We start from the raw sequence: 113802 nt of genomic DNA on the forward strand, positions 1-113802 counted from the left end.
CCGGACGCCAGGTGTTCATATTCGGCGTCACGCGCAGGCTGGCCAGCTGTTCTACCGGCTGGTGCGTCGGGCCGTCTTCGCCCAGACCGATGGAGTCATGGGTGTAGACGTAGATACTGCGGATTTTCATCAGCGCCGCCAGCTTGTCCACCGCCATAGCATCCTGACAATGTTCCCAGCGGAACTCTGCTTCGCTAAGCGGAGAGGGCGGTGCAGCGCTTCCACTGACGGCGTGAGCTGGCGCGTTACCGGTGCGTGGCTGCTTTTCAACTGCTCCAGCAGTGCCGGTGAGATCGTCAGGCGATCGCAGCCTGCCAGCGCCAGAATTTGTTCCACTTTACGGAAACTGGCACCCATGATCACCGTGTTATAGCGATGGCGCTTGTAATAGTCGTATATTTTTTGCACTGACAGCACGCCGGGATCCTGCTCGGTCTGATAGTGCTCAGCAGGTTGTTTGGCCTGATACTAGTCGTAGATATGGCCAACAAACGGCGAAATAAGAAACACGCCCGCTTCGGCACAGGCGCGCGCTTGCGCAAAGGAAAATAGCGGCGTCAGGTTGCAGTTGATCCCCTCGCGTTCCAGCTCTTCCGCAGCACGGATGCCTTCCCAGGTGGAAGCCAGTTTGGTCAAAATACGCGAGCGCGGGATGTCTTTCTCTTCATACAGACCAATCAGCTTGCGCGCCTTGGCGACACACATGCCGCGATCGAATGACAGGCGAGCATCCACCTCAGTAGAGATGCGTCCTGGCACCGATTTGAGGATCTCTGCGCCGATATTTACCGCCAGACGATCGCCCGCGTTGATCAACTGGGTGGCGCTGTTCCCCCGCCTTCAAATTCAGAAGCCAGCCAGGCTGCGACGATCTCTTTTGCCAGTTCTGGCCCGATAACCCGAGCGCCAAGCGAGATAATTTGCGCGTTATTACTTTTTCTGGCGCGCTGTGCGGAATAGGTGTCATGGCATTGGGCTGCCCGAATCCCCGTGACTTTATTCGCGACGATGCTCATGCCGATACCGGTGCCACAGATCAAGATCCCGCGCTCGTGTTTTCCTTCTTTGATAGAGACCGCAACGGTGTGTGCAACATCTGGGTAGATCGGATTTTTTCCACTGGGATCGTAGCTGTAGTCGGTAACCTGCAACTCCTGCTGTTGTAAGAATTCACTAATGATGTTTTTCAAATCGATCGCGGTGCTGTCTGCGCCAATCGCAATTGCGTGCATACCCATCTCCTGCCTGACTAAAGGTCAACATAGCGCCTGATCCGGCGTTTCACGGCTAACATATACTGACCGTTTCAAATGTTCAGCTATTGATTATTTGTTTTATGTTTGTGAGTGTGCATGATCTTCTTAAAAAGGTGATTTAGATCGCTAATCGCGCTTTTTGAGCGTAATTTTACCTTTTGTACACATATTTGGATCATGCTCACAATTTTAAACAGAGTGGTAGGCAAAGAATCGGCGCGATCATATCGTTCATATGTTCACTGTGTGTATTATTGATTTGACTCTTTAGAGGGCATAACAATGTCTCAGACCGATACGCAAACGATAACAACGACGATAGAACATAAAGGTCACACCAGGCACTCCATCGCGAACGGCAGGGGGCAGTATGAGCAAGATATCGGCTACACAAGCGGCGCAACAGGAAACCGCAACGCCATCCTCCGCAGAGCAGTCCGCCATCCGCAAGATCTCCTTGCGTCTAGTGCCGTTCGTCGGACTGATGTTCTTTATTAACTTCCTCGATCGCACTGCAATTTCTTTTGCTGGCCCGAACGGTATGAATACCGATCTGGCGCTGGCGTTCTTCCTGACCACCATTATCAGCGGATTCCAACAGCAGTTTGGCACCACCTTTAATGTGCTGGAAAAAGGGCTGATTACGGCAGTGCCCTATCTGCCTGCGGCAATCGTCATGCACTTCTGGTCACGTGACGCGACCCGTCGCGGCTGCCGTACCTGGCACATTGCCATTCCGGCATTGACCGGTGCCATCAGTATTCCGCTGGCGCTGTACATGGAGTCACCGGCAGCCACCATTGCCGTGATTACCGTGACCGCCTGTTCCATTTTCTCGGCGTTACCTAACTTCTGGACATTGCCCACGCAGTTCTTGACGGGGGCCCCTGCTGCTGCCGCGATTGCCCTGATCAATACCATCGGTAACGTTGCCGGGTTCTCTGCGGGCTATATCACCGGGGTGTTACAGGCACCTACGTTCTCCCTATGTTGATTGTCGGCGGCCTGATGCTGCTCTCCGCAATCTTGATGGTGCTATTGAGTCGTTCCGGGCAGGAATCCCAAGCCGCATTAGCCACACAGGAGCACTGATATGACCTATTTGTTTAACCAGCCGTCTGATTTTGCACGTGAATTAATGGAAGGTTTTGTTGCGGCGCACAGCGATAAGGTGCGTCAGGTGCCGGGGGGGCAGAAGCACCCGCAGCCTTGAAGGCAGTGTCGCCATTGTGGTGGGGGGCGGTTCTGGACACTACCCGGCGTTTGCCGGGTTGGTCGGGCAAGGTCTGGCACACGGTGCCGCGATGGGCAACCTGTTTGCTTCGCCTTCCGCGCAGCAAATCTGCTCCGTGGCGCGTGCGGCGCACAACGGAGGCGGTGTTCTGCTGACATTCGGCAACTACGCGGGGGATGTGCTCCGTTTTGGTCAGGCGAAAGCGCGCCTGAATGCCGAAGGGATCCCGTGTGAATTGCTGGCAATGATCCTCAATGCTGTAGCGGCAATATTGAATCAGGTTCAGACAGAGAAACCGGCTGTACAGGAGGCACAAGAACAATGAGCCGACAAGGGAGTCGCGAACGCTTAATTACGCTGGGTGTCAGCCTGAAAATGTATTTCGGCTACCAGCAAACCGTGGACTGGTGCCAGCGTATCCACGCCATTGTGCAGCGCCATCCTCTTGGCGTCGGTGGCACAGGTCAGGTTGTTTGTGTTGCCAACGTTTCCTGCGTTGGCCCCTGCCGTCTCTCTTTTTGCTGATTCTGCCGTCGATGTCGGGGCGCAAGACCTGCACTGGGCGGATAACGGCGCCTTCACCGGGGAAGTCAGCGGCACGCTGTTGCATGAAATGGGGTGCCGCTATGTAGAAGTCGGGCATGCGGAACGGCGTCGCTATTTTGGTGAAACCGATGAGCATATTGCCCTAAAAACCGCGGCTGCCTGGCGCAACGGGCTCACTCCCGTGCTCTGCGTCGGGGAAGAGCAGCGCGGTAGCGTGCGGCAGGAGATAGAAATCTGTCAGGCCCAGTTAACCAGCGCGCTCAACCGCGCGCAGCAACAGCAGTTAACCGGCAATGTTGTTGTGGCTTATGAGCCTCAATGGGCGATTGGCAGTGCAGAACCCGCGCCAACAGAAGATATCAGCCACGTCTGTCAGGCGTTGAAACAGCAGTTATTTATCGCAACGGGCGTGCGCGAAGGTGTTTCAGATTTGTGATTACGCACCGGTGGAGGAGTTGTCATCCGCTGAGCTGGAAAAGCTGCGTCAGCGCGCCGACGATTTATCAATTCAACTGGAACTCGGAACGCGTGGGCTGGAGACAGCACATTTAACGCGGTACCTGGCGCTGGCTCGGGCACTGGATGTCCGCTTTATTCGCACCATGTTTAACAGCGTCATGCACCAACCCGTTCTCGGATGCTTGCATGATCGCCATCGAATACGGCAAAGAAAACATCATCAAACCGGACTGGAAAAAGATCTTCGATCAAAAAGAGCTCGATCTGGTGATTGCCAGAATGTTGAAGATCGATGCCATCCAGCGCTAATGCCCGTAGCGCATGAATGATGCTGAACCGCCGCAAGTCCTTTTACGCTGGCTTGCGGCATCACTTTTTTAGGGAACTACGCTACGATCAGGAGATGCGTTGCCGGAGTTGAGCCCTGACTTCCGGCGTGCAACAATTGTTAATGATGATCGGCCTTTGCCGACAGGGCCGCGTCTGCCCAGGCACGCCTACCCTTTGCGTAAGGAAAATATTACCGAATGGAAAAACAATCAGGATCTCAGGATAACGAACTACTGACGGAAATCGCCGTGGCTTATTATCAGGACGAGATTACCCAGGAGGAGATCGCGAAGAAATTCGGCATTTCGTGCATCAAAGTAGGGCGTTTGCTGAAGCGTGCTAAAGAAGAGGGCATTGTTGAGATCAACGTCCGCTATCATCCGGTGTTCAGCACGCGACTGGAGCAGCAATTGCTGGAGCGTTTTCCCATCAAACGCGCCCTGATCGCCCTCGATCATCCTGAAGAAGAACAGCGGCGTCAGGTTGCGGCATTAGTCTCCAACCATCTGGCTGTCACCTTGAAAGATGGCATGGTGGTCGCGGTGGGACAGGGGCGCAATGTTTCCGGCGTAGCGGACCACGTGGGAAACGTGACTGAGCGCCACTGCAAGTTCATCTGCGGGATCGGCGGTACACATCGTCCCGGCGATGCGATCAACGCCGATCATATCAGTCGTCGTCTGGCAAAGAAATTTGGCGGTAGCAGTGAAACGCTTTACGCCCCGGCCTACGTTGAAAACCGTGCTCTCAAGCAGGCATTTATGCAAAATGGCACCATCAAGAAGACGCTGGATCGCGCCCGCAAGGCGGATATTGCGCTGGTGGGCATTGGCGACATGAATGAAAACAGCTACATGGTAAAACTGGGCTGGTTCACGCCGCAAGAGATTGTTGATGCCAGCCTTAACCAAGGCGTGATTGGCGATATCGCCGGCTACGATTTTTTTAACGCGCAGGGGCAGCACATCGATACCGTGATGCACGATAGGGTGATTGGTGTCAGCATTGAAGAGCTGCGCAACATTCCCTGCGCCATTGCTATTGCTTCAGAAAACACCAAAGCGTTGGCGATATTGGGTGCGTTGCGTACTGGCGCTATCGATATTATCGCCACCAGCGCTTCGAACATCCGCACCATCCTCAATATGACCCAATAGGGTACCTTCTTCTGCCGGACAGCATCGCTTCGCTGTCTGGTATCTGAATGATTTATAGCAATTTTTTTTGCGTCTGTTTTTTGCCCGCAGGTTAGCAATACGTTATCCAGTTCGCGATAACGTGACATTATGCGCAAAAAACAAGCAGATAAATTGACTATATTAACCTGCATTCACTATCGGTTTTTGCCATGCTTCAAGGTTATACAAGCAGTAATGATTGAACTTCTGTCGGCGTTAACCTCTCCTTGTCTGCCTGGGATAGACTCGCCGCCCTACGTCACGACAACAAAAGCCTATAAGGGATACAACAATGGATGAACAACTCAAACAGAGCGCATTGGATTTCCACCAGTATCCGGTGCCGGGGAAGATTCAGGTGTCCCCCACCGCTAGCGACCCAACGCGATTTGGCGTCGGCCTATTCTGATCGGCCGTCCTGGCGTTATCGAGAAGCGTCTGCAAAAACTCGGTCTGCAAATCACCATCGGTAAAGATTTCGAAGTGGTGAACAATGAATCCGATCCGCGCTTCAAGGAATACTGGTCGGAATATTACGCGTTGATGAAACGCCGTGGGGTCTCGCAGGAAACCGCACAGCGCGAAGTGATCTGCAACCCTACGGTGATTGCCGCCATCATGGTGCAACGCGGTGAAGCGGATGCGATGATCTGTGGCACCATCGGCACCTATGAAGGGCATTTCGAGGTGGTAGAGAAAGTGCTGGGTTATCGCGACGGCGTACACGTGGCGGGAGCCATGAACGCCCTGCTGTTGCCGAGCGGCAATACCTTTAGCTGACACCTATGTCAACCCCGATCCTACGCCGGAGCAACTGGCCGAAATCACCTTGATGGCCGCGCACACCGTGCGTCGTTTCGGTATCGAGCCGAAAGTCGCGCTGCTGTCGCACTCCAACTTTGGCACCTCCAATTCTCCGACCGCGCGTAAAATGCGTGAAGCGCTGACGTTGATCAATAAGCTGGCACCGGAGCTGGAAGTGGATGGCGAGATGCACGGCGATGCCGCGCTGGTGGAAGCGATTCGCCGCGAGCAGATGCCGGACAGCCCGTTAAAAGGTTCTGCCAATATTCTCATCATGCCGAACATGGAAGCTGCGCGTATCAGCTACAACCTGCTGCGCGTTTCCTCTTCTGAAGGGGTGACGGTGGGGCCGGTGCTGATGGGCGTTGCCAAACCGGTGCACATCCTGACGCCGATCGCCTCAGTACGGCGTATCGTCAATATGGTGGCGCTGGCGGTGGTGGAAGCACAGACACAGCCGCTGTAAGTAGATTTATCTGGCACCACTACAAACAGCCCGGCATGCCGGGCTGTTTTTTATCGAGGGGGTTAACGCCGTTGGCGCAGCCACTTATCCAACTCGTTGGCAAAACGCTGGCGATCTTTCTGATTCAGTGCATCCGGTCCACCGGTTTGCACACCGCTGGCACGCAGCGTATCCATAAAATCGCGCATGGTCAGCCGTTCGCGAATGGTGGCGTGTGTATAAGTTTCACCGCGTGGGTTGAGCGCCACTGCGTTTTTTTCCAACACTTCTGCTGCCAGCGGAATATCGGCGGTAATCACCAAATCCCCGGCGTTGACGCGTTTCACGATTTCGTTATCCGCCACGTCAAACCCGGCTGCAACGCGTACTGAAGATATGTAACGTGACTGCGGCGTGCGCAGTGACTGGTTGGCGACCAGAATGACACGGGTTTGTGTACGATCGGCCGCGCGATACAGCACCTCTTTAATCACGTTGGGGCAGGCGTCAGCATCAACCCAAATCTGGGGTTCTGCGTGGGTATTTTCACTCATTCAAGCTCCTTCGCTAACCAATCTTTTACCGGCAAAAAATCACGGTAAAGTGCGGCTTCCGGGCTGTCCGGCTCAGGTTGGTATTCCCAACGCGCCAGCGGCGGCATCGACATCAGGATGGATTCAGTGCGCCCGCCGCTTTGCAGGCCAAACAGCGTGCCGCGATCCCATACCAGATTAAACTCAACGTAGCGCCCGCGGCGGTAGAGTTGAAACTGGCGTTCGCGCTCCCCCCCCCCCCCAGGGCAATGCAGTGCGCCGCGCGACGATTGGCAGGTAAGCGTCGAGAAAACCGTTCCCTACTGCACGCATAAAAGCAAAGCTGGTGGTGAAATCCGGCGTATTCAAGTCATCGAAAAACAGTCCGCCGACGCCATGCGCCTCGTTACGGTGCTTAAGAAAGAAGTAATCATCACACCATTTTTTGTAACGCGGGTAAACGTCGTCACCAAAGGGCTGGCAAAGATGGTGCGCGGTACGGTGCCAGTGTACGATGTCTTCGGTAAAGCCGTAGAATGGGGTGAGATCGAACCCACCGCCAAACCACCATACCGGTGCTTCTTCCTCTTTTTCCGCAACAAAGAAGCGCACGTTGGCGTGGTTGGTTAGCACATACGGGTTTAATGGATGGATAACCAACGAAACGCCCATTGCCTGAAAGCGGCGTCCGGCAAGCTCGGGCCGGTGCGCGCTCGCAGAGGGAGGCAGCGTCGCGCCCATCACGTGAGAGAAGTTGACGCCCGCCTGTTCGAACACCGCGCCTTGGGTCAGCACCCGGCCGCGCCCGCCGCCGCCAGCAGGGTGTTGCCAGCGCTCCTCATTAAAGTCATTCTTGCCATCTGCGGCGGCAAGGTGCTGACACAGGGTGTCTTGCAGCGTCAGTAAAAGGACTTTACGGCGGAAATATCAGGCTGACTCATGACGGCGTTAGTAAATCCATTATAAAAAAATGGCTACCAGTATAGCCTGTCACAACGGCAAGGTGTTGGCTTTCCTGCTGCCGAATGGCCGCGATTGGCGTGATGGTAGCAAATTGATATTGCGTCTGCGTGAGATCACGCGATAATCAGATTTTCCTTAGCGATCAACGGGGGGATCCCATGGAAATCCGCGTATTCAGACAAGATGACTTTGAAGAAGTGATTACCCTTTGGGAACGTTGCGATCTGCTGCGCCCCTGGAACGATCCGGAAATGGATATTGAACGCAAACTGAATCACGATGCCTCCCTGTTTTTGGTGGCGGAAGTGGGCGGTGAAATCGTTGGCTCGGTGATGGGCGGGTATGACGGCCATCGCGGCTCTGCCTACTATCTGGGTGTGCATCCGGATTTTCGCGGGCGTGGCATCGCTAACGCGTTGATTAGCCGCCTGGAGAAAAAACTGATCGCACGCGGCTGCCCAAAAATCCACCTGATGGTGCGGCAGGGCAATGATGCGGTGATCGGCATGTATGAGAAGCTGAACTACGATATCGTGGATTCCGTTACGCTGGGAAAACGCCTGATCGAAGACCAGGAATATTGATCGCTATTGTTGGTTTTTTGGCTTGTTGTTTAAAAACTGTTGCGTCGGTTGATTCGCTTAGATGATAATGAGTATCAATTAATCTTTGCGATGTTTTTTATTGCTACTGACTATGACGCAGCTAACGATATTCTGGAGCGTATTTTACCACTCCCATCAGGGATGGCTGCGCGGATGGCTTAGTAAAAAAACCGGTTGCCGCCATCTGGCGGACAATCTCACCCACGACACTTTCCTCAAACTGTTGACTATGGCGGAGCCGGAAGCGATCCGTAATCCCCGTGCTTACCTGATGGTCACTGCCAACCATGTGATGATCGACCAGTTCCGCAAACGTAAACTGAAAGAGGACGCATTGACGGCGCTGGCGCAATTAGCGGATGGTGCAGAGGAGCAGTCTGCCGAACAGCGCGTGGCTATCAGTCAGTTGGTGGCAACGGCGCTGCATATTCTCAATGAAGAGTTGGATGAAAAGGTGCAACGCGCGTTCATCATGGAGCGTGTTGAAGGCTATTCCTATCGCGATATCGCCATCACGCTGGGCGTGAGCGAAAGCAGCGTCAAACAATATCTGGCAAAAGCCATGATCCACTTCCATACCCGCATCTTCAGTCTGGAAAGCGATGAACCAGAAAGCTGAGTTGGCACGCATTCAGCAGCAGGCCGCCGAGTGGCAGAGCTGGTGTGAGCAGGATGCGCGCCATGAGCGGGTTTATCGCCAGATGCAGCAACTCTGGAGCAGCGCGTCGCTGACACGCAGCGTAAGGCGCGCCCGCAACGTTTCCTCTCTTTGGCCTTTGTGGTGGGTGGGGCTGGTGGGCATGCTTGCCAGCCAACTGCCTTATCGCTATTGGTTGGCGGATCAGCGCACGGCAATCGGCGAGATCCGTCGCTTGACGCTGGATGACGGCAGCGTACTGACGCTGAATACCGATTCTGCGGTTAATCTGCATTTTGATACGCGGCAGCGCACAGTGGAACTGGTGCAAGGGGAAGCCTACGCGCGGGTGGCGAAAGATCCTGCCGGGCGTCCGTTTGTGATTCGTAGTGCACAGGCTTCTGCCCAGGAGCTTGGTACCCGCTACAGCGTGCGTGAAGTGGGAGAGGAAACCCGGGTGCATGTGGAAGAGTCTCGTGTTCGCGTCACCGCGCAGGGCGATCCTGCGGTCAGCGTTGATTTGAAAGCTGGTCAGCAGGTCAGCCTCACGCAGTGTGCGTTGTTGGATGATGTGCAGGACGGCGTAGCGGAAGCGGGCTGGTTGCACAATCAACTGGTGTTTGAAAATGCGCCCTTGAGCGAGGTGATCGGTGAGTTAGATAGATATCACCGTGGCGTTATCTATCTGGACCCGCGTGATCGACGTATGCTGGATAAACTGCGTTTTACCGGCGTCCTGCCGCTGGATGATACCGGGCGCGCCCTCTCGTTACTCAGTCATTCTCTCCCGCTTTCCTATCGGCAGCCTGTCGATGCCGTGGTGTTGAACGGCAGTAAAAATAACTCATAAAAAATCAATGCGTTATTAAATTTTGAGAATGATTATCAAAATTATTTTCGTTTTACTCTGCCCGATTTCTGCTGCCTGACGTCATCGTCAGTAGAAATCAAAAATAGCAGCAGGCAGGGAACTCTTAGTTATGTCCATTTTTATCACGCAGCAGGGGAAATTCTGGCCGCAGACCGTGTTGACGGTGGCGTTAAGCACCGGAGTGGCGCAGGCGGCCGCGGTCAGCACTGTTCAGTTGCCCGCACAGCCCTTAGAAAAGTCGCTGATGCAGTTGGCACGGCAAACTGGCGTTAACTTCGGTGTAGACAGCCAACTGGTGGCGGGCAAGCAGGCGCAGGCGCTGGAAGCGCTGCTGCGCGGCAATAACCTGTATGCGGAACCGACTGATGACGGCAAAGGGTTTATTATTCGCCCGTTGGCGCAGGTTGACACAACGCCTGTGGCAGGATGACGCCGTGCCGTCTGCCGCTACGGAGCGTAACCGGGGTGATGTCATTACGATGCAGGCGCAGGTGACGCCGGGCCCGATGGATTTTGGTAGCCAACAGCTGACAGCGGAAGAGATCGCAAAAAAGCCGGTAGCTAGCGGTAATATTACTGAACTGCTACGCACTAACCCCAATGTGCAATTCTCTGAATCGTCGCGCAACAGCCAGACACCGGGTGAACTGGCTCCGGACGTGGTCTCCTTCCACGGCGAGAAATTCTATAACAACAATTTTATGATCGATGGCTTATCCAACAGCGATCGTCTTAACCCCGGTGTCAACGTTGGTAAGGTTGATGGTACAGCCAATGGTAACACCCCTACGGATTTCCCCTCGGGACATCCGGAAGCCTTTTGGGTGGATACCAGTCTGATTGAATCGCTGTCTGTCTATGAAAGCAATATCTCCGCGAAATATGGTCAGTTCACCGGCGGTGTGGTTGATGCGAAGCTAAAGCGCCCTTCATTTACCGAGGCTTCAGGTTCCATGGGCTACCGCACTACACGCTCCGCATGGACCAAATACCATGTGCCGGAGGACGAGGCTAAGGCGTTTAATTCCCCGACGGCATTGAACAAACAGCCCAAATTCACCAAAGATTTTTATAACCTGATGGTCAGTCAGCCGTTGGCTGACAATGCAGCATTAATGTTTGCCTACGTGCGTAAAGAGTCGGACATTCCCTTTTATCACAGATATATGGGCAAATGGGAAGATCAGCAACGTTCGTCAGAAAACTACCTGCTGCGCGGCGCGTGGGATGTGAATGAGCGCAACCAGCTCACCATGACCGTGCAGTATTCGCCCCATACTTCAAGCTTTGTTCGTTCCGATATCAAAAACGGGAACTTTACCAATGAGGGCGGTGGCTCCGCGACCAACCTGGTATGGGATAACCACAATGCCTCCGGTAAGGTGTCCACCAAGTTAGCCTGGAAGCAGAACGAAAACACCATTACCAACAAAGAGCAGCACTTCTATTACTGGTACAAAACGCCGAGTATCGATTGGGTATCCGGTTATGCCGGTACAGCGGCGCAGGAAGGCGGCTATGGCACTATCAAAACCGCGCAAGAAAGGCTGGACCTTGAAGCAGGATTGGGAACTGAAAGCGTTCTCGACGCTGGGGATACAGCATCGGGTTGATGTGGGGTACGGTGCTGAGATCGCATCGGCGAAATACCAGCGTGATAGCGTCAGTTATGGTTTTCTCAATTCGAAGCGATCGACTTCGGTGAACTGTGCGGGGGAGACACCTCCTGCATCAGTGGTGAACAGTATCACTACAAACGCAATGTGTACGATGTCTCCGACGTTGATGTCTCCACCAATACCTATGAAGCCTATTTGCAAGATACCTTGATGTTTCACCGCCTCACCGCCTCCCCGCCTCACCGCTGTGCCGGGTGTTCGGGTCGACTATGACGACTACATGAAAAACACCAATATTTCCCCGCGTTTCAGCGCTAGCTATGACCTGTGGGGTGACCGTTCCACAGAGCTGTTCGGTGGTGCCAACCGCTACTACGCCGGCAATGTGTTGGCCTATAAGCTGCGTTCTGCCCGTAAGCTCGGTTACACCGAATGCCGTGCCGAACACGTCAATGCCAAGGGCTCCTGTAGTTCTACGGGGGCCGCTACCGCAGGTAATGTTCCTGGCGAGTGGGTGTACGAAAAAGCGTTAAATGAAGTGAACTACAACTACACCTCGTTAAGAACGCCATACAGTGACGAACTGACTTTCGGTGTCCAACAGAGCATCTATGACACGGTATGGACGCTGAAGTGGGTTGGTCGCGAAGGTAAAGATCAGTTTGCCTCAGAAAAAGCGCCGGGCACCAAAAGCTACTCTCTGACCAACAACGGCAAAATGGATTCCGATACCTATAGCCTGGTGGTTAGACCTATCGCCCCGATTGAGTGGCATTCCATGTTGTTCAGTTGGAGTGCTGGCGGGAGTATCCAGAAAACTAACTCGTCCAATACCGCCTATGATGATGAAGTGGATGTTGATAAGCGAATAATTTACAAGGGTAAATTCATGCGTTATATCGATCGCCCTGCCGATGACTTCAACCGCCATTGGGTCACCTTTGTTGAACTGAATACCGAGATTCCCGCATGGCGTTTGGACTGGACACAGCGTCTTAACTATGTGGGGGGCTATAAAGAGGTCACCACCAGTGGCAGCCTGATCTGTACAGGTCAACCTGCTTGCGAAGGGTATGAAGGCCCTGTCGATATCTATACAGAAAAGAAGGCGGGTTCCAACGTGAACATCGACTGGCGCGTAACCTACACCCAGCCGGTCGGCAAACAGAATGTCAAAATCGGTGTAGATGTGCTGAACGTGCTTAACCGCGCTAACAGAACCGGCTCCAACTACGGTCTGGGCCGTCAGTTCTGGGTTGATGTGACCTATTCCTGGTAAGAAGAAAAACAATGAAAAACACAGTGAGCTATTGGCTAGCGGGCGCAGTTTTTTTAGCGTCGCCCTTCATGCGGCGGAGATAAAAAGTCCGTTGCCGCACATCACCACCGGCACCTTGCCTAACGGGCGGCACCACACGCTGGTGCCGCTGGAAGGCCAGAAACAGAGCGTCGATATCCGACTGGCGGTGGAAGCCGGATCGGTGGATGAAACCGATGCGCAATCCGGTGTGGCACATATGGTTGAGCACATGGTGTTCCGCGCCAGCGAAGCGTATCCGAGCGGCGTGGCGAATATGCTGCACCAGAAGGGGTGGATCCGCGCCCAGCATTACAATGCCATGACCAACTATGAGCGCACTCAGTACATGATGAGCCCGCCCGCAGGCAAGAGCGATCTGCCGCTGGCGGCGCTCAGCCAGATGGTGGGGCATGCCAGCCTGCGGCAAAGCGATCTGGACGATGAGCGCAAAATTATTCTGGAAGAGTGGCGCGGTAAGCTGGGCGTCGCTGAGCGCATGAATCAGCAGCGCGTGCAGGCGATACAGCAGGGGTCGCGCTATCCCGATCGCCCGGTGATTGGCACGGAAGTTAGCATCAACACTATGCCCGCCACCCAGTTGCAGGACTTCTATCAGCGCTGGTATCACCCCTCCAACATGCGCCTGATGGTGATTGGCGATATCGTTCCGCAGGAAGTTGTACCGGAGATCGCCCGCCAGTTTGGTGTGCTGCCTGCCGCTGCGTTACCCGTACGCAACTACTACGAACCTCGCCTGCAAAAACAGCTGAACCTGGTGCGCTTGCAGGACAGCGAAAGCGGTGCCAGCCAGATTGCCTTTGTCTTTCGTCTCAACGATCCACAGAGTAAAACGATCGGTCTGGAAGGCGTGCGTCACCGCTTGCTGGATCAGATAGCAACCAACGCGTTGCAGCGTCAACTGCGCCGCCAAAGCGAGCACCTGCCGGACAGCGTCACCAGCCTGGTGGTGCGTAAGTCGGACATTGGCAAAACCACCGTTTCGATCGGTTTTTTTGCTAACGTGATCCCAGGCGAACATCAGGCCGCGTTGCCGGTGCTGCTGGAAGAGATCGAACGCGTGAAACGTTATCCGCTGAGCGAGCGAGGTATTGTCGAGCTTAAAAACGATATCCGGCAAGCTGCCAATCGCATAGCGATCACCCCGTGAATCACGGGAATTTGCCGATTGGGTTCAGCAACTATCCTCTCAGCTGGTTGCAGAGTAAACCCTATGTTGGCGCGCAACAGATTGGGCGTGATGCGCTGACGCTGCTGCCTACTATCACACCGCAAGACGTGAATCGTCATTTGCAGCGTTGGTTAGCAGCACCGGATACGCTGGTGCAATTCAGCGTGCCTGGCGATGTGCTGTTTACCCTACCCACTGTGACTGCGGTAACCACAGAGCAGCAAAAGGCCCGAGCGGCTAACCTTGTGCCTGCGCCATTGCCGTCAGCGAAAGTGGTGCCGGAACTGCCTGTCGTCACCACAGCGGGTAAACGCACTGCGGTGCAGCACTTCCCGCAGCAGCAGGTGGAGCATTGGCAGCTCGGCAATAGCGATCGCGTGGTTTACCTGCGCACACCGCTGGCGCGCGACAAGTTTTACCTGTCGGCCTACAGCAATGCCGGGTTTATGGCGAAAACACTCAATCCGTGGCAGGCGCAAATTGCCAGCCAAATTGTGGCGCAGAGCGGCCCACAAGGCTGGCATGCGGAGAATTTGCGTGACTGGAAACAAGCGCAAGCGGTGTCGCTCAACGTTAGCCAAAACGCAGATGAGTTGCAGATTATCGGGATCTCTTCCTTCAAGCAGGCGCAGTCCCTGCTCCAGCTTTATCATGCGATGAACACGCAGGCGGGCATTGACGCCAGAGTAATGAAAGACAGTCTGGCGGCGCTGATGCGCCAACGTGCCAACCGTACCCAGTCCGCGGGCGATCTGCGTCAGCGGGAAGTGACGCGTTTGCGCTTTGGGCAACCCGCGTATCAGGAGCCGACTCAGGCGCAGTTGCGTGCGATAACTGCGCCAATGTTGCTGAGTCAGTGGCAGCAGGCAGTGAGCGCTCCGGTAACGTACTACCTGATGGAGAACGAACCGGCGGAGACGTTCTTGCCGCTGGTGGAACGTTATCTGGCGTCATTGCCGCAAGCTACTCAGCCAGCCATCACTACGCATCCGGCACTGGCAGGCACGCGCGAATCGACCGTGGCGCTTAATATCGAACCGCGCTCAGAAGTGCGAGCCTGGAGTTACAGTGAACAACCCTGGACGCCACAGGCGGCGGTATAAGTCAGTATCGCGCGTAATCTGGCAAATAAATATCTGAAGAACAGCCTGCGTGATGAGGCGCTGGGTATTTATCGTATGCGCCTCGACAGCGAGCTGGCAGATAAAGCGCAGCGCATCGAGACCGAGATAAGTTTTACTGCTTCGCCAGAACGGGGCCGTGAGCTGTGGCAACGCGCCGAGCAGGTGCTGGCGAACTTGCCGCAGTTGATTACCGCGGAAGATGTTGAACAGCAGCGTCAGCAATTTATCCGCGCCGAGCAAGAGCGTCACAACGATTTCACCACGCAGCAGCGGCGTTTGATCCTGAGCGATCGCCACTATGGCGATCCGCGTTATCTGAGTGAAGTGGCAAACCTTGCGCAGGCGGTGACGTTAGACGGGGTACGCGCGATGGCGGGCAAGCTGCTCAATCCGGCTAACCGTGTGCTGTTGCTGTCATTGCCGCGTGGAGACGCAGCAACACAGGAAAGCGCCGCTGATACCACATTGCAAGGAGACGCCAACCTGTGACTGCGTTATGGGAATTGTGCCGCCCCTTCTGGGGGGGATGGCGTAGCTGGCGTGCCTGGTCGTTGCTGGCAGTCGCCGTATCCATGGGCTTCGGCATTGTCTATCTCAACGTGCAGATCAACGAATGGAGCCGTGTGTTTTACGACACGCTGGGCACCTACGACAGCAGCAAGCTGTTCGGCTTGATGAAAGAGTACTCGATCTACATCCTGCTCTATATCGGTATTTTTGTGTATCAGGACTGGTTTACCAGCCTGCTGGTGATCCGTTGGCGCAGTGCGTTGACCGCGCAATTTGTCGATAGCTGGTTGGCGAAGCGCACCTTTTATCGCATGTCGTTGACAGGGAAAATCGATAACCCGGATCAGCGTATCGCTGAAGATATCAACCTGTTCACCGATAAGCTGGTCAGCATGGTGGTTGCCTTTATCATCAATGCAGGTCGGTTATCGTCGTTTATGGTTATTCTCTGACAGCTCTCAGGCGTGCAGCGTTTTACCCTGTTTGGGCGTGAGTGGGTGATATCCGGCTATCTGGTGTGGGTGGTGATTATCTACACCGTTCTGGGCACCTTGATTACGCACTTGGTGGGGAAAAAGCTGCACGGAATAAACTATGCTCGCCAGCGCTCCGAAGCGAATTTCCGTGCCGCGCTGTTGCGCAAACACGACAATGCGGAACAGATCGCACTCTATGGCGGAGAAGCGCAGGAAAAAACCTATCTGGCGCGCCATGTTAGCGATGTTGCCCATAGCTGGCGTCAACTGATGGATGCGAAGCGTAATATGGGCTTCTTCGCCTCTGGCTATATGCGCGTCAGCCTGATTGTGCCCATTTTTGCTGCGCTGCTTGCCTTTTTATCGAAAACGGTGACGCTCGGCGGTTTGATGCAGATTCGCAGCGCGTTTGCTCAGGTGCATGGTGCGCTTAGCTGGTTTATTCACATGTATGGGGATATTACCATCCTCTCTGCCAGCATCCAGCGTTTAATCCAGTTCAAACAGGAGATTGAGCGCCATCAGCCGCAGCAGGCGGCACCGGAAGTGGGCGAGTGCCTGAGTATCGAGAATCTATCGTTTGCCACGCCGCAGGGCACCCCGCTATTAAACGGTGTGGCACTGCACTGTGAGCCGGGAAGCTGGAGCAAACTTTTCGGGCCGAGTGGATTGGGTAAATCGACGCTGCTGCGCACCTTGAACGGGCTGTGGCCCTACTATGAAGGGCAGTGGCAAGCTCAGGCGGGCCGCACGCTATTGTTGCCACAGAAGAGCTATCTGGGGCAGGGTACGCTGGCGGAGGTGCTGTGTTACCCGCCCCCTCCGCTCAAGGATATCAGTACAATGCAACACACATTGGAACAGGTCGGCCTCGGTGAGTGGCGCGATCGTCTGGCAGAGCGGCATAACTGGGAGCGCATCTTTTCCGGTGGTGAACAGCAACGGCTGGCTTTCGCACGCGCGTTAATTGCTAAACCCGATACGCTCTATCTGGATGAAGCCACCAGCAGCCTCGATCACGGCGCGGCTCGTGCGTTGCTGGGTGAGCTAAAGCAGGCGTTGCCGGGCTGTACGGTGATCGCCATTACCCACCAGCGTGAATTGGACGATTTGTTCCCGCATCACTATGACCTCACTGCGTTTCGCACGGTGACGGCGGGATAACGATGTCAACCAGAGAGAAGGCCACGGTGGTCTTCTCTCGCCCATCGTATTGCCAACGCCTGAGGCTACTCACTTCCCCTCACCGTGAGAATCAACGATAATCTTGCCCACTTGACCGTTTTTTACGGCACTTTTCTCAGACCTGATACTCAAATCCTCACGCATACGATCGTGGGGGGTGGCGCGAGTGCCGCTCACTGTTAAAGGAATTTATGTTATGAGGTTTCGCTCCGTTCAGTTGGTTTTTCCCTGTGTGCTGGCGGCCTCTTTATTGACGGGATGTAGCGCGCTCTCCAATTTTTCCTGGTCCAGTTTGCCGCCGTTCAACTGGTTTGGCAGCAAAATTGAGGTTTCGGATGCCGGCGTCGGCGGACTTAACGGCGGCACGCCGTTGGCACAAGAACCGATAAACAAGGCGTTGAACGGTAACTACCGTTTGCGCAGCGGCATGGGCACCAATAATGGCCAAATCACGGCGTTCTATCAGGCGCTGGATGGCGACCAGATCAAGCTGTTGATAAGCGGTAAGCCCAAAGCGCAGGTCAATCGTGTTGAGGTGATGGATGCGAAGATTGCCAGCGTATGGGGCGTGAAAATCGGGGATGCGTTCAGCGCTCATTACAGCAAAGTCTTTGAGGTCTGCCAGCTTGCTAAAGGGGATGATGCCCGCAGCGTAGAGTGCATTGAATCGCAGAGCAAGCACGTGAGTTATCTTTACTCCGGCGACTGGAACGGCCCAGAGGGGTTAATGCCCTCTGATGATATTCTGCAATCCTGGCACGTCAGCAAAATCATCTGGTACGCACAAGCGCGTGACTGATTTCATCGTCTCAGTTTTTCTCAAACGACTCTCATCAGGCTTGGCGCGGTAACGCGCCAACATTTTATCGTTTCCAACATATCATCGTTTATTTTTATCCTTTGTTTTTGAACAAAGCACATTGCCGTGAATGCGGTATGATGGGCGTCTTAGGCCACGTAGTGCCAAAAAACGATAAAAGCAGATATATTAAAACATGAGGAAGCCTGAAATGACGCAGATACAGAGCGGAATTTTGCTTGAGCACCGTCGTTTTGCCATTTTTATTGAAGCCATGATTCAGGGCGAATTCGATGCTATCCGCCAAGGATGCAAGAAGTTTTGCCAGTCGTTGCAGGAGTTGCAGGCGCGCTTTCCCGATGCAGGGCTGGGCGCGACACTGGCGTTTGGTCATGATGTCTGGCGCGATCTTGACTGCACGCCCGGTGCTGCTGAACTGAAACCCTTTGCACCGCTGGGTAAAGGGTTGGCACCGGCGACTCAACGCGACCTGCTGTTGCATATTCAATCTTTGCGCCACGATGTCAACTTTAGCCTGGCTCAGGCCGCACTGGCTGCGTTTGGTTCCGCGATTCGCGTTGAAGAAGAAACGCACGGCTTCCGTTGGGTGGAAGATCGCGATCTGAGCGGGTTTGTCGATGGCACAGAAAACCCGCAGGGCGATGCGCGCCGCGAAGTGGCGATTATCGCCGACGATCAACCGGATGCGGGCGGTAGCTATGTATTTGTGCAACGCTGGGAGCATAATCTCAAACAGTTGCAGCGTTTTAGCGTAGAGCAACAAGAGCAGATGATTGGCCGCACCAAGCAGGATAACGAAGAGATCCCGGCAGAACAGCGCCCAACGACCTCGCACCTGAGCCGCGTTGATCTTAAGGAAGAGGGCAAAGGGCTGAAAATTTTGCGCTAGAGCATGCCTTATGGCACGGCCAGCGGCAAACATGGTCTTTACTTTATTGCCTATTGCGCGCGGTTGCATAATATTGAACAGCAATTACTGAGCATGTTTGGTGACCGTGACGGCAAACGTGATGATATGCTGCGCTTCACGCGCGCCGTCAGCGGCAGCTACTTCTTTGCCCCTTCGCTGGAAAAACTGCTTGCGTTGTAACGTTTTCATGTTGAGTGGGTAGGAGAGGCGCGTTGAGTACGCTGGATAACACAATAGGCAATACGCCGCTCGTCAAGTTGCAAAGGCTGACGCAGGCCACAGGCAGTGAGGTCTGGCTTAAGCTGGAAGGGAATAATCCGGCGGGCTCGGTGAAAGATCGCCCGGTACGTTTTATGGTGGAGCAGGCTGAACGGCGCGGAGAAATAACCCCCGGCGATCGGCTGATTGAAGCCACCAGCGGCAATACCGGTATTGCGCTGGCGATGATTGCTGCGGTAAAAGGGCATCGCCTGCGGCTGTTGATGCCGGAGAACATGAGCCGTGAACGGCAACTGGCGATGCGCGCCTATGGCGCTGAGCTGGTGCTGGTCAGCCCTGAGAGTGGCATGGAAGGCGCGCGCTATCTGGCGCGCCAGATGGCAGAATCAGGGGAGGGTAAAGTGCTCGACCAGTTCAACAACCCGGATAACGCGCTGGCGCATTTTATGACCACGGGGCCGGAAATCTGGAAGCAAACGCAAGGCGCGCTGACCCATGGCACCACTGGCACGCTTTCTGGCGTCAGCCGCTTCCTGAAACAGCAACGCTCATCCATCTGTACCATCGGTTTGCAACCTGCGTCGGGGAGCCATATTCCCGGTATTCGCCGCTGGGCACCGGGGTACGAGCCGGGGATTTTCCAGCCACAGTACGTTGATCATGTGATGGATATTACCCAGCAAGAGGCGGAAACCACGCTGTGACGCTTGGCTCAGGAAGAGGGCATTTTCTGCGGCGTTAGTTCTGGCGGTGCTGTGGCGGGGGCACTGCGTGTGGCGCAGGAAAAATCTGGCAGCGCGATCGTCGCGATTGTCTGCGATCGCGGCGATCGTTACCTGTCCACCGGCGTATTTGGCTAAAACTATTCCCGTTCCAGCTCGTGTATCGGCTCCATGTAGGCGGCGCGCCGGGCGGGGAAGAAGCCAAAAATCACCCCAATCAGGCTGGCGCACAGGAACGCGGCAACAATAGAAGCTGGCGAGTAGATCAACGAGAAGCTGCTGAAGAAGTGGCTGAATGCCGCACCCGCCAGCAGCGACAGCGAGACACCCAACACGCCGCCAAGCAAGCACACCAGCACCGCTTCAATCAAAAATTGTTGCGTGATATCGCTGGCGCGCGCGCCGACCGCCATGCGCACACCAATTTCTCGTGTACGCTCGGTAACTGAAACCAGCATGATGTTCATCACGCCGATGCCGCCGACCAGCAGCGAAATAAACGCAATTGCGGAGACCAGCAGCGCCAGCGTAGTGGTGGCTTTCTCAATGGTTTGACGAATGCTATCGGTGTTGAAAACAAAGAAATCTTTGCTGCCGTGGCGCTGGGTCAAAATCTGCGTAATACCCTGTTCTGCCACGCTCAAATCCACGTTGTCTTTGACCCTGACGGTGATGCTTCTCAGGTAGGACTGCCCGATCATGCGTTTCATTGCCGTGGTGTAGGGTACCCAGACATTAAGGTTTTCATCGCTGCCAAAGCCGCTGCTGTTTTTTCCACCACACCTATAATACGCACTGGCAGCGAGCCCAACAGGATCACCTCACCGATAGGGTTCTCCCCGTTGGGAAACAGTTTTTGCAATGTGTTTTGGTCGATAACCTCTTCCTGAGCCAGATTATCCACGCTGGTGCGCGGGAAAATCATCCCTTGCGCTACGCTGTAGCCGCGCACGGTGAAAAACTGTTCTCCTACACCGTTAGCATTGGCCGTGACCGCGATATTGCCATAGCGTAGCGTGACGCTGGTGGCGACGGAAGGCGTCACGCTGTGAACGTAGGGCTGCTGCGCCAGCGGCTCGATATCCGTTGCACGCAGCGTTTGAATGGCGCTCGAGCGTCGGTCACCGAAATCCTCGCCGGGATAGATCTCCAGCGTACTGGTGCCCATCGCGCTGATGTCTGCCAGCACTTGTTGCTGCGAGCCTTTGCCGAGCGCAACCACCGATACCACCGAGGCGATACCGATGATAATGCCGAGCATGGTAAGAAAGGTGCGCGTACGCTGAGCATTCATAGACAGTAAAGCCATTTTGAAGGCATCGATAAAACGATCGCGCGCTTGCCGCAGCCGTGAGGCGGGATTGGCGTTGGCTTTATCTTGCGGTGCGGCCATGCTTGGGCGCGGCGCGCTGGCCGAATCCGCGATCACTTCGCCATCTCGTAATTCAATGATTCGTCCGGCATGGCGCGCGATCTGCATGTCGTGGGTCACGATAATGATGGTGTGCCCCTGTGCGTTCAGATCTTTTAAAATGGCCAGCACTTCGTTACCGCTGTGCGTGTCCAACGCCCCCGTGGGTTCATCCGCCAGAATGACCTGGCCGCCGTTCATCAGCGCGCGGGCGATACTGACGCGCTGTTGTTGCCCGCCGGAAAGTTGGCTGGGGCGATAGTTCAGGCGCTCACCCAGTCCGAGACGGTGCAGCAGTGCCGCAGCTTGCTGCTGGCGGGAAGTGCGGTCGCGCCCGGCGTAGATCGCGGGGACTTCGACATTGCCCTGCGCGGAAAGATCGCCCAACAGATGATAGCGTTGAAAGATAAACCTGAAATATTCCCGGCGCAGCGCTGCCAGACTGTCGCTGTCGAGCGTCGCTACGGCCTGCCCGTTAACCCGGTATTCACCTTCGGAGGCTTTATCCAGACAGCCGAGAATATTCATAAATGTCGACTTACCGGAGCCGGAAGCCCTAACGATAGCGACCATTTCGCCAACATGAATATTCAGGTTTATCGCTTTTAGCACGTTGACCGTTTGGTCACCGTTGGTAAAACGGCACGAAATTCCCGTTAACGTCAGTAAGGTTGAGTCATACGCTAGCTCCTATTACATCGGCGGCGGGCCGGGGTGGCGCGACGATGACGATGCAGAACCCGGTTGCTGGCTGATGATCACCTGTTCGCCCGCGCTGACGCCGGTGAGTAATTGGGTATGCACGTTGTCGTTAATGCCAACAGTCACTTCGCGGGATTCGCGTTGCCCTTGCGCATTAACCACTTGCACCACGGTTTTGCCGTTAAGCTGCTGTACGGCGGTGGCGGGCACCACCAGCGCGTTTTTCACTGCGGTGTGCAGAATATAGACCTGCGCTGTCATCGAGATACGCAGCGTGCCTTCCGGGTTATCGACATCAAACAAGCCGTTGTAATAGATGGCCTTGGTGGTTGAAGAAGCTGCTACTGCTGCTGGACGAACTGGTGGTTTCGTCGTTGATGGAGTCCGGTGCCGGTTTGATGGCGCGCGGCGTTGCCTGATAGCGCTTGTTAGGCTGACCAAGAATGGTGAACCACACCGGCATGCCGACTTATTGGTGATAACAGTGAGTTTCCTCCTGCGGTACAACACGTCTTGCGTGAGGCGTTTTATCAACGCTGGAAATCGCTTTCCGTCGGAGAGCGTGCCTGGCTGGCAGAGGCAATTGCAATAGAGCGTGTATTGGCGGGGCAATCGTGCAAAACAGTGGCTCAGGCGCATGGCATTCCTGAGAATAGCGCACTAATGCATCGACTGAATATGCTGGCGGTTGATGGCGCGGCGGGCACGCGGGTAGGTGCGGGCGAATGCTGCTACACCGTCGCGGAGATCTACGGCATAGAATTTGATAGCTTTGCCTTCAACGCGTTGCAAAAGCGCGCGGTGAAGGGGCGGGCAGGAGAACGGGTACGTAACGGTGAGCCATGCATGCAGGTGGCAGAGGATCATGGTATTTGCATGCAGTATGAGGCGATGGATATGTTAGAGATGATCGCCGTAGATTCTTGTGCCGGAGAACGGGTACGTAATGGTGAATCCTGCCGATTGGTTGCCAGAGAACATGGTATCAGTCCTCTGTTTGCCGCTATGTGTGAGCTGGAGAGCATTGCGGTGAGGACGGTTGCCGGGGATCGGGTTCGGCAGGGGGAATCATGTCGCGTAGTGGCTTGGGAGCAGGGTATTCATCATTGCCACAGAGCGATGCATTACCTGGAGATGATCGCTGTTGATACCTTTGGCGCTGAACGGGTACGAAATGGGGAATGCTGCGCATTAGTGGCCCAGTCACTGGGGATTTCATTGGTCGGAGATGCGGCAAAAGTGCTGGCAGCCCTTGAAATGGCCTCTGTCGGTGCGGCAAAGCGCCCGCGTTTAATGTGAGTAGGGCGGGCCGCAAATAGAAACCCCACAGTCAGCGCACTGGCCGTGGGGTAGGTATCATGTACAGCGTTCAGAGAAGCATTACTTCTTGGTACGGATAACCGGTGTTTCGCCTACAACAACGGTACCGCTCAACTTGGTCAGCTCTTTGATCTCATCCATATTGGAGATAACTACCGGCGTCAACGTAGACTTGGCCTTTTCTTCCAGCAACGCCAGATCGAATTCAATGACCAGATCGCCTTTCTTCACGTGTTGGCCTTCTTCCGCAATGTGTTTAAAGCCTTCACCTTTCAGCTCAACGGTATCGATGCCGAAGTGAACAAACAGTTCAATCCCGCTGTCGGATTCGATAGAGAAAGCATGGTTAGTTTCAAAAATCTTGCCGATGGTGCCGTCAACCGGTGCCACCATCTTGTTGCCGGTCGGTTTAATGGCAATACCGTCCCCAACAATCTTTTCTGCAAAAACAACGTCAGGAACGTCTTCGATATTGACGATTTCACCGGACAACGGCGCAATGATTTCAATGCTGCCAGTATCTTTTTTGTCATCAGATACCAGAGATTTCAGTTTATCGAACAAACCCATGATCTTCTCCTAATTATTAATATTGGGTCAGCATAGCAGAATCAGCAGAGCGTTTTTTCTTTGATGAATCGGCTCACTACATCGCTCAGTTCTTGCGCTGTGGGCTGGGAGAGCGCTTGTTCTGCCAACGCTTTGGCATCGTCGTAATTTGCATTACGAATAATCTTCTTGATGCCAGGAATTGAGATTGCACTCATGCTGAATTCATCCAGACCCATACCCAATAATAGCAGTGTAGCACGTTCGTCACCAGCAAGCTCGCCGCACATCCCTGTCCATTTGCCTTCGGCATGCGATGCGTCAATGACCTGCTTGATCAAACGCAATACCGCTGGCGACATCGGGTTATAGAGATGAGAGATAAGCTCATTACCGCGATCAACTGCCAGAGTATACTGGGTTAGGTCATTTGTCCCAATACTAAAAAAGTCCACTTCTTTCGCCAGATGGTTCGCAATGGCGGCGGCGGCAGGTGTTTCTACCATCACGCCCACTTCGATGCTCTCATCGAAGGCTTTCCCTTCTGCTCTCAACTGCGATTTCAGCAGTTCCAGCTCGGCTTTCAGTGCACGAACTTCTTCCACAGAAATGATCATCGGGAACATGATACGCAGCTTGCCAAATACGGACGCGCGCAGAATGGCGCGCAGCTGTGCGTGCAGAATTTCTTTGCGATCGAGACAGATGCGGATCGCGCGCCAGCCGAGGAACGGGTTTTCTTCCTTCGGCAGGTTCATGTAAGGCAGATCTTTGTCGCCGCCGATATCCATGGTGCGCACGATAACGGCCTGTGCACCCACGGCTTTGTAGGCCTGGAACTGCTCTTCTTCTGTTGGGAAGGCATCTCGGTCCATAAACAGGAATTCGGTGCGGTAGAGACCAACACCTTCTGCGCCGTTACGCTCTGCACCGGCGACATCGCGCACGGTACCGATGTTGGCGCACACTTCCACCTGATGCCCGTCAAGCGTGATAGCGGGCAAATCTTTCAGTTTTGCCAACGCATCTTTTTCAGCGAGGTATTGCGCCTGCAACGCTTTCAGCTGTTCGATAACGTCTGGCGTCGGATTCTGATAAATCTTGTTGTTAACGCCATCCAGAATCAGATAATCGCCGTTTTTCACCTGTTGGGTGGCATCAGACGTGCCCACAATCGCGGGTAATTCCAAAGAACGCGCCATGATGGAGGTGTGGGAGGTCCGGCCGCCGAGATCGGTAATAAACCCCAGCATCTTGTCCAGATTCAACTGTGCGGTTTCTGATGGCGTTAGATTGGTAGCGACCAGGATAGATTCTTCCTGAATATCGCCGAGATCGATAATCGGCATGCCAAGAATATTTCTCAGCAGGCGTTTACCGATATCACGCATATCCGCTGCGCGCTCTTTCAGGTACTCATCGTCCAGCTCTTCCAACGCTTTCGCCTGATTCTCGATCACCGAGTGGGCTGCTGCATCGGCGGTGTGATGGTCCTTTTTGATGAGGGCTATGATTTCCTGCTCGAACTCTTCATCTTCGAGCAGCATGATATGCCCTTCGAAGATGGCTTCTTTCTCAGCGCCCAGGGTTGCACCTGCTTTGGCCTTGATGGTTTCCAACTGTGCGGATGCCTTGGCACGGCCACTCAGAAAACGCTCGATCTCTCGTTCAACGTCTTCAGCAGTAATTTTCTTCCGGCTGATGACGATTTCGTCTTCCTTCAATAACAGCGCGTTACCGAAAGCAAAACCTGGTGATACTAATACGCCTGAAATCATAACCCTACCTTCACTCGAAACTGATGTTCACACGAAAAGCCTGCCGATTACTCAAGTTCGGCCATCAGCTTAACCAGATGTTCAACGGCTTTTTGCTCGTCTTCACCTTCTGCGGAGAGCGTAACGACAGTGCCTTGCGTCAGGCCAAGGGTCTGAAGCTTGAACAGGCTTTTCGCGCTGGCGCTTTTTCCGTTGGAAGTGACGGTAATTTCGCTGGTAAATCCTTTGGCTTCTTTAACAAACTGAGCGGCAGGACGGGTGTGCAGGCCATTAGGAGCGGTAATTGTGACTTCTTGCTGGAACATTCTGTTTTCCCCAACTATGGTTTGGATTCGTGTTGTGGAACTAAAGTTTAGTGTATTTACCAAACTTTAGTCTGTTAGGTCAGCCCCATTTATGTTACGGGGTCGCCCTTGATGCGGCAAGGAAATGACGAAACGCCTTCCTTGAATATATACGCCAGACAGTGCTGCATTCCAGCCCAGTGTGTTATGACGTTACTGCCTCAGCGGTAAAAAGCGGGTCAATGTCATCAGCGGGAGCAGGGTGCTGTGTTATGGCTATTAATTTCGCGCATCAAAATAATTGTTCGGTTAAATACTAAACCTGGACTAAAAAAGCAATCATTGATGGGTATAAAGTTTGAACCCGACCACAAAAAAAGCACCTGTGAAGGTGCTTTTTTGCAGTCAATCCAGCGCGCGCGATTACTGTTGCAGTTCTTGTTCTGTGAACAGATCGGCAAACAACGCGGTGCTGAGATAACGCTCACCGGAAGACGGCAGAATCACGACGATGGTTTTGCCTTCGAACGCCGGATCTTTCAGCAAATTCAGCGCGGCAGCAACGGCAGCGCCGGAAGAGATTCCGGCAAGGATACCTTCTTCTTCCATCAGACGACGTGCGGTTGAAATAGCGTCTTCGTTAGAAATTCGCTCAACGCGATCCACCAGAGACAGATCGAGGTTACCTGGAATAAAACCTGCGCCGATCCCTTGGATCTTGTGCGGGCCAGGCTTGATCTCTTCTCCTGCCAACGCTTGCGTGATCACCGGAGAATCAACGGGTTCAACCGCTACAGTGGTGATGGCTTTGCCTTTGGTTTTCTTGATAAAACGGCTGACGCCGGTCAACGTACCGCCGGTGCCAACACCGGAGATAAACACGTCCACTTCACCATCGGTGTCTTCCCAGATTTCCGGGCCGGTGGTTTTTTCGTGAATTTCCGGGTTAGCCGGGTTGCTGAACTGTTGCAGCAGCAGGAAGCGGTTCGGATCGCTGGCGACAATTTCTTCTGCCTTGGCGATGGCACCTTTCATGCCTTTCGCACCTTCGGTCAGTACCAGTTTGGCACCCAGCGCTTTCAACAGGTTGCGCCGCTCGATGCTCATGGTTTCTGGCATGGTCAGGGTTAATTTGTACCCGCGGGCAGCAGCGACATAGGCCAGAGCAATCCCGGTGTTACCGCTTGTCGGTTCTACCAGTTCAACGCCGGGTTTTAATACGCCGCGTTTTTCCGCATCCCAAATCAGGTTCGCACCGATACGGCATTTGACGCTGAAGCTGGGATTGCGTGATTCCACTTTTGCCAGAATACGTCCATTACCGACACGGTTCAGGCGAACCAGCGGCGAGTGGCCGATGGTGTAGGAGTTGTCTTCATAGATTTTGCTCATGGCCAGTCCTTATAACTGTATGAAATTTTTACCAACAAGATAGAGCATACTCACTCCGCTCTTTCAGGGAAGGAAAGAATTGCTATATCGTTATGTTCTTAAGAAATATCTTTTCATTACAGTCGAAAAAGACTACCGCGCTCCCCCTCCCCCTGATACCGCGAGATGACGATAACGATCTACCCACAATGCGGTCGCGCCGCAGACGGCCACAGGCATCACCACCAAATTCAGGAACGGCACCAGCGTGAACAGACTGACCAGTGCGCCGAACTGTAAGTTATTGAGTTTATGACGCCGTAGCGCTTCGCGCATGGTGGGAAAGCTGATTTTGTGATTGTCGAAGGGATAATCGCAATATTGAATGGCCAGCATCCAGGCGCTAAACCCGAACCACAGTAGCGGTGCCACGGTCTGCCCGATGCCGGGAATAAGATACAACAATAGCAGTACGACTGCGCGCGGTAGGTAATAGGCGAGCTTCTGCACTTCACGCTTCACGATACGCGGGATATCTTTAACCATGCCCAGCATGCCGCTGTCTGGCAAGGTCTTCCCGGTCAGGCGCGCTTCAAGCTGTTCCGCAAGAAGGCCATTAAACGGCGCAGCGATGAAATTGGCGATGGTGCTGAAAAAGTAACCAAACACCAACAGGATAGAGACCACCGCGAGCGGCCACAGCAGATAGCTTAGCCATTGCAGCCAATCTGGCACATGGCTCATCAGTCGGGCAATCCATTCCCCCATGCGGGAAAACAGCCACCAAAAGGCACCGCCCATCAGCAGTATATTGACCAGCAGAGGTATGATGACAAAACGCCGTATGCCCGGCAGCGACATCAGTTGCCAGCCTTGTGCAAAATAGTAAATGCCTGAACACGTTGACGTAGCGGGGGACGGGGTTACCATGGCATCCTGTTCCTCATTGTTTGTGTGATCTGCATCATATCGGGATGATTTTCTGCTGACCAGTGACCCTTTGGACGAAAAAAAAGCAAAAAAGTGCGCCCGGTATATCTTTATTCCTATAAAATATTGTGCAGGCTTGATTCCTATAAAATATTGTGCAGGCTTGCACTTGTGTACGCGGGCAAATAGAGTTAAGGGTATGAAAAAATTGCCGCGGTGGCAATAAATTGAATTAACTGGGATAGCAATGATGCAGGACTTGCGTCTGATATTAATCGTTGTGGGCGCGATCGCTATAATTGCGCTACTGCTTCACGGCTTGTGGACGAGCCGTAAAGAGCGCTCGTCCCTTTTTCGCGATCGTCCGGTGAAGCGCCTTAAGCAAAAGCAGAAACGGGAAGAGGCTGCCCCGCTCGAGGAACTTGATGAAGGGGTCGGCGAAGTCAGGGTTACGCGTACTCGTGCGCCGGAAGAACCCGCGCTTGGCACATTTGATGAACCGGCACCGCCATCTTCTTCGTCATCGCCTTTTGCTTCTGCCGCCGAACATGTTCGTACCGATTATGATCCGCTGTTAGGCGCGGCGACACCGCAGCGTCCTGTACCGCAAGTGCAAGTCGATGAAGATAACGATGCGCTTTTGCGTCCAGTCCATGTACCGCATACACCGCACATCGAGGCTGAGCCCGTAGCGCCAGCCGCTGCGCATGAACCCGATGGCGTTGAAGCCCAACCGGAAGCGAAAAGTGCAAGCAATACGCAGCAGGAGGCCGTACTGGTGCTGCACGTCGCGGCCCATCAGGGCAGTATTATTGGCGGAGAAGTGCTGCTGCAAAGCGTGTTGCAGGCAGGATTCCAGTTCGGTGAAATGAATATTTTCCATCGCCATGTTAATCCCGCAGGGGCGGGGCCGGTGCTGTTTAGCCTGGCCAATATGGTGAAACCCGGTTCTTTCAGTATTGACGATATGGCCGAGTTCTCTACGCCGGGGGTCTCCATTTTCATGATGGTGCCATCCTACGGCGACGCGAGCCAGAACTTTAAATTGATGCTGCAATCGGCACAGCGCATTGCTGATGACGTAGGCGGCGTGGTGTTGGATGATGAGCGCCGTTTGATGACGCCGCAGAAAGTCGAAGCCTACAAGAACCGCATTCGCGATGTGCTGCGGGCTAATGGGTAAGTGTTAATGGGGAACCGTTAATAGGTAACCGCAAAGCCTCCACGAAGGAGGCTTTGTTTTTTCATGGTATAGGATGGGCTGAAGTGGCAAGTAGCAATGGATTAAAGCAGGATCTGGGCGTGATTCAGGGAGTGGGGCTGCTTTCCACCTCGCTATTGGGCACCGGTGTGTTTGCGGTGCCAGCGATTGTGGCGCAACTGTCGGGTAACGATAACCTATGGGCCTGGCCGCTGCTGATTGTGTTGGTGTTTCCCATTGCTATCGGCTTTGCCGCGCTGGGGCAGCATTTTCCGAATGCCGGTGGGGCGGCTCACTTTGTCAACCTGGCGTTTGGTCCACGCCTGGCTCGCGTGACCCGCTGGCTGTTTCTCTCCGTGATCCCTCTGGGGTTACCTGCGGCGTTGCAAATTGCCGCTGAATTCTGGTCCACGTTTATTGGTCAAAGCATGAGGGGCACATTGGTGGTGCAAATGTTGACGCTGGTAGCCATGTGGCTGCTCGGATCGCGCAGTGCGGGCTCCAGTGCTTCCATTCAAACGATCATTGCCGTGTTGGTGGTGTTGCTGGTAGCTGCCATTTGGTGGGCGGGTGACATCACCCCCACGCATATTACCTGGCTCGCACTGAGTGCTATCTCCTGGCCTAACACCTTTGATTCACTTGCCGTGATGTTCTGGTGTTTTGTTGGGTTGGAGGCGTTTGCCCACCTTTCTACCGAGTTTCGCAATCCGGAACGTGATTTCCCACGCGCATTGATGATCGGCATGCTGATTGCTGGCATCGTGTATTGGGGCTGTACCGTGGCTATTTTGCAGTTGAACGTCTATGACAGTGATATCGCCCCGACGTCGCTGCTGTTAAGTATCGTCGCAGACTTGTTTGGCAGCCAATGGATCTATTGGGGAGCCTGCCTGATTGGCTATCTGGCCTGTTTTGCCAGCGTGAATATTTACACTCAGGGCTTTGCGCGGCTGGTGTGGTCTCAGGCGACGCCGGGCAGTCGTTTAGGGACGCTTTCGCGTACTCAGGTGCCACTCAATGCGCTGTCGGCGGTGGTATTGTGTAGCCTGATATGCTGCCTGCTGATTCACTGGCTGTCCCTGCCATTATCGACGCTGATTGTTTACGCCAATGGCATTTTTGTTCTGGTTTATCTGCTGTGCATGCTGGCAGGGTGCCGATTGTTGAAAGGACGGGCCCGTCTAATGGCTGTCATCGGCAGTGTATTGTGCTGCGCACTGTTGGTGATGGTGGGGCCAAATCGCTCTATGCGTTGATTATGTTAGCGGTGTTGTGGTGGGGATTACCGCGTAAATCTCCGCAACTGGCAGCAGAATAGCAGGCGCTGTACCGGCCATGGTATGGCCGGTGCTGGCGGTGAGATAGCGGCAGGCTATTACGGCTGCTGTTCCGGCGTTGTGGATTTTTCCACGTCCAGTTTTGCTTCCAGCTCGCTCAAACGCTGTTCCAGTCGTGCCAGTTTTTCACGGGTGCGCAGCAGAACCTGCGTTTGCACATCGAACTCTTCACGGTTCATCAGATCCAGCTTGGTGAACTGTGCTTGCAGCACCTGGCGAATTTTTTTCTCGGCGTCTTCGCCCAGCTCACGTATGCCTTTGGGCATAGATTCGTGCACCTGACGTGCAATTTGCTCAATCTTTTTCGGGTCAATCATGCCGTTTTCCTGATAGGTTCCTGTCATCTGTAGTGTCAGTGTAATGCGTGAATGAAACGGGATAAACCAAAACTCGTCCTGCATCGCTTTGTGTCAGATTCTTAAAGAAAAATTTTATCAATAGGTGAGCAGATGTCACATTTTGCCTATTGCGCCAATTGCCCCGCTCCGGCATTAGCGTTATAGTTACCTCGCTTACTTCTCAGGGCGGGGTGTAATTCCCCACCGGCGGTAAACCAGACAACGCAGGGTGCTAAAACATCATGCTTTCGTGTGGAAGCCCGCGAGCGCTCGCTATAACGCTGTCGATGATGAATTATCGATATGTGTGGCGAGGTCAGCAGATCCGGTGAAATTCCGGGGCCGACGGTTATAGTCCGGATGGGAGAGAGTAACGGTATCCTGTTGGGCATAGGCCCACTCGCGTTATTTTGTTAGTCATTGCCCGGTGCGTATTGACGCGCATTCGATGCAATGGTTACTCCTCAAGCTCGCCCTGGTTCTGGTAATCCATAATAAATATGAGGTTTTTTTACCATGAATCAGACATTACTTTCTGAATTTGGCACGCCATCTGAACGCGTTGAACGTGCGCTTGAAGCGCTGCGTCAAGGAGTTGGTGTTATGGTGTTGGACGACGAAGACCGCGAAAACGAAGGCGACATGGTATTTGCCGCCGAGAACATGACCGTTGAGCAAATGGCGATGACCATTCGCTACGGTAGCGGTATCGTCTGCCTGTGCCTGACTGAAGAGCGCCGCCGTCAATTGGAACTGCCCATGATGGTGGAGCACAACACCAGCCACTATCAAACCGGCTTTACCGTCACCATCGAAGCGGCGGAAGGCGTAACGACCGGTGTCTCTGCCGCTGACCGTATGACAACCGTTCGTGCCGCCATTGCCGATGATGCGCGTCCAAGCGATCTGAACCGCCCGGGGCATGTCTTCCCGCTGCGCGGACAGCCGGGTGGTGTTCTAACGCGCTGTGGTCATACCGAAGCGTCTATCGATCTGGCAACGCTGGCTGGTTTCAAACCGGCCGCCGTGCTGTGCGAACTGACCAATGACGATGGCTCCATGGCGCGCGCGCTAGAAGTGATCGCCTTTGCCAAACAGCACGGCATGCCAGTACTGACCATCGAAGATTTGGTCGCCTATCGTCAGGCGGCAGAACGCAAAGCGAGCTGATTACTCCCTTCTCGGGCCGGTGACACCGGCCCATAAAAACGCAGCCTGTGCGCTTTACGCGCTGTGCTGCGTTTTTCTTGCCATTAACGTTGCGAAGCGCAGTTTGATGCGATTGCCGTTCTCGTCCGTTTTATGCAACTCACCCACGTTTTCGTTGTATTTCAGAATGTCCCATCCGGTGTAATAGTCGCATAGTTCGTTGTGCTGGAAGGTAAACGAGAATGGCAACGGGCAGGGGAAATCCTCGGTGGAGATGATAAGGTCATACTGTTCGTCTAGCGCTGCTTTGTTGATGTCGTACAGGCTGGCACGAATGCCGGAGAGGTTTTCGCTGCTGATGATATCTTTCAGTGACGAGATGCTATTGAGGTTTTTGTCATACGCAGTAACGTCAAACCCGCGCAGGTTCATGTAAAGGGCGTTTCTTCCGCCACCACAGCCAAGATCGAGCGCTTTGCCGAGGGCTACCTGCTCCAGTGCGGCCACCACTTCGGAGTGGGTTGCCGTCAGACCGTGTTTTTTGGTGTAATAATCTTCTGCGGTGCAGTAAAACGCTAACTGACACTCCAGGTCCGCTGAGGCGCTCACGATACGATGCCAGGCTTGCGGTTCAACAAACGGCGGCTGGTTCTGTTCGGTAAACTGGTAGGTCTCAATCACTGAACCATCTTCATGCAGCATGGCGAATGTCAGCTCCCCTTTCAGGACGGTCAGCTTTGCCCAGGTTCCTACTTGCGTGTTGTGTTTTTCTTGAAATGTGGCGGGCAGCGTCTGCGCATTCCACTGCGGCATGGTTTTATAACAGATCAGGTTTTGCATCATTCACCTCGGGGAGCCTATACATTCTTATCGCGTTTTACCGCGTTGCGGGTAGTTTAAAGCTCCGCAAAGAATAGCTATAAAAATTTATTTAAAATACATCTTTTGTGGTGAGAGCATGTTCTCAGGGTGAAGTATGTTGAGATTGGCGTAGGGTTTCGTGCGCGAAGAGCTGATAGCTTTTCTTTGCTACTTGCGTAGCACGCGCCCGACTAGGGGTGTGCAGTCGCCCACACCCCTCGACCCCGCGCTTTTTGCGGAATGACGTCGCTACGCGATGCCTTCGGAAACAGGTACCGCCGGACGGACCGCCCGCGACGTGCTCCCGGCACGGAGCGGACTTTCGCGGCATCCCTGCCGCTCATCCTGGCGTTACCCGTTTCCTCAGCGTCATTCAACGCGGGTTAAAACTAAAAGACATTATGCGCAGCGAGTGCACTTGTTGGACTGGATCACCTGAAAGAAATCATTCCCCTTGTCATCCACCAAAATGAATGCCGGGAAGTCTTCCACCTCGATTTTCCAAATCGCTTCCATGCCCAGTTCGGGATACTCAACGCAGGTCAGGTTCTTGATGCTGTTCTGTGCCAGAATCGCAGCCGGACCGCCAATACTGCCGAGATAGAAACCGCCGTGTTTATGGCAGGCGTCAGTCACCTGTTGGCTGCGGTTACCCTTCGCCAGCATGATTTTGCTGCCGCCGTTGGCTTGCAACAGATCAACGTAGGAGTCCATGCGCCCTGCGGTGGTTGGCCCCAAGGAACCAGAGGCATAGCTTTCCGGCGTTTTGGCCGGGCCCGCGTAGTAAATCGGATGATCTTTAACGTATTGCGGCAATCCTTCACCGTTGTCGATGCGCTCTTTGAGTTTGGCGTGAGCAATATCGCGCGCCACAATAATGGTGCCTGACAGGGAGAGACGCGTGGAAACCGGATACTGAGACAGCGTTTTCAGGATCTGTTCCATTGGTTGGTTAAGATCGATCTTGACCGCTTCACCTTCTCCGGCCTGGCGCAGATGTTCAGGAATGTATTTGCCAGGATTCTGCTCTAACTGCTCCAGCCAGATGCCGTCGCGGTTGATTTTGGCCTTAATGTTGCGGTCAGCGGAACAGGAAACACCCATGCCGACTGGGCAGGAGGCACCGTGACGCGGCAGACGAATAACGCGGATATCGTGAGCGAAATATTTACCGCCGAACTGCGCACCTAACCCCAGATCCTGTGCGGCTTTCAGCAATTCATTTTCCAGCGCAAGGTCGCGGAATGCTTGCCCATGTTCATTGCCGCTGGTGGGCAGCACATCGTAGTATTTGGTGGAGGCGAGCTTCACGGTTTTCAGCGTGCTCTCTGCTGAGGTGCCGCCGATTACAAAGGCAACGTGATACGGCGGGCAGGCCGCAGTGCCCAGTGAGCGCATTTTTTCCACCAGGAAGTTTTTCAGTTTTTCCGGCGTCAGCAGCGCTTTGGTTTCCTGATAAAGGTAGGTCTTGTTGGCAGAGCCACCCCCTTTGGTGACAAACAGGAATTTGTATTCCGCCCCTTCCGTACTGTAGAGGTCGATTTGGGCCGGCAGGTTGGTGCCGGTGTTGACTTCCTTATACATATCCAGCGCGGCGTTCTGCGAATAGCGCAGGTTGTCTTCAATAAACGTGTTATACACGCCGCGTGACAGCGCTTCGGCGTCATTGCCGCCCGTCCAGACCCGTTGGCCTTTTTTACCGACGATAATCGCAGTACCGGTATCCTGGCAGGTCGGCAGAATGCCCTTTGCAGCAATTTCCGAGTTGCGCAGGAATTGCAGCGCCACGTATTTGTCGTTTTCACTCGCCTCCGGGTCGTGCAGGATATCAGCCACTTGCTGTTGGTGGGCTGGACGCAGCATAAACGATGCATAGTGGAAGGCCTGTTGCGCCAGCAGGGTCAATGCCCGCGGGTCGATCTTCAGGATCTCTTTGCCTTCAAACTGGGCGGTGGAAACATAATCGCTGCTGATGAGGCGATATTGGGTGTTGTCTTTGCTTAGCGGAAAAGGTTCTTGATAATAAAATGGTTTATTCGACATGTTTTTCTCACTTGCAACAAATTAAAAGAAAGGTTCAGTATCCTTTGGGAAGACTTTCTGTCTTGCATATGGTTATCATTTTTATGTGCAATTATTCAGTCATGCGTTAGCACAATTATCCCAACCATGGTAGGGGTTTATAGCGCTACGTACCAATTTAGTATATCACAGTTTTTGCATCGAATCGGTGGGTTTTTACATTCTGAACGATAAAAAAAGCGCAGTGAAAATGGTGAAAAAGCAATAATGCGTCAAGTTGATGTTGATGCTTATTATATTGCGTAACTTGTTTAATAAAAATAAGTAAATTTATCGACTTGTTTTCCCTGAAAATAATGTGGTTTTTTGCCGCATCGATAAGAAAATAGTGGGTCTGCATTGCGTTATCAAGACCACCTCTATTTCAATTCAGGGCCGGATCTTTTTGCATCAGTAAATTATCAATCATCCAAAAACCTGCCGGGCCTGGCGGGTACTGTTTTGACCACACCACATCCATTTCAATCAGTTGCGGCCAACCTGCCACGGGTAACTCCACCAATACCTGATGACCAAACTGTGCGACCAGCCAGCGTGGCAGTATACTCCAGCCAAACCCCTGTTCTGCCATTTCCAGCAGCATAAGAGAAGGTGCAGACCAGATTATTCCCTCCTCCGACTGACGTTCATTGCGCGTATAGGTATTCAGACAAAGCTGGCGCACCGTCGCCAACTGCTGCTGCGTGACAGACGGCTGCTGTGCCAACGCATGCTGCGCTGCAACAAAGATGGCCATTTCGGTTTTCACGTGTAATCGTGAGGCACTGATCTCTGCTGGATAGTGTGGTTGGGTGCGAATAACGCCCATATGCGCGCGCTGTGCCTGAAGCAGGTCGATGACATCCTCATCCTCGGCGATCAGACACTCGAACTCGATATCAGGAAAACGGGCAGAAAAAGCGTGCAGCAAGGGATCATAATGAGCTGCTTTCCACATATCCGACAGCACAAAGCTCAGGCGTGGCTCGATACGATTGGCCAGACGCATCGCCAACGCATCCAGCGTGTCGCTGGCAGCGAGAATGGCCTGAACGTGCATGCGCACTTTATGACCGTCATCCGTCAGATGTGGCTGATGCCCTGATCGATCAAACAGCACCAGACCGAGATCGGCTTCCAGGTTGGCAATGGCCGCGCTCACGGTGGATTGGCTTTTGCGCAACTGGCGCGCAGCGGAAGAGAAGGAGCCGGTTTGTGCTGCGGTTACAAAGGCAATCAGGGATTCGGGGGAATATCGCATCACCGCTCTCTTCTCAAGTCCATCGTTTTTATCGATGGATATTAATTTCATTCTTCCACTAATAGCGATATAAGCTGCCGTCGTCAAGCGGTGAGAGGCGTTCTCCACCGCGTGTTTTTGTTGATGAAAAAAGTGTGGTGATGTATGCAATCTAACGCAGCAAAGAGACAAACAACCGCGGTACAACGCCGAAGCGTGGGTAAGCGTGTGTTTCATGCTGTCGGTTATGAAGTTGTTGCTCTGTTGATTACGGCACCCATTGGTGCCTGGCTATTTAACAAGCCGCTGTTTTCCATGGGCGCATTGGAGATCATGCTCTCCAGCATCGCCATGGTGTGGAATATCATCTACAACGCTCTCTTCGATCGCCTGTGGCCGGTATCACGCGTGGCGCGCGGTGCCAAAGTGCGTATCTTGCACGGATTAGGCTTTGAGGGCGGTTTTATCCTGTTCGGGTTGCCTGTCGCGGCCTGGATGTTGGAGATTACGCTGTGGCAGGCGTTGATGGTGGAGATCGGCTTTTTCCTGTTTTTCCTGCCATATACCGTGGTTTATAACTGGGTATACGACAATTTGCACGCACGTCTTATGGCGCGTAGAGCAGGTCAGCAGGGTAAGTCGCCCATCGCATCGCGTACTCGTTAACACGGTTAGCTGTTGCGGTTGCTGGTTTTCAATCGGCTTTTGAAATCGGCGTAGTCTGGCGTTATCGGGCTGCGCCATAAATACCAGGCCGCGACCGTGAGAAAGGGCTGGCACGGCAGGCTGAGTTCCTCCAACTCGCGGCGCGAGGGTATCGCATCGCGCTGATGCAAATAGCATAACCCTAAACGGATACCGAGATCGTCCAACGGCATAATATCCATTCGTTCCAACCCATAGATCAAATACATTTCGACCGTCCAGCGACCAATGCCTTTCAACGTACATAACCGTTCGATTAACGTATTATCGTCCATTGTTAGCGCCTGTTCTCGCGCAGGAACCAAACCTTGCAGTGCCCCGTGGGCAATCGCGTGCAGGGTCTCTGCCTTGCGCGTTGAGAAGCCGCATTGGCGCAGCGCGTCTTTCTCACTGGCGGCAATCTGCTGTGCGGAAGGAAGTGTCTGCCCGTCAGGGCTAAAGGCTTCCAACAGGCGGCGGATCATTGCATCGCCCGCACGAGTCGTGAGCTGTTGGTAAGCTACGGCGCGTATCAGCGCTTCATAGGGTTCACGATGCGGGTGCGTTTGGTGCTGACATTCGCCGATGTTGTCCAGCAACGCTTGCCAGCGCGGTCCGAGCGTGCGCAAATGTTCGCATGCCAGATGCACGCTCTGCGCCCTGTTCCATAATACCGGCTGCGGGTGTGACATACTTGATCCTGAACGTGAGAGAAAGGGTGCGGGCTTTCAGCATAAAAGAGTGAATAAGGGTTGTCACTTTGGGATGCGTTTCTGGAATGAGAAAGCAAGAATCAGGCATGTATTCGCCAGAAGTAAAAGGTAGGGTGGGATATCTTTTTTGGCCAGAGACTGCGAGGTGAATGATGTCGACAAACGTGCGCCGAACGCCGATTTCTTTTCCTGAGCAAGAACCCCCTGCCTAAGACGATGCATGGTGGGATGCCTTGTGCCGACGTGATAAACACGCCGATGGCCGTTTTTTCTATGGCGTTAAAACTACGGGGATCTTCTGTATGCCCTCCTGTGCGTCTCGGTTACCACTGAGGGAAAATGTGCGGTTCTTTGCGGATGCTGAGGCGGCGCAACGTACCGGTTTCCGGCCCTGTAAACGCTGCCGACCAGGAAATCCGTCTCGCGAGGAAAGGCAATGTGCAGCTATTGAGCACGCCTGCCAACTGATGGCGCAGGCAGAGATATCGCTGACGCTGGCGCCAAACGCTGTGGGTATTAGCCCCTACCATTTTCACCGGCTGTTTAAAACCCACGTTGGCGTGACACCAAAACGCTGCGCTGCCGCGTTGCGTGGTCAGCGTGTGCGCCAGTCTTTGAGCGGTGATGCGCCCGTGACACAAGCGGCATTAGAGGCAGGATTTCGCTCCAGCGGGCAATTTTATCACGAGTCCGACCTGCTTCTCGGCATGCCGAGAAGCAGTTTTAAAAACAAGGGGCAGGGTATGACGATCCATTTTGCTATCGGACAGTGTTCACTGGGTGAGATTCTGGTTGCAGAAAGCGAGTGCGGTGTCTGTGCAGTTTTACTGGGGGATGACGCCACTGCACTGATAAACGAGCTGCAATCTCTGTTTGCCAATGCACCTTGGTCGGAGGTGATACGGCGTTTGAGCAGCGCATGGCGCTGGTGGTCAGTGTCATTGATTCACCTGGCGTGCCGATGACGTTACCGCTCGATATTCGCGGCACCGCGTTTCAACTGCGTGTCTGGCAGGCTCTGCGTGACATACCTCTGGGAACCACGCTCAGCTACCGCGACATTGCTGAAAAAATTGGCCAGCCGGACGCGGTGCGTGCGGTGGCCGGAGCTTGCGCCGCCAACCGTCTGGCGGTTCTCATTCCTTGCCATCGGGTCATTCGCACCGATGGTGCGTTGTCGGGCTATCGGTGGGGCATCGCGCGTAAACACCAACTGCTTGAGATCGAGGCTAAGGAATCCCATGACGGATGATCTGTTCGCGGAAGAGGGCACACCGCGCTGGACGCAAACGCTGGCACCTGGCGCGGTTGTGCTGCGCGGGTTCGCCGTCGAATGTGCACCCGCGTTAATGCAGATGATTGACCAACTGACGAGCCTGTCGCCGTTTCGACATATGACCACGCCGGGCGGCTTTGCCATGTCGGCCGCCATGAGCAATTGTGGCACGCTGGGCTGGGTGACGGATGCGCAGGGTTATCGCTATTCGCGCCACGATCCACTTACGGGGGAGCCTTGGCCCGCGATGCCGACGCTGTTTGCTCAACTGGCGCAACAGGCAGCACACGAGGCCGGATTTCCTGATTTCGTTGCCGATGCTTGCCTGATGAACCGCTATGCGGTGGGCAGCCGGATGTCATTGCATCAGGATAAGAATGAGCGAGATTTCTCGCAGCCGATTGTTTCTGTGTCTCTTGGGTTACCGGCCATCTTTCAGTTTGGCGGTATGCAGCGCAGTGATGCCGTGCAGCGTATCGCGCTGACGCAGGGCGATGTGTTGGTGTGGGGCGGGCCGTCACGCCTGCGTTTTCACGGCGTGCAAACCATCAAAGCAGGCACTGGCGCTTATCGGTTTAATCTGACGTTTCGTAAGGCAGGATAAAATAAGGCGGTAACAACCTGCCCATCAGGGCGCAGGTTGTTACCGAACAGGCTTATTGTTTCTTGAAGTGCATATAATCCAATGCGCTTTCTGCGGCAATACGGCCTGAGTTCAGGGCGAAACCGAAGGTGTCGCCGCCTAACAGCAGGTCGTAAGTGTCGCCGTACATGCCGCCCGCGTCATTACCGGTGACATACAGGCCCGGGATGGCATTGCCGTCCTTGTTGACTGCCTGCATCTTCTCGTTAATTTTCACGCCACCCAGCGTGCCGAGTGCGGCAGGCTGCATCTTAACGGCATAGAACGGCCCTGTTTTCACCGGACGCAGGTAATCCATGTTCTTGTTGAACACTTCATCACGTTTTTGCGCGGCAAATACGTTGTTCTGATCGATGGTTTCTTTCAGCACGCTGGCATCCACGCCCATCGCTTTTGCCAGTGCGTCCAGCGTTTGTGCTTTGTAGACGAAACCGCGGTTTTTCTGACTCTCTTTTTCAAACTCATCGTCAAACTTGGTGAGTTTGGTATTGGCGATAACCCATTCATCAATTGGCACATCGATCCCGTCGTTCACGTAATGTTTACGTGACGTTTCATCAAAGATGGAGTACATGATGCCGCCCGCTTTGGAGAGCGCGTTACCGGAGTGAGGCCAAATGATAACGTTGGACTCATCGGTAAAGCGACGGCCATGCGTGTCGACCCACAGATAGGGTTGGCGGGCCGTGGCCAGCAGGTGGGAGTTAGGCGCATAGTCCGGCAAGCCAGGACGATAGGCTTGCAGTACGCCCATGCCTTCTTCTTTGGCACCAGTTGGCACCAGCTTTCCAGGCCATTTTTATCCCTTCACCATCTTTACCGATGTTGCCCACCATGATGGTATCCGGGAAGGCGACGTACTTTTGCCGCTTCACCACCCACTTCTGGCGTTTCAGAAGGCGCATCGACGGTGGCTTTATTGATTTTCCCTTGGGCATCAATATCTAATGTGACAGTAACGTCGCCACCAATACCTGTGCTGGCGGAAGAATAAGTGCCTGCTTTAAAATCGCCATCTGCAAAGGCGAAGCTTGATGCAATCAGCAGACAAAAGGCTGCCGTACCCTGTGATGTTTTCATATCAACGGTTCCAATAAAAGTTTATAAATATTCAATGTTATATTGAACGGAAAATTATTGCTCGTGCTCTCCTTTATCTCCCATGAATAAAATGATGGCCGTCATCTTCATTCAGATGCATGAATATAAAACAGCAAATGGGTAATCCGATACCGAGTAAAATAAATAGCAGGCTAAAACTGTTTAAATTAATCGTGCTCTCCATGCGGGTAAGAAAACGCAGCATAGGAAAGGTCAATGCCATGCTGATCATAATGGAGAGCAACTGAGTCACTGTCATAATGTTATTGCCGTTGTTATAGGTGTGATGACTCAGGTTGCTGAACGCCAGCGTGCTCTCTGCGGAATGCAGCGTCGAAATCAGAATGCTGAGCAGCACCGCAATAATGCCGATGAATATCGTTGCGTTTTCCTGCACCGCCGCGCCCATGGAGAAAATGCACAGCGAAGTAATGACCGTGGTGTGCAGCAGCAGCTTGCGGTAGCCAATCGGTTTTATCAGTGGCTCGAAACCCATTTTAGAGAGCGGGGTACCGCTGGAGAATAACAACAAAATCAGGCTGACGGTGGTGGGGTCGCACGCCAGTTTGGTTTGCAGCATCAGCGACAGCACCACCGGGATCGAGGAGAGCAAAATGCGCGTGACGATACCGCTGGTCACGCCAATGGAAAACGTTTTAATGGTAAACAGGTTTTCGCGCGGTTGAGGCCGAGTAGCGAACATATCCTGTTTGAAATAGAGGAATGCGAGGCTAAATCCTGCGATGGCCAGCGCGGCACTCAACGGGAGGCTGATGATGTTTTTCGGTATCGCGGTGAGCAGGAATGCGCCGAGAAACAAGATGCCGACCAGCAGCATCAATTTATAGGTGTCTCCCCGAAAGTGTGGAACCTGCATATTGGCGGGAATATGTTTTCTCGTCAGCATCAGGCAGACCAGGCACAGGGGAATGTTGAGAACAAAAATCAGCACTGGGCCAATCATGGTGCCCAGTAACCCCAGCAGGGTAATGCGGTTGAGGAATAAGAGTTTCATGGTATCGGGCGTGGTTCTCAAAATAATGGTTCTGATTATCGGCAGCATCAATGCGCCGCCGATCCCTTGTATAAAACGAAATGCGCTCAGGCTCACGATGGAGGTCGCGGTAGTACACAGCAGCGAGCCCGCCATAAAAATAGCGATCGCGACAAGGTAGGTCTTGCGTTCACCCAGCCACGCTGCCATCCAGCCATTGACGGGGGTGAAGGCCACCACGGTAACAACATAGGAGATAACAATCAGCTCCATATGCAGCACCGGTTGGTGAAGCGCCTCCGCAATGGTTGGCAGTGCGATATACAACATCGTCGTGTCGACGGATTGCATAAAAAAGGTGATGGATGCAATCCAGAACAGTGTCCACGACGTCTTCATGATTTACGCTACTGTCATCTGGCCGGCGTACAGCACAAACATACGCAGCAGGAACACACCGAGCAGGCTGAGACCCGCCATGAACGCCATCTGCTTGCGGCTTGGCGCACTGTCGTGGCTGCGCAGGAATCCGGCAATAAGCGGAACCGCGATACCCACGCCAATAACGCCAATCCAGAACACGCCGCCCCAGAAACCGGTAAGTGCGTTGTGTGCCGACAGGTTTTTTTGACCGCCACCCAATAACAACCCGACAAAGAAGGCGAACAGCAAGAAGATCTCTGCGAACACCACGGGATTTTCAATTTTATGGATATGGATGAAGTGCAACGTACCTTTGTGTTCGCCAATAAACTGGCGATTCATGGCTCCGGCCAGCAGCGCAACCGCAATGCCGGACGTGGTGCCCGAGGCGAGAAACAGCACTGGCAGCACCGGGTTGTTCAGCATCGGGAAGGATTTAAGCGCCGACAGCAGAAAACCGGTATAGCACCCCAACAGGATTGCCAGCACCAACAGCGTGTTTTTAAACCAACTGATACGTTTCTGGATAATGGCACTCAGGTTACGCACCAGAGAGAGCAGGCCGCCGTTGTTGAATTTGCTCACCAGCGTCAGCAACTCATCACGATACAGGCTGACCAGCCACAGGATGATAAACACGAAGTAGACCTGAAACAGCATCACTCCGAGCGACATGATGGAGCCAGGGTTGTAGAAGACCATCAGATACCAGAAGGTCATCGGGCGTGTCAGGTGGAAGAGCAGAATAATCAGACCGACCATCACCGACAACGGTGCCACGATCGCCGTTGCTATGGCGATGGGATTTTTGCTGCTGTACTCCGCGGGCACGTAATACTTCAGCAGCATCGTGAGGGTGATCATGCCAGCGGAAATGCCCACCAGCAGCAGGTAGATGGCGATGGGCCAGTCCCATACCAGCGTGTCGAAGTGGAAAGCATTAAGCATTGTCGATTACCCCGCGTTTGCCAGGAATGCGATAGAGCTTCGGTTCGGTGCCCAGATAGACTTTGGAGCGATAGGTCGGGTTCGCGAGAATCATTTGAGAAATATCGCTGGCCGGATCGTTCAAATCGCCAAATACCAGAGCGTGGGTCGGACAGATCTCGACGCAGGCCGGTTTTTTACCTGCTGCCAGATTGGTCTCGCGGCAGAAGTTGCACTTATCTGCGGTATTGGTTACCGGGTTGATAAAGCGTACGTGGTAAGGGCAGGCAGCGATACAGTAGCGGCAACCTACGCAGCGTTTATCATTAACGTCAACGATGCCGGTGAGTGCGTCCTTAAAGGAGGCACCCGTCGGACACACGGAAACGCACGGCGGGTTTTCGCAATTCTGACAGGATTTACGAAAATATTGACGCACAGCGCGACTGGTCGAGGTACGCGGAATATTAACGAAGGTCAGGATCTCGAGGCGGGTAACGCCATCGGGAACATTGTTGGTCTCTTTGCGGGCACCGATACAGGCTTTACAGCCAATACACAGTGATTCATTGTGCAGTAAGCCATCGCACCCCTTTTGAGGAGCCAGCGGCGGGTGTAGCGCTTTGCGGCGCAGCCTCGTTTGCTAACGCCAGTGAGGAACTGCCCGTCACAAAAATGGCACTCCCCATATAGGCGAGAAATCGACGGCGGGAATGATCTTCCATAACATCACCTTCAGTATTGAATGCTAGTTGATGTAGTCATGCTGATGTCGGTACCGAAAAATCGTTGGGTGATTGGCTTTTGCAGTGTCTGATTCGTTGTGACGCAGTGTGGAAGGGCTTCCCTGAGACATTGAACAAAAACTTTTTTATATCGGTACCCAGCAGGCATCAGAAATTTTTTATCGATATAATAATATAAGATGCACGTAAACCATGAGCTTCCTATGGGTTTTATTTGACCATACCTAATAGGGGGTAGAGTGTGCAGTAAATCACATTTGCGGGTTTGAAGATTAATATAAAAATTATCTGGATTTATTATAAATTTCAGGAGGATAAATGTAGTTTGTAATTAAATATCATGAGCGACTGTGAATGAAAAGTAAATAATGTAATAGAGTCAATTGAGAATCATTTTTGTTTGCGCTAATTATAGTGTGATCGGTTTACAAATAATTATGCAAATCATGATGCGGGAGTATCAGAATCCACAGGGAGATAATGTGCCTGAATATTCAGGCGCGGAAAGGAATGGGTAAGGTTACTGTATTGTGAAAATTAGCCCTTTAAATGTTTATCCAGGAACTGGATCACAATTTTCATAATCTCTGGCTGCATCCAGTAATCACCGCCGTGCTGTGCATCTTTAACCGAGTAATAGGTGGAATCAATGCTTTGTTGCAATAATGCCTGATGCAATATTTCCGTTTGGCGTGGCGAGACAATGGTATCTTTGGTGCCGTGCATAATCAGGAACGTCGGGGTGTTGCTGTTAATGTAATTGATGGGATTGGCTGCTGCTGTGCGTTCAGGATAGCGTGTAATCGGGCCACCATCGTTGAATACGGAGGTGCCGTTAACCCAAATAGCTTCGGTTGCTGAAGCGGAGGTGTGTTTTTGCACCACCTCATCGGGGAAGCCTTCGCCGACACGCAGCAAATCGGAGAGCCCGTAGAAGTCGATCACCGCCTGAACCTGGCTGTTTTTATCCAGGTTTTCCCCCTTATCAAACTGCTTGTCGCCGTTCGACGTACCGGTAAATGCGGCCAGATACCCACCGGCTGACGCGCCAAATACCGCAATATGTGCGCCATCAATACCAAATTTCCCGGACCGCGCGCGCAGATAACGTACCGCTGATTTCACATCTTCAAGCGGCGCAGGAAACAGCACTGTCGGCGCTACACGATATTCCATGCTGGTAACCACATAGCCTGCTTCGGCCATGGCCAGGCGTTGCTGAACGTAGTTATCTTTGTTGGCGTTAATAAAACCGCCGCCGGTGACAAACAGCACGGCGGGCAAGGCTTTGGGTGACTCAGGTTGCAAAATATCCATTTTCAGCGCTACGTTGGAATAGCCGCGCATTGGCACCTGAGAGAAAACCACGTTTGAGATCAATTTTACCGATGGAACACTCTTCTTAACGGACAAAGTATGTAACGGCGCATCTGCAATAGCGGCAGTGCCAGACAGACAACCCAGTGTAAAGAACAGGCACAGGGCCATCGGTTTGTAGTTGGTGGACATTATCATTCCTTAGCGATTAACGAGCGTTATTTCCCAACCTCTGTCACCCTGGAAATAGGGCGCACGAATAGCGCATCAAAAAAAGATGTTGGGTGCTATTCGCAAATTGAAGAGGCGAATACGTTTTTTGCAGATGAATGCAGCGACGTGGCAATGTATGTGGATGCGCCGCGCCAGCGTACATAACGTGAATAATGATAAATATCTTTATACTGCTAACATGCTTTTATTATGATGCACGTAGTCTATGCCATTTATGCAACCTGGCATTCACATATAAATAATATGTATTGTGTTATTGCGCGAAATTCATTTAAGCACGATCGGCAACATGTTATTTGTGTCGCTTGTCACATTTGTTTTTTTGTGTGTTAATATAATAGTTATATCTATTAATTATAAATTAAGGCATCAATGATAAATATTAAGCACCTTGTCTACTATCATGAGCTGATTCGCATTGGCAGTTTTACCAAGGCGGCGAAAACGCTGAATATTTCCCAGGCGTTTCTTTCTCAGGAGATAGCGCGCCTGGAGCAGGAAACCGAAAGAAAACTGATAAATCGCACCACGCACCAATTCTCTCTGACCCCCTTTGGTAAGGCATTTGCCAAAAAAATACGTGGTATAATTAGAGAATATTACGATATTGAGCAATTTATTCGTGGCTATGAAGACAGTCATGATGGCGCATTGTTAGTGGGTGTTCTTCCGATATTCAATCGTCTGCGGCATTACGAAATTTTTAGCCAGTTTCAGCGGCGCTATCCCAACATTGAGATGTCATTTATCGATGGTGTCAGCACGGATTTGTTAGAAAAGGTGCGTAACGGCGATCTCCATTTCTCCTATTCCACGCCGTTTGCCGATTATCAGGACGATCCGCTGTTTGCGCATCAGGTGCTGTATGAAGATCAACTGGTGGCCGTGATGGCAAGCAGCCATCCGCTGGCGCAGCAAAAAACGTTGAGTCTTGAAACCCTGGCGCAGGCACGGCTGATTGTGCCGCAGAAAGGAACGGGCGAGCATGCCATCGTTTCCGATGCCTATGCAAAATAGGGGTTGAAGCCAAGCTATTTCCGCGAATGCAACAATATCGATATCATCATGGATCTGGTGATGAACCAGAATGGCGTGGTGTTCTTGTGCACCCAGGTCGCCGGGAGCCTTGAAGGGTACGATATCACCATCACACCGCTGGAAACTCCGTTGCCAAGAATTTTCGCTGTCAGCTATCTCAAACGCAGTGCTCAAATCCCTATGGTTAAACTATTCATTGATTTTATTGAATAAAACTGCATCGCTCTTCGTCCTGCCTGCTAATAACGCCCGGTATCGGCCGGGCAGCGCTTACTGATTTTCCTTCGAACAATTTCCCACCATCGTGTGTAAATGTGAATTTGGTCATGTTTTCATACTAGATCTACTTATATGGTGGTTAGCATAGAAAACATGATGTAAAAGGATATCGACATGAAAATTGTCAGTGCTGAAGTATTTGTTACTTGTCCGAGGCGTAATTTTGTCACCCTGAAAATCACAACAGAAGGGGGGCTGGGGGCTGACCGGCATCGGCGATGCCACGCTGAACGGGCGTGAGCTGCCGGTAGCTTCCTACCTGAAAGACCATATTTGCCCGCAGCTTATCGGGCGAGACGCACAGCAGATTGAGGATATCTGGCAGTATTTCTACAAGGGAGCCTACTGGCGTCGTGGCCCGGTTACCATGTCAGCCATTTCGGCGGTGGACATGGCACTGTGGGACATTAAAGGCAAGGCGGCCAACATGCCTCTGTATCAGCTGCTGGGCGGTGCATCGCGCACCGGTGTGATGGTTTACTGCCACACCACTGGGCACAGCATTGATGAAGCGCTGGATGATTACGCCAAACACCGCGAAATGGGCTTCAAGGCGATTCGCGTGCAGTGCGGCGTTCCGGGAATGAAAACCACCTACGGTATGGCGAAAGGTAAAGGCCTGGCGTATGAACCCGCCACCAAAGGTAACTGGCCGGAAGAACAACTTTGGTCGACGGAAAAGTACCTGGATTTTGCTCCGAAACTGTTTGAAGCGGTACGTGATAAATACGGTTTCAACGAACACCTACTGCATGACATGCACCACCGCCTGACGCCGATTGAAGCAGCCCGCTTCGGCAAAAGTGTAGAACCTTATCGCCTGTTCTGGATGGAAGATCCTACGCCGGCAGAAAATCAGGAATGTTTCCGCCTGATTCGTCAGCACACGGTAACGCCGATTGCCGTTGGGGAAGTGTTCAACAGCATCTGGGATTGTAAACAGCTTATCGAAGAACAGCTTATCGACTACATCCGCACCACCATCACTCATGCTGGCGGTATCTCTGGTATGCGCCGCATTGCTGATTTTGCTTCGTTGTATCAGGTTCGCACCGGCTCACACGGCCCATCCGATTTGTCACCGATCTGCATGGCAGCCGCGCTGCACTTCGATCTTTGGGTGCCGAATTTTGGCGTACAGGAATACATGGGCTACTCCGAGCAGATGCTGGAAGTATTCCCGCACAGTTGGACATTTGAAGATGGCTACATGCATCCGGGAGAAAAACCGGGTTTGGGCATCGAGTTTGACGAAAAACTGGCGGCGAAATATCCCTACGAACCGGCCTACCTGCCGGTAGCTCGTTTGGAAGACGGCACGCTGTGGAACTGGTAAGTCGTCATCTACTGTGATGATGCGGGAGAAAAGTAATGAGCTTGATTAACGACAATTTCATGATAGGCAGCCCGACTGGGGTCAAACTCTATCAGCAGGTGGCGCGGGATCTACCGATTATTGATTACCATTGCCATCTGGAAGCAAAAGACATTTATAAAACCGCCGTTTCAGCAGTATCACAGAGCTGTGGCTGGCGGGGGATCACTATAAATGGCGCGCCATGCGCGCCAACGGTATCCCAGAAGCAAAGATCACAGGCAACGCCTCCCCTGAAGAGAAGTTTCAGGAGTGGGCCGAAACCGTTGAAGCGGCGTTTGGTAACCCGCTCCGCCACTGGACGCATCTGGAATTGAAACAATACTTCGGTATTGACGAGCTGCTGAGCAGCCGTAACTGGCGTGACATCATGGATGCCTGTAACCGCCAGTCGCAGGATGATGCCTTCACACCGCGTGCGTTAATGACGCGCTCTCGGGTTGAGGTTATCTGCACCACGGATTCGCCGCTGGACTCTCTTCACTATCACCAGTTGTTAAAACAGGACGCCAGTTTTACCCCCAGGGTGCTGCCGACCTTCCGCCCGGATGAGTTTTTCTCACACGATCGTCATCAGTTCTCTTCCGCGCTGGTGCGTTTGACTGAATTGACCGGTGAGACCATTACCCGGTTCACTGATTTTGAGCGCGCGCTGGAAGCACGAGTGCGTTTTTTCCATGAGGTCGGCTGCCGCATTTCCGATCACGGACTGGGGGATTTAACCTTTACGCCGTTCACGACGTTACAGAGTGATACGGTATTCCAGAAAAAAATGCAGGGTGAAATAATCACATCTGCGGAAGAGAGTATTTGGCAAAGCGTATTATTTATTACGCTGGCCCGGTTATATAAAAAATATGATTGGGCAATGCAAATTCATTTCGGCGCGATCCGTAATAATAACCAACGTATGTTGGAAAAAAGTTGGGATAAATAGCGGGTTTGATGCTATTGCCGATCAACCCCGATTGGCTGCCAATCTTAATGCATTTCTTAATGCAATGGCCGAGGAGAATCATTTATAACCTTTACGCGGCCTACAATGACATTGTGGCCTCGACGATTGCCAACTTCCAGTCTGGTGAGGAGGGTGTTAAATCGCCGCTTCAGTTCGGTTCTGGCTGGTGGTTCAACGATACGCGCCGTGGCATGTTGAGCTAGCTTAACGCGCTGGCGGATCAAAGGCTGCTGATGAACTTTGTTGGTATGCTGACCGATTCGCGCAGTTTTGTTTCTTACCCGCGTTACGATTATTTCCGCCGTATTTTGTGCGGTTTAATCGGACAATGGATTGATGCCGGGGAATTTCCTGCGGATGACATTATCCTGCAACGTATGGTAAGAAATATTTTTCACGATAACGCCCTACACTATTTTAAATTCTGATTATTACTCTCATTTTAATGAGGATAGAATATGTCTGGTTCTAAGAAAGTGACTATACCGGTCAGTATCGGTTATGGTCTGACGGATATTATGGGTGGCGGTGCCTTTACCGTTATCGGGGCCTGGTTACTCTTTTTTATACCACCTTTGTGGATTTGACACCGGTAGAAGCCGCATCAATTGTTGCCATCGCCCGTATTGTCGACGCGATTGTCAGCCTGTTTATGGGCAGTTTTACCGACCATTTTTATAAAAACTATTTCGGTAAGAAATTTGGCCGCCGCAGATTCTTGCTGTTAGTCGGTTCGCCGCTGATGCTGGTTTATTCTCTGCTGTGGGTCAACGGCATGAATTACTGGTTCTATCTGGCGGTGTACCTGGCGTTTGAAATCATTGCCGCGATGGTGCTTATCCCGTGGGAGACGCTGCCGTCCGAAATGACCAAAGGGTTTAACTCGCGCACCAAGCTCTCCACCTGCCGCATGTTCCTCTCGGCGTTGGGGACGTTTCTTGCGACCTTTATTCCTGGCCTGCTGATCAAGCATTACGGTGAACACGATGCCAACGCCTACCTGATTAACGGTGTGATGTTTGCCGTTATCTTCATGGTGTGCGTATTCATCTCCTGGAAAGTGGCCTGGGAGCGCGAGCTGACGCCGGAGATGCTGGCCGAGTTGGAAGCGGAAGCGCCGCCGCGCACGCTGGGTGAAAAACTGCGGATGCTGGGCGGCTTGTTCAAGGATTGCTTATCAACGCTGCGTGTGCGTGCTTTCAGAAAACACCTGGCGATTTATCTGTTCTCCTTCACGGCGAAAGATGTCTACAACACGGTGTTTGTGTTCTTCTGTGTCTACTGTCTGAACGTTTCCTCTGCGTTTGCTGGAAGTCTGCTCTCCGTGAGTATTGTGGGGCTGCCGGTGACGCTGTTGGCAGGGCTGGCGATCATCAAATACGGCCCATCGCGTCTGTATATCTTTGCCTACACGCTGATGATGTTGTGTCTGGCCGGCTTCTTCTATGTCTACCGCTTCCCGGTAGAAAACAAGATGGTGATGCTGGTGGCGCTGGTGGGTTTCTATCAGGTGGGTCGCTGCGTGCTGGAGTTCACCCCGTGGAACGTGTTCCCGTTCATTCCTGATATTGACGAGATGATCACCCGCCAGCGCCGTGAAGGACTATTTGCTGCGGTGATGACCTTCTCACGCAAAACCACGGTTGCCATTGCCACCTTTATTGTTGGCCTGCTGTTGCAGTGGGGAGGGTTTGTCAAAGGTAGCCAGGCACAACCGCAGGAAGCGATTCAAACCATTGCTGGCCTGATGTTTATTGGTACCGCCAGCCTGTTGCTGATAGCGCTGTGGCAGGCATTGACCTTACATCTGAATAAAACCACGCACAAGGTGTTTGTGGACGAAGTGGAACGCCTGAAAGCCAATGGCAGAAAACAAGATGTAGCACCAGAAGCACGTCGTATTGTTGAGGATTTAACCGGGCACTCTTATGACACCCTGTGGAATCAGAACGACGCGTCACCGGTGAAAGGGCCGCGCACGGCCTCAACGGTGGGTGAGTAAATGTAATCGGATGCGCAAGCATCCACGTTGGGAAAAACAGTCGTGACAACGTCTCTCTTACAGGCAAAAGCTGCGGTGCCTGAATACGACCGCAACAAACTGGTAGCACGCATTGCCCACATTGGTTTCGGCGCGTTTCATCGCGCCCATCAGGCGGTGTGTGCCGACAAACTGGCCGCACAGTTCGGCAGCGATTGGGGCTATTGTGAAATCAACCTGATTGGCGGTGAGCAGCAAATTAAGGATATTTGCCAGCAGGATCTGCTCTGGTCAGTGTCGGAAATGGCTGATGATGGCTGGACCAGCCGCATTTTCAGTGGGTGATTGAAGACAACTTCGTCAACGGGTGTCCTGCATGGGAAAAGGCGGGGGCGGAGCTGGTACAAGACGTGCTGCCGTATGAAGAGATGAAACTGCGCATGTTGAATGGCAGCCACTCTTTCCTGGCCTATCTCGGCTATCTGGCGGGCTATGAGTATATCAGTGATTGCATGCAGGATGAGGCGTTAGTCAAAGCGGCACATCACCTGATGCTGCAAGAACAGGCTCCCACGCTGCGTACGCAGCGTGTCGATCTGGCTGCTTACGCCGACGCACGGTTGCAGCGCTACCGCAACCGTGCGCTGAAGCACCGTACCTGGCAGATAGCCATGGACGGCTCGCAGAAGCTGCCACAGCGTATGCTGGATTCCATTCGCTGGCATCTGGCGCACGGTAGCCGTTTTGACATGCTGGCGCTCGGTGTGGCCGGGTGGATGCGTTATGTCGGCGGCGTGGATGAGCAGGGGAATGCCATTGATATCAGCGATCCGCTGCGTGATGTATTGGCCGAGGTGGTGCGTAACAGTGCTCAGGGGGAAGCCCGCGTTCAGGCGTTGCTGGGCTTGGAGGCTGTCTTTGGACAAGACTTGCCACAGCAACGCGAGTTTGTTGCGACAGTGACTCGCTACTACCTGCCACTGCTTCAGCATGGGGTGAAACAAACGCTGCGCACGCTGGTCTGGTAATACCTATTCTTAGTAAGCAACGTTATCCGCAGTGCGGATAACGTTTTTTACGTTTGAAGCAGAGAAAAATATGACGGAAAAAGGCGGTAGGCAAAGCATTAGCATGTATCATGACGGGTAATCTTTCGAATAGTTAAAAGCGATGTATGGAAACTTCCTTTCAGATCAACAGCAATGAGCCGGTAAATCAGCAAATCTATCGCATCCTGCGCAAGGATATCGTGGAGTGCGCCATTCCGCCGGGTAATTTGCTGTCAGAAAAAGAGATATTGACCCGTTTTTCCGTTTCGCGCCAGCCGGTGCGCGAGGCGTTTATCAAACTGGCGGAAGCGGGGCTGGTTCAGGTATTGCCGCAGCGCGGCACTTTCGCCATGAAAATTTCGGAACAACGGGTGGCTGACGCGCGTTTTATTCGCCAGGCACTGGAGTGCGCTATTGTCCGTCGTGCCGCAGAGTTCGTGACCGATGAGCAATTACTGGTACTGGAGCACAATCTGCATCGGCAGGAACTGGCGGCACAGAATGAGCAGATACGCGAGTTTCTCAGCCTAGATGACGATTTTCACCAACTGTTGACGCAGGTTGCGCGGTGTCCGCTGGCGTGGGAGACCATTGAGTCAATCAAAGCAACCATGGACCGGGTACGTTTTCTCAGCTTAAGCCAGGTCTCACCACCGCTGAGCCTGATCAAGCAGCACTACCTGATTTTTAACAGCCTGAAAGCGCACGATCCTAATGCGGCGGAAGCGGCAATCCGTGAGCATCTGCAAGAGATGATCTACTCGATAACGCCGATAGCAGAGCAAAATCGCGATTGGTTTGATCACCCATAACGGGGTTGGCGGCGGGAGAAAACCAGCATCGGGCGCGATAACACGCCCGAAGGGAAACGAAAGCCGTGTTATGCGCGGCCCAAACGCATCTGTTCATCAGGGGAGAAGTAGTCGCTGACCCCTTTCAGTTCCACGCATTTGGCTTTACGCACCTCTTCTCGTTTTAGCTTATCCGCATGAATGGCGGCGATGGTGCCGACCAGACGAGAACCGTTTTGCATTACACGACAGCCCGTTTCGAGCGGGTTTCTGTATCTGTCATACGCTGTGTACATAATAACCTCCTTCGTTGACCACAAAAAACCGCTATCGATCCTACTGCCGAACGGTGGCTGTCGCCAAGGTAAAGGGGCATTTATGAATAATCTGTATATAAATCCTGGCGTTATTTACGCCATGAGATAACGGTGGGCGGTCAGGGCTTGGCGGGGATTTGTCGGAAGCGCCAGGCGATATGCAGCGTATTAACCAACACCAGCAGTGCGGTGATGATGAACACCCAGCGAAATCCCATCATGGCGGAAACGCTGGAGCCGAGCAGCGGGCCAGCCACATTGCCCAGGTACATAAAGGATTGGTTGTAGCCAAAAATCCGCCCGGTCACCTGCTGGCTACTGTATTTCAGCAGCAGTGCCTGCGTGGCTGGCATTAGCGCGCCATCGGCAAAACCCAACAGAAAACGCAGTATTCCTAGCTGTAACGAATCACTGATCGTGGACATCAGACAAAAGAGCAGCACGCAGGCTCCCAGCGCGGCGATCAGCACGCGGTGCGCGCCGATCTTGTCGCCCAGACGGCCCAACCTAGGCGCTGAGAGCAGTGCGGAGACGCCGGGGACGGCAGCGATCACGCCGCTGAGAAAGGCCAGATTGTTGGTGTCTGGCGTTAGTTCGCGAATAAATAGAGTCAATATTGGGCTGATGGAGCCGTTAGCGAGCTGAATCATCATGGTAGTGATGAACAGGCTGACGATCAACGCCGGGTAGGGCAGGGAAGAGAACACGGCTTTGCCGCTGAGGCGATTCGCTTTAGTCACCTTGATCACCCCTTCTTTGATGGTGAACAGGGTGATCAAAAAGCACAGAAACAGCAAGGTTGCGGTGATAAAGAACACCACGCGTAACCCGACGTGGTCGGCGAGAAAGCCGCCGAGCAGTGGGCCGATAATCACGCCAGCTACCTGACCCGTAGAGAGTGTGCCGAGCGCCCAGCCGCTTTTTTCGCGTGGCACTTGCGAGGCGATCAACGCCATGGCATTAGGAATATAGCCGGAGGTCAGCCCCATCAGCGTGCGCAGGATAAACAGGTGCCAGACGTTGCTGGCCATGCCCTGTAGCGCCATGACGATAGCCATACCCAGCGCGGCGCGCAGCAGCATCAGCTTGCGCCCTTTGCGATCCGCCAGACTGCCCCACAGCGGCGCGACGATAGCTGAGACCAGAAACGAAGAGCTGAAAATCAGCCCAGACCACAAACTCAGTGAAGCGTGGCCGGTGACGCCGAGTTGCTCAATGTAGAGCGGCAGGAACGGCAGAATCTGGCTCATGGCAAGGCCAGTAAAAAAGCATCCCACCCAGGCGGCGTATAAGTTGAGTTTCCAGGTTTCCATGGCGTCCTGCATGCCGTTGCAGCGCGGCAGCGTTACGGGTAAAACAGCGATATCGGCGCGATGTTGGCTGCTTAACGAACTTGCCTTCACGGCGACAGCCGGGAAACTATCACTCTAAGTGATTAAAAGTTCTTCATATTTTAATAAGATAACATAACGAACGCCGAGATGAGCTACCCGCACGTGTGAATATCGCGAGTTTCTGAACGCTACAGCACACATACAAATTTTTTGTGATACGCATCACAAAAAATTGCATCGTAAAAATGACAAGCGTACACTCTGTTAACAGAAGACAACATCACCTGCAACTTCATTATCGGTAACGTTAAAAAGGCCAAAAATCGTGCGTAACTTACTGAAAAGAATCCTGGCTGCCTATGTTCTTGCCCACAAAGATGTTCCGCCGGGCGCTATGTACTGATAGCCATCGCAAAATAAAAAAAGCCGTGAAAACGGCTTTTTTTATGTCTATCGCTCTGGCCTCAAAGTGCATCAGCAATAGTGCGGCCTAAGGTTTCTGTATTGCCGCTGCCGCCCAAATCTCGGGTCAGAGGGGCCAGCGCCGGGCCTTGCGCCAGCACGGTTTCGATGGTCCGTAAAATGGCCGCGCCCGCCTGTTCGTGACCCAGATGTTCCAACATCATGGCACCGCACCAGATTTGACCAATCGGATTGGCAAGGCCTTTACCGGCGATGTCGGGGGCAGAACCGTGCACCGGCTCAAACAGGCTGGGGAAATTGCGCTCGGGGTTGATGTTGGCGGAAGGCGCGATGCCGATGGTGCCCGTGCAGGCGGGGCCAAGGTCGGACAGGATATCGCCAAACAGGTTACTGGCGACGACCACGTCAAACCAGTCAGGATGCAGCACAAAATTGGCGGTGAGAATATCGATATGGAACTTATCGACTTTCACATCCGGGTAATGCTGCCCCATCGCGGCAACGCGGGTATCCCAATATGGCATGGTGATCGAATGCCGTTGGATTTTGTGGCAGAAGTCAGGTGCTTTCTTGGCCGTTTCTGCGCCAGTTCATAGGCAAATTTCAGGATGCGATCGACGCAGACACGCATCATCACGGTTTCTTGCATCACGATCTCACGCTCAGTGCCTTCAAACATCAGGCCGCCGACGCTGGAGTATTCCCCCCCAGTATTTTCCCGCACCACGTAGAAATCAATGTCGCCGGGGTTGCGGTTGGCAAGCGGGGCTTTGGCGCCGGTCATCAAGCGGCACGGGCTCAAGTTGACGTACTGATCGAAATCGCGGCGGAATTTGAGCAGCGATCCCCAGAGCGACACATGGTCGGGCACCACCTCTGGCCAGCCAACGGCACCAAAATAGAGGGCGTCAAAGCCTTTCAACAGCTCAAACCAATTGTCCGGCAGCATTTTGCCATGCTTGAGATAGTAGTCGGCGCTGACAAAATCAAACCATTCCCACTGCAATTCAATGCCAAACTGCGCGGCAGCGCGCGTAACAACGCGTACGCCTTCTGGAATTACCTCTTTTCCGATGCCATCCCCTGGGATGACGGCAATCTTGTAGCGCGGTACAGACATAAGGGCATTCCTGTTTTTCTATTAGCAGACCCAAAGAGTGTATTTCCTGTCGAAATGATGAACAATAAGCCTACAAGGGAAAGCTATTGTTGAATTAAAGGTAATAATCTATGCGCGCGGTAAACGACCTGCTGTTTTTCAGTCGCATTGTCTCTCTGGGCAGCCTGACGGCAGTCGCCAGAGAGATGGGATTGTCTCTTCCCGCTGTCAGTAAACGACTTAGCGCGCTGGAGCATCGATTAGGAGTGCAGTTGATTCAACGCACCACCCGGCGTTTAGAGCTGACGCTGGAAGGGCAACTCTACAGTGAAGGCGCGCTTCCCATCCTGAAGGAGATCGCCGAGCTGGAGAATGCGGTTAGCCGCAGCCAAATGACGTTACGCGGCAAGCTGACAGTGAATGCGTCGTTTGACTTTGGTCGACGTCATATTGCGCCGCTGGTTTCCGCTTTCTCCTTGTTGCATTCGGAACTGGAGATACAACCGCAACTGTCGAGCCAGCCAATCAATATGCTTGATGCCGGTATCGATATTGATATCCGAGTGGGGACGCCTCCTGATTCACGCCTGATTGCTCACAAGCTGCGCACCAATCGCCGTATTCTGTGTGCTTCACCAGCCTATCTGGCCCGGGCCGGCGTGCCGCAGACGGTGGCGGAACTGGCCGGGCATAACTGTCTGGTGCTGCGCCAGTATGAAAGTGATTATGCGATTTGGCGTTTTTATCGCGACGGCCAGGAGTTTAGCCATAAAGCCGAAGGCAATCTGTCGAGTAACGACGGCGAAGTGGTGATGCGTTATGCGCTGGATGGGAGAGGCCTGCTGTTGCGTTCCGCCTGGGATGTTGAACCTTATCTGGAACAGGGGGGCGTTGGTGGCTTTGCTGCCAGACTTCACGACACAGGATGCAGGCATTCACGCCGTCTATCAGCAGCGGCGTCACGTTCCCGCCAGAATCACCACCTTTGTCCGCTATCTTCAGGCAGAAATAGCTGTTTAGATTGAAACCGTGTCGCGTTTTATTAAAGACGCTCAAATCTGCGATCGTTATCGTATCAATTTTAATCCCTTACGCTCGCCGGATGTCGCCGTGAATACGGCGATGACCTGTCTTGTGCCATTTGGGACATTTATCGATGCCTGTGAACAGGTACAATATTGTTAAAAAAGACAACGGTAAAAACCACACAGTCTTGTGCACAGGATCTGGCAGTACGGCAGCACGATGGAGGCGTGTTGTAAGTGCGACCAGGAGGGTGAAACAGCACGGTTCTGATTCAATGCCTAATAGGGGTGGTATTACGATGGTTGAAGCAATGGTTGAAGCAGAAGAAGCGGCAATGGAAATCATTGTCAATGCGGATGAGTCACGCAGCTTGTGTCTGGAAGCATTGCAGGCGGCGCGCTATGGACAAGTTGAACAAGCCAATGCGTTAATGACCCGCGCAGATCGGTTTGCAAGATTGGCGCATCAGGTTCAAACGCAGTTGGTTGCACGAGAAACGGTGATGCCCATGACATCCATCATGGCGCATGCGCAGGATTACTTGATAACGTCATTGCTAGTGCGGGAGTTGGCGAACGAGATGCTGTATTTATATCAACGTTAGTCAGACGATACGGATAGCCTGATGACAAGAATATGCCTGCGCCGTCTTTATTCAGGACGGTACAGGCAAGCGTTATCAGCCTATTAGCGCGTGGCCTTGATTGTTGCGACCAGCGTGTTCATCTGTTCGCCGATCAGCACAGCGATTTTTTCGTCATGCAATTGCCCTGATCGTCAAAACCACCTGCGAAAGCGTTGGCGAACACTTCTGGTTTGTTGAGCGGTTGCAGATTCAGGAACACGGCGTTCTGACGCAGGTGATACTGCGCGCGTGAGGTGCCCATGCCGCCGCCTGCGCCCATCAGCGCCACCGGTTTGCCGCTCAGCGGCTGGCTGTCTGGCAGCCGTGAAAGCCAGTCGAGGATGTTTTTTAACGCCGGTGCTACGGAGTAGTTGTACTCGGTACAGGCAAAGACAAATCCGTCAGCCTCTTGCGCCTGACGTGCGATGCGCTGCACGGCAGCGGGGATCTCGGTCAGATCAGCATTGTAGAACGGCACATCCAGCAGATCGGCGATCTCAAGGGTGGTATTGGCAGGCAGCGCTGCCTGCGCCGCGCGCAACAGCCCTTTATTCGCAGAGGTGCGGCGTAGGCTGCCTGCAATGCCCAATAGTCGTAGGGTGCTCATGGCGTTTCCTTAAAATTCAGCATCAATATCAACAATAGAAATCAGTTTGTGGTTCACAAACTCTTTAATGCCCAGGCCGGTCAGTTCGCGTCCATAACCGGAACGGCGGATACCACCAAACGGCAGATCGGCTTTTACGCGGGTTGGGTGGTTAACATACACCATCCCGGTTGACAGGCGAGCGGCAACCTCAGCCCCGTGTTGACCGACCGTTACGCGTGAACACAGAACCCCCAAGGCCAAACGGTGAATCGTTGGCAATGCGTACCGCATCATCTTCATCTTTAGCGCGGAACAGCATAGAGACCGGGCCGAAAAATTCCATATGGTATGCGGGATTATCCGGTGTAACGTCGGTGAGGATCGTCGGTTGTACAAATGCGCCTTGGGTCGGCACTTTGGGGCCCACTTCCAGCGCCGTTGCGCCGTGCGACACGGCCAGTTGGATCTTCTGTCTCACTTCATCAGCGGCTTGTTGGGAAGAGAGCGGGGCCAACGTGGTGTTTTCATCCAACGGATCGCCTGTGCGTAATGCGGCAACGCCCTGGGTGTAGCGATCGAGAAATGCGTCATACACCGCATCTTCAATGATCATACGTTTGGAAGATACGCACACTTGCCCGCCGTTCCAGTGGCGGCCAAACACGGCCCACTTGACGGTTTTTTCTAAATCGGCATCTTTTAACACCACAAAGGCATCAGCACCGCCCAATTCCAGCGTGGATTTCTTCAGTGCTTGTGCTGCCTGTTGGGCCACTGTCGCGCCGGCGCCTTCCGAACCGGTCAAAGCCACGCCCTGCACGCGCGGATCGTTGAGGATCATTTCGATATGCTTGCGGGTGGCATACAAGTTGGTAAATGCCCCTTTGGGCAATCCGGCATCGTGCATCAGTTTTTCAAACCGGGCTGCACGTTGGAAGCATGTTTCAACAGAATGGTGTTACCGGCAGAAAGCTGCGGTGCGATGATGCGCGCAATCTGGTAATAAGGGAAGTTCCACGGCTCGATAGCAAGCAGCACGCCCAGCGGTTCGTGCACGATCCGCGCGGTGGCCTCTTTCGGGTTGGCAACCGGCAGCGTTTCGGGTGCCAACAGCCCTTCCGCATGTTTGACGTAATACTCGAAAATTTGAGCGGATAGCTCCACTTCTAGCCCGCGCTTCTGCGACCAGCTTGCCCATTTCCAGCGTCAGCAGTCGTGCCATTTCTTCTTTATGTTGACGAAGCAGCGTGGCTGCCTTTTGTAGAATGGCACCTCGGGTGGAAAACGGGGTTTCTTTCCATGCCAGGAAAGCGTTGTGTGCTTGACTGATGGCGTCAGTGGCGTCGGGGAACGTTTTAATGACTTCACCCGTATACGGGTTGATAGTGGCATATCCCACGGTAAACCTCCTGAAAACGAACTGTTCAAGATACCTGCGATCTTTTACGTTGCCTAATAGGGTATCAACTGATAATTCACACCGTTTCAGGTTGCTCCGCAGAGAACATACATACGCTTAGCTAAAAAAATACAATATTAACCGCATTACGATACAGTTTTGAGGCGAGCGATGAAAAAAACGGCGGGGATACAGGTTATCTCCAGAGCAATTAAAATATTACGGCTACTGCACGAACGGGGAACCAGCCTGGTTGAACTGGCGCGTTTGACAGATCTCCCTTGCTCAACGGTGCAACGTATTGTTGATACGTTGGCGGCAGAGCATCTGGTGGAGTGCGGCGAAGGCGGTGTACGGCTGGGCTGGGGCATCAATGAGCTGGCCAGAAATGCCTACTCTGACGTAGCAGAGCAGTTGCGCCATCCGCTCGAGTCGCTGTTTGAAAAGACGCGCGAAACGGTAGATATTTCTACCTTTCATGGTCAGGAAGTGATCTTCCTCGACAGGATTATCAGCGATCAGGCCGTGCGCGTGGTGCCGATACACGATCGTCCCAAACCGGTGTATGCCATGGCGAACGGCAAGGCGATGCTGTCGTTATTAACGGATGCGCAGATTACAGCACTGCTGCACGACCAGATGCCTGCATTAACGCCACAGACGATTGTCTCGTTGCCTGCACTGCTGCAACAGATGGCGGAAGTGCGTGCCAGCGGTTTTTCTTACGACCGGGAAGAGCATGCGGAGGGGGTATGTGCCGTTGGGATTGCACTGCCTGTACCGGGAAGGCCGGCGCACGCATTGTCGGTGGTGCTTCCTTCCTACCGCTTTGTTGCACGCCTTCCGGCTATCCAGCAGGCGCTGGAGGAAGTGCGACAAATGTGCCCGTGCATCCTTTCCCCACGCAGCAAGTAGCGGATACATAGATTACGGGTGTTAATGGCATATAATGCATGTATAATCAATATATGTGGAATTATATGCTTTTCTTATGGCTAATGTGGGTCGATCATGAGCTCAGCGGCAGTGCCAAAAAAATCCAACCCGCTGGCAACGGCACATACGTTAAAGGATGATATTTACGGACTGGCGCTGGGCGTGATGTTTATCGCCGTTGGCCTGAACATGCTTAAATTTTCCGGTATGGTGACAGGCGGTATTGCCGGAATCGCACTGCTTATCTCCTACTATGTACCGCTCTCCATCGGGTTGCTGTTCACCTTGGTCAATATCCCGTTTCTGGTGTTCTGCTACTTCAGCATGGGGCGCGCTTTCACGGTAAAAACGCTGATTGTCAGCGTCACGCTGGGGCTGGCAACGCAGGCGGTACCGATGTTAATCACCATCAGCTACCTGCATCCGTTGTTGCGGCGTTGGTGGGTGGCACATTTATCGGCATGGGGATCCTTTCCCTTGCACGTCATAATGCGTCTGTTGGCGGCACGGGTGTGGTGACGTTGTGGCTGTATCGTCGCTTTGGTATCAACGCAGGCAAAAGCCAGATGGCGCTTGATGCGCTGGTGTTTCTCCTCTCACTGATCAAAATGCCGTTGATGCTGTTACTCTGGTCGGCGCTTAGCGCGCTGGCAATGAATGCCATGCTGATGAACTGGCCAAACCGGGGCGCTATCAGGGCGGTGACGCTTGATGCCCGACGAGTACGCTATCCCACAGCATTTCTGCCCCCTGCGCGAGCCGTGTTGCCGGGCGATAGAGCCGGATATCAAGGGGGATCGTCCATTTCTCTTCGTGGCTGGCTGCCCGACAAATTGCCCCACTTTTCTCACTTTCAGCGGCCAGCGCGTGCGGCAGCCAGGCGACGCCCTCACCGGCTTTCACCAGTGCCAGCAGCGTGGCGGCCAAATCGGAAGTGAACACCGTCTCCATTTTGCGCGTCAGGCGATGTAGCGGCGCGGTATTGCTGATAATACACCCCAATCCAGAATCCGCGCTGTAAGCGAGAAACGGAAATCCCCCCGGTGCATCAGCAGACAACCTGGCATTACGGGTGCCCGAGATGGCAATGCTATAGGGAATCAGCCGATCCTGACCGAGCGAAATGCTCATAAATTTTTGCGTTGGCAGGTGCAACTGCATATGCGGGTGGTGGTAACACAGCAGAAATTGTGCTCCCCCCTGTGTCAGCATGCGTTCACAGGCGTGCAGGGTCGCGGAAACCAACTGAAATGCGCCATCACGCGAGATATCGCTGTTCTTTCTCAGCCAATCGGGAATAAAGGTAAACGAGAGAGCATGGGTGGCGCACATAATGACCTCTGGTGCGCGCTGTTCTACGCTGTCACGCGTTTCGCTGCGCAGGGCATAGAGTGTCCGAATCAGGTCCGGCACCTGATGAAAAAAGACCTCTCCCGCCTGAGTCAGCCGCGCGCCGCGCCGGTTGCGTTCAAACAGCGCCACGCCGACCCAGGCTTCCAGTGCCTGAATACGTCGACTGAATGCGGGCTGTGTCACATAACGCGCAGCTGCTGCTTTTGAAAAGTTGAGCGACTCGGCCAGTGCTATCCCGTCTTCCAGCCAGGCAAGTTCTAAATGATGCCGATTTTGCGTTACAGCGGCATTAGTCATCAGCCGAAAATTGCCTCTACTATAGACGGTATGGCGTGCTTTATGGGCATTGCTCTCGCAGGATATGACATTTTTCATGTTAAGAAAACGGCATAACAGAGTGCGTAACAACGGTACGTTCTTGCCGCTGGCTTAGCGACCATCAGGAGATTCGGCTATGCGTATTATCGATGTGTGTGAAGTCACCAAACCCATCGCCTCCCCCATCAGAAATGCCTACATTGATTTTTCTCACATGACGACCAGCCTGGTCGCCGTCGTGACCGATGTGGTGCGTGATGGTCGACGGGTCGTCGGGTACGGTTTTAACTCCAATGGGCGCTATGGGCAGGGCGGTTTGATCCGTGAGCGCTTTCGTCCGCGGATTCTGGAAGCCAACCCTGAAACGCTACTTAATGCGCGCGGCGATAATCTCGATCCCGATCGGGTGTGGCATACCATGATGAAAAACGAAAAACCGGGCGGGCACGGTGAGCGCTCGGTAGCGGTAGGAACGCTGGACATGGCGATCTGGGATGCGACCGCCAAAATTGCCGGTATGCCGCTGTTTCATCTGCTGGCTGATATAAAAGGCGTGCGCGCTAATCCGCGCGTGTTCGTTTATGCAGCGGGCGGTTACTACTATCCGGGCAAAGCGTTGGATGCGTTGAAGCAGGAGATGCGCGGTTATCTGCGTCGTGGTTACACCGTGGTAAAAATGAAGATTGGCGGTGCGTCGATAGAGGAAGATCGTCGGCGTATTGAGGCAGTGCTGGAAGAGATTGGCAACGAGGCCCAGCTTGCCGTCGATGCCAATGGGCGTTTCGATCTGGAAACCGGTATCGCCTACGCCAAGATGCTGCGTGATTACCCGCTGTTCTGGTATGAAGAGGTGGGCGATCCACTCGATTATGCTCTTCAGGCGGCGTTGAGTGAATTCTATCCGGGGCCGATGGCCACGGGAGAAAATCTGTTCTCACATCAGGATACGCGTAATCTGCTGCGCTATGGCGGTATGCGTCCGGACAGGGATTACCTGCAATTTGATTGCGCGCTGTCTTACGGCTTGTGTGAATACTTGCGCACGCTGGAGGTGCTGGATCAGTTTGGCTGGTCGCCTTCACGCTGCATTCCACACGGTGGGCATCAAATGTCGCTGAATATCGCCGCCGGGTTGGGGTTGGGCGGCAATGAAAGTTATCCGGATCTGTTCCAGCCATACGGCGGATTTCCTGATTCCGTTCGGGTGGAACAAGGGAACATTGTGATGCCAGAACTGCTGGGCATCGGCTTTGAAGGCAAAAGCGATCTTATCGCTGAAATGCGCGCGCTGGCGGAATAAAAGGTGTGTTCAGGCTGGCGTGTTGCGCCGGCCTGAAACGGTCAGAAACAGGCCAGATAGCTTTCCAGCATCTTTTTCAACTGAACCTGCAAGGCTGCGGCTTTCTCTGCGTGCCGGGCAAAAGGCACTTGCTCTTCCATGTAGTTACACTGCGCCAGTTCCAACTGCACCGCATGTTGCTGCTGCGCTGGCTGCCCATAGGCGCGGGTGATGTAGCCGCCCTTGAAACGCCCGTTAATGACCCAACTGTATTGCTCCTGCTCTTCACAGCGCGCGCGTATCGCGGCTTCCACCTCGGTGGAACAGCTTTCGCCACCGTTGGTGCCGATATTCAAATCAGGCAGTTTGCCGTCAAACAGGCGCGGAATGTGCGAGGCGATGGAGTGGGCATCGAACAACAGCGCATAGCCGTAACGCTGCTCTGGCGTCGGCGCTTTGCCTGCGACAAAGGTAGGCGTACCGTCGAACAAGGTACTGGGAAACAGCCCGGTGGTGGCGCTGGCGTAAAGTGGCGTATCATCGGCGGGACGATTAAGATCGACCACCATACGTGAATAGTGGCCCACCAACACGCTGGCCCCCATGCCGTGCACAAAATCATACAGATGTTATGCCAATCGGTATCCGGCTGAGGACGCGCGGCATCACTCAGTCCGTCTTCGACTTCGGGCGTGAGCCGGGTTCCCGCGTGGGGAATACTGACCAGCAACGGCAGCGTGCCGCTTTGAAAATCAAACGGTTCCATGACGAACACTCCCCTCGATAAACGGTGGTAGAAGGTAACTGCCCACCCAGCCAATAGGTTAATTCTGCCGGACGCGCTACGGGCCCAGTGTACAAAATCGGCCACTTTGCCGGCCTCCAGCGATCCGTGGCTCGCTTGCATCCCCAGCGCTTTGGCAGCGTGACAGGTGACACCCGCCAGAGCCTCTTCCGGCGTGAGCCGAAACAAGGTGCACGCCATATTGAGCATCAGGAGCAGAGAAAGGGCTGGTGAGGTGCCGGGATTGACATCGCTGGCGATAGCGATCGGCACGCCGTAATGGCGCAGCAGCTCCACTGGCGGCCATGGCCTGTACGTCTTCTTCCGTCAGGTATTCCAGATGATCTGCAGAGAACGCGTGGTAGCGCGCCGCCAACGTGCTGCCGCCTAATGCGGAAAGCTGCTCTGCGTGCAGTTTTACCGGCAGCCCTAACTGAGTGGCGGTTTTAAACAGCGTTTCTACCTGAGCGGGTGAAAACGCCAGATGCTCGCAGAACGCGTCTACGGCATCGGCCAACTGCTCTTGAGTGACCTGCGGCAGCAACTGATCGCAGAGTGTGGTAATCCACGCGTCTGGGCGCCCTACGTATTCCGGTGGGATGGCATGGGCTGCCAGACAGGTAGCAACTACCTGCGCGGGCACCTGTGCGGCCAGTCGGCGTATGGCGTGCGGGTGGTGAAATCCTGTTGCAGATAGTCCGGCGCTTCCACCGGATTGACGTAGCGATATTCCAGTTGGACCGGAAGATCGTTTTCGTAATGGAAGATCTGCGAATGGAACAGCGTTTGCCCCGGCGATATATCAAACTGTTCTGCCAGCTCTCCTTCCGCTTTCAGGCTTTGCAGCGCCAACACGCGGCTGCTGTGGCGATGCCCGCGTTCGGCAATCTCTTCAGCGATATTGCGCACTTCCAACATGGCCGCGTAGGCCTTGATCTCCGTGACGAACGTACCGACCCCTTGCATGAGCAGCAAAAAGCCCCCACTGGTCAGCTCGCGCAGCGCGCGGTTAATGGTCATACGGCTAACGCCCAGTTCGTTGACCAGCTCGCTCTCTGACGGGATGCGCTGGTGCGGCTGCCAGGCTCCGGTGCGAATCTGGCTGATAATCGCCTGCTTGACCCGCTGATAGATGGGGGCGGGTATATCGCTCATGGCGCCTGCAAGTTGCGATGCGCGCTGCTGTGTCACCACGGTGTTCTCCTTGACCCTACGCTTTTGTGCAGTGTAGAGAATTTTATGCGCGTATGTATATGTATAGACAATAGTGTAAGGATGGTGCCGCCGTAGTGACAGCCGTCTGAGCATGGTGGCAAGCGTCTTTTTGCGCGCTGCCTCGTTGATTACGAATCATCATGGTGCGCCAAAGGGGAGCAATGCACTATTCTGGAACCTGCTTTCCTGCACCACACTCCCATGTAATTCCCGCGAACAAAGGGTTAAACACCGATTATGTGGCACAGGCAACACTGCTTGATGTGGCGCATGTGGCACGCATGTCACGCAGCAGCGGGCCTGGCTCAGAGAGCAACTGCACGCCATGGGATGGTTTGTGGCACCGTCGCAGGCCAATTTCCTGTTTGTGAATGTCGCGCAGGATAGTGCTGCATTGGCTGAACGTTTACTGCATTTCGGTGTGATTGTGAAGCCCTGGCTGGAAGTCGGATACACCCAATGAATCCGGATATCGGTGGGATCTGAGACTGCCAACCAGCAGTGAATTGCGGCATTGCGCCAGTGCGCACAGTGAGCCCGGTTCGGCCAATCGACTGAATATTTATGGAGAATACATGCAACAGGTCTATTTTCCCGCGCGCGTGGTGCTGGCGCGATTAACCAGTTGGGCACCATAGCCGCTGCGCTGGGTAAACGTGCTCTGGTTTTGGGGGGGAAGAACGCACTGGCGGCGGCATCTGCCCTGATTGATGCGCAACTGGCTGATGCCGGGGTGCTCAAATGCGCTGATATCTGGTACGACGGTGAGTGCAGCGAAGCACAGATTTTGCGTCTGGCGCAAAGAAGTGAGAACTCATGCTGCCGATATGATTATCGCCGTGGGCGGCGGGAAGGCATTGGATACTGGCAAGGCCGTAGGACTGGAAACATCCTGTCCTGTTATCACCCTACCGACGATCGCAGCGACCTGTGCCGCGGTGACGCCGCTCAGTATTCGTTATCATGACGATGGCCACTTTCGCGATCTGTACCATCTGCCAGTGGCACCCGCAGCGGTGATTATTGATTCCGATATTCTGGCTAAAGCACCGCTGCGCTGGCTGGCGGCGGGGCTGGGCGATACGCTAGCAAAGTGGTATGAACTGCGCGCCATCACGTATGATGAAGATGTCAGTGGTTTGGGCGCTTCCTCCATGGCGAACAGCCGCCTCTGTTATCAACAGATTGCACGGTTTGGTGCTGCCGCCTGTGATGCGGTGCGGCAACGGCAAGCATCACCTGCGTTGGATCAAGTACTGGATGCCATATTCTTGTTTGCCGGGTTGACCTCGTTGATGAGCAATGGCGCACATGCGGCGGCGGCCCATGCGCTATACGAGGGATTTACCGTGTGTGATAAAACGCGCTCCTACGGACATGGTTTGCTGGTGGGTTTTGGCAATCTTTGTTTGCTGGCTCTGGAAGGGCGAAGCGATGCGGTGCTGCATGAGGCTATTACCCTGGCTAGGGATAGCGCCTGTTAACAGGCGCTATAAAGTGGGGCCTGGTATAAAAAACTCAATCTGTCAGTCCTAAGCGTCTTGAGCAGTTGAGCAACTCTGTCACTTTATGCACATTGAGCTTTTCCATAATGTTCAGTCGATGGGTTTCTACGGTTTTAACGCTGATGCACAACTGTTCGCCGATAAGACGATTGGTGTAGCTGTTGGCGATAAGCCTCAGGATTTGCCGTTCACGCGGTGTCAGCAACTCCGGGCTGTCTCTTTCAGTGTTCAGTGCGGAGTTGATGGCATCTCGGTTGAGTGCCGGGTCGATATACCGTTTTCTGGCTGCCATCGTCTGGATTGCGGCCAATAATGTTTTTTGACTGCTGTTTTTCAATACGTATCCCATGGCCCCTGCGGACAGGGTGCGTATTGCCATAAACTCCTCATTGTGCGCGGTATAGGCCAGGATCGCCATTTTGGGCCAGCGTGAACAGAGTTGCGGGATAAGATCCAACCCATTGATGCTCGGCAACCCCAGATCGAGGACCACGATATCGGGCTCGTGGAGACGACAGGCGTTGTATACCTCAAGGCCATCTTCAGTATGCGCAATGATGCGAAAACGCGGATACGGCACCAGCAAATTGATAATGCCGTTTATGATCAACTCATGATCGTCCACCAGCAAAATTTTATGATCGTTCATTTTCCATTCCTCTCAACAAAACGTTGCCCTTTACGGTGAGCATTTCAAACGTAAAGTGACATCCAGCGTATGGCGCAGTTCTGCAATTTCCTCTTTGGATAATGGCAGACCACGTTTAACGCTGTTCTCCATATCGATCACATCGCACAGCAATGGACCGATACCAGCCTGCCTGATACATCCTTTTAGGGTATGCAACAGCGTGATAGTTTTTTTGATTGCTTAAATTTTGTTCAATTTCTGACAGCAGAATACGAAGTGAACGACGGATTTTTCGTCGCATGGTGGGGTGGGTGATATAGATGATGGCCTTGCCCATCAGGTTGTCTTGTTCTTGCAGTTGAATGTCTCGTTGGAGTTGGTATTCAGCGGCGATGCTGATGCCATCGGCCAAATGCGCCAGCGTGACGGGTTTGGTCAGGTAGTGGTGCATGCCGGCTTGCTTACAACGCACAATTTCTTCCGGCGCGGTGTTGGCTGACAGTGCTATGATAGGGCATTCAGGATCCTGATTCTTATCGTCTTGACGCCACAGTCGGGTGCAGGCCAGGCCATCCATCTCTGGCATGCATACATCCATCAGCACCAGATCAAAACGTTGCTGCCGCCCAAACACCAGCGCCTCCCGACCCGTACCGGCAATGGTGACGTTTTGCCCAAGCAGTGTCAGCATGGCGCCTATAATGTCGCGGTTAATCGTGGCGTCATCGACAAGCAGGATATGTAACCGCCAGGGTTGAACGGGGATAACCTCCGTATCGGTGGCGGGGATGCCGGACGTTATCTGGGCGGCAAGTGTATAAAGCTTGCCTGGCAAAAAACCAAGCTCGTCAGCACACAGGGCATTCCCCCGAGGTGCGACGCGGCATGTCAGCCCCCACTCGCTCAACTGCCGGTGCAGCGTCGACGGTGCGGCGATTTCTCCGGTTAACGATGTGGGGGCGCTGTGCTTGCCGAGGGGCAACATAAAAGAGACACAGGTGCCCAGTCCCAGCGAGCTATTGAGATCCAGACAGCCTCCCATCATCTGTGCTAGGTTAGAGGCAATCGTGAGCCCAAGCCCGGTACCTTGAATGTTTCCCTGACTCTGGAAAAAGGGGGTGAAAACCGCATCGCGATCGGCAGGCGCAACGCCTTTGCCACTGTCGCAGACGGCAAATATCAGTGTGTTGCCATTGCGCGTGACGCTGAGCGTAATCCCTCCGTCTTCGGTAAATTTGACCGCATTGCCCAGCAGATTCACCAGAATTTGCCGTACGCGCGTACCGTCCATATCGATAAGCAAGGGCACGTCACCGCTGACCGTGGTGCGCAAGGTCAATCCTTTGCTTTTTCCCGGTCCCTGAATGGTGTACATCGCGCGATCGATCAACGGCAGCAGCGCGGTTGGCTCAACGTGCAGCGAGATTTGCCCCGATTCTATACGCGAGAAATCCAGCAGATTGTTGATGATATCCAGCAAGGATAGGGTGCACAGCCGTGCGGTTTCCGCCAGATGGCTTTGTTTGGCACACAGCGGAGTGAGCTGAAGAAGCTCCAGGGCACCCAGTGAGCCGCTGAGCGGTGTGAGTAGTTCATGGCTGATGGTTGTGAGATGGCTACTTTTGCGTTTGTTGGCCTGTTCCGCCTGCTGTTTAGCGATAATCAACTCACGCGTGCGTTCAACCACGGTATTTTCCAGGTTGTCATGCTGTACGCGCAGATCGTTCAACAAGCGATTATAAGCCTGAGCTATGCTGCCGAGTTCATCCTGACGGTTTTCCGGCAAACTCAACGACAAGGGAGACCGCTCTGTCTTATTGATGATATCAACAAAATCTTGTAACGGACGGGCCAGATGGCGGTAGAGTAATCCGAACAACATCAATGCGATGAGTACTAACGTTGCCAGCGCAAAGGGCAATTGGCTGATGACGATAGGCATTGCGCGGTTGATGATATCCCGTTTGGGATACAGGATGACCTGCTGCCAGCCTGGACCTTTCAACTGGGTACGCAGCACCAGATAGCCGGGAATTTCCTGCCAGCCATCATGCAGCGTTGCGTTGCTGAACAGGGCCTGTAATTCCTGATTTTTCTTCTTCTCGAGTGGGAAAAAGGGCAGGATGCGATTCTGCTCATCCAGCCAGAGGCTGATATCGCTGCCTGAGAACGGCTGCCCATAGGAAAGCACATCGCTTAATTTTACCGAAAGCCCTGCGAGCGTACCGAGTGAGCTGGTTGCCGCAACGGAGACGCTCCACCCCACTCCCTCTGTGTAATTGGGTTCTCCCCAGTACATATTGCGGTTGACGTGACTGCCAAGTAACTCCGTTAACTCGGTGTGCCGACGAGAAAAATAGTCAGCCGCGTGCTCTTGAGGAGGCAGTAGCGAGATGCCATAACGGCGATCCAGCACGAAGCTGTCGAGATAATAGGTTTGTCCGGCAGTGCCGTATACCTGGATAAAGCTGCGATCCTGCTCTTGTACCGTTTTAGGGATGCACTCGCTGGTATCGATGGGCAAGTAACAGCTTTCACTGTTGTCGACAATGGCCGCGTCTGCCGTGCGGCTGTGGTACAGATAGTAACGATGTGCCAGCATTTGCGCATCCCGTTCTGCACCTTCAAAGCGGTGATTGGTTAACGTTGCCCGAAGGGTTGAAAAATGCGTTAGATTTTTAATTAAATAATGTTTTTCCTGGTTCAACGATGCATAGGTTGCAGCATAAACAGAAACCAGCCAGATAATAAATAAACACAGTGATATGAATAATGTCGGTTTACTCACCAATGAGCGTTTTCTTTTCATTGTCATACCCGAGAATGGTGTCTAAATGAAATTGCCCCCATGGGCGAATGAATTCACGTCTGTCGGTTTTCCCTAAACTATAATTTTCACTAAAACTATAATAGGGTTTTGCGCCGTAATTGTTTTAATTTGTAAATATATATAACGTCTCCATAAGTAAAAATCAGGTATAAGGTTGATGTCTAAGTTTCTCATCTGAATCGAGAATGGAATTATCCCCTGGAGGTCGTCCTACATGCTTGATTTACTAAAAGGTATCCCTTTGGTTCAAGACATATCCAAACCCAATGGCAAAGGAGAAATCGCGATGAAAATAGCGGATCTTCCTGCGAAAGGATATTCATGTAATCTCTCTTGGGTTCTGGCTATTCAGCTCGTTGAATCTTGTGGCTTATCATTGGAAACATTGAGTTATGTTTCTTCCTTGTTAGGTGCTCATCATGATGTTCACGATTTTTCATTGCACTTCTGCGATGAAAAAGGCTGGTTGTGTTGTGTTTATGAAAAGAAAATTTCTGCCGAAAAAATGGCAAGGGAAATTGAAATACAACTGGCGCTAACACGTTATTTTCGATACCTCATTATGGTTAGGAAACATTCTTGCCAGGTAAAAAAGTATGAAGCTATATAAAATCGCCCATTTGATTTTCTTTTTTTCTGTTCAGTTTCTTCTGCTCAAAAATTACCCTGGAAGGGCGATGATTTTTCAGTGCGAGCACAAAACATGGCACTCTCTTCTCTGCTGAAAGATCTGGCGAAAAACTATTATACATCAACGAATATTGATCCGGAGATTGTGCAAAATTTTAGCGGCGTTATCTTGCCAGGACCGCCGGTGAATATCCTGTGTAAGCTGATGGGGCAATATAATCACGATGGCAATACGCTGTTTATCTATCCGGCGCAGCGTCTGTCACGCCATCTTGTAACGCTTAATGCACTTTCCGACGCGAATTTTGCAGCAAATTTACGCAGGCTTAATGTTCCTGAAGATCGAAGTTGTGAACTCCATCCCATTTTGAATGAGCATGCGCTGGAAGTCAGTGGGGTGCCTGCTTGTCTTGCGCGTGTAACACAGTTGGCAACGACCCTGGATGCGGATATTAGCAAACGTCAGGATGACGCGGTGAGTGTCGTGGTGTACCCCTTGAAATACGCAACGGCGATGGATGACAGCTATCAATACCGCGACCAGACTGTTGTAGTTCCCGGTATTGTCAGCGTTCTGCGTGATATGAATCGCGGCGGTGCGCCAACATCAACCACGAATACGCCTGCCACTCAGGGATTGCCGATGTTTTCTGCGGATCCGCGCCAGAATGCGGTTATCGTGCGCGACCGCAGCGCGGACATGGCGGGTTATCGCCAGTTGATTGCCCAGTTGGATCAACGATCTCAGATGATCGAAATTTCTATGACCATCATTGATGTGGATGCCGGGGATATCAGTCAATTGGGCATTGACTGGAGTGCGGCGACATCGCTCGGTGGTGGCACGATCCAGCTTCAACAACGATGGCGGCAGCCTGGACAGCGGTTTTCCAGCGTGATTAAAGATACCCCGCACTTTATGGTGCGGCTTAACGCGCTGGAAAAGAACTCACGTGCCTATGTGCTATCGCAGCCTTCGGTGGTGACACTCAATAATATTCAGGCGGTGTTGGATAAGAACGTCACTTTCTACACCAAACTGGAAGGCGACAAGGTGGCGAAACTGGAGTCCGTGACGACAGGATCGCTGCTACGCGTCACTCCTCGCTTGCTGGAGCAGAATGGGAAGCAAAATATCATTCTGAACCTGAATATTCAGGATGGTCAGCAAAGCGCACCCATTAGCCAGGATGAACTTCTGCCTGGCGTGCAAAATGCTGAAATTGCTTCGCAAGCCATTGTTACAGGCGGGACAAAGTCTGTTGTTGGGAGGATTCAAACAAGATAAGCAAATACAGTCGGAAAAGAGAATTCCCCTGCTGGGCAGTATCCCCGTGTTAGGTAACCTGTTCAGCACCAAAACCCATCAAATGCATAGCGTTATTCGCTTGTTCCTGATCAAGGCATCTGTTGCCAATAAACAACAGTGAAAAGCGTATGGAAAACACCTGGAAGATTCGCCTGTTAGGTGGCGTATTGCATGGCCGGGAAGTGTGGCTATCGGAAGGTCGTCTCTCTATTGGAGAACGGGAATGCGATCTGTGTATCCCGTTACAGGTCGCAAGCTGCATTGAGCTGGCGATCGCTGACGGGCAGCTCTATGTCAACGCAGAAAAAGTGCAGGTTAGGGTTAATGGTCGTCGCCATGGGCAGCATCATCCGTTGCCGTCTCAAGGGGTACTTGAAGCTGCAGGGCTGGCGATGGCATTTGGGCCACAGCACGCAGAACTTGCCGGCTACCGCTTGCCTATGGGGCGATTTTCACCTGGTTGGGTGCTGTTTGCAGGTACTCTTATCCTGCTTTCTGCTCTGGCGTTTTTATCCGATGAATGGGCGCCGCTATCATCGACGGCAACGTCCGTACAAGTGGATGCGCTGTTGCAGCAGACGGGCTTGACACAGCTCTCGGCACAATGACAGCAGGATGGTGTCTTGCAACTGTCTGGGTATTGTGAATCAAGTGATGCCATGACGCCTTTGTGGCTTGTGCTGCAATCCCACGACATTCGCTACCGCGATAATGTCATTACGCCGCCATTTCGCAAGCGACCAACTTAGTCAGCAAATGGGGCGAAATTCTCCAAATGATAACCCAAAAGACCTATTCATGACGAGGGACGATAGTCTGGCCATGCTGCAATTTTTGCGTCGCGGAGGCGCTGTGCGCATGTTGCTGAAAAAAGAGGTAAGCGTCGAATTAGAGACGCTTTTTCGCTATGCCAGACAGTTATCTAACGCGGGAGATTATCCTGCCGCGGCCAGAATATTACGGGTACTGACCGTTTACGATGATTGGTCTTTTGATTACTGGTATCAACTTGGCGCTACGTGCCATGCGGCGCACGCCTGGTCAGATGCCCTCTATGCCTATGGCCGGGCGGCACAAATTAACGTATCGGCAGCGCAGGTCCCTTGTGCCGCAGGGGAGTGTTTTCTGGCCTGCGGTGAGAAATCATTGGCGCGTAAAGCCTTTAAGGCAGCCTTGCTGATTTGTGGTAAAAACCGGGCATTACAGGCGATACGCCGTCAAGCCGAACAAGGATTATCTCGAACAGGAGAGCCTGATGGATAGTGTACAAGCCAGGGCGGGGATGCATTACCCGCTGCCTTATGATGATGTTGAGGAGACGAATGCCTCTTCTTCCGTGAAACAAACCACACCTCCAATAAATTCTGTTACTGGCTTGCGTCATACACAAGCCAATGCAGGAAAGAAAGCTGAAGCTGAAAGCCGGCATGGCGCTGTGACGCAGTCGGTGAGCGAGCATCAGGCGGAAGCTGCCTGGCAACGGTTGCTGGCGGCCGGGTATAGCGGTTCTGCATCGGCGTCATTGCAAGATGTCATGAGAATGGATCCACTGCTGTTATCCATGCTGGTGACACAGCAGGTGATGACTGTTTCCAGCAGTAATGCGAAGGCGCTCTGTGAACAATTATCGCGGGCGACCGATCTGCAAACTTTCCTTCGGAATAAGCAGGTTGAAAAATATCAGGAGCAGATCAACAAGTCGATTGAACAGGCGGATCAGGTGCGTAAATCCGCGCTGTGTAGCGCCGTATTCGATTGGATAACCAGTGCCATTGAGATTGGGATAGGCGTATTTAAACTGGTAGAAGCGTGCGCGACGGCAGATCCACTCGCCTTTGCTGCCGCCGGCATTGCCTATTGCTCGGCGGGAGCGGCTGGAATCGTAAAAGGCGGTGCTGAGCTTGCCTTGGGGCTGGGGGCAAATAAAGCTGATTGTGAAGCCATTATTCACGCAGCAGGCACGGTACAAAGCACGTGTGAGTATGTCGCGATGGGGTTGGATATTTTGCAAATCTGCCATGGTATCTATGCGGCTCGAGGCTTGATCTCTGCGGCAGAAAAGGAAATAGGTAGCGGTGCGGGCAAAACGTTGGTTGAGGCGGCGGGCCAAAATAGCAGTGAGGTGGGTCAGCAGGTTAAACAACTTGCTGAAAACACGGCTAAACAATTTGTGGTTGAACTCGAAGCAACGCTTAAAGGCGATGTCAGTCAGTATTTGGCACGCACTATGGGCCGCAGTTCCACCTCTCAGTCGATCGAGTAGCTTGTAGAAAAAACCTTGGAAAGTGCACTCAAAAATACGGCGAAAGATGTTTTGGAAAAAGGTGCAGCAGCGGCAGAGAAAGAATTGCACAAGCGCTTTATTCGCTCGCTAGGTAAAGGGGTTGCCGCCCGCATAATTAAGGATGTCACTTTCCCCTGGTTAACAACGGCTCGCGCCGCGCTAAGTGGTGGGCAAAAAATAACATCGGGCGTTGCTCAGTGGAAAGCGGCAGATTTGCGCAAGGAGATTGAAGAACTAATCGTTATGCAACGCATTAATGACATCAAAGATAATTGGACGCAGGAACGTAAAAAGAATCAGGAAAAACAGCTTGGCGATTATTTACAACAGAACAGTACTGCTGTGAACAGCGCAACATCAATAATGGAAGATTACGGTGCCGTATTGGCAAAAATTGCCTGTAACCGCGCCTGAGGATATTTTATGAGCCAAAATAGTCTGTCGGTAGATGTATTTCCCGTTAGCGCTTCCCCAAGCCAACTCTCTTCTGTCTTATCACAAAAGACGGTTTCTGTAGCAGGGAAAAAGGAAAATACCTGTAGTGATGCAGAACTGAATGATTTTTTCGCGATGTTCGATCAATTATGGGGAACATTATTGAATCTTGCCCGGCGTTTGCGTGACGTTATGCGTATGTATAACGAAAAGAAACAGATATTAGGGTGGGGACTTGAAGTTAATGCACTTTCTACCAGTTTAAATGCTATTGAACATAGTTTTAATGCGGCAAAGGATAACGCGTTAGGAACGTGCTTAAGCGGATTTATGCAGTGTACGGGCGCACTTACCGGCGGAATGAATGATGGAAGGCATCGGCGGCGCTGGAGTCAGAGAACTCACTACTATGGGATTCAATGGTTTAGGATCAATGCTTAACGGCCTATTGTCCTTTGAGGCGGCGACGGAAAATCGCCAAGCGGAAATAGAAAGAGCGCTGGCTGATTTTCAAAGTAAAAACGCGCAATCCTACACCCGAAATCTCGATGATATTGTGCAAAAAGCGATTGATGTCATGCAGCAGATGATGGAAATGGGCCGCAAGATGGTCGAGGTGTTCAGCCAGACGCTTCATTCCCTTGCGAAGTAATGATGGAACGGTTGGAAGCACTTGTTAGCAGACAGCTGCAAGCTGTCGGATTAGCGCCACAGCCCGCGTTTTTATCGGGTTGTGGATTGCTTCTCGGGCAGCAAATTACGCTGTCCCCCTATCGCCTCGTCTTTCGTGTTCAGACCCACGTGCTGCTTATATGCTGTTTAACCCGGTTGCCTGATTACGCCTCACAGCCTTCGTCGTTACTGCGGTTATGGCGGTTGTTGCAAGTTGCCTTATCTCTGACTCCTGAGCTGACGTGTATCCGTATGCTAGTGATAACTGATGTACCGCCTTGGGAACTGGCACACTAGCGCCAAAAGCTAGTGCGGCTCCTGTGCAAAAAAGGCGCGGTAATGCGATCAATAGAAGGTGAGCGCTGGTTAGAGATCAGTATATGTCAGATTTTTCGTTGACTCGCCTGTAGTTGGGTTAAACACCGGATAGGCGGTGTGACAGGTTATAACGATAGTAGATATCAGCTAACAGATTATCAGGCAATCTGATATCCCAGGTAATCCGCTCGCATTATCCGGAGGTCGACGATGGATGTTCAACAACTCATTGATACGCTGTCCCGTCTGGCAAATCAGGCCGGACAATCAGTAAAAGATAAAATGAATGGCGAAGATTTAACCAATCCTGATGCCATGCTCAAGGCACAGTTTGCCGTTCAGCAGTATTCCACTTTTATCAACTACGAAAGCGCGATGATCAATACCATCAAAAATCTGCTTAGCGGGATTATCTCCAAGATATGACCGTACTTACGGCTAGTGAAAGACGGTTACTGCTTGAAGCCGCATTCGCTGGGGCTAATCACGGCTTGTTGCGCCAAGTGAGCGCGATATTGCCGGTGGTGCCGAATCTGGTCACCAATGCAGATGATTGTGCGGTTTGCACGGCTGTCTTGCTGCTGGGGATGAATACGCCTGAAGAGGCGAAACGCGTATTGGAACAGGTAAATACGCCGGAAGCTAAAGTGGTCATGAACTGCTTTTCATTATGAGTTTTTGCAATGATAACGGGGTACACCATGGACATGACACTCATGAATATTTCTCAGAAGGCATCGTCAGAGGGCAGTTGCGACAGCATCGATGCCGTGTCCGCGATTGATACACCTGAAAGCCCGATGGCGCAGACCTTTAAGAACATGCTGTATGCCGGAACGGTATCCGGTGCTGTAGAAACCCTATCGCCGGATCAGATGTTACAGCAGCAGGCAAAGATCTTGACGTTGAGCGTCGGTGTCGATCTTGGCGCAAAAGTCGCCGGTTCTGCGGCGCAAACGGTCAATAAACTGGCCAATATGACATGAACGCGTTCCGTTGTCTGGGCATGGCAATACTGGTTCTCATGCTGGAGGGATGCCGCGTTGAGCTCTATAACGGCTTGTCTCAGAGTGATGCCAATCAGATGTTGGCAATTCTAATGAACAATAACATCGATGCGGATAAGCAACCTTCGCCTGATGGCGGTGTGACGCTGCGAGTGGAACAATCCCAGTTTATTGATGCCGTTGAACTGCTGCGCATGGATGGTTTTCCACGCCAGCGTTACACCACGGTAGAAACGATGTTCCCGCCTAATCAGTTGGTAGTTTCACCGCGGGAAGAGCAGCAGAAGATTCTGTATCTCACTGAACAGCATATTGAAGAGATGCTCAGTCAAATGGACGGCGTGATACATGCCTCTGTTGCGATTGCCACCCATCACCCCAGTGACGATGTTGAAACCCGTTCTGGCGATACCACGTCGGTGGCGGTGTTTATCAAATATTATCCACGGGTGAATCTTGAAGAATTTATATTACAAATCAATAGCATGATTGAAAAAGCGATGCCCGGTGTCCAGTACGATCAAATCAGCATCTTGATGCAGCCTGCCGGCTATCGTGCTCGCGTGGCTCCGCCACCCAAATCTGTTGAAGAGAGAGCGATTCTGAAATGGCTATCCCGTTATCGGCAATATGTGACGCTAACGTTGATCCTGCTGGCATCGGCCCTGTTAATACTGGCTGTGTGGAAAGGCTGGCAGCAGATAAGGCCAGCAGGCCGGATGCGTTGATCTTGCGGGTACATCGCCATGTTTGGCAACCTGCCCGTTATGCACATCCAGATTGGTTTACGGCGCTGGGGTTTCATCGGCATGAGCGGTGGCGTTATGGCGAGTCTCCTGTTTTAGATAGTTCTCTTGACCGTGCATTACGGGCGCGACAGGGTATCGTCGCGCTGCCAGGGCGACTTGATGAACGACAGCGTCGGTTGGTCTCTCTGGCTCCGTCTATGCCGAGGTATGCGCTGGCGCTTGGGCTACTGGCCCTTGCGTGCAGAGACTATTTCCTGCTGCCTGACTATCGCAACGTGCTTCATCCTTGGCTGGATAACGATCTGCTCTGGCGTTTGTTTGGCATGTGCGACAACAAACGCTGCGCCCTTTTTTCACCGGAAAACGTTATTGACGCTGCGAATCGTATCGGCATCGCCATGCTTTACCGCGCCGCAAGGTGCGAACCCGTGCTTCAGGCGCTTTTGATACAACTGCCACCGCCGAGGCAGGCGCTGTATCCCCTGGCCCCTCTGGCAACGATGAATTTACTGGAGCGTATGCTATGCCGCTGTGTCGACTCCCATTGATTGAGCTTGATGGGCAACTTCCCGGTCTACCTGTGATCTCCGCCGCAATGCTGAACGATCGGCTGGCTTATGCCCACACTTTGCGTGATGCGCATAAAGAGGCCGCGGCCATCGTGAAAGCGGCGGGACACAAGGCAGAGCAATTGATACGCCAAGCGCGCAAAGCGCAGCGTCAGATTCAGGACGAGGCTTATGCCGAGTTCACTCGTTGTCAACAGGAGATCCTGGATCGCTGTGAGAACCAATGGCTGGCGCGGCACGTTGTGGCGTTGTGTGATGCTGTCATCGTGGAACAGCGTGTGGTGCAGGCAGTCGCCTCACGCATTCGCGTTGCTATGGGACACGTATTGAGCATCTGGTTTTCCCAACAGTCTGTTGATGACCTGCTGTGTGCGCGTTTGTCACAGCAGGTGGAACAACTGGCCATGGTTGAGTGCGCAACCTTGTAGATTCATCCTGACAGGGAGGCAAGCGTGCGTGATGCCTTCGGTGAACGGTTGGCGATAACCTGCAATCCGCAGTTAGCTGAGGATGAAGCGGTGCTGACATCTTCACAGCTTAGCGTTTCTTTCTCTCTCAGCCGCTACTTTCATCAGGTGCTGGAGTGGATAAGAACTGAGAACGACATGGCTGGCAGTGAGTGGCAGACAAGGATTGATGATGAAAATGCCTGAGTACTAAAATCTGGCAAGCCAGATTTTATCACCGCACCACGAACCGCACCAGGCATTGTCACCGCGTAATGCTGAATTCAGTCTGCCGCCGATGGACATGGCGTTGCTGGAACTGGAGGAAGCGGCAGGTGAGTCGCTTGATTCGACGCTGGAAGAAATGGGCATGGTGCTGTCTGGGCGCATGCGCGATGAAAAGCGGCTTGCATCGTCAGAAAGGCAGTTACGTAGACAGCAAGAGTTAATTGCATTGATACAACGTTTGCGTGAGCAAGAGGGCGATCTTCCGGCTTTTCTTGCTTCATCGTCAGAGGATAACAGCGTGGAGTTGGAGGGACTGCGGCGTATTTTTACCATGACTCAGCACCTCGCATCGGCCGCGTTGGATGAAAAGCGAAGAAAGGCGCTGAATGCGCAGTTGGCTCAGCTTATGGAAGAAAATGAGTGGGAAACTGCGCTGTTTGGCATGCTGGAACTGGGTACTGTCAGCAAGACGGTGCTGGCACCCATTGGCCGCTTATTCCAGCGCACGATGGATGAACAGGACATATCGTTATCGGAATGGTTTAAACGCATATTGGACTGGGCCGATCGCCAACGGCGAATCCGCGTGCTATTGCGCATGGCGGCATTTGAGCTCTCGCTCTCTGTCGGTGGCGCTCAGCAAGCCCGGTTGGCTACTGTACTGGTTCGCTTGCGCCGCTTATTGCTGTTTCTTGGCCTTGAACAGGAATGCGAAGAACAGGAAAAGCGCTATTCGTTACCTTCCCATTCACTGTTGGCCTTGTTGATTGATATCACACAGGAAAGCTGGCTGTTTGAGGAGTGGTTGCTCGCACGAATGTCTTCTCTGACATCCTGCCCAACGGTATTCAGCCGCATCGTGCGTTATCTGGATGTGCAATTCAGGCTGATACCGGATGCGTGTTTCAGCGATGAGGATCAGCGTGAAAGTATCCTTACTGTGCTGAGAAAACTTAAGGGTAATCAGGTGTTGTCTTGATTTCTCGTTGCTTCCTTCTCTGGGATTCTGTTACCGGACACGAGGGCAAAGACATCATGACATTAGATCTGTTCATCGAAAGAAATATCCAATGATTTATGCAATTGGCCGAGTTGGAAGAGCAGCCACCCTCTGCCGAAATGCAATGGCACGATCGGGGATTCCAAACTTTTCTCACCTTTCGCCAGGGGCGCATGCACATCAGCCAATGTCTGCTGGATCGTTGGCATGATAATGCGTTACTGCTCGTGGCACTACAGCGTGCCCACCCCGCCTGGTTTGCGGGTATTCCTCAGCGTATTTTCACGCTACGTCAAGGTATGGTGATCAGCTGTGCGCCAATGGCGGACAGCGTGGCGGAACAGTGGCTATGGCTTCACCGTCGCCAGCAGACCTTTTTGGAAAAATTATGCAAACCGACGTGATGAAAAAAGATAAGCTCCAGCGCTGGTTGCAGGTTTGCGCGGGCAGGCAAGACATTATTCTCGCCCTGGTGATGCTTATGGCGATTGTCATGATCACCCTGCCGTTGCCTAACTTTGTGGTGGATATCCTGATTGCCATCAATCTGGCTTTTTCTATCATCCTTCTGCTGTTCGCCATTTACATAAACGATCCGCTGGATCTGTCGGTTTTCCCTTAGCTGTTGTTGATTACCACACTTTATCGGCTCTCACTGACCATCAGTACATCGCGTCTGGTGCTGTTGCAGCACAATGCAGGCGACATCATCGATGCGTTTGGCCGCTTTATGGTGGGTGGGAACTTAACGGTGGGGCTAGTGATTTTCGCCATCATCACTATCGTGCAGTTTATCGTGATCACCAAGGGCACGGAACGCGTGGCCGAGGTGAGCGCCCATTTTTCACTGGATGGCATGCCGGGTAAGCAGATGAGTATTGATGGCGATTTGCGCGCTGGCGTGATCGATGCCGATCAGGCTCGTCAATTGCGTCTGCACGTGCAGCATGAAAGCCGTTTTCTTGGTGCGATGGATGGTGCCATGAAGTTTGTTAAAGGGGATGCCATCGCCGGTATTATTGTCGTGCTGGTGAATATTCTGGGCAGCATCACCATTGCCGTGGTGCAATATGGCATGTCGCTCGGGGAGGCGGTGCAAATCTACAGCGTACTCTCCATCGGCGATGGGCTGTGCGGCCAGATACCCTCACTGCTGATTTCGCTCAGCGCCGGTATTATCGTCACCCGCGTGCCGGGTGAGAAACGGCAAAATTTGGGGCGCGAGCGGGGAAACAGCCCCAGGCGTTGATTCTGGCGACAGTCGTGATGCTGCTGTTTGCCGTCATTCCCGGCTTCCCGTTTATCTATTTTTTCATCATGGCGGTGCTAACCGCTTTGCCTTGTGCGCTGCTATGGTATCGAGCCCGGCATCCGCAGTCAGCATCCGTGCCGCAAGGCAGTACTGACGATGATCTTATGGTGCCGAGAGCGAACCCTCTGACACTGTGCCTTGCGCCGAGTCTGCATTCGGACTCTCTGGCTCAAGAGATTGATACCCTCCGCAAAACTCTGTTTGACACCTTCGGTGTGCCCTTGCTAGATGTCTCCATCACTGTTGATCCTTGCGTGGCGGAGAACAGCATGACCGTGCTTGTCTATCAGGAACCCGTGTTCTCACTGGTGCTCCCTTCATCAGCACCTTGCATGATTTTCACTGCGCCGGGTGAGCCGGCTTCCACGTCAGAAACGCAGGTGTTGCCACGCGGGATGGGGAGAATCGCATGGTTGTCCACGGCTGCAGGACAAAGAGCACACGAAGCCGGGCAACGTGTGTTTACCGGTGACCAATGTCTTATTGCTTTGTTGCACAAGGTATTGGTGAATCACATGGCAGAATTTATCGGGGTACAAGAAGCGCGCTACCTGATGGATGCCATGGAGAAACGCTATGCCGAGTTAGTGAAAGAGCTTCAGCGGCAGATGCCCATCAACAAAATTGCCGAGGTGCTCCAACGTTTGGTCTCAGAGCATGTGTCAATCCGTGATTTGCGTCTGGTCTTTGGAACGCTGATTGAGTGGGCACCGCGCGAAAAAGATGTCCAGATGCTGACGGAATATGTTCGCATCGCGTTGCGACGCCATATTTTGCATCGCTTGATGCCTGATGGGGCAGCGTTGCGCGTGCTGCGTATTGGGGAAGAGATGGAGAATATGATTCGTGAGTCAATCCGACAGACCTCAATGGGCACCTACACCGCCTTAAGCCACGCGCAAAGTGCACTGATATTGCAGCTGATTACTGAAGCACAAACAAACTACGGCGAGTTTGCCATTGTCGCCTCTGTGGATGTTCGTCGTTTCCTGCGCAAGGTGATTGAGCAGCAACAATCCGACATCCCCGTACTGTCGTGGCAGGAAGTGGGTGAGCACTGTCTTATTCAGGTTGTGTACAGTATTGATCTTGATCCCGATACCCTTTGCGATGATGAAAGCTGAGTTTTCTTCTCTGGCTGATGCGGTAAGTCAACGACTGCACTGGTCCGGTCCACCGCCTGACGGCATCGACATGACGGGACAGGTGCTGCATATCAGCACGACGTTGTTGAAAGTGCGGTTGCCCGGCGTATTCATGGGGGAGCTTTGTCGGATTTTACCCAGTGGCTCCTTGGCCGAGGTGGTCGGGCTGGACGGCGAAGATGCGCTGTTATCTCCCTTCGCCAGTACCGTGGGTCTGTTTTGCGGGCAAAAGGTACAGCCGTTAAGACGACGCCAACAGGTTCCGGTCGGCGAGGCGTTGCTGGGTCGCGTGGTTGATGGCCTTGGGCAGATGTTGGATGGCAATGAGACGTGGCAAGGACCGTGGCGCGATTTTGATGCACCACCTCCGGAGGCACTGGTACGTGGGATTATCGATCGTCCTGTGCTAACCGGCGTGCGGGCGATAGACAGTTTGCTCACCTGTGGTGAGGGGCAACGTATAGGGATTTTCGCGGCGGCAGGAGTGGGGAAAAGCACCTTGCTTTCCATGCTGTGCCACGGCGCGGACTGCGATGTTATCGTTCTGGCTCTCATCGGGGAGCGTGGCCGCGAGGTGCGGGAGTTTTTAGAACATTCGCTTAACGAGGAGATACGACGTCGCTGTGTCGTCGTTGTCGCGACGTCAGACAGGCCGCCGTTGGAGCGCATGCGGGCGCTGTTTGTCGCGACCACCATTGCGGAGTCGTTTCGCGATCGGGGCAAGCGCGTATTGTTGTTGGCGGATTCACTGACGCGCTATGCCCGTGCCGCGCGGGAAATCGCCGTTGAAGCGGGCGAACGCGTGGCGGCGGGCAGCTATCCCCCGGGGGTATTTGCGGCGCTACCGCGCTTGCTGGAGCGAACCGGCAAGGGACGCTGCGGGAGCATTACCGCGTTCTACACCGTGCTGGTGGAAGGGGATGACATGAATGAACCGTTGGCCGATGAGGTGCGTTCACTGCTGGATGGGCACATCGTTCTGTCACGGCAGTTGGCCGAGGCCGCGCATTTTCCGGCGATTGATGTCCTTGCCAGTGTGAGCCGTACTATGCCTAGCGTCACAAGTCAGAAGCATCTGGCGCTTGCCAATGATGTGCGCCGTTTGCTCAGCGTTTATCGCGAGGTCGAGCTACTGGTGCGGGTGGGGGAGTATCAGCAGGGTGAGGATCCACTCGCCGATCTGGCGGTAAAAAAGCACGCCGCTATCAATGCGTTTTTACAACAGCAGGAGAGTGAATCATGTCATCACGACGAACTGTTGCAACAACTCAGTACGCTGATAATGCATTGATGCTGCAAGATTTATTAGCCATCAAACAGCGTCGGAAAACCGCTTTGCGCCGACAGATGGCGCAACAACAGTCCCTGTTTCATCAATTGGAACAGGATATGCGTACCTGTTTGGCGAGCCGTGCGTTGCTAGCAGAAAAACGAAACGCGTGGTTGGCTTGGTCCGGCATGCGTATGAGTGATGAACTGTTGGCACAGAAGCAGACACTGATGGAACTGCACGATAAGGATCAGCAGTGGGTGGCACACCAACGTGCTTTGTCTGACCAGCAACATGCCGTATTGGCACGACAAGACGCGGTAAGGCAAGCTTTGCGTACTGTCATGAAAAAAAAGGAAAAACTGTGCAGCGTGCTCAACAAAAGCGGCAACGTACGATGAGTACCTATCCATGAGCACGACACGCATTGAAGGGTGTCTGTGGCACTCGCTGCCGGAACGGGATGAGCGTGATACTGATTCGGCGATGGACGGCCAGAAGTTTTTGCAACTGATTACGCAGAGGGCAACGCACTCCACACATTCCTCCCTTTTGCCTCATGTTTATCGCCGACAGCGTTATCGCATGGTAAGCAAAAGCGGGGAAGGGATTGTGTGTGAGGTCAGCGAGCGAGACGGTGAATTTCACCTTTGTATTCAGGTGCCTGAGCGCGAGTTGTTCGACACCCTGAGCCTTGTTTCATCCTGGCTTTGCGCCCGTTTGCGCGAGGCAGGGCATGCCGTTTTTCTGGAGGTGGAATATGTTAAGGATCACCCGAGAAGCGTGGAACCTGGCGCAGAATCTTCCTTCTGAGGGCGTTACCGTTGGTGAGTTGCATATCGGGTTACAAACCTGGATGCATGCTCAAACAGGGAAAGTTATAGAGATCTCCTTTGCCGAGGGTGCGCCCGTGAGCCATGTTTGGTTAGATGACGCAGGGTGGCTGGCATGGTGCGAACAGCAACTTGGTACTGCTGATGTGGAAACGGTAGATAGCCTATTGATCGAGGATATCGCTGAATGGGCGTTATCTCCGTTACTGGCTCAAAGCAACGCCCGTGTTGTGCGGCAGAATGCCTCACCGCGACCTTGCACCTATCTGCCCGAACAATGGGGGATCGTGTTTACCTGGCAGGTGGAACAGGTTGCCTTTCAGGCTGTGCTGTTCGGCAATACCGACATCGGGTTTAAGCACCTGTGTGCGTTGCTTCCGCCGGATGTCGAACCTACAGGCGCATTGCCGCCGTTGCAGTGCACTCTTTACGCCGGGGAGTGCGAACTGCCCCTTTCTGCCTTACGGCGACTGGCGCTCGGGGATGGCATTGCCATGCATCCTTTCGGCGATGTGCGTGCGGGACATTTTGTGCTGTCGCCATTGCTGGAAAGTTCGGCCCATGTCCAGATAAACGGAGATAACGCCATGAAATTTACTGCGTTAGGCACCGAGCTTGAAAACAGCGCCGTTGAAATACCGGATGAGCCTACTGGTGCAGGATCCATGCCTATCGCTCTTGATGCGCTGCCGCAAAAGCTTTTGGTTGAAGTTGGGCAGGTGACGCTGACTCTCGGCGCGCTGCGAACGCTACAAGTGGGTGATACGGTAGCAGTAAACGCAGAGTTCACGCCTGACGTGACGCTGAAGTTAAATGGTCGTGCGGTAGGCAAAGGGGCGCTGGTTGGCTGTGGCGATCGTTTTTTAGTGCAAATCCGGCAACGGTATCTCACTGCACAAGATTAAAATTTGGGGGGAGAAGATGGGGTGAATGCCCGGTAGGTGCGTCTGGTTTAGCCGAGGTATAAGGGGCGTCAACGCTACACCGTGGATATAACATGTCGCTACCAGACTCCCCCTGGCAGTTGATTGCGCTGCTGTTTGTGCTCTCGCTGCTGCCGCTGATTATCGTTATGGGAACCTCGTTTCTCAAATTGGCGGTGGTCTTTTCCATTTTGCGTAATGCGTTGGGGATCCAGCAGGTGCCGCCGAATATGGCGCTGTATGGGCTTGCGCTGGTGTTGTCGCTGTTTATTATGGCGCCGACGCTGCTGGCAGTTAAAGCGCAGTGGCATCCGGTAGCCGTTGAGGGCGAACCTGCCTGGATGAGCAGTTGGGACAGCCAGGCGCTCACGCCCTATCGCAACTTCCTGTTAAAAAACACCGAAGACAAGCAGGTGCATTACTTTCAGAGCCTGATCGCGAAAACCTGGCCCGAAGAGGCGCGCTGTGCGGTGAAAGATGACTCATTACTGATTTTGCTGCCCGCATTCACGGTCAGCCAATTGACCCAGGCATTTCGTATCGGGCTGTTGATCTATCTGCCGTTTCTCGCCATTGACCTATTGGTGTCCAATATCCTGTTGGCGATGGGTATGATGATGGTCTCCCCCATGACCATTGCATTGCCGTTCAAGCTGTTGATTTTCCTCTTGGCCGGTGGCTGGGACCTGATTCTTTCCCAGTTAGTGCGGAGTTTCGTATGAATGAAGCCACCCTGACTCACCTGATGACTCACCTGATGACGCAACTGTTGTGGATTGTCTTGCTCACGTCATTGCCGGTCATTGTCGTTGCGTCTGTTGTCGGGATCCTGGTCAGCTTGTTACAGGCACTGACGCAGATACAGGATCAGACCCTACAGTTCATGATTAAACTGCTGGCCGTGGCGTTGATGCTGATGGCCACTTACCACTGGCTTGGCGGCATCCTGCTGGGATATACGCGCCAGGTGTTATTGCAAATAAGTGTGCACGCATGAATCCGGTTATTAACCAAGAGATCGCTCATCTGGCTTTTCTCATGATGCGCCCGCTGGGAATGACCTTGCTGTTCCCGCTGTTGCAGGCTGGAAATCTGGGGTCGCCGTTAGTAAGAAATGCGGTGTTAATGGCGATTGCGTTGCCAATGATGCCCGTGGTGCCTGTTCCAGACGATTTAGGGGCGGGATGGACATGGTTGAGCTATATTCCCGGTGAGTTGCTCATCGGGCTGGTATTGGGCTTCTGTGGCGCAATTCCCTTTTGGGCCGTGGACATGGCGGGATTTATTATCGACTCGCTGCGCGGCGCGACCATGAGCGCGGTATTCAATCCGGCGATGTCCGTTCAGTCTTCACTTTTGGGTTTGTTATTCAGTCAGTTTCTTTGCGCGCTGTTTTTTATTAGTGGCGGCATAAATTTGCACCTTAGCGTGCTGTATGACTCTTACCGTTACTTACCGCCAGGCAACACGCTGACGTTTAATCAGCCGCTGCTGGACTTTATCAAGGTGGAATGGCAGACGCTCTACCGCCTGTGCCTGAGCTTCTCCTTGCCGGCTGTGTTGGTGATGGTATTGGCAGATTTGGCGCTGGGGCTGTTGAACCGCTCGGCGCAGCAATTGAACGTATTCTTTCTGGCTATGCCTATCAAAAGCATGCTGGTATTGCTGCTGTTGTTACTGTCACTGCCCTATGCGTTGCACCACTATCTGGTGGAAAGTGAAAAAATCTACCGGCATGTTGGCGAGTGGTTAGCCCAGCATGAGTGAGAAAACGGAACAGCCCACCAAGAAAAGACGACAGGATGGTGAAAAAGAGGGCCAGGTGATTAAAAGCGTTGAGCTGACATCCGGTGTTCAACTGCTGGCTTTGTTTCTCTTTTTTCATTTCTTTTTCGATGTGTTGGTACAGGACATCAAGTTGCTGATACAAGAATCCATTCGTGTGGTTAATGCCCCTTTCTCCTATGCGTTGGGCACGATTGTGCGTGCGCTATTCATGGAGTGTGGGCAGATGTTGCTCTATCTGGGTGCAATGATAAGTTTTGCCACAGTTGCCAGTGTGTTGATTCAAATAGGTTTTGTCATCGCCAGTAAGGCGGTGGGTTTCCGTGGTACCAAACTTAATCCGGTGAACAATCTCAAACAGATCGTGTCATGGCGCAGTGTGATTGAACTCATCAAATCCTGTTTGAAAGTGGTGCCGTTGTGCGTGATTTTTCTCTTACTGTTTTATGCCTATGCGTCGACTTTTCGCTCGTTACCTTACTGTGAACCTCACTGCGCGTTACCGACCTTTTCCGCCATCATGCGTTTTATGTGGCTTGGCATGCTTGGCTTTTATCTGGTGCTTGCCATCGTCGATTATAGCTATCAGCGTTTTCATACCTTGAAGCGGCAGCGAATGAGCAAAGAAGACATAGAACAGGAAAACAAGAACAGAGAGGGCGACCCCCATATTAAACAGCGGCGTCGTGCGCTACAGCGCGAAGTGCAGAGCGGCAGTCTGGCACAAAACGTCAGACAGTCAGCGGTGATTGTGCACAACCCGACCCATCTGGTGGTTTGCCTTGGATACGATCCCGTTACGATGCCCGTACCGCGCGTTTTGGAGAAGGGAAGGGATGCCATGGCAGAACACATTGTGGAGCTGGCACAGCGTGAGGCTATTCCGATGGTGGAAAACATCCCGTTGGCACGGACGCTGTTTTATGATGTAAAATGTGGCGAGCGCATCCCGGATACACTTTTTGAACCCGTCGCCGCACTGTTGCGTATCGTCTTGCAGATCGACTACGCGTCTCGTGAAGGGGAAAACGGGAAAACAGGTGGCTGAAAGGCAAAAAAAAGACCGGGCCAAGGTTCGGTGCCGGTCAAAGCGCAAAGAGAACCATAATGGAGATGTGCTCTTTGCAAAATCAATAAATAACGCGCGCTTATTGAGGCTCTGCGTGCGTGATAAATCCCTAGTGCAGGCCGCAGTTGTTCAAGAGATTTTCATACAGCCTTATCCCAGGTATACTTGTTGTATAACGCGTCATGGTGCGTCTTGATGTAGGTAGAAAATGTCTCCTCAGCCAGCAATCTGTTTATTTTTAAACAGCTGCTTTTCAGTTGATTACAGTTGTTTATATATACATCCAAAGAGTGATATTTTTTTTGCATCATCTGTTGGAGCAATGCTGGAACCTGCTCAAGCTCTGATAAGAACGTATCGTAATCGGTCAGTATTTTCTGACGCTCTCCATGACTATCCATATCTTGTTTTCGTATATTTATTGTTGTAGCGGGTTTTACCATAGCGTCCTGAGGGCACAATCAGGACGCTATGCGCTGTGAATCAAAAGCTTGTCCAATCTGATGTATTTGTCGCTGCTGCCCGAGATTGAGAGGGCAACATGGCAACGGGGGTGCGCGCTACCGTCAGCGTTGACGGCGCTGTTTCATAACCCGCGACTTTGAAGACGGAAACTTCTCTGACAAGCTGATCGGCCTGCTCTTTGAGGCTTTGTGCCGCTGCCGCAGATTCCTCCACCAGTGCAGCATTCTGCTGCGTGGTCTGATCCATTTGGCTTACGGCGATCCCCACCTGCTCGACCCCGGTAGATTGTTCTGCACTGGCAGAGCTGATTTCTGCGACAGTGTCAGTTAACTGGCGAATGGATGTGACAACCTGCTGCATTGTTTCCCCTGCTTTATTTACCAGCGAAGACCCTTGCCCGACACGCTCAACGCTTGCCGTGATCAGGGTTTTGATCTCCTTCGCTGCGTCTGCACTTCTCTGTGCAAGATTGCGAACTTCTCCTGCCACCACGGCAAATCCGCGCCCTTGTTCACCCGCACGGGCGGCTTCGACCGCGGCATTTAGCGCCAGAATGTTTGTCTGGAAAGCAATGCTATCGATAACATTGATGATGTCGGCAATGCTACGAGAGCTTTCATTGATGGACTTCATGGTCTCCACCACATCATCCACGACATTGCCGACTTGCTGTGCAACCGAGCTCGCATTTTGTGCCAACACATTTGCCTGACTAGCGTTATCTGCATTATTTTTCACTGTCATCCCCAGCTGCGTCATGGTTGATGACGTCTCTTCTAGTGCGCTCGCTTGCTCTTCTGTGCGTGATGACAGATCGGCATTGCCCTGGGCTATCTGCATGCTGGCTGTGGCTACGCTTTCGGCATTGTTTCGTACGCTGATAACCATTCGTGTCAGTGATGATTGCATCTCCTTCATCGCTTCCAGAAGCTGGCCGATCTCATCGTGGCTTTCTGCCGCGATCGAACCACTCAGATCGCCTGCGCTAATGCGTTTTGCAGAAGAGAGGGCCGTGGCTAACGGGGTTGTAACACTGCGTGTTAACCGCCAGGCGATAAGACACCCTAACAGCGTTGAAATAACCGACAGCAGCAACATCCAGTACAAGGATTTGGTAATATAATCGCTGGTGATTTGCTTCGCGCTATCCACATAGGATTCTTGTAACTCCGTAAACTCAGTGAGTTTACTAAAATAAACGCCTTGAATTTTAGCGATTTCGCCAAATACCAGCGCTGTCGCCAATTCATCTTGATCCTCCATTACATAATTCACTGCTTTATTAATATGGAGGCTATATTCTTTTCTGATGTCGATGAGTTGATTGAAAAGATCCCGGCCTTTTACCGTGTTGATCCCACTGTCCAGTTTTTTATAGATATCACTTGCTGCGCTAGTCGTGCTTACAATAATATTTTTGAGATTTTGTTTTTCCTGAGTTTTGTCCGCAGGCAGTAAGATGATATCGCGCAGTGTGCGAATGTTGGTGTTCAATATGTCTTGGATATCACGTAACATATCGACTTTAACCATTCTATCATCAGTGATTTCATCGATCTCAGTCTCAATATTCTTTATAAAATAATAACTCAGAGAGGATAATGTAAGAGTGAGTATTATTAATACGCCAAAACCCAAGAACAGCCGATTTCCAATTCTCATGTTTTTGAAAAAATTCATGCCAGTTCCAAATATTCTGTTTTTAACAATATTTTCACCTATGGCAATTTTCTCTCAGGCTACCTACGTGCTCATTCAATGAAGCAGGTAACATTCAATTTAATGACTATAGGCTCTCTGGAAAGTCGTAAATTCCCTATTATCAACGTATGCACACCAAGACACTGGCATAAAATATTTTTTGACCAAATGAAAAATAATTTTTCCATTAATGATGAATAGGGGAGTGAATCACTTCCACTGTACTGAATCAGACTAAATATTAATTTAATGTATTAAAACACATATGTGTTGAGGTTAACTCAACATTAAAACGAAGCACAATGTTTTTATAGCTTCACGCTATTATAAACACAAGATCGATCTAAAATAACGATCGTTAAACCGTTTAATTTTCCTTATTCGATCGGTTTTTTCTATCAACGAAATAAAAATGAAACGATTCATCTTGTGTGATTATCAAACTAAATTAATAGCTTAGAGTGCTAATTATTTCATTGTGTTGTTTTTGTGTGAGAGTTACCGATGAGTTCTTGGCGGTGATCATACAATGAAGAGAGGGATGGAATAACACACTTTTTTATTTTTTGTACTTTCAGGATAGTACGTCCCTCTCTCTCCGAGAAAAATATCAAGCGAAGAGAAAGGGTATCAATCCATTAGCTTAAATCAACATTATTGCTGGCGAAGAACCAGGTTAAAATAAATCCTGCGATGTAAGAGACAAAAAGGCCGGCAATATAAACTGCCATTCTGGCAAAAATACCCTGCGCCGATGTCATCAATGGGATGGAGACCAAATCAGGGAAAATGGCCCCTTTGATTTGGGTGCGTAACAGCGCGCCTTTCGGGGAGAGAACAAAAAGGGCCAGTGCTGCCTCGACTTGCCCGGCACTCGCCATGGCGAGAATGGGAAACAGGGAATTAAAGCCTTGTGCATCCATCAACGCGAAATAGACCGGCACAAAACTCTGGTGGATGCCGAAAACCACCGCAATCAGGAATAGACCTGCCAGAATGGCGCTGCCAAATGGATTGCCGTTCAAGTGCAGGAACAGCCATGACATGCCTTTAAACAGTTCGCCGCCGATGGGCATGATGACGACAAAGGTAACCGCGCCGGTAATCAGCAACGTAAGGGTTGCGGTGAGGATCATATCAAGGTTATCAGGCATTATCCGACGTACCTGCCCCTCGATCCAGGCACCCAGCATACAAGCCAGTAATACGCCGATAATATTACCGCGCGGGTCTATGGCGAGCCCAAAAAAATGCGTCATTCCTGCGTAATAGCCGACAGTCCCTTCTGGTACGTAGCGCAAGATAAACAGTGACGCAATGATTGCGCCATTGACGCCTGTTCCGCCAAAAGCCTTCTGCGTGTTAAAACCGATCAGGATGCTAAGAAAAGTAAACAAACCAATGCTAAACACTTTCATATACGCAATCAGGCTTTTTAGCCAGGCTGCTTGTGTGGCGCCTTCAACCACCAGCGTTTGCTGTAATAAGGTGGCGATCCCCAGTAATAAACCCGCTGCGATGAATCCCGGGATCAGCGGTGTGAAAATCGTGGCAAACTTTGTCAGAAAGTTGTGCACTGCACTTTTCTGCTTGGCTTTCATTTGCTGCTTGTTTTGACTCGCCAACTGACGTAAATCGGCCGGTTCTTCACCTGTGGGTGCCGACTGCGAAGGGGTAGCCAGTAGCGCATTCATCATCTCACTGGCGGTTTGCGCTTTGCCGGGGCCGAGAATAACCTGCAACTGGTCGTCACCATTCACCACACCCAAAACATCGGGTATTTTTTTCAGCGCTTCCAATTGTATTAATTGACGATCCTTCAACGTGACACGCAATCTTGTCATGCAGTTGCCACAGAGAATGATATTCTCTCTTCCACCGATGAGACGTAAAATCTCTTCGATCATCGAAACGGTTATTTTCGCCATGATTATCGTTATATCTCCTGCAATGTTTTACGGGTAAAAGCATTGTTTTTACAGAGAGCCGCGTCGGCGTCTTAGCCACTACGCCCCCCATCACAACCGCCGTTTTGCCATGTCGATTATTTTTGACGGTATGTTTTCTATTCTCAATGCTGGGATGTGTTCGCTCTCTTTATTGGTTTCTCGCCTGTTAGGCTAGCCTCACAGTCGCCGCTTCCAGTTTGGGTTCTGGCATATCGAACCGCTGGTACTGGCATTTAATGGCTCTCTGTTAGTTTTTCTGTGTTTATACGCTTTTGTTAACGCAATTAAAGGGATCATTGAGGGGGGCGAGAATTAGAGTTGGGCTGGGCGATTGCCTATGCCATTACCATCAGCATTTTTTGTTTTATGCTCGACTTCACACAGCGCCGGCTTAACAAAAAAATCAAATCAGAGCTGATTGCTCTGGATACTAAAAGCTGGCTAATGTCTGCCTGTATCAGCAGTGCCTTGTTATTTGCTTTTATACTTTCCTGGTTGATGGAAGGCACGCGCTATGAATACCTTAATGTTTATACCGATCCTTTTGCGCTGGCCGTGCTGACATTACTATTAATCCCCGTCCCGGTGAAAACCATTCTGTCAGCCGTGCGAGAGATTCTACAAATGACGCCTGATAGCCTTGACAATAAAATTGAATCTATTATGGCGCAACTGACGTTGGAACATGGCTTTCTGGATTATTCTAATTATGCGACCCGCATTGGGCGCGGCTTGTTTGTCGAGATCCAGATTGTTATTCCGGAGACTATGGCAAATAACGGTGTGCACGAATTTGATAAAATTCGCGACAAAATTGCCCATGCCATCGGGGAAGAGGGTCTCCATCGCTGGTTGACCATTACCTTCACACAAGATCCCAAGTGGCTGTAGTGTGAATGGCCTCAAATAATTGACGATTACTGTCGTCAATAAAAATTTTGCGTGGTGGTGACATTCGTCATGCTCTGCTGGACAGCACCTTGCCCTGGAATAAAGCGCAGACCTGATTCCATTTTCGGCTGTTTATCTACTTTAAGGGTGTGCTCGGCGCGTATTACAGCGCGCGAAGGGGCTTTTATGGCTGTGGCAGGAAATGACATCACGGTTGTTACGTTGACTCGGCTTGCACTGGGGTTCTCTATGGCATTAACGGGAAGGGAAAGCGTAGCTAAAATACCCGCGATGAGTGACATGGACGACACGTTTTTCATGACAGCACCTCATAGTGAACACCGTTTGTAATGTTATCGGTACCGTTAAGGAAAACTGTACCGACTCAGAGTTCGGCGCTGTGAATAGTGCAAGTATAGTGTCTGTTGCGTTGCGTTGCGTTGCGCTGAAGCCTGAGTCGTTGAGCATGCGCCGCCATGCAAAATTGTATTGATAAACACATATAAATCCTATAAAATCCGTGCGCATGGCGTGCGCCCTATTTAAGGTGAGTTTGGAAGAACGTCGTCAGTTTATCGAATGGGATGATGTTCACTCGGTCATACAGATCGGTATAATTGGCACCTGGAATGATCATCAGCTCTTTGGGTTCCGCCGCCGCCGCATAAGCCGTTTCGCTGAAGTAACGTGAGTGTGCCTTTTCACCATGAATGAACAATATCGGACGTGGCGAAATTTCTGCAATATACGTCAGGATCGGCATGTTCATGAATGACAGCGGTGTGGTCACCGTCCAGGCATTTCCCGAGTTCACAGCGCGTGGATGGTACCCGCGAGGTGTCATGTAATAATCGTGGTAGTTGACCAGAAACTGCGCCTCGCCGCCCTTTAATGTGTTGTAGGGCGGCTGATAGGCCGGGGTGCCTTTCTCTGCATCCACCCAACGCCGTTGGCTGAGTTGCTCCAGTGTTTGTGTGCGCTGTTCAAGCGTCACGCTGTCGTTGTAACCCTTCGACACAACGCGCGTTATGTCGTACATGGTGCTGGCAACCACTGCTTTGACGCGCTTATCTACCGCGACGGCATTCAGCGCCATTCCGCCCCAGCCGCAAATACCGATGATGCTGATACGCTCGCGGTCAACGTTGGGTTGCAGGCCGAGAAAATCTACCGCCGCGCTGAAGTCCTCGGTTCTGATATCCGGTGAAGCGACATTGCGCGGCTCCCCTCCGCTTTCTCCAGTGTAGGAAGGATCGAAGGCCAGTGTGATGAATCCTCGTTCTGCCATGGTTTGTGCATAAAGGCCGGAAGATTGCTCTTTCACTGCGCCAAACGGGCCGCCCACAGCAATGGCTGGCAGCTTACCGCGGGCATTTTTCGGCTGATGCAGGTCAGCAGCCAGAGTGATGTCATAGCGGTTTTTAAAACTGACCTTCTTGTGATCAACCTTGTCGCTTTTGGCAAATGTTTTGTCCCAGTCATCGCTGAGTTGTATTGGCGATTGCGCGAAGGCCTGGCCAGTGGCTACCACGCTAACGCCAAAAGCGGCGATGCTGGCACTGGTTATTTTCAGCAAGTTACGGCGTGCCACATCAGGTTCATCCTGACGCGGAAGGGGGCCGCCGGTTTCATTGTTTTTGTTCATGGTGATTTCTCCAGGTGGGTCTGATTCGGGCTGAATTGCATTTTCACGCCGTATACGGCTTTTCAATAGCAAGATCCTACGTGTTTCTTGCCTAATCCTCCGGCGCAGCAAAACGGCACATGACTTTGAGGAAATCTGCGACGTACTATTGATCTATCGAGAATTTTGGGGATAGCCATGGCGATTCAAGACGTGAATAAGCGAGATGCAGGCAGGACGCTCAGCGCAATACATGCAGGTCTGGCCGAAATGATTGGGCAATGGACACAAGGAAAGGAGGATTGTGTAACCCCGATTGCAAATCTCTTTTTTTTCCGCCGTGAGGTTCCTACGGAGCCTTGCGCTTGTACGGTTGAACCGAGCGTTTTGTTTGTTGTGCAGGGGGCAAAACAGTTGTTGGTTGGTGAACAACCGTTTGCTTACGATACCGAGCGCTTCCTGCTCAATTCATTGGATATCCCCGCCAGCTCGCAGGTGTTCAATGCCAGCCCGGAACAACCTTGCTTGGGGTTTATGCTTCGGCTGGATCTGCGAATGATGGCGGATATCATCGCGCAAAGTGGCATGCCGCCGCCGCGCGATCGCGCCAACGATGGATACACGGCACTCGGTACAGTCACCCATGCCTTGTTGGGGCCGTTTGAGCGCCTGTTGGCCCTGCTGCACGAGCCGGAGGCTATTACGATTGTTGCTCCACTGATTGAGCGAGAGATCCACTTCCGGCTGTTGACGAGCGATCTGGCTGGCCGTCTTTGGCAAATTGCATCGGTGGGGAGCCAGAGCCATCGGATAGTGAGGGCCATTGATTGGCTCAGAATTCACTATTCTCAGCCGTTTCGTATCGAGGAACTTGCGGGGCATGTGCAAATGAGCCCATCGACGCTCCATCATCACTTTCGGTTGCTGACAACCATGAGCCCCTTGCAGTACCAGAAATGGCTGCGATTAAACGAAGCAAGGCGCTTGATGCTAAACGAAAACCTCGATGCGGCAAACGCCGCTTTTAATGTTGGCTATGAAAGCCCCTCACAGTTTAGCCGTGAGTATGGCCGCCTCTTTGGCGTGTCGCCTAAACGTGACATCGACGCGTTGCGGAGCGGCGGAATGAAATAACCCGTATCGGAATGCATTTGATATCCTTTTCAGGATGGGTATCTTAGCGCGTTGATAACCAGCGACAGCGCCGGTGCCACCTGACGGCGACTGGCGTAATAGAGGTGATAGCCCGGAAACAGCGGCCACCAGGCTTCCAGCACTGGAATCAGCCGCCCGCTATCAATGTGTGGCTGCGCCAGATCCAGTGGAATGTAGGCGAAGCCCAAACCATCCAGCGCACCCTGTAGCATCAGGTACGTGTTGTTAAATACCGTCTGTCCTGCGACGCGTACCGTTAACGATTTGCCCTCCTGCTCGAAATCCCAGGCGTAAAGCTCCCCGAGTGTCGGAAGCCGCAGATTGATGCAGGTATGGGTTATCAGATCGCCGGGCATGTTGGGGCGCGTTTTTCCCTGAAGATATTCTGGCGCTCCAACCACCGCCATTTTAAAATCAGGCCCGATTCGCACGGCGATCATGTCTTTATCCACGACACTGCCTACCCGTACTCCCGCATCAAACTGCTGCGTGACGATGTCCGTCAGTCCATAGTCAACGTTGAGTTCAGCCTGTATATCCGGAAACTGCTTCAGCAACGCCTGCAAACGCGGCCAGATGGCAGAGGCGATCGCGTGGTCGTGCGCAGTTATGCGCACCGTTCCAGCTGGCTTATCACTGAGCGATCGCAGGGCGTCGAGTTCACTGTCCAGCTCGCTTAGCATGGGAGCAAGCGTGTTATAGAGGAGCAGACCGGCTTCTGTCAGTGCCACACTACGCGTGGTGCGCATCAATAGCCGGATGCCCAGCCGTTCTTCTAAAGCGGTGATAGCGTGGCTAAGCCCCGAGCGCGACATCCCCAGTTGCGCAGCGGCACGTGTGAAGTTTTTCTCCTGTGCTACCCGCTGAAAGGCGCGCAAGTCATTCAGATTCTCAATTGCCATTGTTGCATGCTTGCTAACCAGTGAGGCATGATTATTACGCCAGTAACGATCAAATTCTTCTCGTGTTAAGCGAGGATGTCTTTTTACACACATCATGAGTTTTAACATGTTACGGCTCCTTTTATTCTGGAGCTTCAAATCTTACACTCTGACAGTAATGTCAGAGTCAAGGGGGGAGTGATGCAAATTGGGAAACTGGCTGAACTGACTGGCGTGAGTATCCGCATGCTGCACTACTATGAAAATGTGGGGCTGCTTCACCCAACGCGCACTGAAACGGGCTACCGTTACTTCGCTCCTCAAGATGCTGACGTGGTGAGACGTATCGTGATGCTGAACTGGGCGGGTTTCACGCTGCCGGTCATTGCCAGCGTGCTGAACTGCGCGCGCGGAAGTCACCCCCTGTGACACGTTGAAAATGAAAATACGGGAACAGTTAGCGTTGATCGACCGTCAGGTTGAAGCACTGGGGGGAGAGCCGAGAATTGCTGAATGAATTGCTTGCTGACTAATACTGAGAAAATTTTCCTCAGAGTATGTAATTAAAGGATTAATATGAATAAGAATGATATTTATCTTGAAATGTTGCGATTGTCACTTCCCCACATTAGAAATGTCTCGACCTGGGGGATTTTGTCAAAGCTAAAGGATAAATCGGTGTCTTATGAGGCACAGCTTGTACACAATATCTATACTGTATTGTCGTCGCCGGAATTTACTACGGCGGACATTTGGTTTTTAAACCATTTGGCGCGAAGCTATTGTACGCAATGTGATGCCAATAAAAGTATGCTTTATAATGAGCAGGTTGAGAATATATCACGTTTGTTTGAGATAGTTCCTGATGAACTCACTCATTTGCTCGAATGGAAAGGGCCTAGTGAAGAAATACGGTCTTCCCAATAATAGCGATGCAACGTACAAAACATTTTTTCTGAGCTCGCGTGCCAGATAAACGGTAAGTCTCTCGCAAGTATCGTTCCGGCGTGCTTAACACGGTGGAACGCTTGCTGTCCCCTACCAATAGCGGTATCTTTTACCCGCCCCTGCAAGATCAGGTGCCGGGATTGGTCTCCCAGATATAACTCGTTGGCGACATATGACGCGTTTTGCGTCTTTTTTATGTCGCACGTTCGGCTATACCTCAATGGTGGGCCGGGCGGGGGCATCGCAAGATGCGCCGGTTGCCAACGAGGCCGGTAAGACCAACTCCGTCCGGTTCCACCACTATAAGATTGGTCTCTTGGGTGGTGGAGTATGCATTCTCGTTGGAGGCTTATTTTATGGCTACTATCCCTACCCAAACCCACCCGTTACTCAGCGTTCCTTTTAGCACCGCCATGGATTTCACCGAACTGGCCGCTCACTGTGGGCGTTTTGCTGAAACCCTTATTGAAAGCGAAGAACCGGCGTTAAAGTTGGCGCTTTGTGAAAGGCTGGTCGCTTGCCTTTCGTTGTTGCGCACCACGCTGAATGAACCCGTTCCGCCGCATCTGGTTGAAAGCCTCACCGTCGATACACTTCCTGCCACGGAGTCTTATTTTGAGCCCGGTTCCGACCTGCTCTGCGATTACTGTCTGGCTTTGGGGCAACTGCTGACGGAGCGTCCGTTATCACTTGAAACAGAGCGGGTGCTAACCGGGTTGCTGACTGAGTTGGTCTGGTGCTTTTCCGCAGGGATCAAAGCACCGCGCTGGGTGCGTACCGAGAATGGTGTTAAGCGTATTGATGTAAATTAATTGCCGATGCAGAAAAGCAAAAACCCAGCCATAGGCTGGGTTTTCTGAATGAGTGGTGCCCGGACTCGGAATCGAACCAAGGACACGGGGATTTTCAATCCCCTGCTCTACCGACTGAGCTATCCGGGCAACGGGGCGCATTAAACCGTATTGGTTCAGTGTCGTCAATGAGTTTCTGTCACATTCCCGTATGAATGCTGTGAATTCGAGCAGTGACGTGCGTTTTTACAGCAAAAGTGATTTTTCTGGTCTCTGGTGATCTGCCAGGCAAACGTTTTCTTATTAGGCGCAATCGGTGTGGGCGTATTGTGTTTGCTGAAAAACCGTGCCACTATGTCACCGTTTTTTACTTCCCATTCACGAGCGGTTAAAGAGGGCGTCACTATGTCGGATTCATTGCGCAAGGTGCAGGCTGTACGCGCCGGGCTGTCGATGATGCCTGCCTGTGTGCTCGGTTTACGCTTGTCTGCATTCTCTCGATTATCTTCCTTCACCATGCGGTGAGGCGTTCAGACGCTCACTGTTAGGCATGAGTAAGAACAGCGCATCGCTCTGATTTTACTGATGTCTATCGGACAGGGCTGGATCCAGTTTCTCCTTACGTGTTAAGCCGTATAGGCAAAAAGCGGTATTTGTCAGTCGCACAGTCTGGTCTTGCCATAAGATTAATGTATATCTGTTTTAGTATGCGAATATAGCCATCTAGGCCTGACAGTGATGACGCTTTACACGGTGCCTTTGCGCCACTACTCATCCTTAAGCGTTTGGGTTTGGTTACATGAAACAGTTAAAAATTGCAGCGAATGCGACGGTTGCAGGCCGTCTTCACACCCAGCGAGAAATTGTCTCCCTGAGTCAAACTGACTTTACTGATGTGGCAGCAGTTGTCGTTTCTCTTGAAGAGGCGCGATGTGGGGTGCTGTCGCTGTTGCAACATACCGGTTTTGGCATTCCGGCGTTTGTGGTGAATGAGCCTTGGTATGCACCAGAGGAAGCGTTGCCACCGGGCAGCAACTGGCTGCGCGTTGATGGCGCGGGCGAGCATGCACCGCTGTTGGAGAAGGCTGCTGCGGATTATCAGGAGGGGCTATTGCCGCCGTTTTTCGATACGCTATCCAAGTATGTCGGTATGCGTAATTCCACATTCGCGTGTCCGGGGCATCAGGGTGGTCAGTTTTTTCGCAAACACCCCACCGGGCGCCAATTCTTTGAGTTCTATGGTGAAACGCTATTTCGTTCAGATATCTGCAATGCGGATGTGAAACTGGGGGATCTGCTGATTCACGAAGGGGCGGCGAAAAAGGCGCAGAAGTTTGCTGCCAAAGTGTTTAATGCCGACAAAACCTATTTTGTACTCAACGGCACCTCGTCAGCCAATAAGGTGGTGACCAACGCGTTGCTGACGCCGGGTGATCTGGTGCTGTTTGATCGCAACAACCATAAATCCAACCACCACGGCGCGCTGATTCAGGCGGGCGCAACGCCAATTTACCTCGAGACGGCACGAAATCCGTTCGGCTTTATTGGCGGGGTGGATGCGCACTGTTTTGATGAATCTTACCTGCGCGGCTTGATTCGGGAAGAGGCCCCGCACCGAGCAGATGCACCGCGTCCGTTCCGTCTGGCGGTGATCCAGCTAGGCACTTACGATGGCACCATTTACAACGCGCGTCAGGTAGTGGATAGCATCGGCCATTTGTGCGATTATATCCTGTTTGACTCTGCCTGGGTGGGCTATGAGCAGTTTATCCCGATGATGGAGCAGTGCTCACCGCTGTTGTTGGAGCTCAATGAGAACGATCCGGGCATCTTTGTTACCCAATCGGTTCATAAGCAGCAGGCGGGCTTTTCGCAAACCTCGCAGATCCATAAAAAAGATACCCACATCAAAGGGCAAAAGCGGTTTTGCAACCATAAGCGCTTCAACCACGCCTTTATGCTGCATGCCTCGACCAGCCCTTTTTATCCGCTGTTTGCCGCGCTGGACGTTAATGCAAAAATGCACGAAGGCACCAGTGGTCGTCGCCTGTGGCTCGAATGCGTCAAGCAGGGTATCGAAACCCGTAAGCAACTGCTGGCCCGTTGTTCGTTGATCAAACCTTTTGTTCCGGATCTGATCGATGGCGTGCCTTGGCAGGATCACGCCACGGACGACATTGCGCAGGATGTGCGCTTCTTTAATTTCGAGCCGGGAGCTGCGTGGCATGCATTTGAGGGGTATGCGCAAGGTCAGTATGTTATCGATCCGTGCAAACTGCTGCTGACCACGCCAGGTATTGATGCTAGCAGCGGTGAATATACCGATTTTGGCATTCCGGCCACCATTCTGGCCAATTACCTGCGTGAGCATGGCATCATTCCTGAGAAAAGCGATCTTAACTCGATCCTGTTTCTGCTGACGCCTGCAGAAGATAGCGCCAAACTGTCACATCTGGTGGAGGCTCTGGTGCGTTTTGAAGCGTTGATTGCACGCGATGCGCTGTTAAGCGAAGTGCTGCCGAATCTCTATCACAAATATGAGCAGCGCTATTCTGGCTATACGCTGCGCCAATTGTGTCAGGAAATGCATAACTTCTATGTAAGCCATAACGTGCAGTATCTGCAAAAAGCCATGTTCCGCAAAGCGACGTTGCCGCGTGCCGTGATGCTGCCGCAGGCGGCAAACAATGCTTTTGTGCGTGGGGAGGTGGATTTGATCCCACTGGCCGAGGCTGAAGGTCGTGTAGCGGCAGAAGGTGCGCTTCCTTACCCGCCGGGGGTACTGTGCGTGGTACCTGGAGACATTTGGGGAGGGGCCGTGCTGCGTTACTTCCTGGCGTTTGAAGAAGGCATTAACCGGATGCCGGGCTTCTCACCGGAGTTGCAAGGCGTCTACAGCGTCGAGCAGGAAGATGGTAGCAAGCGCCTGTGCGCACATGTGATTCAGGAATAGTTATTTATTAACCGTATTAGCGGCGCGAGGGTTTACTCCTCGCGCCGTTTTCTTTTTATTCGGTTGCAGAAGCGGGTGCTGTAGCGATTTCGCCATTAGCCGCAGTGCGACGCTTTTTCAGTCCGTACCATCCCACAATCAGCAAGATAGCCAGCACCGGTGTGGATGCAATGGTCCAGGTGCCGTTCGGGTAGTCAAAAGCCATTAGCACCACCACTCCCAGCAAGAACAGTAGCGTAAGCCACGAGGTAAAAGGTGCGCCGGGCATTTTAAATGAAACTGGCTCGGCCTTACCTTCTTTGATGGCTTGGCGCAGCTTCATCTGACACACAATAATGAATGCCCAGGAACAGATGATGCCGATAGAGGCCATGTTCAGCACGATTTCAAATACCTGTGACGGCACAATATAGTTGAGGAATACCCCGACGATATGGATCGCAACTGTCACCATGATGCCGGTATAGGGAATGGATTGCGCACTCATTTTAGACAGAAAATGTGGTGCAGATCCCCCCCCTGTGACAGTGAGCGCAGGATGCGACCGGTCGAGTAGAGGCCGGAGTTCAGGCTGGATAACGCTGCCGTGAGCACCACCACGTTCATTACATCACCCATGTAGGGTACGCCCAGCTTGCTAAAGAAGGTGACAAACTGGCTTTGCCCGGCCTGATAGGCGTTCCACGGCAGCAGACACACCAGCAGCACGATGGAGCCCACGTAAAACAGTGCAATACGCCAGATAACGCTGTTGACGGCTTTAGGCAGAATGCGCCGGGCATCTTTGGCCTCACCTGCGGCAGTGCCGATGATTTCGATACCGGCGGAGGCGAAAATCACGCCCTGAACCAGAACCAATGCGGGCAATAGCCCGTGGGGGAACAAGCCGCCGTTATCACTGATCAGATGAAATCCGGTTGGGTTGCCCGCGACAGGATGTCCGCTTGCCAGGAATACCGTTCCGACAATCAGGAACAGTGAAATGGCCGCCACCTTGATCAACGCAAACCAGAATTCCATCTCGGCGAACCATTTCACGCCAATCAGGTTCATGGTGGTAACAATGGAGAGTGCGCCCAAAGCCAGCACCCACTGTGGCACATTGGCAAATGTTCCCCAGTAGTGCATGTAAAGCGTAACAGCCGTGATATCAACGATGCCGGTCATCGCCTAGTTAAGAAAATACATCCAGCCGGCCAGATACGAGCCTTTCTCGCCGAGAAATTCTCGCGCATAAGAGACAAAACTGCCGCTGGAAGGGCGATGAACGATCAATTCACCGAGCGCGCGCAAGATAAAGAAAGAAAAGAGAAGATACCGCAGGTCAGATACACCAGCGCCAGTGAAGGACCAGCCAACTGCAAGCGTGCTCCTGCGCCTAAAAACAGCCCGGTGCCGATGGAGCCGCCAATGGCGATCATCTATACATGGCGCTTGCTAATGCTTTTTTGATAACCCTTTTCGTGGGAGTCGAGCCAGCGTTTTTGGCTGGTTTGGTGCTCCGCGTTTGCCTTGTTGTTCTGTGTCATGCTCTGTCTGTTTTCCTGCTGGTCTTTCATGCCTGATGGCGTTTGGTCTGACGTTGCGGTCATGCAGGTGCGCTGTTTACTGCTCCTCTCCCCGCAGTCATAACCCTTTGTTATGTTTGTTTCGGGCAGCGATGCTACCTTTTCTCGCCTGCGCTGGCAAAAAAACGTAAGTGGCGGACTTGCGCGTGAAAGCATGGCATGCGGAAAGGTAATGTGGGAACCGGACGAAAGTCTGAAAGGCGTTATCTGAAAAAAATCAGCCTCTGGCACATCCTTGCTCCAGAGGTGAGTGTGGTATTCCGATTAACGGCGATAATTTTTCTGCGCCGAGTTGACCTTGTAGAGATAGCGCCGCGATTCGGATGAAGGGTGCTTGGTTGTCAACGTATCGTAGACTTCGCCCGGCGACATCTGGTTGATGAGGTTGACCGCCCTGTCCTTGTCGCTGGAGAACACGCGCAGCACGCTGCCTGCACCCCCGTTGTACGCGGTAATGACCGCATAACGGCGTGATGTAGGGTTCTCAATGCCACCGAGGTAGGTGTTTTTCAGAGTCGCCAAATAGGCCACGCCGGTATCAATGTTGTTTTCAGGATCGAACAGATAGCTGCTGCTAGGCTGCCCCCATTTCCCCTTGCTCTTGAATACGTCGCGTCCGGCGCTGTGCTGCACCACCTGCATCAGCCCCAATGCGTCAGAACGGCTCACTGCGTAAGGGTTGAAGCTGGATTCGGTTTGCATGATTGCCAGAATCAGCGATTCTTCAATGCCATAGCGCTCTGAGGCCTGACGAATCAGCGGCAGGTATTTATGCGCACGTTTGTCCAAGTGGTTTGGCACCAGTTGGAAGGTGACGGACCAGATCACATGCAGCCCGTAAGTACGTTTCTGCAAGCGGTTTTGCAGCAGGTAATCTGCAAAGCTGGCGGCGCGTCCTTCCCAGCGAATCGGTTGCCCGGTGTTATCCAACACCTGACCGTACAGCATAGGCTCACGGCTGATTTGAATGTCATTGGCGTCAGAATAGAGGTCAGTGTTGCTGGCGTTGTCGCCCATCAACAATGTGGTGATGATCGCCTGGCGCAAACTCGGGACGTAATTGGTCGCCGAAATGGTTTCGATGGTAATCGTACCGGCATCAAAGTTGATGTGACTACGGGTTTGATATTGATCGGTGTATTTAACGTAGTCTTTTGGGCCGGCAATCAGTACTTCGTTCAGGCCCCAGATATTCTCGATGTTGTTGGCGAACTGCCCCATCAGAATGTCAAAGGCGTTGGTATCCTTGATGAACTCTTCATTATTGAGATCGCCGCGCTTGCCGGAACAGGAGATCAGCAAGGGCGCAACGAGCAACAACGCTAGCAATTTCTTCATAAATGATTCGTTATAAGTATCTTGTTATCAACGGTTCATTAGCAACGCCGTGTCAGTTAAAGAGACAAAAGGGCCGTATAGCCCTGATATCATGCGCTGGGTGGGGTGTAGCCTTCAATGTGTACATCTTTGCCCTCAAACAGGAATTTAATCATCTCCTGTTCGAGTAGTTTGCGGTGCTCCACGTTCATCATGTTGAGCTTTTTCTCGTTAATCAGCATGGTCTGCTTGGTCTGCCATTGCGCCCACGCTTCTTTCGAAATTTCCTGATAGATGCGTTTGCCCAGATCTCCCGGATAAAGCTGAAAATCTTGCCCTTCGGCTTCACGTTGTAAAAAAGTACAAAAAATGGTTCTGCTCATGCTGATTCCTCTTGGATAACGCGGGATGGTCAGATCAAACTGCCGCCGGAGTGCTGCGTTAACGTTCGTAATAGTCGTTCCACAGGTGCAGCCAGCCCGACGGCGGGCGGTTGCGCTAAGTTATACCAGAGACCGGTTTTTTCCTCCATGCAAGCATCGTGCAAAGCGTGGGGAACGTCAGTAGGTAATGCGAGCCAGAGCGGAACAATATCCAGATGGAAATGGCTAAAGGTGTGGCGAAACGACACCAATTGCTGCACGTCTGTGATTTTCAGACCGTGTTGTCGTAGCCAAGGTTCCACATCATCATGGGCGCTGAACTGCGGAAAGCAAAACAATCCACCCCACAGCCCGGTCGCTGGCCGCTGTTGTAGCCATACTTCGTCGCCTCGTTGCAGTAGTAGAAACCAGGCGCTTTTTTCCGGTAACGTCTGCTTCGGTTTTTTGCCAGGATAGTTGGCCCAACTGTGGCTGGCGTAAGAAATGCAAACTTTGCTTATCGGGCAAAGTTTGCATTTTGGTCGGCTGCGGGTGCAAACCATTGCGCCTAAATCCATCATGGCCTGATTGAACTGGCTAACCCCTTGAGCGGGTGTCACTTGCTCGCTCAGAGACCAGAGTTGATGCTCAACCTCTTTTTTGCCCGGCCAGCCAGCCACGGCATAGCAGCGTGCCAGCACGCGTTTGACGTTGCCATCAAGAATCGGGTGATGCTGGCCGAGAGAAAGGGACAACACTGCGCCTGCGGTAGAACGCCCAACGCCCGGCAGTGCACAGACGGCTTCAAAAGTGGTCGGAAACTCGCCGCCATGCTGATCCACGATGGTCTGCGCGGCTTTATGCAGGTTGCGCGCACGCGCGTAATAACCAAGCCCGGCCCACAAGTGCAGCACCTCATCCAACGGGGCTGCCGCAAGGGCGCGCACATCGGGAAAGTGTGCGATAAAACGTTGAAAATAGGGAATAACCGTGGCGACCTGCGTCTGTTGTAACATGATTTCGGAGAGCCACACGGTATAAGGCGTTTTCTCTTGCTGCCACGGCAGTGTCTTGCGGCCATAGCGCTCATACCATGCCAACACCTGCTGCGCGAACGGCTGCGCTTGCATCATAAAAAAGCCACTCTCTTGCCGGGTGAAAAGTCTGACAGCGATTCCAGCACAGAGTGAATGTGCTGTAAACCGGAACTTTCCGAGGCATCCCCCTTGCCAAACCGCGGTATCCTTGCATAATGCGCCTTTCTTTGGGCGAATTTGAACAGGCCATCGGCACACATTTTCTATGATCAATAACGTCATTTCACCGGAATTTGATGAGAATGGGCGTCCGCTGCGCCGTATTCGCAGTTTTGTACGCCGTCAGGGGCGTTTAACGAACGGACAACAACAGGCGTTGGATAACTACTGGCCCGTAATGGGGGTTGAGTATCAGACGCAAGCGCTCGATTTTTCTGCGCTTTTCGGTCGCGAAGCGCCGACTGTGCTGGAGATCGGGTTTGGCATGGGCGCGTCGCTGGTCACCATGGCAGAGCAACACCCTGAGCAAAACTTTTTAGGGATAGAGGTTCATCTTCCCGGCGTCGGTGCTTGCCTGGCGGCGGCGCAGGAAGCCAATCTGAGCAATCTGCGCGTGATGTGTCATGACGCGGTAGAAGTGCTGGAGCAGATGATTCCAGAAAGTTCTCTGGCCATGGTACAGCTCTTTTTCCCTGACCCTTGGCACAAAGCACGCCATAATAAACGTCGTATTGTGCAGATTCCTTTCGCGGAATTGGTGCTGCGCAAGTTGGCGATGGGGGGCGTGTTTCATATGGCGACAGACTGGGAGCCGTATGCTGAACATATGCTGGAAGTTATGCGTGACGTGGCGGGATACCGTAATCTTTCCGCTACGCAGGACTATGTTCCTCGCCCATCATCTCGCCCGTTAACCAAGTTTGAAGCGCGCGGCCAGCGGTTAGGCCACGGTGTGTGGGATCTTATGTTTGAGAGGATAAAGTAATGGCAAAACATCGCAGTCGTCGTTTGCGCAAAAAGTTACATATTGATGAGTTTCAGGAACTGGGCTTTTCGGTAAGCTGGCGTTTCGCTGAGGGCACCTCGGTGGAAACTATCGATGCTACTCTGGACAAGTTTGTTGACGATGTGATTGACCCTGCGGGGCTGGCATTTGAAGGCAGCGGTTATTTGCAATGGGAAGGGCTGATCTGCTTGCAGAAGACGGGCCACTGCACCGATGCGCACCGCGAGCAAGTGGCTGCCTGGCTGAAGGCGCAACAGTTGCAAGAGGTTAAAGTCAGCGAACTTTTCGATATCTGGTGGGATCTGCCGGAAAATTTGCTCTCCTGATTCTGCTTTTATAGGAAGACGACATGTTGCGATCGGTAATGCTATCTCTGCTGGCTTTGTTGTCCTGGCAGGCACAGGCGGCGTATCAATGTGGAGTGAATCCGCAAGATGATATCTTCATTACACCGCAACAGGTGCAGGTGGTCGGCGCGAGTGGGAATCTGCTGATTTCGCCGCAGGGCGATGTTACGCGCAACCAGACGGCGTTAACGCTCACTGCGGCACAGCGTCAGCAGGCAAAGGCCTATCAGGCTGATTTACGCCAGCAACTGCCGTGGATTGAGCAGGGGGCGCAAGCGCATCTGGAAAAAGCGCGCGTGGCGTTGGATAACGTGATCGCTCAGGAGCTGGGAAGTGACAGCAATGTACGTAACCGGTTGACCACGCTTGATACCCAATTCAAGCAGCAGATGGCGCGCATTCTTGAGCCGCGTAGCGATGGTATCGCGTTCCACCACCAGGCTGTTAAACAAGTGGAACAAGATGGTCGCCAGTTGGTGCAGCAGGCACTGGGCGGTGTGTTGCAAGATAGCCTGAACGAGATGGGCGTAAAGCAACTTTCCAGCGGAGGAAATCCGTTGCAGGCCATGATGGGTAACCTCGGCAACCTGCAAAAAGCGATTCAAACCGAGTGGAATAACCAGGAACTCACGTTTCAGCGCTTTGGCAAGGATGTGTGCCAGCGGGTAATTTCACTGGAAAACCAGCGTAAGCAGTTGCTCAAAGCCCTGCCGTAATCGTACCCACAAAGCCACTCTGGTGAAGACGTGTGTTTCGCCAGAGTGGCTTTTTTATACTCCCGTTTCATCCCCTGCGCTTGGTAGTGCGGATAGCCGATTTGTGAAAGCTAGTTATGGTTATATATATCATGCTTTTACACGATTCTATTTTTCTCATGTCTCTGTAAAAATAAAGAAGAAAGAATGTGAAGTTGTAAGTGGATTACCTTTAAAGGGTAGACACTCGTTTTTACTGCTTCTCACTTTTGCATATGCAATACGAAGTGTGATGGATATATATTATTTAATAAAGGAGTTAACATGACCTTCGCCGAACTATTGCAGGCAATTTCTGCCGATATGCATGTAGATCTTAATAAAGCTGTTGATAGCGGAGGCTGTGCTATTCGCTTTGAGAATGATGTCGAGCTTAATTTTTAGCATCATAATGATGAGGTCTATCTTTTTTCACCTGTAATGCGAACGGCAGATATTCTCTCTGACGATTTTTTTGCATCGTTGTTGGAAATTCACTTATTTGGCGTGACAACAGAGCGTTGTTGGTTTGGTTTTGATGCAAGCGGTAACCAGGTCATTCTTTTTCATATGCTCACGTTGGAAAATATGGATGCAGAAACCGCGATAAAACGTATCGAGACACTCATTACACAAGTTCAGTACTGGCAAGAACACCTGCCCAAGATTGCTAATCGTACTTCGCTTCATTCAATTGCGCAAACAAATACAAGCAGAAATAGGTATCAACGTTCAAGATGAATATTTCTGATGGAGTAAAACTTGCTGCCCGTACGCTGACGTATAAAGCAATGGACAGCAGTAAAGTCATCAATACGCTGGTTAGCCGTATCACTTTTGGTTCGGTCACGCGTGACACATTGGCGAAAAATATCCTGTCCGGTACCGTTAACCTCGCTCAGCAATACGAGTGCGATCAAAAATTGCTGGGGGAGCGAAGCGCTGAAATTGTTAGCTTGGCCAGAAGCGTACTATTTGATAATACGATGGTGCAGGCCCTTTGGTATCTTTGCTAATGGAATACAACGGTAATAATCAGTGCTCCACCTTTCTGGCGAGTAAAATTGCCGGGCGTTTCCTGCCAGATATGTTACAAGACCATGCTATGGAGCGCATTTTGTGCGTCTGGTCAAAGCAGGAATCGGGTTCAAAGGTTATGAAGTTGGCAATAGAAAATGCACTCACCGGGGTTTATGGCGGAAAGATGATCGCGGCGACATTTATGTCGGTATTAAAACGCACAATCCTGGATAAAGCAGAGTATCAAAGTAATACGGCGTTGCACCGTATTGCGGCAAAAGAGTTACAGCGGCACTACACGCAAAGCAAAGAAATCGTTCCTGAAATTTCACTGTGCTCAGTGATATCATCCGTTACTGCAGAAACATACAGCCATGTTTCATCCATGAGTTTGCAATCAGAAGTTATGCGGAATGTTTTGCAATTGCCAGCCAAAATAAAAGAAGTATTTAATGAATTCAGCATATGGCTGCCAAATGGGGCTGCCAATGGAGATAAAAAAACAGTCTCCGATCTTGTTGAGCTTGCCATTCTCGCTCATAAAACACAACAGCCTGAACAGGTTGATGAGATGTTCAAGATGATTGCTGAGCTGCCACAAGATGTTCGTAGCGAATTCCAAAATAAATATGAACAACTAAAACCTTTATTAGAAAAGATGCCATTGTCTACGATTGCAATTGGCCAAAACTGGCTCAATGAGCTTGAATCCGCGTCGTTCGAACATCATGGTAAAAATGCTGTTTCACCCGAGCTGACTGATTTTATGAAAAACAGTTTCTCTTTGCCGGTGAAACACCCCGAGGAGGCGGGCGCTCATTTTACTGACGGTGCATTTATTAATGAACTGAGACAGGGAATGGTACTTGATGTTGATAATAGCCATAAAAGCTATGGTCAACGAGCCGCTGATATGGGGGGAAATCTGTTTTCCATCCTCAAAGGAATGTTTTCGTTACCAGAGGACCTGCCGGAAGCGCAAAAGCGTCAAATCGGGCAGCTTTCTGAAATGGTTAACCACCATCCAATGAGTCTGTTAGCGCTGACGCACCATATCGCGCCTAAAAATGTTCTCAATAAAGTGGGCGATAAGATACTCAATGGACTAAATCGCCAGTCTGGTGATCTGATTTTTATCGATAATATGTGGATGAAAGTGGGGCCATCTCAGACAAATGTTACTGTGAGCAAGGGCAACGGTGTTGATGTCGCGACCAAGATAATCTGGCCGGTGGAGCAATTGGGCAAGTCACGTGATGCCATGCTGTCCTTGCTGGGAGGCTCGAGCACCGTTTCTACCACGGTTAACAGTCATCTGATGTTCAATGAGCACGGCTTGAAAAACAAGAGTGTGACCATTTCAGATATCAATGTCGATCTGGCAGAAAAATTAACCTTTAGTCAGCCTCGTGAGGAATATAACTCTAGCGCGCCGAAATGGCTAAATCTTGAACCACAACGCGGTTCATTGTTCCCACTGCTTGGTGGGGCTTCAAGCTGCTAAGTGAAGCGTATGCTTGAACGTTCCTGAAGTCAGGGGGGGGCTTCGCCACATCCCAACAGCCGGTAAGCGGTGAAAAAATCCGCCAGAGAAGCACCTCTTTTGCGGACCATTACTCGCAGCCGCGCCTGTTTTGGCTGAGTCAAACGGAACATGAGCAAAACCATATTGTCGATGGATTCGGTTTCGAATTGGGTAAAGTCCAGCGTCCGTGGATTCGAAAACGCGTTGTTGATCAACTGTGCCACATCGACAGAGACCTGGCTAAACGGGTCGCGCAGCAATTGGGCATTTCGATCACGCCTGCGCAGCTTGCTTATCCCATCCCTCATCTTGCCAACGGGCTAGAGGCAGAACCTTCGCTCAGTATCTATGCCGAGAATGCGCGTGAGATAGTGCCAACTTATTGCCTCAAATCTCGCCGGATTGCACTGCTGGTGGCTGACGGTGTATGCGGCGATTCTGTTGCCAGCATCATTAGTGGCCTTCAACAACAGGGGATACACGCGAGTATGCTTTCGTCGCGATTGGGAACCGTTACCACGCTACAAGGCCATAGCCTTGAGGTTAACGGTACGTTTGACGGAAACCCTTCCGTACTGTTCGATGCCGCGATCGTTCCAGCCGGAAAAGAGGCTATCGCGACATTGATGCATAACGGCACGGCCAAATATTTTCTGATCCAAAGTTTTAAGCACCTCAAGGGGATTGGTCTGCAAGGAGAAGCGTCAGCGCTTTACTCCGCGTTATCGCTGCCTGCTCCCGATGAAGGCGTTATCGTCAATAACTCATCGCAACACCTCGTGGATGAACTCACTGCCGTTATGAAAAAACACTGTGTGTGGTCGAGGGAAAAGGCTGCCGCAGGTATCGCTGGTTAACGCTGATAAACTCACCTAACAGGAGTCGATTATGATGCACGACGAACTTCACTATTCTATGCCCCCGTATCCTGAACAAAGCCAGCTAGAGCCTGGTCTGGCGGGAAAAATGACCCCTCGACCCGACCACGGTGAAACCAGTTATCAGGGAAGAGGTCGCTTGGCGGGACACAAGGCTTTTATTACCGGCGGAGACTCGGGCATCGGCAGAGCCGTTGCCATTGCTTTCGCTCGTGAAGGCGCTGATGTGGTGATTAACTATCTCCCCGATGAACAGCAAGATGCCGATGAAGTTATCGCGCTTATCCGAGACGCGGGCCAAAAAGGTCACGGCATCGCTGGCGATCTGCGCGATGAAACGTTCTGTAAAACGCTCATTGATGAAGCGCACCGGTGCCTGGGTGGGCTGGATATTCTGGTTAACAATGCAGGGAAACAACAGTTTGTTGAATCCATCCTCGATCTCACGACTGAGCAGTTTGATGCCACGTTCAAAACCAATGTCTATGCCATGTTCTGGCTCTCGAAATATGCGCTGAATGTCATGGAACCGGGCGCATCGATTATCACTACGGCATCGGTACAGGCGTATGCGCCTTCTGCCGGACTGCTCGATTATGCACAGACTAAAGCCTGCAATGTGGCGTTTACCAAAGCGTTGGCGAAGCAGTTAGGGCCGAAGGGGATACGCGTCAATGACGTTGCGCCTGGTCCCTATTGGACGCCGCTGCAAGTTTGCGGTGGGCAGCCTAAACAGGCGCTACCTCAATTTGGCGCTGACAGCCCGCTGGGAAGATCCGGGCAACCCGCAGAGATCGCACCGCTTTACGTTACATTGGCTTCGAAAACCTGTAGCTACACCTCGGGGCAAGTGTGGTGCTCAGACGGTGGCACTGGAACACTTTAAGCGGCATACGTGTGAAAAAAAGGCCCAAAATTGGGCCTTAACAGTTAGTTAATCGCGATATCAAGGCGCAGGGATGGTAAATCGGCGATGAATTTCTTCCAGCTCAGCCAACAATTCGGGATTCAATTGAACCTCTAGGCTGGTAAGGTTAGCATGGTTGCACCCAAAATGGCACTGGCGACGAACAGCTGCTGACGCACAAACGCCAGCGCCATCTGTGCCGGATCCATTCCGTGACGTTGCGCAAGGGCCACATACTCGGCAATGGCTTGCTGCGTGTGCGGCGCACTGTAACGTACAAAGCGGCTGAACAGCGTATTGCGCGCACCAGCCGGTTGAGCGCCATGCAAATATTTCCCGGTTAATGTCCCAAAAGCGAGGGGGGAATAGGCTAACAGTTCCACGCCTTCGTGCTGGCTGATTTCAGCCAAACCAACCTCAAAGCTGCGGTTTAGCAGGCTGTACGGATTCTGGATGGAGACGATGCGCGGCAGGTTATGCTTTTCGGCCAGTTGCAGATAGCGCATCACGCCCCAAGGCGTTTCATTCGATACCCCGATATAGCGGATCTTGCCCGCACGCACCTGTTCTTCAAGTGCTTCCAGGGTTTCCAGCAGTGTCATATTGATAATTCAATTTACCGAAGCAGTTGGTCTGTCTCTGCGGCCAGTGCACCTGATAAAGATCGAGATAGTCGGTGTTAAGGCGCGCAAGACTGGCGTCCAGCGCGGCGCGGATATTTTTTCGGTCCAATGCCTGTTGCGGACGAATACCTGCGTCGCTGCCACGGCTCGGTCCGGCGACTTTACTCGCTAAAATCAGCTTTTCTCTGCCGCCACGTGAGGCTAACCAAGAGCCAATATAGCGTTCCGTTAGCCCCTGTGTTTCCGGTCGCGGTGGCACGGGGTACATCTCTGCGGTGTCAATCAGGTTAACGCCGGTTGCCACTGCGCGATCGAGCTGCGCGTGCGCCTCCGCTTCACTGTTTTGTTCACCAAACGTCATGGTGCCCAGACTGAGCACGCTGACTTCTAAAGCACTATGGGGAATACGGTGATAGAGCATTGCCAGCTTCCTTAATGTCTGAAAATCCCGGCGTCCTCATCCCTTACGCAAAG

The 113802-nt window shown here is 52.4% G+C and carries 95 protein-coding genes, 1 tRNA gene, 37 pseudogenes and 1 riboswitch (1 of these 134 only partly in view); of the genes and pseudogenes, 82 read left to right on the forward strand and 51 right to left on the reverse strand.

From position 1 onward, the window contains the following. From ACMZI0_RS16645 to rpiB, 3 genes and pseudogenes are all read right to left on the reverse strand, one after another. Positions 1-142: pseudogene (locus ACMZI0_RS16645) on the reverse strand (hypothetical protein); the annotation flags it as partial. Continuing rightward, positions 137-834, reverse strand: a pseudogene (locus ACMZI0_RS16650) (transaldolase family protein); the annotation flags it as partial. The pseudogenes ACMZI0_RS16650 and ACMZI0_RS16645, both read right to left, overlap by 6 nt. Continuing rightward, complete coding sequence (rpiB, locus tag ACMZI0_RS16655; RefSeq protein ID WP_415673791.1) at positions 813-1232, reverse strand: ribose 5-phosphate isomerase B; 420 nt, start codon at positions 1230-1232, stop codon at positions 813-815. The pseudogene ACMZI0_RS16650 and the gene rpiB, both read right to left, overlap by 22 nt. A gap of 580 nt (positions 1233-1812) precedes the next feature. Between rpiB and ACMZI0_RS16660 the strand changes: the two are divergent. The 7 genes and pseudogenes from ACMZI0_RS16660 to ACMZI0_RS16690 all read left to right on the forward strand — a co-directional run. Then, positions 1813-2348 (forward strand): annotated as a pseudogene (locus ACMZI0_RS16660) (MFS transporter); the annotation flags it as partial. Between the two features lies 1 nt (position 2349). Further along, positions 2350-2785, forward strand: a pseudogene (locus ACMZI0_RS16665) (dihydroxyacetone kinase subunit DhaK); the annotation flags it as partial. A gap of 26 nt (positions 2786-2811) precedes the next feature. Next, positions 2812-3015, forward strand: a complete 204-nt coding sequence (locus ACMZI0_RS16670; protein ID WP_415673792.1) for a hypothetical protein — start codon at positions 2812-2814, stop codon at positions 3013-3015. Next, positions 2969-3472, forward strand: a complete 504-nt coding sequence (locus tag ACMZI0_RS16675) for a triose-phosphate isomerase family protein (protein ID WP_415673793.1) — start codon at positions 2969-2971, stop codon at positions 3470-3472. Before ACMZI0_RS16670 ends, ACMZI0_RS16675 begins: the two co-directional genes overlap by 47 nt. A 182-nt stretch (positions 3473-3654) precedes the next feature. Then, a pseudogene (locus ACMZI0_RS16680) lies at positions 3655-3804 on the forward strand (phosphogluconate dehydrogenase C-terminal domain-containing protein); the annotation flags it as partial. A gap of 218 nt (positions 3805-4022) precedes the next feature. Beyond that, a complete protein-coding gene (locus tag ACMZI0_RS16685) occupies positions 4023-4982 on the forward strand; it encodes a sugar-binding transcriptional regulator (RefSeq protein ID WP_415673794.1) in 960 nt (319 codons plus the stop codon). Between the two features lie 474 nt (positions 4983-5456). Further along, positions 5457-6273: pseudogene (locus ACMZI0_RS16690) on the forward strand (phosphate acyltransferase). A gap of 62 nt (positions 6274-6335) precedes the next feature. Here ACMZI0_RS16690 and ACMZI0_RS16695 read toward each other — a convergent pair. Together ACMZI0_RS16695 and hemF are read right to left on the reverse strand one after the other, a co-directional pair. Further along, positions 6336-6806: a YaiI/YqxD family protein gene (locus ACMZI0_RS16695; RefSeq protein ID WP_415673795.1), complete on the reverse strand. Its 471-nt coding sequence runs from the start codon at positions 6804-6806 to the stop codon at positions 6336-6338. Beyond that, a pseudogene (gene hemF / locus ACMZI0_RS16700) lies at positions 6803-7726 on the reverse strand (oxygen-dependent coproporphyrinogen oxidase). The gene ACMZI0_RS16695 and the pseudogene hemF overlap by 4 nt, the downstream one beginning before the upstream one ends. 180 nt (positions 7727-7906) lie before the next feature. Between hemF and ACMZI0_RS16705 the strand changes: the two are divergent. From ACMZI0_RS16705 to cysM, 13 genes and pseudogenes are all read left to right on the forward strand, one after another. Continuing rightward, a complete protein-coding gene (locus tag ACMZI0_RS16705; protein ID WP_415673796.1) occupies positions 7907-8332 on the forward strand; it encodes a GNAT family acetyltransferase in 426 nt (141 codons plus the stop codon). Between the two features lie 112 nt (positions 8333-8444). Beyond that, positions 8445-8972 carry a sigma-70 family RNA polymerase sigma factor gene (locus ACMZI0_RS16710; RefSeq protein ID WP_415673797.1) on the forward strand — a complete coding sequence of 176 codons (528 nt, stop codon included), beginning with the start codon at positions 8445-8447 and terminating at the stop codon, positions 8970-8972. Further along, positions 8956-9840 (forward strand): FecR family protein, encoded by an 885-nt coding sequence (locus ACMZI0_RS16715; RefSeq protein ID WP_415673798.1) that lies wholly within the window; start codon positions 8956-8958, stop codon positions 9838-9840. Before ACMZI0_RS16710 ends, ACMZI0_RS16715 begins: the two co-directional genes overlap by 17 nt. A gap of 130 nt (positions 9841-9970) precedes the next feature. Continuing rightward, positions 9971-10291 carry an STN domain-containing protein gene (locus ACMZI0_RS16720; RefSeq protein ID WP_415673799.1) on the forward strand — a complete coding sequence of 107 codons (321 nt, stop codon included), beginning with the start codon at positions 9971-9973 and terminating at the stop codon, positions 10289-10291. Beyond that, positions 10227-11474 (forward strand): TonB-dependent receptor plug domain-containing protein, encoded by a 1248-nt coding sequence (locus ACMZI0_RS16725; RefSeq protein WP_415673800.1) that lies wholly within the window; start codon positions 10227-10229, stop codon positions 11472-11474. The genes ACMZI0_RS16720 and ACMZI0_RS16725 overlap by 65 nt, the downstream gene beginning before the upstream one ends. Positions 11475-11760: 286 nt before the next feature. Then, entirely contained in the window at positions 11761-12759 is a 999-nt protein-coding gene (locus ACMZI0_RS16730) for a hypothetical protein (protein ID WP_415673801.1), read from the forward strand. A 91-nt stretch (positions 12760-12850) separates the two neighbouring features. Then, positions 12851-13948, forward strand: a complete 1098-nt coding sequence (locus tag ACMZI0_RS16735) for a M16 family metallopeptidase (protein WP_415673802.1) — start codon at positions 12851-12853, stop codon at positions 13946-13948. Further along, the gene (locus tag ACMZI0_RS16740; protein WP_415673803.1) at positions 13945-15072 is read left to right on the forward strand and encodes a hypothetical protein; all 1128 of its coding nucleotides are present in this window, start codon (positions 13945-13947) and stop codon (positions 15070-15072) included. Before ACMZI0_RS16735 ends, ACMZI0_RS16740 begins: the two co-directional genes overlap by 4 nt. Before the next feature lie 75 nt (positions 15073-15147). Continuing rightward, positions 15148-15582, forward strand: coding sequence for a hypothetical protein (locus tag ACMZI0_RS16745; protein WP_415673804.1), 435 nt, complete (start codon positions 15148-15150; stop codon positions 15580-15582). Beyond that, a pseudogene (locus ACMZI0_RS16750) lies at positions 15579-17243 on the forward strand (ABC transporter ATP-binding protein/permease). The gene ACMZI0_RS16745 and the pseudogene ACMZI0_RS16750 overlap by 4 nt, the downstream one beginning before the upstream one ends. 217 nt (positions 17244-17460) lie before the next feature. After that, the gene (locus ACMZI0_RS16755; protein ID WP_415673805.1) at positions 17461-18063 is read left to right on the forward strand and encodes an RpoE-regulated lipoprotein; all 603 of its coding nucleotides are present in this window, start codon (positions 17461-17463) and stop codon (positions 18061-18063) included. A 211-nt stretch (positions 18064-18274) separates the two neighbouring features. Further along, positions 18275-19174: pseudogene (locus tag ACMZI0_RS16760) on the forward strand (Dyp-type peroxidase). A 32-nt stretch (positions 19175-19206) separates the two neighbouring features. Further along, positions 19207-20073, forward strand: a pseudogene (gene cysM / locus ACMZI0_RS16765) (cysteine synthase CysM). 2 nt (positions 20074-20075) lie between these two features. Here the strand turns inward: cysM and ACMZI0_RS16770 are convergent. From ACMZI0_RS16770 to ACMZI0_RS16780, 3 genes are read right to left on the reverse strand one after another with little or no spacing between them, the layout of a single operon-like run. Next, positions 20076-20645, reverse strand: coding sequence for an FtsX-like permease family protein (locus ACMZI0_RS16770; protein ID WP_415673806.1), 570 nt, complete (start codon positions 20643-20645; stop codon positions 20076-20078). Then, the gene (locus tag ACMZI0_RS16775; protein WP_415673978.1) at positions 20642-22012 is read right to left on the reverse strand and encodes an ABC transporter permease; all 1371 of its coding nucleotides are present in this window, start codon (positions 22010-22012) and stop codon (positions 20642-20644) included. Before ACMZI0_RS16775 ends, ACMZI0_RS16770 begins: the two co-directional genes overlap by 4 nt. Before the next feature lie 27 nt (positions 22013-22039). Further along, positions 22040-22351, reverse strand: a complete 312-nt coding sequence (locus ACMZI0_RS16780) for a hypothetical protein (protein ID WP_415673807.1) — start codon at positions 22349-22351, stop codon at positions 22040-22042. 210 nt (positions 22352-22561) lie between these two features. Here ACMZI0_RS16780 and ACMZI0_RS16785 point away from each other — a divergent pair, with 210 nt between their 5' ends. Beyond that, positions 22562-23347 (forward strand): hypothetical protein, encoded by a 786-nt coding sequence (locus ACMZI0_RS16785; RefSeq protein WP_415673808.1) that lies wholly within the window; start codon positions 22562-22564, stop codon positions 23345-23347. Positions 23348-23428: 81 nt separating this feature from the next. Here ACMZI0_RS16785 and crr read toward each other — a convergent pair whose 3' ends face one another. From crr to cysZ, 5 genes are all read right to left on the reverse strand, one after another. Continuing rightward, positions 23429-23938, reverse strand: a complete 510-nt coding sequence (crr, locus tag ACMZI0_RS16790) for a PTS glucose transporter subunit IIA (protein ID WP_415673809.1) — start codon at positions 23936-23938, stop codon at positions 23429-23431. Between the two features lie 41 nt (positions 23939-23979). Next, positions 23980-25695 (reverse strand): phosphoenolpyruvate-protein phosphotransferase PtsI, encoded by a 1716-nt coding sequence (gene ptsI, locus ACMZI0_RS16795; RefSeq protein WP_415673810.1) that lies wholly within the window; start codon positions 25693-25695, stop codon positions 23980-23982. Positions 25696-25742: 47 nt separating this feature from the next. Continuing rightward, positions 25743-26000: a phosphocarrier protein Hpr gene (gene ptsH / locus ACMZI0_RS16800; RefSeq protein WP_002913505.1), complete on the reverse strand. Its 258-nt coding sequence runs from the start codon at positions 25998-26000 to the stop codon at positions 25743-25745. A gap of 402 nt (positions 26001-26402) precedes the next feature. Then, positions 26403-27371 carry a cysteine synthase A gene (gene cysK, locus ACMZI0_RS16805; protein WP_415673811.1) on the reverse strand — a complete coding sequence of 323 codons (969 nt, stop codon included), beginning with the start codon at positions 27369-27371 and terminating at the stop codon, positions 26403-26405. 132 nt (positions 27372-27503) lie between these two features. Further along, positions 27504-28280 carry a sulfate transporter CysZ gene (gene cysZ, locus ACMZI0_RS16810; RefSeq protein WP_415673812.1) on the reverse strand — a complete coding sequence of 259 codons (777 nt, stop codon included), beginning with the start codon at positions 28278-28280 and terminating at the stop codon, positions 27504-27506. Between the two features lie 247 nt (positions 28281-28527). On the opposite strand from cysZ, the gene zipA reads away from it, so the two are divergent. After that, entirely contained in the window at positions 28528-29463 is a 936-nt protein-coding gene (gene zipA / locus ACMZI0_RS16815) for a cell division protein ZipA (protein WP_415673813.1), read from the forward strand. A gap of 83 nt (positions 29464-29546) precedes the next feature. After that, positions 29547-30802: pseudogene (yjeH, locus tag ACMZI0_RS16820) on the forward strand (L-methionine/branched-chain amino acid transporter). Between the two features lie 57 nt (positions 30803-30859). On the opposite strand, the gene ubiK reads toward yjeH, so the two are convergent. Next, positions 30860-31138: a ubiquinone biosynthesis accessory factor UbiK gene (gene ubiK / locus ACMZI0_RS16825; RefSeq protein WP_415673979.1), complete on the reverse strand. Its 279-nt coding sequence runs from the start codon at positions 31136-31138 to the stop codon at positions 30860-30862. 193 nt (positions 31139-31331) lie between these two features. Further along, a riboswitch (FMN riboswitch) is annotated at positions 31332-31535 on the forward strand. 140 nt (positions 31536-31675) lie between these two features. Between ubiK and ribB the strand changes: the two genes are divergently transcribed. Further along, complete coding sequence (gene ribB, locus ACMZI0_RS16830; RefSeq protein ID WP_415673814.1) at positions 31676-32329, forward strand: 3,4-dihydroxy-2-butanone-4-phosphate synthase; 654 nt, start codon at positions 31676-31678, stop codon at positions 32327-32329. Positions 32330-32383: 54 nt separating this feature from the next. On the opposite strand, the gene ACMZI0_RS16835 is transcribed toward ribB, so the two are convergent. The 3 genes from ACMZI0_RS16835 to ACMZI0_RS16845 form a co-directional block, all read right to left on the reverse strand. Continuing rightward, positions 32384-33148 (reverse strand): SAM-dependent methyltransferase TehB, encoded by a 765-nt coding sequence (locus tag ACMZI0_RS16835; RefSeq protein WP_415673980.1) that lies wholly within the window; start codon positions 33146-33148, stop codon positions 32384-32386. A gap of 420 nt (positions 33149-33568) precedes the next feature. Continuing rightward, positions 33569-35212, reverse strand: a complete 1644-nt coding sequence (gene fumA / locus ACMZI0_RS16840) for a class I fumarate hydratase FumA (protein WP_415673815.1) — start codon at positions 35210-35212, stop codon at positions 33569-33571. A gap of 403 nt (positions 35213-35615) precedes the next feature. Then, positions 35616-36491, reverse strand: a complete 876-nt coding sequence (locus tag ACMZI0_RS16845) for a LysR family transcriptional regulator (RefSeq protein WP_415673816.1) — start codon at positions 36489-36491, stop codon at positions 35616-35618. A 144-nt stretch (positions 36492-36635) separates the two neighbouring features. On the opposite strand from ACMZI0_RS16845, the gene ACMZI0_RS16850 reads away from it, so the two are divergent. Then, a complete protein-coding gene (locus tag ACMZI0_RS16850) occupies positions 36636-37136 on the forward strand; it encodes a multidrug/biocide efflux PACE transporter (protein ID WP_415673817.1) in 501 nt (166 codons plus the stop codon). A gap of 5 nt (positions 37137-37141) precedes the next feature. On the opposite strand, the gene ACMZI0_RS16855 is transcribed toward ACMZI0_RS16850, so the two are convergent. Then, positions 37142-37846 (reverse strand): DNA-3-methyladenine glycosylase family protein, encoded by a 705-nt coding sequence (locus ACMZI0_RS16855; protein ID WP_415673818.1) that lies wholly within the window; start codon positions 37844-37846, stop codon positions 37142-37144. Between the two features lie 254 nt (positions 37847-38100). Between ACMZI0_RS16855 and ada the strand changes: the two are divergent. Then, positions 38101-39119 (forward strand): annotated as a pseudogene (gene ada / locus ACMZI0_RS16860) (bifunctional DNA-binding transcriptional regulator/O6-methylguanine-DNA methyltransferase Ada). Then, a complete protein-coding gene (gene alkB, locus ACMZI0_RS16865; protein WP_415673819.1) occupies positions 39109-39747 on the forward strand; it encodes a DNA oxidative demethylase AlkB in 639 nt (212 codons plus the stop codon). The pseudogene ada and the gene alkB overlap by 11 nt, the downstream one beginning before the upstream one ends. Before the next feature lie 52 nt (positions 39748-39799). On the opposite strand, the pseudogene ACMZI0_RS16870 reads toward alkB, so the two are convergent. The 6 genes and pseudogenes from ACMZI0_RS16870 to ACMZI0_RS16895 form a co-directional block, all read right to left on the reverse strand. Beyond that, positions 39800-40652 (reverse strand): annotated as a pseudogene (locus tag ACMZI0_RS16870) (FAD-binding protein); the annotation flags it as partial. Beyond that, a pseudogene (locus ACMZI0_RS16875) lies at positions 40651-40866 on the reverse strand (FMN-binding protein); the annotation flags it as partial. The pseudogenes ACMZI0_RS16875 and ACMZI0_RS16870, both read right to left, overlap by 2 nt. A 73-nt stretch (positions 40867-40939) precedes the next feature. Beyond that, positions 40940-42280 carry an MFS transporter gene (locus ACMZI0_RS16880; protein WP_415673820.1) on the reverse strand — a complete coding sequence of 447 codons (1341 nt, stop codon included), beginning with the start codon at positions 42278-42280 and terminating at the stop codon, positions 40940-40942. A gap of 3 nt (positions 42281-42283) precedes the next feature. Then, positions 42284-43252 carry a cytochrome c nitrite reductase subunit NrfD gene (gene nrfD / locus ACMZI0_RS16885; RefSeq protein ID WP_415673821.1) on the reverse strand — a complete coding sequence of 323 codons (969 nt, stop codon included), beginning with the start codon at positions 43250-43252 and terminating at the stop codon, positions 42284-42286. Then, positions 43245-43956 (reverse strand): annotated as a pseudogene (locus tag ACMZI0_RS16890) (4Fe-4S dicluster domain-containing protein). The gene nrfD and the pseudogene ACMZI0_RS16890 overlap by 8 nt, the downstream one beginning before the upstream one ends. Positions 43957-44514: 558 nt before the next feature. Then, positions 44515-45486 carry an alpha/beta hydrolase fold domain-containing protein gene (locus ACMZI0_RS16895; protein WP_415673822.1) on the reverse strand — a complete coding sequence of 324 codons (972 nt, stop codon included), beginning with the start codon at positions 45484-45486 and terminating at the stop codon, positions 44515-44517. Between the two features lie 414 nt (positions 45487-45900). On the opposite strand from ACMZI0_RS16895, the pseudogene ACMZI0_RS16900 reads away from it, so the two are divergent. The 6 genes and pseudogenes from ACMZI0_RS16900 (at position 45901) to ACMZI0_RS16925 (ending at position 53020) form a co-directional block, all read left to right on the forward strand. Further along, a pseudogene (locus tag ACMZI0_RS16900) lies at positions 45901-46779 on the forward strand (LysR family transcriptional regulator). Between the two features lie 180 nt (positions 46780-46959). Beyond that, positions 46960-48181 (forward strand): annotated as a pseudogene (gene manD / locus ACMZI0_RS16905) (D-mannonate dehydratase ManD). A gap of 35 nt (positions 48182-48216) precedes the next feature. Next, positions 48217-49606 (forward strand): annotated as a pseudogene (uxaC, locus tag ACMZI0_RS16910) (glucuronate isomerase). Positions 49607-49636: 30 nt separating this feature from the next. Continuing rightward, positions 49637-51180 (forward strand): annotated as a pseudogene (locus tag ACMZI0_RS16915) (MFS transporter). A 42-nt stretch (positions 51181-51222) separates the two neighbouring features. Beyond that, positions 51223-52187 (forward strand): annotated as a pseudogene (locus ACMZI0_RS16920) (mannitol dehydrogenase family protein). A gap of 146 nt (positions 52188-52333) precedes the next feature. Next, positions 52334-53020: a GntR family transcriptional regulator gene (locus tag ACMZI0_RS16925; protein WP_415673823.1), complete on the forward strand. Its 687-nt coding sequence runs from the start codon at positions 52334-52336 to the stop codon at positions 53018-53020. A gap of 68 nt (positions 53021-53088) precedes the next feature. Here the strand turns inward: ACMZI0_RS16925 and ydfZ are convergent, their stop codons facing one another. Together ydfZ and ACMZI0_RS16935 are read right to left on the reverse strand one after the other, a co-directional pair. Then, positions 53089-53295 (reverse strand): putative selenium delivery protein YdfZ, encoded by a 207-nt coding sequence (gene ydfZ, locus ACMZI0_RS16930; protein ID WP_415673824.1) that lies wholly within the window; start codon positions 53293-53295, stop codon positions 53089-53091. Positions 53296-53435: 140 nt separating this feature from the next. After that, positions 53436-54629 (reverse strand): multidrug efflux MFS transporter, encoded by a 1194-nt coding sequence (locus ACMZI0_RS16935; RefSeq protein WP_415673981.1) that lies wholly within the window; start codon positions 54627-54629, stop codon positions 53436-53438. A 346-nt stretch (positions 54630-54975) separates the two neighbouring features. Between ACMZI0_RS16935 and azuC the strand changes: the two genes are divergently transcribed. Next, positions 54976-55053 (forward strand): stress response protein AzuC, encoded by a 78-nt coding sequence (gene azuC, locus ACMZI0_RS16940; RefSeq protein ID WP_415673982.1) that lies wholly within the window; start codon positions 54976-54978, stop codon positions 55051-55053. A 61-nt stretch (positions 55054-55114) separates the two neighbouring features. On the opposite strand, the pseudogene ACMZI0_RS16945 reads toward azuC, so the two are convergent. Next, positions 55115-56193: pseudogene (locus tag ACMZI0_RS16945) on the reverse strand (tartrate dehydrogenase). 110 nt (positions 56194-56303) lie between these two features. On the opposite strand from ACMZI0_RS16945, the pseudogene ACMZI0_RS16950 reads away from it, so the two are divergent. Together ACMZI0_RS16950 and ACMZI0_RS16955 are read left to right on the forward strand one after the other, a co-directional pair. Further along, a pseudogene (locus ACMZI0_RS16950) lies at positions 56304-57192 on the forward strand (LysR family transcriptional regulator). 304 nt (positions 57193-57496) lie between these two features. Next, complete coding sequence (locus ACMZI0_RS16955; protein ID WP_415673825.1) at positions 57497-57802, forward strand: PTS lactose/cellobiose transporter subunit IIA; 306 nt, start codon at positions 57497-57499, stop codon at positions 57800-57802. 133 nt (positions 57803-57935) lie between these two features. Here the strand turns inward: ACMZI0_RS16955 and ACMZI0_RS16960 are convergent, their stop codons facing one another. The 4 genes and pseudogenes from ACMZI0_RS16960 to ACMZI0_RS16975 all read right to left on the reverse strand — a co-directional run bounded on the left by ACMZI0_RS16960 (position 57936) and on the right by ACMZI0_RS16975 (position 59811). Beyond that, complete coding sequence (locus tag ACMZI0_RS16960; protein WP_415673826.1) at positions 57936-58430, reverse strand: NADPH-dependent FMN reductase; 495 nt, start codon at positions 58428-58430, stop codon at positions 57936-57938. Between the two features lie 9 nt (positions 58431-58439). Then, a complete protein-coding gene (locus tag ACMZI0_RS16965) occupies positions 58440-58673 on the reverse strand; it encodes an aldehyde dehydrogenase family protein (RefSeq protein WP_415673827.1) in 234 nt (77 codons plus the stop codon). Further along, on the reverse strand, positions 58621-59319 hold the full coding sequence (locus tag ACMZI0_RS16970; RefSeq protein ID WP_415673828.1) for an aldehyde dehydrogenase family protein: 699 nt from the start codon (positions 59317-59319) through the stop codon (positions 58621-58623). The genes ACMZI0_RS16965 and ACMZI0_RS16970 overlap by 53 nt, the downstream gene beginning before the upstream one ends. Then, positions 59319-59811 (reverse strand): annotated as a pseudogene (locus ACMZI0_RS16975) (aldehyde dehydrogenase family protein). The gene ACMZI0_RS16970 and the pseudogene ACMZI0_RS16975 overlap by 1 nt, the downstream one beginning before the upstream one ends. A gap of 171 nt (positions 59812-59982) precedes the next feature. On the opposite strand from ACMZI0_RS16975, the gene ACMZI0_RS16980 reads away from it, so the two are divergent. From ACMZI0_RS16980 to ACMZI0_RS16990, 3 genes and pseudogenes are all read left to right on the forward strand, one after another. Beyond that, a complete protein-coding gene (locus ACMZI0_RS16980) occupies positions 59983-60726 on the forward strand; it encodes an IclR family transcriptional regulator (RefSeq protein WP_415673829.1) in 744 nt (247 codons plus the stop codon). Between the two features lie 96 nt (positions 60727-60822). Continuing rightward, positions 60823-61266: a YitT family protein gene (locus ACMZI0_RS16985; protein ID WP_415673830.1), complete on the forward strand. Its 444-nt coding sequence runs from the start codon at positions 60823-60825 to the stop codon at positions 61264-61266. After that, a pseudogene (locus ACMZI0_RS16990) lies at positions 61209-61352 on the forward strand (YitT family protein); the annotation flags it as partial. The gene ACMZI0_RS16985 and the pseudogene ACMZI0_RS16990, both read left to right, overlap by 58 nt. 88 nt (positions 61353-61440) lie before the next feature. Here the strand turns inward: ACMZI0_RS16990 and ACMZI0_RS16995 are convergent. Next, complete coding sequence (locus ACMZI0_RS16995; protein WP_415673831.1) at positions 61441-62397, reverse strand: LysR family transcriptional regulator; 957 nt, start codon at positions 62395-62397, stop codon at positions 61441-61443. A 157-nt stretch (positions 62398-62554) separates the two neighbouring features. Here ACMZI0_RS16995 and ACMZI0_RS17000 point away from each other — a divergent pair, with 157 nt between their 5' ends. Then, positions 62555-63718: a mandelate racemase/muconate lactonizing enzyme family protein gene (locus ACMZI0_RS17000; RefSeq protein ID WP_415673832.1), complete on the forward strand. Its 1164-nt coding sequence runs from the start codon at positions 62555-62557 to the stop codon at positions 63716-63718. Positions 63719-63759: 41 nt separating this feature from the next. On the opposite strand, the pseudogene ACMZI0_RS17005 reads toward ACMZI0_RS17000, so the two are convergent. The 3 pseudogenes from ACMZI0_RS17005 to ACMZI0_RS17015 all read right to left on the reverse strand — a co-directional run. Continuing rightward, positions 63760-64463, reverse strand: a pseudogene (locus tag ACMZI0_RS17005) (N-formylglutamate amidohydrolase). Positions 64464-64471: 8 nt separating this feature from the next. Further along, positions 64472-65145 (reverse strand): annotated as a pseudogene (locus ACMZI0_RS17010) (amidohydrolase family protein); the annotation flags it as partial. Further along, positions 65142-65636 (reverse strand): annotated as a pseudogene (locus ACMZI0_RS17015) (GntR family transcriptional regulator); the annotation flags it as partial. The pseudogenes ACMZI0_RS17015 and ACMZI0_RS17010, both read right to left, overlap by 4 nt. A gap of 385 nt (positions 65637-66021) precedes the next feature. Here ACMZI0_RS17015 and ACMZI0_RS17020 point away from each other — a divergent pair. Further along, positions 66022-66159, forward strand: coding sequence for a hypothetical protein (locus tag ACMZI0_RS17020; protein ID WP_415673833.1), 138 nt, complete (start codon positions 66022-66024; stop codon positions 66157-66159). 108 nt (positions 66160-66267) lie between these two features. Further along, a pseudogene (locus ACMZI0_RS17025) lies at positions 66268-67174 on the forward strand (iron-containing alcohol dehydrogenase); the annotation flags it as partial. Positions 67175-67214: 40 nt separating this feature from the next. On the opposite strand, the gene ACMZI0_RS17030 reads toward ACMZI0_RS17025, so the two are convergent. Further along, positions 67215-67850, reverse strand: a complete 636-nt coding sequence (locus ACMZI0_RS17030; RefSeq protein ID WP_415673834.1) for a two component system response regulator — start codon at positions 67848-67850, stop codon at positions 67215-67217. 30 nt (positions 67851-67880) lie between these two features. Beyond that, positions 67881-70641: pseudogene (locus ACMZI0_RS17035) on the reverse strand (two component system sensor kinase). Positions 70642-70876: 235 nt separating this feature from the next. Here ACMZI0_RS17035 and ACMZI0_RS17040 point away from each other — a divergent pair. From ACMZI0_RS17040 to ACMZI0_RS17160, 25 genes and pseudogenes are all read left to right on the forward strand, one after another. Continuing rightward, a complete protein-coding gene (locus ACMZI0_RS17040; RefSeq protein ID WP_415673835.1) occupies positions 70877-71272 on the forward strand; it encodes a pathogenicity island protein in 396 nt (131 codons plus the stop codon). 18 nt (positions 71273-71290) lie between these two features. Continuing rightward, positions 71291-72722, forward strand: a pseudogene (locus ACMZI0_RS17045) (EscC/YscC/HrcC family type III secretion system outer membrane ring protein); the annotation flags it as partial. A 7-nt stretch (positions 72723-72729) separates the two neighbouring features. Continuing rightward, positions 72730-73209 (forward strand): hypothetical protein, encoded by a 480-nt coding sequence (locus ACMZI0_RS17050; RefSeq protein WP_415673836.1) that lies wholly within the window; start codon positions 72730-72732, stop codon positions 73207-73209. A gap of 190 nt (positions 73210-73399) precedes the next feature. Further along, positions 73400-73864: a CesD/SycD/LcrH family type III secretion system chaperone SscA gene (gene sscA, locus ACMZI0_RS17055; protein ID WP_415673837.1), complete on the forward strand. Its 465-nt coding sequence runs from the start codon at positions 73400-73402 to the stop codon at positions 73862-73864. Between the two features lie 298 nt (positions 73865-74162). Next, positions 74163-75299 (forward strand): annotated as a pseudogene (gene sctE, locus ACMZI0_RS17060) (type III secretion system translocon subunit SctE). A 9-nt stretch (positions 75300-75308) separates the two neighbouring features. Next, positions 75309-75761, forward strand: a complete 453-nt coding sequence (locus ACMZI0_RS17065) for a hypothetical protein (RefSeq protein WP_415673838.1) — start codon at positions 75309-75311, stop codon at positions 75759-75761. Then, positions 75730-75972 (forward strand): hypothetical protein, encoded by a 243-nt coding sequence (locus tag ACMZI0_RS17070; RefSeq protein ID WP_415673839.1) that lies wholly within the window; start codon positions 75730-75732, stop codon positions 75970-75972. Before ACMZI0_RS17065 ends, ACMZI0_RS17070 begins: the two co-directional genes overlap by 32 nt. A 548-nt stretch (positions 75973-76520) precedes the next feature. Continuing rightward, the gene (gene sctF, locus ACMZI0_RS17075; RefSeq protein WP_195313771.1) at positions 76521-76736 is read left to right on the forward strand and encodes a type III secretion system needle filament subunit SctF; all 216 of its coding nucleotides are present in this window, start codon (positions 76521-76523) and stop codon (positions 76734-76736) included. Continuing rightward, complete coding sequence (locus ACMZI0_RS17080) at positions 76733-76984, forward strand: EscG/YscG/SsaH family type III secretion system needle protein co-chaperone (RefSeq protein ID WP_415673840.1); 252 nt, start codon at positions 76733-76735, stop codon at positions 76982-76984. The genes sctF and ACMZI0_RS17080 overlap by 4 nt, the downstream gene beginning before the upstream one ends. Before the next feature lie 27 nt (positions 76985-77011). Next, positions 77012-77296 carry a type III secretion system inner rod subunit SctI gene (sctI, locus tag ACMZI0_RS17085; protein WP_415673841.1) on the forward strand — a complete coding sequence of 95 codons (285 nt, stop codon included), beginning with the start codon at positions 77012-77014 and terminating at the stop codon, positions 77294-77296. Continuing rightward, a complete protein-coding gene (gene ssaJ / locus ACMZI0_RS17090) occupies positions 77293-78045 on the forward strand; it encodes an EscJ/YscJ/HrcJ family type III secretion inner membrane ring protein SsaJ (RefSeq protein ID WP_415673842.1) in 753 nt (250 codons plus the stop codon). Before sctI ends, ssaJ begins: the two co-directional genes overlap by 4 nt. Positions 78046-78047: 2 nt before the next feature. Then, positions 78048-78614 carry a type III secretion system domain-containing protein gene (locus tag ACMZI0_RS17095; protein WP_415673843.1) on the forward strand — a complete coding sequence of 189 codons (567 nt, stop codon included), beginning with the start codon at positions 78048-78050 and terminating at the stop codon, positions 78612-78614. Then, positions 78590-79063, forward strand: coding sequence for a hypothetical protein (locus tag ACMZI0_RS17100; RefSeq protein WP_415673844.1), 474 nt, complete (start codon positions 78590-78592; stop codon positions 79061-79063). Before ACMZI0_RS17095 ends, ACMZI0_RS17100 begins: the two co-directional genes overlap by 25 nt. Before the next feature lie 24 nt (positions 79064-79087). Next, positions 79088-79288 (forward strand): hypothetical protein, encoded by a 201-nt coding sequence (locus tag ACMZI0_RS17105; RefSeq protein ID WP_415673845.1) that lies wholly within the window; start codon positions 79088-79090, stop codon positions 79286-79288. Positions 79289-79343: 55 nt separating this feature from the next. Next, positions 79344-80288, forward strand: coding sequence for a SepL/TyeA/HrpJ family type III secretion system gatekeeper (locus ACMZI0_RS17110; RefSeq protein ID WP_415673846.1), 945 nt, complete (start codon positions 79344-79346; stop codon positions 80286-80288). 98 nt (positions 80289-80386) lie between these two features. Further along, positions 80387-80713, forward strand: a complete 327-nt coding sequence (locus tag ACMZI0_RS17115) for a type III secretion system protein SsaM (RefSeq protein WP_415673847.1) — start codon at positions 80387-80389, stop codon at positions 80711-80713. Continuing rightward, a pseudogene (locus ACMZI0_RS17120) lies at positions 80698-82745 on the forward strand (EscV/YscV/HrcV family type III secretion system export apparatus protein). Before ACMZI0_RS17115 ends, ACMZI0_RS17120 begins: the two are co-directional and overlap by 16 nt. Before the next feature lie 10 nt (positions 82746-82755). Beyond that, a complete protein-coding gene (locus ACMZI0_RS17125; protein ID WP_415673983.1) occupies positions 82756-84057 on the forward strand; it encodes an EscN/YscN/HrcN family type III secretion system ATPase in 1302 nt (433 codons plus the stop codon). Beyond that, a complete protein-coding gene (locus ACMZI0_RS17130; RefSeq protein ID WP_415673848.1) occupies positions 84057-84437 on the forward strand; it encodes a hypothetical protein in 381 nt (126 codons plus the stop codon). Before ACMZI0_RS17125 ends, ACMZI0_RS17130 begins: the two co-directional genes overlap by 1 nt. Before the next feature lie 10 nt (positions 84438-84447). Further along, complete coding sequence (locus ACMZI0_RS17135; RefSeq protein ID WP_415673849.1) at positions 84448-84849, forward strand: Secretion system apparatus protein ssaP; 402 nt, start codon at positions 84448-84450, stop codon at positions 84847-84849. Beyond that, positions 84797-85774: a YscQ/HrcQ family type III secretion apparatus protein gene (locus ACMZI0_RS17140; RefSeq protein ID WP_415673850.1), complete on the forward strand. Its 978-nt coding sequence runs from the start codon at positions 84797-84799 to the stop codon at positions 85772-85774. The genes ACMZI0_RS17135 and ACMZI0_RS17140 overlap by 53 nt, the downstream gene beginning before the upstream one ends. 92 nt (positions 85775-85866) lie before the next feature. Beyond that, the gene (gene sctR / locus ACMZI0_RS17145; RefSeq protein WP_415673851.1) at positions 85867-86514 is read left to right on the forward strand and encodes a type III secretion system export apparatus subunit SctR; all 648 of its coding nucleotides are present in this window, start codon (positions 85867-85869) and stop codon (positions 86512-86514) included. Beyond that, positions 86511-86789 carry an EscS/YscS/HrcS family type III secretion system export apparatus protein gene (locus ACMZI0_RS17150; RefSeq protein ID WP_415673852.1) on the forward strand — a complete coding sequence of 93 codons (279 nt, stop codon included), beginning with the start codon at positions 86511-86513 and terminating at the stop codon, positions 86787-86789. Before sctR ends, ACMZI0_RS17150 begins: the two co-directional genes overlap by 4 nt. Continuing rightward, entirely contained in the window at positions 86786-87559 is a 774-nt protein-coding gene (locus tag ACMZI0_RS17155; protein ID WP_415673853.1) for an EscT/YscT/HrcT family type III secretion system export apparatus protein, read from the forward strand. The genes ACMZI0_RS17150 and ACMZI0_RS17155 overlap by 4 nt, the downstream gene beginning before the upstream one ends. After that, positions 87552-88625 carry an EscU/YscU/HrcU family type III secretion system export apparatus switch protein gene (locus ACMZI0_RS17160; protein ID WP_415673854.1) on the forward strand — a complete coding sequence of 358 codons (1074 nt, stop codon included), beginning with the start codon at positions 87552-87554 and terminating at the stop codon, positions 88623-88625. The genes ACMZI0_RS17155 and ACMZI0_RS17160 overlap by 8 nt, the downstream gene beginning before the upstream one ends. A gap of 161 nt (positions 88626-88786) precedes the next feature. Here the strand turns inward: ACMZI0_RS17160 and ACMZI0_RS17165 are convergent, their stop codons facing one another. The 3 genes from ACMZI0_RS17165 to murP all read right to left on the reverse strand — a co-directional run bounded on the left by ACMZI0_RS17165 (position 88787) and on the right by murP (position 92740). After that, a complete protein-coding gene (locus ACMZI0_RS17165; RefSeq protein ID WP_415673855.1) occupies positions 88787-89089 on the reverse strand; it encodes a hypothetical protein in 303 nt (100 codons plus the stop codon). A 40-nt stretch (positions 89090-89129) separates the two neighbouring features. Next, entirely contained in the window at positions 89130-90791 is a 1662-nt protein-coding gene (locus ACMZI0_RS17170) for a methyl-accepting chemotaxis protein (protein ID WP_415673856.1), read from the reverse strand. Between the two features lie 659 nt (positions 90792-91450). After that, positions 91451-92740 carry a PTS N-acetylmuramic acid transporter subunit IIBC gene (gene murP, locus ACMZI0_RS17175; RefSeq protein ID WP_415673857.1) on the reverse strand — a complete coding sequence of 430 codons (1290 nt, stop codon included), beginning with the start codon at positions 92738-92740 and terminating at the stop codon, positions 91451-91453. 106 nt (positions 92741-92846) lie between these two features. Between murP and ACMZI0_RS17180 the strand changes: the two are divergent. Continuing rightward, positions 92847-93652 (forward strand): annotated as a pseudogene (locus ACMZI0_RS17180) (cation diffusion facilitator family transporter); the annotation flags it as partial. A 35-nt stretch (positions 93653-93687) separates the two neighbouring features. On the opposite strand, the gene ACMZI0_RS17185 reads toward ACMZI0_RS17180, so the two are convergent. Both ACMZI0_RS17185 and ACMZI0_RS17190 read right to left on the reverse strand, forming a co-directional pair. Continuing rightward, positions 93688-93972 (reverse strand): hypothetical protein, encoded by a 285-nt coding sequence (locus ACMZI0_RS17185; RefSeq protein ID WP_415673858.1) that lies wholly within the window; start codon positions 93970-93972, stop codon positions 93688-93690. A gap of 218 nt (positions 93973-94190) precedes the next feature. Further along, entirely contained in the window at positions 94191-95297 is a 1107-nt protein-coding gene (locus tag ACMZI0_RS17190; protein ID WP_415673859.1) for an alpha/beta hydrolase, read from the reverse strand. A 249-nt stretch (positions 95298-95546) separates the two neighbouring features. On the opposite strand from ACMZI0_RS17190, the gene ACMZI0_RS17195 reads away from it, so the two are divergent. Beyond that, positions 95547-96410, forward strand: a complete 864-nt coding sequence (locus tag ACMZI0_RS17195; protein WP_415673984.1) for an AraC family transcriptional regulator — start codon at positions 95547-95549, stop codon at positions 96408-96410. Positions 96411-96439: 29 nt separating this feature from the next. Here ACMZI0_RS17195 and ACMZI0_RS17200 read toward each other — a convergent pair whose 3' ends face one another. Next, complete coding sequence (locus ACMZI0_RS17200) at positions 96440-97441, reverse strand: LysR substrate-binding domain-containing protein (protein WP_415673860.1); 1002 nt, start codon at positions 97439-97441, stop codon at positions 96440-96442. Positions 97442-97513: 72 nt separating this feature from the next. Between ACMZI0_RS17200 and ACMZI0_RS17205 the strand changes: the two genes are divergently transcribed. The 4 genes and pseudogenes from ACMZI0_RS17205 (at position 97514) to ACMZI0_RS17220 (ending at position 99072) form a co-directional block, all read left to right on the forward strand. After that, positions 97514-97741, forward strand: a complete 228-nt coding sequence (locus ACMZI0_RS17205; RefSeq protein ID WP_415673861.1) for a MerR family transcriptional regulator — start codon at positions 97514-97516, stop codon at positions 97739-97741. A 147-nt stretch (positions 97742-97888) separates the two neighbouring features. Next, positions 97889-98239 (forward strand): hypothetical protein, encoded by a 351-nt coding sequence (locus ACMZI0_RS17210; protein ID WP_415673862.1) that lies wholly within the window; start codon positions 97889-97891, stop codon positions 98237-98239. A gap of 145 nt (positions 98240-98384) precedes the next feature. Continuing rightward, positions 98385-98666, forward strand: a pseudogene (locus ACMZI0_RS17215) (hypothetical protein); the annotation flags it as partial. Beyond that, positions 98617-99072 carry a hypothetical protein gene (locus ACMZI0_RS17220; protein ID WP_415673863.1) on the forward strand — a complete coding sequence of 152 codons (456 nt, stop codon included), beginning with the start codon at positions 98617-98619 and terminating at the stop codon, positions 99070-99072. The pseudogene ACMZI0_RS17215 and the gene ACMZI0_RS17220, both read left to right, overlap by 50 nt. A gap of 53 nt (positions 99073-99125) precedes the next feature. Here ACMZI0_RS17220 and ACMZI0_RS17225 read toward each other — a convergent pair. Continuing rightward, positions 99126-99201: transfer RNA gene (locus tag ACMZI0_RS17225), tRNA-Phe, on the reverse strand. A gap of 35 nt (positions 99202-99236) precedes the next feature. Continuing rightward, on the reverse strand, positions 99237-99569 hold the full coding sequence (locus ACMZI0_RS17230; RefSeq protein ID WP_415673864.1) for a hypothetical protein: 333 nt from the start codon (positions 99567-99569) through the stop codon (positions 99237-99239). A gap of 281 nt (positions 99570-99850) precedes the next feature. On the opposite strand from ACMZI0_RS17230, the gene ACMZI0_RS17235 reads away from it, so the two are divergent. Continuing rightward, positions 99851-102004, forward strand: a complete 2154-nt coding sequence (locus ACMZI0_RS17235) for an ornithine decarboxylase (protein ID WP_415673865.1) — start codon at positions 99851-99853, stop codon at positions 102002-102004. A gap of 55 nt (positions 102005-102059) precedes the next feature. Here the strand turns inward: ACMZI0_RS17235 and ansP are convergent. The 4 genes and pseudogenes from ansP to mutY form a co-directional block, all read right to left on the reverse strand. Continuing rightward, positions 102060-103533, reverse strand: a pseudogene (gene ansP, locus ACMZI0_RS17240) (L-asparagine permease). A gap of 303 nt (positions 103534-103836) precedes the next feature. Then, positions 103837-104910 carry a membrane-bound lytic murein transglycosylase MltC gene (gene mltC / locus ACMZI0_RS17245; protein WP_415673866.1) on the reverse strand — a complete coding sequence of 358 codons (1074 nt, stop codon included), beginning with the start codon at positions 104908-104910 and terminating at the stop codon, positions 103837-103839. 89 nt (positions 104911-104999) lie between these two features. After that, on the reverse strand, positions 105000-105272 hold the full coding sequence (locus ACMZI0_RS17250) for an oxidative damage protection protein (protein ID WP_415673867.1): 273 nt from the start codon (positions 105270-105272) through the stop codon (positions 105000-105002). A 29-nt stretch (positions 105273-105301) separates the two neighbouring features. Next, positions 105302-106384, reverse strand: coding sequence for an A/G-specific adenine glycosylase (gene mutY / locus ACMZI0_RS17255; protein ID WP_415673868.1), 1083 nt, complete (start codon positions 106382-106384; stop codon positions 105302-105304). 169 nt (positions 106385-106553) lie between these two features. On the opposite strand from mutY, the gene trmB reads away from it, so the two are divergent. The 8 genes and pseudogenes from trmB to ACMZI0_RS17295 all read left to right on the forward strand — a co-directional run bounded on the left by trmB (position 106554) and on the right by ACMZI0_RS17295 (position 112684). Continuing rightward, positions 106554-107273 carry a tRNA (guanosine(46)-N7)-methyltransferase TrmB gene (gene trmB, locus ACMZI0_RS17260; protein WP_415673869.1) on the forward strand — a complete coding sequence of 240 codons (720 nt, stop codon included), beginning with the start codon at positions 106554-106556 and terminating at the stop codon, positions 107271-107273. After that, complete coding sequence (locus ACMZI0_RS17265) at positions 107273-107620, forward strand: YggL family protein (RefSeq protein WP_415673870.1); 348 nt, start codon at positions 107273-107275, stop codon at positions 107618-107620. The genes trmB and ACMZI0_RS17265 overlap by 1 nt, the downstream gene beginning before the upstream one ends. 23 nt (positions 107621-107643) lie before the next feature. Beyond that, positions 107644-108357 carry a DUF2884 domain-containing protein gene (locus tag ACMZI0_RS17270; RefSeq protein WP_415673871.1) on the forward strand — a complete coding sequence of 238 codons (714 nt, stop codon included), beginning with the start codon at positions 107644-107646 and terminating at the stop codon, positions 108355-108357. 435 nt (positions 108358-108792) lie between these two features. Beyond that, a pseudogene (locus ACMZI0_RS17275) lies at positions 108793-109116 on the forward strand (type III secretion system chaperone); the annotation flags it as partial. Then, a complete protein-coding gene (locus ACMZI0_RS17280; protein ID WP_415673872.1) occupies positions 109113-109391 on the forward strand; it encodes a hypothetical protein in 279 nt (92 codons plus the stop codon). The pseudogene ACMZI0_RS17275 and the gene ACMZI0_RS17280, both read left to right, overlap by 4 nt. Further along, complete coding sequence (locus ACMZI0_RS17285; RefSeq protein ID WP_415673873.1) at positions 109391-110899, forward strand: hypothetical protein; 1509 nt, start codon at positions 109391-109393, stop codon at positions 110897-110899. Before ACMZI0_RS17280 ends, ACMZI0_RS17285 begins: the two co-directional genes overlap by 1 nt. Before the next feature lie 77 nt (positions 110900-110976). Then, the gene (locus ACMZI0_RS17290; RefSeq protein ID WP_415673985.1) at positions 110977-111777 is read left to right on the forward strand and encodes a catalase-related domain-containing protein; all 801 of its coding nucleotides are present in this window, start codon (positions 110977-110979) and stop codon (positions 111775-111777) included. 31 nt (positions 111778-111808) lie between these two features. Next, on the forward strand, positions 111809-112684 hold the full coding sequence (locus ACMZI0_RS17295) for an SDR family oxidoreductase (RefSeq protein WP_415673874.1): 876 nt from the start codon (positions 111809-111811) through the stop codon (positions 112682-112684). Positions 112685-112744: 60 nt separating this feature from the next. On the opposite strand, the pseudogene ACMZI0_RS17300 reads toward ACMZI0_RS17295, so the two are convergent. Both ACMZI0_RS17300 and ACMZI0_RS17305 read right to left on the reverse strand, forming a co-directional pair. Then, positions 112745-113749 (reverse strand): annotated as a pseudogene (locus ACMZI0_RS17300) (NADP(H)-dependent aldo-keto reductase). 43 nt (positions 113750-113792) lie between these two features. Next, a protein-coding gene (locus tag ACMZI0_RS17305; RefSeq protein WP_415673875.1) for a hypothetical protein crosses the window boundary here: on the reverse strand, positions 113793-113802 show its end. It continues 221 nt past the right edge of the window; 10 of the gene's 231 nt are visible here — the last part of the coding sequence; its start codon lies beyond the right edge, outside the window; its stop codon occupies positions 113793-113795.

It is taken from the genome of Symbiopectobacterium sp. (assembly GCF_047692315.1).
Lineage (GTDB): Bacteria > Pseudomonadota > Gammaproteobacteria > Enterobacterales > Enterobacteriaceae > Symbiopectobacterium.

Coding starts and splice junctions, on each gene's coding strand:
- mutY (WP_415673868.1), bottom strand. CDS start 106,384: ATGATGCAAGCGCAGCCGTTCGCGCAGCAGGTGTTGGCATGGTATGAG.
- ACMZI0_RS17265 (WP_415673870.1), top strand. CDS start 107,273: ATGGCAAAACATCGCAGTCGTCGTTTGCGCAAAAAGTTACATATTGAT.
- ACMZI0_RS17040 (WP_415673835.1), top strand. CDS start 70,877: ATGCTTGATTTACTAAAAGGTATCCCTTTGGTTCAAGACATATCCAAA.
- ACMZI0_RS16835 (WP_415673980.1), bottom strand. CDS start 33,148: ATGCAAAACCTGATCTGTTATAAAACCATGCCGCAGTGGAATGCGCAG.
- ubiK (WP_415673979.1), bottom strand. CDS start 31,138: ATGATTGACCCGAAAAAGATTGAGCAAATTGCACGTCAGGTGCACGAA.
- crr (WP_415673809.1), bottom strand. CDS start 23,938: ATGGGTTTGTTCGATAAACTGAAATCTCTGGTATCTGATGACAAAAAA.
- ACMZI0_RS17115 (WP_415673847.1), top strand. CDS start 80,387: ATGCAATTGGCCGAGTTGGAAGAGCAGCCACCCTCTGCCGAAATGCAA.
- ACMZI0_RS17295 (WP_415673874.1), top strand. CDS start 111,809: ATGATGCACGACGAACTTCACTATTCTATGCCCCCGTATCCTGAACAA.
- mltC (WP_415673866.1), bottom strand. CDS start 104,910: ATGAAGAAATTGCTAGCGTTGTTGCTCGTTGCGCCCTTGCTGATCTCC.
- ACMZI0_RS16925 (WP_415673823.1), top strand. CDS start 52,334: ATGGAAACTTCCTTTCAGATCAACAGCAATGAGCCGGTAAATCAGCAA.
- ACMZI0_RS17280 (WP_415673872.1), top strand. CDS start 109,113: ATGAATATTTCTGATGGAGTAAAACTTGCTGCCCGTACGCTGACGTAT.
- ACMZI0_RS17155 (WP_415673853.1), top strand. CDS start 86,786: ATGAATCCGGTTATTAACCAAGAGATCGCTCATCTGGCTTTTCTCATG.
- ACMZI0_RS17170 (WP_415673856.1), bottom strand. CDS start 90,791: ATGAATTTTTTCAAAAACATGAGAATTGGAAATCGGCTGTTCTTGGGT.
- ACMZI0_RS16985 (WP_415673830.1), top strand. CDS start 60,823: ATGAGCTCAGCGGCAGTGCCAAAAAAATCCAACCCGCTGGCAACGGCA.
- ACMZI0_RS17130 (WP_415673848.1), top strand. CDS start 84,057: ATGCTGCAAGATTTATTAGCCATCAAACAGCGTCGGAAAACCGCTTTG.
- alkB (WP_415673819.1), top strand. CDS start 39,109: ATGACGGATGATCTGTTCGCGGAAGAGGGCACACCGCGCTGGACGCAA.
- cysZ (WP_415673812.1), bottom strand. CDS start 28,280: ATGGTAACCCCGTCCCCCGCTACGTCAACGTGTTCAGGCATTTACTAT.
- ACMZI0_RS16880 (WP_415673820.1), bottom strand. CDS start 42,280: ATGAAGACGTCGTGGACACTGTTCTGGATTGCATCCATCACCTTTTTT.
- ACMZI0_RS17230 (WP_415673864.1), bottom strand. CDS start 99,569: ATGGTGAAGGAAGATAATCGAGAGAATGCAGACAAGCGTAAACCGAGC.
- ACMZI0_RS16705 (WP_415673796.1), top strand. CDS start 7,907: ATGGAAATCCGCGTATTCAGACAAGATGACTTTGAAGAAGTGATTACC.
- sctF (WP_195313771.1), top strand. CDS start 76,521: ATGGATGTTCAACAACTCATTGATACGCTGTCCCGTCTGGCAAATCAG.
- ACMZI0_RS16995 (WP_415673831.1), bottom strand. CDS start 62,397: ATGACTAATGCCGCTGTAACGCAAAATCGGCATCATTTAGAACTTGCC.
- sctR (WP_415673851.1), top strand. CDS start 85,867: ATGTCGCTACCAGACTCCCCCTGGCAGTTGATTGCGCTGCTGTTTGTG.
- ssaJ (WP_415673842.1), top strand. CDS start 77,293: ATGAACGCGTTCCGTTGTCTGGGCATGGCAATACTGGTTCTCATGCTG.
- ACMZI0_RS17250 (WP_415673867.1), bottom strand. CDS start 105,272: ATGAGCAGAACCATTTTTTGTACTTTTTTACAACGTGAAGCCGAAGGG.
- murP (WP_415673857.1), bottom strand. CDS start 92,740: ATGGCGAAAATAACCGTTTCGATGATCGAAGAGATTTTACGTCTCATC.
- ptsI (WP_415673810.1), bottom strand. CDS start 25,695: ATGATTTCAGGCGTATTAGTATCACCAGGTTTTGCTTTCGGTAACGCG.
- ACMZI0_RS17000 (WP_415673832.1), top strand. CDS start 62,555: ATGCGTATTATCGATGTGTGTGAAGTCACCAAACCCATCGCCTCCCCC.
- ACMZI0_RS16960 (WP_415673826.1), bottom strand. CDS start 58,430: ATGAGCACCCTACGACTATTGGGCATTGCAGGCAGCCTACGCCGCACC.
- ACMZI0_RS16725 (WP_415673800.1), top strand. CDS start 10,227: ATGACGGCAAAGGGTTTATTATTCGCCCGTTGGCGCAGGTTGACACAA.
- ACMZI0_RS16970 (WP_415673828.1), bottom strand. CDS start 59,319: ATGCACGATGCCGGATTGCCCAAAGGGGCATTTACCAACTTGTATGCC.
- cysK (WP_415673811.1), bottom strand. CDS start 27,371: ATGAGCAAAATCTATGAAGACAACTCCTACACCATCGGCCACTCGCCG.
- ACMZI0_RS17210 (WP_415673862.1), top strand. CDS start 97,889: ATGAATAAGAATGATATTTATCTTGAAATGTTGCGATTGTCACTTCCC.
- ACMZI0_RS16715 (WP_415673798.1), top strand. CDS start 8,956: ATGAACCAGAAAGCTGAGTTGGCACGCATTCAGCAGCAGGCCGCCGAG.
- sscA (WP_415673837.1), top strand. CDS start 73,400: ATGACGAGGGACGATAGTCTGGCCATGCTGCAATTTTTGCGTCGCGGA.
- ACMZI0_RS16855 (WP_415673818.1), bottom strand. CDS start 37,846: ATGTCACACCCGCAGCCGGTATTATGGAACAGGGCGCAGAGCGTGCAT.
- ACMZI0_RS17070 (WP_415673839.1), top strand. CDS start 75,730: ATGGGATTCAATGGTTTAGGATCAATGCTTAACGGCCTATTGTCCTTT.
- ACMZI0_RS16730 (WP_415673801.1), top strand. CDS start 11,761: ATGAAAAACACCAATATTTCCCCGCGTTTCAGCGCTAGCTATGACCTG.
- ACMZI0_RS16845 (WP_415673816.1), bottom strand. CDS start 36,491: ATGCGATATTCCCCCGAATCCCTGATTGCCTTTGTAACCGCAGCACAA.
- ACMZI0_RS17285 (WP_415673873.1), top strand. CDS start 109,391: ATGGAATACAACGGTAATAATCAGTGCTCCACCTTTCTGGCGAGTAAA.
- rpiB (WP_415673791.1), bottom strand. CDS start 1,232: ATGCACGCAATTGCGATTGGCGCAGACAGCACCGCGATCGATTTGAAA.
- ACMZI0_RS17160 (WP_415673854.1), top strand. CDS start 87,552: ATGAGTGAGAAAACGGAACAGCCCACCAAGAAAAGACGACAGGATGGT.
- ACMZI0_RS16770 (WP_415673806.1), bottom strand. CDS start 20,645: ATGAAACGCATGATCGGGCAGTCCTACCTGAGAAGCATCACCGTCAGG.
- sctI (WP_415673841.1), top strand. CDS start 77,012: ATGGACATGACACTCATGAATATTTCTCAGAAGGCATCGTCAGAGGGC.
- ACMZI0_RS16695 (WP_415673795.1), bottom strand. CDS start 6,806: ATGAGTGAAAATACCCACGCAGAACCCCAGATTTGGGTTGATGCTGAC.
- ACMZI0_RS17050 (WP_415673836.1), top strand. CDS start 72,730: ATGGAAAACACCTGGAAGATTCGCCTGTTAGGTGGCGTATTGCATGGC.
- ACMZI0_RS17100 (WP_415673844.1), top strand. CDS start 78,590: ATGCCGCTGTGTCGACTCCCATTGATTGAGCTTGATGGGCAACTTCCC.
- ACMZI0_RS16745 (WP_415673804.1), top strand. CDS start 15,148: ATGCGCCTCGACAGCGAGCTGGCAGATAAAGCGCAGCGCATCGAGACC.
- ribB (WP_415673814.1), top strand. CDS start 31,676: ATGAATCAGACATTACTTTCTGAATTTGGCACGCCATCTGAACGCGTT.
- ACMZI0_RS17065 (WP_415673838.1), top strand. CDS start 75,309: ATGAGCCAAAATAGTCTGTCGGTAGATGTATTTCCCGTTAGCGCTTCC.
- ACMZI0_RS17020 (WP_415673833.1), top strand. CDS start 66,022: ATGGGATGGTTTGTGGCACCGTCGCAGGCCAATTTCCTGTTTGTGAAT.
- ACMZI0_RS17030 (WP_415673834.1), bottom strand. CDS start 67,850: ATGAACGATCATAAAATTTTGCTGGTGGACGATCATGAGTTGATCATA.
- ACMZI0_RS16710 (WP_415673797.1), top strand. CDS start 8,445: ATGACGCAGCTAACGATATTCTGGAGCGTATTTTACCACTCCCATCAG.
- ACMZI0_RS16755 (WP_415673805.1), top strand. CDS start 17,461: ATGAGGTTTCGCTCCGTTCAGTTGGTTTTTCCCTGTGTGCTGGCGGCC.
- ACMZI0_RS17165 (WP_415673855.1), bottom strand. CDS start 89,089: ATGGTAAAACCCGCTACAACAATAAATATACGAAAACAAGATATGGAT.
- ACMZI0_RS17235 (WP_415673865.1), top strand. CDS start 99,851: ATGAAACAGTTAAAAATTGCAGCGAATGCGACGGTTGCAGGCCGTCTT.
- ACMZI0_RS17205 (WP_415673861.1), top strand. CDS start 97,514: ATGCAAATTGGGAAACTGGCTGAACTGACTGGCGTGAGTATCCGCATG.
- ACMZI0_RS17190 (WP_415673859.1), bottom strand. CDS start 95,297: ATGAACAAAAACAATGAAACCGGCGGCCCCCTTCCGCGTCAGGATGAA.
- ptsH (WP_002913505.1), bottom strand. CDS start 26,000: ATGTTCCAGCAAGAAGTCACAATTACCGCTCCTAATGGCCTGCACACC.
- ACMZI0_RS16895 (WP_415673822.1), bottom strand. CDS start 45,486: ATGTCCACCAACTACAAACCGATGGCCCTGTGCCTGTTCTTTACACTG.
- ACMZI0_RS17220 (WP_415673863.1), top strand. CDS start 98,617: ATGGCTACTATCCCTACCCAAACCCACCCGTTACTCAGCGTTCCTTTT.
- ACMZI0_RS16980 (WP_415673829.1), top strand. CDS start 59,983: ATGAAAAAAACGGCGGGGATACAGGTTATCTCCAGAGCAATTAAAATA.
- ACMZI0_RS17195 (WP_415673984.1), top strand. CDS start 95,547: ATGATTGGGCAATGGACACAAGGAAAGGAGGATTGTGTAACCCCGATT.
- ACMZI0_RS16685 (WP_415673794.1), top strand. CDS start 4,023: ATGGAAAAACAATCAGGATCTCAGGATAACGAACTACTGACGGAAATC.
- ACMZI0_RS17150 (WP_415673852.1), top strand. CDS start 86,511: ATGAATGAAGCCACCCTGACTCACCTGATGACTCACCTGATGACGCAA.
- ACMZI0_RS17135 (WP_415673849.1), top strand. CDS start 84,448: ATGAGCACGACACGCATTGAAGGGTGTCTGTGGCACTCGCTGCCGGAA.
- ACMZI0_RS16850 (WP_415673817.1), top strand. CDS start 36,636: ATGCAATCTAACGCAGCAAAGAGACAAACAACCGCGGTACAACGCCGA.
- ACMZI0_RS17270 (WP_415673871.1), top strand. CDS start 107,644: ATGTTGCGATCGGTAATGCTATCTCTGCTGGCTTTGTTGTCCTGGCAG.
- ACMZI0_RS16955 (WP_415673825.1), top strand. CDS start 57,497: ATGGTTGAAGCAATGGTTGAAGCAGAAGAAGCGGCAATGGAAATCATT.
- ACMZI0_RS17185 (WP_415673858.1), bottom strand. CDS start 93,972: ATGAAAAACGTGTCGTCCATGTCACTCATCGCGGGTATTTTAGCTACG.
- ACMZI0_RS16670 (WP_415673792.1), top strand. CDS start 2,812: ATGAGCCGACAAGGGAGTCGCGAACGCTTAATTACGCTGGGTGTCAGC.
- ACMZI0_RS16935 (WP_415673981.1), bottom strand. CDS start 54,629: ATGGAAACCTGGAAACTCAACTTATACGCCGCCTGGGTGGGATGCTTT.
- zipA (WP_415673813.1), top strand. CDS start 28,528: ATGATGCAGGACTTGCGTCTGATATTAATCGTTGTGGGCGCGATCGCT.
- nrfD (WP_415673821.1), bottom strand. CDS start 43,252: ATGCTTAATGCTTTCCACTTCGACACGCTGGTATGGGACTGGCCCATC.
- trmB (WP_415673869.1), top strand. CDS start 106,554: ATGATCAATAACGTCATTTCACCGGAATTTGATGAGAATGGGCGTCCG.
- ACMZI0_RS16720 (WP_415673799.1), top strand. CDS start 9,971: ATGTCCATTTTTATCACGCAGCAGGGGAAATTCTGGCCGCAGACCGTG.
- ACMZI0_RS17200 (WP_415673860.1), bottom strand. CDS start 97,441: ATGTTAAAACTCATGATGTGTGTAAAAAGACATCCTCGCTTAACACGA.
- ACMZI0_RS17080 (WP_415673840.1), top strand. CDS start 76,733: ATGACCGTACTTACGGCTAGTGAAAGACGGTTACTGCTTGAAGCCGCA.
- ydfZ (WP_415673824.1), bottom strand. CDS start 53,295: ATGTACACAGCGTATGACAGATACAGAAACCCGCTCGAAACGGGCTGT.
- ACMZI0_RS17140 (WP_415673850.1), top strand. CDS start 84,797: ATGTTAAGGATCACCCGAGAAGCGTGGAACCTGGCGCAGAATCTTCCT.
- fumA (WP_415673815.1), bottom strand. CDS start 35,212: ATGTCGAATAAACCATTTTATTATCAAGAACCTTTTCCGCTAAGCAAA.